The organism is Gemmatirosa kalamazoonensis (assembly GCF_000522985.1).
Lineage (GTDB): Bacteria > Gemmatimonadota > Gemmatimonadetes > Gemmatimonadales > Gemmatimonadaceae > Gemmatirosa > Gemmatirosa kalamazoonensis.
This window is the reverse complement of the sequence record NZ_CP007128.1, coordinates 2,349,610-2,462,548: the sequence shown is the minus strand read 5'-3', so window position 1 is coordinate 2,462,548 and position 112,939 is coordinate 2,349,610. Positions and strand designations below refer to the sequence as shown.

The following is a 112,939-nucleotide window of genomic DNA, read 5'->3' as shown; positions in this document are numbered from 1 at the left end:
GCACCTTCGCGAGCGTGCCCGGCACGTCGGTCTTGAACGCGTCGCGGAACGAGTAGAGCTGCACGCCGAGCGGCCCGGCGAACGCGCCGCGCAGCGCGAAGTCGCCGGCGTCCTTTGACACCTTCTGCGCGGACGCGGACGCGGCGAGCGCCGACGAGGCGATCGCCAGCGTGGCCGCGGTACAGAGTCGGGTGAATCGGATCACGGCTCTCCTCCGTGTGGGTGAGTCAGCTGCCTCGATAGGTCGTGTAGCCGTACGGGCCGAGCAGCAGCGGCACGTGATAATGCTCGTCGCCCGCCGCCACGCGGAAGCACACGACGACCTCCGGGTAGAACGCGTCGCGCCCGCCGCGCGTGAAGTACGCGCCGACGTCGAACCGGAGCCGGTACGTGCCCTCGCTCAGCGCGGCCCCCGGGCCGAAGTCGCGCAGCCGGCCGTCCGCGTCGGTGACGCCGCTGCCTAACGCGACCGCGGCGTCGCCCTCCACGCGCTCCAGCGTGACGGCCACCGCCGCCGCCGGCCGGCCGGACGCGGTGTCGAGGACGTGGGTGCTGACGGTGCTCATTCCGGCCCCTCGCGAAAGAGCTTCTCGAGCCTGAGCCGCGTGATCTTCCGCTGCTCCTCGGCGGCCACGCGCAGCTCGGTGTCGGGGTCGTTCGCGAGCCGCGCGCGCGCCGTCGCGAGCAGCTCGTCGGCGCCCTTCCCCGCGGCGCAGACGATGTAGATGTGTCCGAACCGCCGCTCGTACGCGCGGTTCGCCTCCGCGAGCTCGGCCCGTACGTCGCTCGCCGCGTCGCCGACGCGCGCCTGCTCGCCGGCGGACCACGCGGCGCCGCGCGCGTCCTGCGGCACCGCGGCCGCGCGCTCGCCGATCCGCGGGTGATGCGCGAACGCCTCGCGCCAGTCGTCGGGCTCCAGCGCCCACCACACCTCGTCGGCGGCGGCGAGCAGCTCGTCGAGCGTGCCGAACGGCCGCCGCGCGACCATCTCCGCGACCCAGCGGCTCGCGCCGCAACAGGGGCGGATCAGATCCGCCGCGCGCGCCGACGGGAGGTCGTCGAAGTCGGATACATCGGGCATGAGGACCTGTGGCTGTTTCGGCTCACGCGGAGCCGCGGAGCACGCGGAGAACACCAACGAGCTTGGTCGTTCTCCGCGTCCTCCGTGGCTCCGCGTGAGACATGCCGTTCACTGCGCAACGGTCCCGAACAGCCGCAGCCGCGCCACGCCGCCGTCGGGATAGATGTTGAGCCTGACGTGCGTCGCCGGCTCGGCCGAGTCCACGTCGAACGTGTGGCGGGCGTGCGGCTCGAGCGGCGTCGCGGGCACGAGCGGCCGCCACGTCGCGCGCTCGGCGTCGAAGCCCTCGGGCGCGTCGCAGGATTCCAGCATGCAGCTCCCGGGCGCGTTGCCCTTGAAGTGGTCGGTGTCGAGCTCCACACGCGACAGCACGCCGCGCCGCGCGAGGCGCACGATCGACCAGTCGTGCCCCGGGCCGCGGCGACGCTTCGTCTCCCAGCCGTCCCCCATGTGCGTCGAGCGGCCGGGGAGGATGAGGTTCTGGCGGTGGCCGTAGTGCATGTCGCTGCACGACACCACGAAGCCGCCGAGCTCCATCGCCGCGAGATCCACCTCGCCGCGCGCGAACACGCGCTCGTCGGGCACCACGTCGCCGTGCACGCGGAGCCGCGCGACACCCCCGTCGGGGAAGATGTTCAGCCGCAGGTGCGTGATCCGACGATCGCCGTCGACCTCGAACGCGTTGCGCGCGTTCCCGTGGAGCCTCGACATGCCGAGCAGCGGCTCCCAGCCGACGTCCTGGGTCGTGAGCACCTCGGCGCCCGGCGTTCCATCCAGCGCGCACGCGTCGAGGCTCGCGCGCTCGGGGTAGTTGCCGGTGAAGAAGCTCGTGTCGATCACGACGCCGCGCACGACGCCGGGCATGCCGAGCCGCACGATCGCCCAGTCGTGGCCGGGCGAGCGACGGCGGCGCGTCTCCCAGCCGTCCATCCACTTGCCGCGCTCCGTGTACACGCCCTCGCGCCACTCGGGCGCGTTGGGCTTCACGAGCGCGTCCTTCGGCGCGAAGAACTCGTCGTTCGCCGCGATGACGGCGCCGCCGAAGCGCTCGCCGGCGAGATCGGGAAGATCGGTGAAGTCGGTCATGTCGTGCTGGAGTGTCTCACGCGGAGGCGCGGAGAACGCGGAGAACTGCCTCGGCTGTGTGTGTCAACCACAGAGGACGCAGAGGACGCAGAGGCGAGCCAATTCTTGTTGGTCTCCTCTGCGTTCTCTGCGCCCTCTGCGGTTCAATGGTGTGCTCCGCGTGCTCCGCGGCTCCGCGTGCGCTCGCTCAGCCATCGTACACGATCCTGCCACCGACGTACGTCCGCCGCACGACGCCGAACAGCTCGCGGCCCGCGTACGGCGTCACCGGATGCCGATGGTGCAGTCGCGCGGCGTCCACGACGAACGATGCATCCGGATCCCACATCACGAGATCGGCGTCGTAGCCCGGCGCGATGCGTCCCTTCCTGTCGTGCAGCCCCGCGAGCCGCGCCGGCGCGGCGCTCATCCACTCGGTGAGCCGCTCGACGCCGACGCCGCGGGCACGCGCGCCGGTCCACACCGCGGACAGGCCTAACTGCAGCGACGCGATGCCGCCCCACGCAGCGAAGAAGTCGCCGTCGCTCCCCTTCATGGCGGGCGGACAGGGCGAGTGGTCGCTCGCCACGAGATCGATCTCGCCGTCGAGCAGCGCCTCCCACAGCGCGTCGCGCTCCGTCGTCCGGCGGATCGGCGGCGCGCACTTGTACTCCGTCGCGCCGTCGGGGATCTCCTCGGCCGCGAACGTGAGGTAGTGCGGGCACGTCTCCACCGTGAGCGGCAGGCCGCGCGCGCGTGCGTCCGCCACGATGCCCAACGAGCCCGCCGACGACAGGTGCACGACGTGCACGGGGGTCGGCCACCGCTCCATGAGCCGCACGAGCATCGTGATGGCCGAGCGCTCGGCCTGCGCGGGGCGGCTCGCGAGCCAGTCGAGGTAGCGGCGCGACCCACCGGCCGGCGCCTCCAGCAGGCATGCGGGGTCCTCGGCGTGCACCATCAGCGGGAGGCCTAACGACTGCAGCACGGGGAACGCTTCCCGCAGGTCGGCCTCCGTCACGTGCCCGAACTCGTCCACGCCGCTCGGCGACAGGAAGCACTTGAACGCGCGCACGCCCGCGTCGCGCAGCCCTTCCAGCTCTCCCGCATTCCCGGGCACGACGCCGCCGATGTACTCGACGTGCACCGCCGTGTTGCCGCGCGCGGCGTCGCGCTTCGCCTCCAGCGCCGCGGCGGTCGTCGTCGCGGGGACGGCGTTCAGCGGCATGTCGAGGATCGTCGTCACGCCGCCCGCCGCGGCGGCGCGCGTCGCGGTCGCGAACCCCTCCCACTCGGTGCGACCGGGCTCGTTCACGTGCACGTGCGTGTCGACGAGACCGGGCATGACGACGTCGTCGCCGACGTCGATCACGTCGGCCGACGCGTCGTCCCACGTCGACACGCTCACGATGCGACCGTCGACAACGTGCACGCTCGCCGCGTGCACCCCCTTCGCCGTCACCACGCGGCGGCTACGCAGCCACATCACTCGGCGGTCTCACGCGGAGACGCGGAGAACGCGGAGAACGCCAATTGTCGTGGCCGTTCTCCGCGTTCTCCGCGGCTCCGCGTGAGCATGAAAGGCACGTCACGCCGTCTCGCTCCAGAACCGCCGCAGCAGGTTCATCGCCACCGTGCGCCGGTAGTCGCCCGTCGACCGCACGTCGTCGATCGGCGCGATCTCGCGGCCGAGGATGTTCGCCGCGTCGTCGATCGACGCGCCCGACGCGAGCGCGCGCTCCGTGTCGTGGGCCCGCACCATGGTCGGCGCCACGCTGCCCAATGCGATGCGCGGCGACGGCCCGCGGACGGCGGCGATGACGACCTTCGAGATCGCCTGCGCCGCGCGCGTGCCGACCTTGCGGAACCACTGTCGCCCCTCGACGTGCGGCACCTCGATGGCCACGATCAGCTCCTCCGGTCGCAGCACCGTCGCGCGGTATCCGGTGAAGAACGCCGTCACCGGCACTCGGCGCTCGCCGGACAGGGAGCGCAGCACGACCGTCGCATCCGCCGCCGCCAGCACGGGGAGCGAGTCGCCCGCCGGCGACGCGTTCGCGAGGTTGCCGCCCAACGTCCCGCGATTCTGGATCTGCACGCCGCCCACGAGCCGCGACGCCTCGACGAGCATCGGCAGCCACTCGCGCACGAGCGGCGACGCGATGCACGCCGTGTAGGTGACGAGCGCGCCGAGCGACAGCGTGTCGCCGTGGACGCGGATCGCGCGCAGCTCGTCGCACCCCCAGATGTCTAGGAATCGCGTCTGCGGCAGCGTGCCGAAGTTGAGTCCCACGTACACGTCGGTCGCGCCGGCGACGGGCATGCGCGGCTCGTCGCGCAGGATGCGCAGCGCCTCGTCCACCGATGTCGCACGCGCGAGGTCGAGTCCCGACGTCGCCGTTCTCACGTCGCCGTCTCCGGCGGCACGCCGCGCCACTTCAGCACCGCGCGATAGATCGCGCCGTAGCCCGTGCACCGACAGAGGTTGCCGGCGAGCGCGGTCTTCACGTCGTCGAGCGTGGGCCGCTCGCCCAACGTCAGCGCGGCCATGATCATCCCCGGCGTGCAGATGCCGCACTGCGCGCCCACCTCGTTCATGAACAGGTGCTGCAGCGGGTCGTCGTCGCCGAGCCCCTCGATCGTCCGCACGTCGGCACCGTCCACCTGTGCCACCGGCACGATGCACGAGCAGACCGCCTCGCCGTCGACGAGCACCGTGCACGCGCCGCACTCCCCCTCGCCGCACCCCTCCTTCGTGCCCGTGAGCCCGCACTCCTCGCGCAGCACGTCGAGCAGCCGCGCCGCGGCGGGTGACGTCACGTCGCGCGCGGCGCCGTTCAGCGTGAAGCGCATGCCGCGAGCACCTCGGGAGTGGCGGGAACCTCGCGCACGTCGAGCCCCAGATGCCGCAGCGCGTTCACGACCGCGGGCGCGGGCCCGTCCATCGGCAGCTCGCCGAGCCCCTTCGCGCCGAACGGACCGCCGGCGTAGCGGTTCTCCAGCATCACGACGTCCATCGCGGGCGTGTCGAGCGTCGTCGGGATGACGTAGTTCGTGAGCTGCGCGTTCGCCATCGCGCCGTCGCGCATCACCACGCGCTCGAGCAGCGCGTAGCCGAGCCCCTGCGCCGTGCCGCCCTCGATCTGGCCTAACGCGAGCGCGGGATGGATCGGCCGGCCGAACTCGTGGATCACGGTGATCCGCGTCGGCCGCACCTCGTACGTGTCCGGGTCGACCTCCAGCTCCGCCACGTCGCAGCCGTAGGCGTACGTCGCGTACGCGTCCCCCTTGTACGTGTAGTCGTCCCACTGGATCCAGTCGGGCGGCTCGTACTTCCGCTCCACCGACAGCGCGCCGTGCCGCGCGTGGTGCTCCGCCGGTGTGAGCTCGCCGAGCGTCCCGCGCAGCTCGTGCGCGCACTCCTCGAGGATCTTGCCCACCACCATGCACGTGCGCGACGCGACCGTCGGCCCGCTGTCGGCGACGCGCGACGTGTCCGGCTGCGCGACCTCCACCGTCTCGTACGGCACGCCGAGCGCGTCGGCGACGATCTGTGCGTGCATCGTGCGCGTGCCCTGCCCGATGTCGGTGCTGCCGACGGCGATCCGCACGCCGGTCGGCGTCGTCTCCAGCCGCGCGCGCGAGTTCAGGTGCCGCTCGCCGCTCCCCGTGAAGCCGGCGCCGTGGTAGAACAGCGACAGCCCGATCGTGCGGTTCGTGCCGCGGTACGCGTCGCGCTTGCGGCGGAAGTCCGTGCGCCGCACCGCCTCCTCCAGGCAGGCGAGCGCCGAGCAGTCCTCGCGCAGCGTCTGGCCGGTCGCCGTCGTGTCGCCCGGCCGCAGCGCGTTGATCTCGCGCAGCGTCACGGGGTCCATGCCTAACGCCTCGGCCACGCGGTCCATGTGCACCTCGACCGCGAACTCCGTCTGCGGCGCGCCGAAGCCGCGGAACGCGCCGTTGGGCGGCGTGTTCGTGAACACCGCGCGCCCCTGGATGCGCACGTGGTCGCACCGGTACGGCCCTGCCGCGTGGATGCAGCCGCGCGAGAGCACCACGGGGCTCAGCGTCACGTACGCGCCGCCGTCGAGCAGCACGTCGACGTCCATCGCCACGAGGCGGCCGTCCTTCGTCACGCCGGTACGGTGGCGCACGATCGACGGGTGCCGCTTCGTCGTCGCGACCATGTCCTCCACGCGGTCGTAGACGATCTTCACCGGGCGGCCGCTCTTCAGCGCGAGCAGCGCGGCGTGCCCCGCGATCATCGACGGATACTCCTCCTTCCCGCCGAACCCGCCGCCGGTCTCCGTCTGCACCACGCGCACCGGCGTGTTCGCGCCGAGCAGCGCCTTCAGCGCCTTGATGACGTAGAACGGGCACTGCATCGAGCCGTAGACCGCCACGCCGCCGTCCTCCGGCACCGCGACGACGCCGTTCGGCTCGATGTAGACGTGCTCCTGGTGGCCCGTGCGATAGATCCCCTCGACCACGACGTCGGCGCCGGGCATCGCCGCGTCGACGTCGCCCTTCACGATGTCGATGCGCTTGAACACGCCGGCGGAGGCTTCGGGATCGAACAGCGGCGTCTCGACGTCGTAGTCGATCGACACGCGCGCGGCGTTCAGGATCTCGCGATCCTCGTGCGCGAGCAGCACGATCGGCTCCGCCATGTGCCGCACCTCGCGCTCGGCGAGGAACGGCTGGTCCTGCTCGATGAGGTCGCAGACGTTGCGCCCCGGCACGTCGCGATGGTCGACGACGGTGAAGCTGGCCGCGTCGAAGTCGAGTCGCACGCTCGCGATGCGGCCGCGCGGCACCGTGGAGCGGATCGTCCGCCCGTGCAGCATGCCCGGGAAGACGAGATCGTCGGCGTACTGCGCGCGCCCCGTCGCCTTCCCAATTCCGTCCTTCCGTGCGACGCTGTTGCCGACCGCGGGCATCTCCGCTCGCTCCTCGCTCGTGTCCGAGGCGCGAAGATGACCGGCGGCCCACGAGGAGGCAAGGCGTGAACCGATCGACGTTCGTGACCACCGCCGCACTGTGCGCCATCGCGCGCGCGGCCTCGGCGCAGCCGCCCGCCGGCGCGCTCGACGCGCTCACGCTGCCCCGCGCGGCGCACGTCGTCCACTACTCCAGCCGCGACACCACCGGCGGCAACGACGACGCGCGCGCCATCCCACCTGGCGGCACGCTCACGCTCGTCGATCATCGCGGCGCCGGCATCGTGAGGCGGTGGTGGGTCACCATCGCGCCGCGCAACAGCGTCGCCATCCAGCGACAGCTCATCGTCCGCTGCTGGTGGGACGACGAGCCCGAGCCGTCGGTGGAGGTGCCGATCACCGACTTCTTCGGCGTCGGCTTCGGCGAGTGGCGGCAGTTCACGTCGGCGCCGGTCAACATGACGAGCGGCGGCTACGACACGTACTGGGCGATGCCGTTCCGCCGCCACGCGCGCATCACGGTGGAGAACCGCGCCACCGTGCCGGTCGGCGCGTTCTACTTCAACGTCGACGTGGAGGCGCGCGACGCGGTGCCCGACAGCGCGCTCTACTTCCACGCGCAGTTCCGCCGCGTGACGACCACGCGCGGCACGCCGGTCACGCTGCTGGAGGCCGAGGGACGCGGGCAGTACGTCGGCACGGTGCTCTCGATGCAGCCGCGTCGCGGCCGCGCGCTCTGGTACCTCGAGGGCGACGAGCGCGTGTTCGTCGACGGCGAGACGACACCGAGCGTGATCGGTACGGGCACCGAGGACTACTTCTCGTCGGGCTGGTACTTCGATCGCGGCCCGTACTCGTCGCTCTACCACGGGCTCACGATCAAGGACTCGCTCTCGGGCCGCGTGAGCGCGTACCGCTGGCACATCGAGGATCCGATCCCGTTCGCGCGCTCGCTCCGATTCACGATCGAGCATGGCGGCACGAACGACGCGCCCGGCACCGACTACAGCTCGGTGGCGTTCTGGTACCAGACGCACCCGCACCGCGCGTTCCCGCCGCTCCCCGCGGAGCTGCTGCCGTACGAGCCCGTGCCGCCGATGCGCGTGCCCGGCGCGATCGAGGCGGAGTCGCTGTTAGGCGCCGCGCGCGCCACCGCGGGCCGGGTGCAGGCGCAGGACATGATGGCGTGGGAGGGCGACTCCGCGGGGTGGAGCGGCGCTTCGCAGCTCTGGTGGGTCGAGGCGCGCCCCGGCGCCCGCCTCACGCTGCCGCTCCGCGCGCCCGCCGCCGGCACCTACGAGCTCGTGGGCCGCTTCACGCGCGCTCCCGACTACGGCGACGTGCGGCTCAGCGTGAACGGCCACACGCTCTCGCCCGTGGTGCACGGCTACGCGCCGCACGTCGAGGCGATGGGGCCGGTGTCGCTCGGCCGCGTGCCGCTGCGCGCGGGCGACAACGCGCTCGTGCTGGAGATCGTCGGCAAGGACCCGCGCGCGCACGGCTACTCCGACGGGTACCTCGTCGGGATCGACGCGATCGAGCTGCGACGCGTCCGTTAGGCGTGGTGTGGCCCGTCCTGGACTCCACGTACGAGTGTTCGTGGGACTGAAGAAGGACTGAAGGAGGACTGAAGAAGGACCAACAACTCTGTTGGTGTTCTCCTTCTTCAGTCCTCCTTCAGTCCTCCAGAAACTCGTACGTGGAGTCCCGGCCGGGCGCCGCTCCCGCCACGTCCGCGACCGATGGCGGCGTGCGGTCCCCGCGGTAGCTTGCGTCGTCTCCCCACCAACAGCCTCCATGCGTCGACCGACCGTCCTCCTCGCCGCGCTGCTCGCGGCGCCGCTCACCCTGCCCGCCCAGCGCCCGCTCACCATGGCCGGCCGCTCGGTGGTCTACGCGCCGCACGGCGTCGCCGCCACGAGCCAGCCGCTCGCCACGACGGCCGCGCTGAACGTGCTGCAGAAGGGCGGCAACGCCATCGACGCCGCCGTCACGGCGGCGGCGACGCTGGCCGTCGTCGAGCCGATGATGACCGGCGTCGGCGGCGACATGTTCGCGCTCGTGTGGATCGCGAAGGAGCACCGCCTCGTCGCGCTGAACGCGAGCGGACGCGCGGGCTCGCTCATGTCGCGCGACGAGCTGGTGAAGCGCGGTCGCACGCGCATGCCGTCGCGCGGCATCGAGACCGTCACCGTGCCCGGCGCGCTCGCGGGATGGCAGGAGCTGCTCTCCAAGTACGGCACCATCACGCTCGCCCAGGCCGTGCAGCCCGCGATCCACTACGCCGACGAGGGGTTCGTCGTCACCCCGGTCATCTCGAACGACTGGGCGGGACAGGCCGACGTCCTCGCGCGCGACGAGGGCGCGCGCGCGACGTTCCTCGTGAACGGCAAGACGCCGAAGGCCGGCGACTGGTTCCGCAACCCCGACCTCGCGCGCACGCTGCGGCAGATCGCCGCCGAGGGGCCCGACGCGCTCTACGGCGGCACGCTCGGTCAGCGCATCGTCGCGCGCGTGCAGGAGCTCGGCGGCTTCATCACGCTCGACGACCTGAAGGCGAACAAGCCCACGTGGGTGACGCCGATCTCCACCACGTTCAAGGGCTACCGCGTGTGGGAGCTGCCGCCGAACAACCAGGGGATCGCCGCGCTCGAGATGCTCCGCATCCTCGACGCGTACGACCTGAAGGCGATGGGGCACAACTCGCCCACCTACCTGCACCACCTCATCGAGGCGAAGAAGCTCGCGTACGCGGACCTCGCGCGCTACGTCGGCGACGCGGAGCACCTCACCATGCCCGCCGAACGCATGCTGTCGGACGCGTTCATCGCCGAGCGGCGGAGCCATCTCGACGAGCACCGTGCGCAGAGCCGCGTCGAGGCCGGCCCCGCGCAGACGGCGAGCGAGACGATCTACCTCACCGTCGCCGACAGCGCCGGCAACATGGTGTCGTTCATCAACTCGCTGTTCGACGAGTTCGGGTCGGGGATCGTGGTGCCCGGCACCGGCTTCGCGCTGCACGATCGCGGCGCCGGCTTCACGATGGATCCCGGGCTGCCGAACACCGTCGCGCCGGGCAAGCGGCCGTTCCACACGCTCATCCCGGGATTCGTCACGAAGGACGATCAGCCGTACATGAGCTTCGGCCTCATGGGCGGCGCGATGCAGGCGCAGGGGCACGCGCAGTTCCTGATCAACATGTTCGTCTTCGGCATGGACGTGCAGCAGGCGATCGACGCACCGCGCTTCCGGCACCTGAACGGGTTGAGCGTCGCGCTCGAGCCGGCGATCGGCGACAGCGTGCGCGCCGCGCTCGCCGCGATGGGCCACGAGATCGCCGACGAGCGCCGCACCGCGTTCGGCGGCGCGCAGGCCATCATCAAGCTGCCGAAGGGCTACGCCGCCGGCTCCGACCCGCGCAAGGACGGCCACGCGGCCGGGTACTGACAGGATCGTGCACGACGGACAGGATGATGGTGCCGTTCCTTCTTTGACAGGATGAACAGGACGGACAGGATGAGAACCAACAACAACAGCACTGCTTTTCTTGTTGGTTTTCATCCTGTCCGTCCTGTTCATCCTATCGAAAAAGAGAGGCGACCGAGAACCTTCCCCAATCCACCCATGAGCCTCCGCATCCTGTCCGCGCTCGCCGCGCTCGCGCTGCCCGTCGCGCTCTTTGCGCAGCCGGTCACGAAGGATCCTGTCGCGCGCGCCGAGTTCGCCGCGGCGAGCGCCGCCGCGCCGCTGTCGCAGTACGTGCGCGTCGGCGAGACGATCTACCTGAGCGGCATGCTCGGCACGGGCGCCGACGGTGCGCTGGCCGGCGGCGGCATCGGCCCCGAGACCCGGCAGGCGCTCACGAACGTCCGGGCCGCGCTCGAGAAGGTGGGCGCCACGATGGACGACGTCGTGAAGTGCACCGTATTCCTCGCCGACATGGCGGAGTGGGGCGCCATGAACGAGGTGTACACGACGTTCTTCCCGAAGCACAAGCCGGCCCGCAGCGCGGTCGGCGTCAATGGCCTCGCGCGCAACGGCCGCGTCGAGATCGAGTGCCTCGCCGTGCGCGGCGCCGGCGCGCCGTGACGGCGCCGTTGCGCTGGGGCGTCCTCGGCGCGGCGAGCATCGCGGTGCGGCGCGTGATCCCCGCGATGCAGCGGAGCGCGGCGTGCCGCGTCGACGCCATCGCCTCGCGCGACCTCGCGAAGGCGCGCGCCGCCGCCGACGCCTTAGGCATCCCGCGCGCCTACGGGTCCTACGAGGAGCTGCTCGCCGACCCCGAGATCGACGCCGTCTACAATCCGCTGCCGAACCACCTGCACGTGCCGTGGTCCGAGCGCGCCGCGGCCGCCGGCAAGCACGTGCTGTGCGAGAAGCCCATCGCGCTGACCGCCGACGAGGCCCGCGCGCTCGTCGCCGCGCGCGACCGCGCCGGCGTGCAGATCGCCGAGGCGTTCATGGTGCGGACGCACCCGCAGTGGCACGTCGCGCGCGACGTCGTGCGGTCGGGGCGCATCGGGGAGCTGAAGCTCGTCACCGGCCACTTCAGCTATCACCGGCGCGACCCGTCCGACGTGCGCAACCGCGTCGAGTGGGGCGGCGGCGTGCTGCTCGACGTCGGCTGCTACCCGATCACGATGTCGCGCTGGCTGTTCGGCGCGGAGCCGGCCGAGGTCGTCGGCACGCTCGAGCGCGATCCCGAGTTCGGTGTCGACCGACTCGCCGCGGGGCTGCTGCGCTTCCCCACCGGCATGGCGACGTTCGGCGTCGGCGGGCAGATCGTGCACCACCAGCGCGTGCAGATCCTCGGCACCGCCGGCCGCATCGAGCTCGAGATCCCGTTCAGCCCACCGGGCGACCACCCCACGCGCCTGCTCGTCGACGACGGCCGCGACGTGTTGGGCACCGGCGTCGAGAGCATCGCCGTCGGCGCGTACGACCAGTTCACCCTGCAGGCCGACCGCTTCGCCGCCGCGGTGCGCGGGGAGGGGCCGGTGCCCGTGCCGCTCGAGGACGCGATCGCGAACATGGCGGTCATCGACGCGATCTTCCGCTCCGTGGAGAGCGGGCGCTGGGAATCGCCGGCCGCGTCGTGAGCGCGGCCGGCGTCCCGGATCATCAGGCACTTCGTTAGGCGCGCCGCCGCCGCGCCGCCACGCCGAGCAGCGCGAGCCCCGGCGCCAGGAGCACGAGGCTCGCCGGCTCCGGCACCGACGACGGCACGCCCTGCGTCGTCGCGTCGAGCTGGAAGTAGTCGAACGCGATCAGGTCGGACGACGTCGTATGGTCGAGGGTGATCTGCAGCCCGCCGAGCGCGTTGATCGACGCGATCACGGCCGGGTCGAGGACGAACGTGCGGACCTGCGTCCTCAGGAATCCGTCCTGGAACGCCCAGTTCTGCGACACGCCATTGAAGTCGACGAGCAGTGTGCCCGCCGCCTGCGCCGCCTGGAAGTCCCCGAAGTCCACCGTGAGCGTCGCGGCCGTGATGGGAACGGACACCGGGAAGATCACGTGGCCGATCGTGAAGTTGTTCGGGCCGAACTGTGGCCACAAAGCGGACCAGACGTCGGTGATCTCGGCGCCGTTCGTCGCCGCCTGCTCGGCGGCGCTGCGGCCGTCGTACAGCGAGCCGGCCGTCCCGGGGCCCGGCCATCGGCAGCTCGTGGGAATGCCGTTGATGCACGGCAGGCTCGCGTTGTCGGGGAGCCCGAACCCGAAGCCGTCGTTGTCGCCGATCATGAGGCTGTACTGCGCATGGGCGGGCGCTGCGGCGAGAAGCGAGAGGACGAGCGTGAACGCGAGGCATCGGGAGGTGGGACGCGGACGGGGCGACATCGGCGGCTCCTGAGCTGAGGTGCGCGGACGGCACGAGCGTGGGCGCCCGGAGATGCGCAGAATGGGCGGAGGGCTCGCCAAATCGACTTGCGCGGCGCCCCCGGTGGCGCCAAGCTCGCCCCGTGTGCTCCGACTTCGACCGCGATCCCGCGTCGCCGGCGCCGGCTGGCGAGATCACCGCGCTGCTGCACGCCTGGCACGGCGGCGAGGCGGACGCGATGGAGCGACTCGCGCCGCTCGTCTACGACGCGCTGCGCGGGATCGCCGAGCGCCACATGCGGCGCGAGCGGCCGGGGCACACGCTCTCTCCCACCGCGCTCGTGCACGAGGCCTGGCTGCGCCTCGACGAGCCGTCCGGTCCCCCGCTGCGCGACCGCACGCACTTCCTCGCCGTCGCGTCGCGCGTCATGCGCCGCGTGCTCGTCGACCACGCGCGCCGCGGCCTCGCCGAGCGCCGCGACGCCCGCGCGGGCATCGGCGCGCGCCCGACGCTGAAGCTCGCCGACGCGTCCCCGGAGGAGTGGTCGGTGACGATGCTCGCGCTGGACGACGCGATGGACCGGCTGACGGCGCTCGACCCGCGGCTGCAGCGCATCGTCGAGTGCCGCTTCTTCGGCGGTCTGTCCGAGGACGAGACGGCCGCGGTGCTCGGCGTCAGCGCGCGCACCGTGAATCGCGACTGGCGGCGCGCGCGCGCGTGGCTCGAGGCCGCGCTCCGTGAATGACGCGTCCGACGTCGGGTCCGACGTCGCGGCGCGGTGGCGGCGCGCGTCGGACATCGTCGACGCCGCGCTCGACCTCGACGCGGCGTCGCGCGAGCGGCTCGTCGCCGAGCGCTGCGCCGACGACGCGGAGCTCGCGGCCGACGTCCGACGGTGGCTCGCCGCGGCCGACGAGCCGGCGTCGATGTTCGACGCGCCGCCGCTGCCGCCCGGCGGCCTGTCGCCGCCACGCGTCGGCCTGACGGAAGGCACGCACGTCGGGCCGTGGCGCGTGGTCCGCTTCGTCGGTGCCGGCGGCATGGGCGAGGTGTACGAGGCGGAGCGCGCCGACGGGGCGTTCGCGCGACGCGCCGCGCTGAAGATCGTCCGCGACTCGGTCGACCGCGCGCGACTGTCGGGCCGCTTCCGCCGCGAGCGCGAGCTCCTCGCGGGGCTCGACCACCCGGGCATCGCGCGCCTGCTCGACGGCGGCGTCACCGCCGACGGAAGCCCGTACTACGCCATGGAGTTCGTCGACGGCGTGCCGATCGACGCGTGGTGCGACGCGCGGCGGCTGGACGTGCGCGGACGCGTCGCGCTGCTGCGCCAGGTGTGCGGCGCGGTGCGCTACGCGCACCAGCGGCTCGTCGTCCACCGCGACCTCAAGCCGTCGAACGTGCTCGTGACCGACGACGGGGTCGTGAAGCTCGTCGACTTCGGCATCGCGCGGCCGCTCGCCGACGACGCGCTCGCACGCGACCGCGCCGACGCCTCGGGGCTGGCGACGTCGCGCATGCTCACCCCGGCCTACGCCAGCCCGGAGCAGTTCCGCGGCGAGGCGCCGACGGTGACGAGCGACGTGTACTCGCTCGCCGCCGTGCTGTACCGCCTGCTCGCCGGCCGGCCGCCGCACGGCGCGGCGCGATCGTGGCGAGACCTCGAGCGCGCGGTGCTCGAGACGGAGCCCGTGCGTCCATCCGACGCCGCGCCCGAGTCGCACCGCCGACAGCTGCGCGGTGACCTCGACACGATCGCGCTCGCCGGCCTGCGCACCGACCCCGCGCGCCGCTACGGCTCCGTCGAGGCGCTCGACGCGGATCTCGCGCGCTGGCTCGGCGGCCTGCCGGTGAGCGCGCGCCCCGACGGCTGGACGTACCGCGCCGGCAAGTTCGTTAGGCGCCACCGCGGCGGCGTGGCGCTCGGCGCGCTCGCGATCGCGACGCTCGTCGGCGCGACCGTCACCGCGGTGGTGCAGGCCCGTCGTGCCGAACGCGAGACGCGGCGCACCGCGGAGGTGGCGAACTTCCTCCTCGGCCTCCTCGACCTCCCGTACCCGTACGAGGCGGGTGCGGGACACGACCGCTCGCTCCGCAGTCTGCTCGACAGCGGCGTCGCCCGCTCGTACCTCGTCAAACCCGACCCGGCCGGCGGCACGCTGCGCTCCGACGTGCTGTTCGCGCTCTCGCGGGGCTACAGTGGGCTCGGCGACTTCCGCATGGCGACACGGCTCGCCGGCCAGGCGATGGCGCAGCGCATCGCCGACCATCCCGACGCATACGCCGTCGCCGACATGCGCTCCGACTATGCGGAGACGCTGAGCCTCGCGGGCGACCTGTCGGCGGCGCTCGCGCAGCTCGACTCCGCGCTGCCGGTGATCCGCGCGCGAGTGGGCCCGCGCAGCACCGCCGTGGCCGTCTTCCTCCACGGGCGCGCGCGCGCGCTGCAGCGGCTCGGCGACCTCGCCGGCGCGGAGAGCGCCGCGGCGCAGGCGATCGACATTCTTCGCGACAGCGCCGTGCACCGCGCCCAGCTCGCGAACGCGCACGAGACGATCGGCCACGTCCGGCTGGCCCGCGGCGACATCGCGGGCGCGGAATGGCACTATCGTCGCGCGCTCGACGTGCGCGTGCGCTCCGATCTCGGCGCCGCGGAGATCGCCAACGGCTACGCCGATCTCGGGGCCACCGCGACGGCCGCGGGTCGACTCGACGAGGCGGACACGCTGTTCACGCGGTCGCTCGCCATCAAGCGTGCCGCGCTCGACGACCGGCACCCCGACGTCGCGGACGATCTGTTGGGCATCGCGCGGATCGCGCTGCTTCGCGGCCGCGTCGACGTCGCCGAGCGCGGCGCTCGCGACGTGCTCGCGCGCTACGTGGCCGCCGGCACCGTCCCGTTCTGGCGCATGGTCCCCGCGCTCGACGTCCTCGGCGAGCTGCTGCTGCGCCGCGGACGCGTCGACTCGGCGCGCGCGGTGCTGCGCACGGCGCTGGACTCGCTCGGGCGCGTGACGTCGTTCCCGACGGCACAGCGCGCGTCCATCCTCGGCCACCTCGGCGAGACCGAGCGCGCGCGCGGCGACACGGCGGAGGCGCGCGCGCGCGGTTCGACGCCTGTCGCGCGATCTATCGCGTGCTCGGCCCGCCGGGCGAGGCACGGGCGTCGAGCTGCGAGCCGCGGACTCGATCGCGTTAGGCTCGTTAGGAGCTGTGAGACGAGCACGAAATGGGGATCTTCGGATCCTTCAAGATCCCGCGATCCCCATTCAGTACTCGTCTCGCCCCTCGCACCTCACTCCACCCTGTTCACGAGCGCGCCGATCCCGTCGATCTCGATCCGCACCTCGTCGCCGCTCGCCAGCGTGAAGTCGTCGGGCGGCACGATACCGGTCCCCGTGAGCAGCACCGCGCCGCGCGGAAAGCTCGTCTCGCGGAACAGCCACGCCGCCAGCTCCTCCGGCGTGCGCCGCATCTGCGCCAGCGTCGTCTCCCCCGCGAACACCGCCGCGCCGCCGCGCGCGATCCGCACCGCGATGCGCGTCTCGCTGCCTAACGGCTGCTCGGCCACGAGCATCGCGGGGCCCAGCGCGCACGAGCCGTCGTACACCTTCGCCTGCGGCAGGTACAGCGGGTTCTCGCCCTCGATGTCGCGCGAGCTGACGTCGTTGCCCGCCGTGTAGCCGACGATCGTGCCGCGCGGGCCGATGACGAGCGCGAGCTCCGGCTCCGGCACGCTCCATCGCGCGTCGCGCCGCACGCGGATCGCGTCGCCCGGCCCGCGCACGCGCCACCCGGCGGCCTTGAAGAAGAGCTCCGGCCGCTCGGCCTCGTACACGCGGTCGTAGAACGTGCCGCCGCCGGCGTCCTTCGATTCCTCCATGCGCGCCGTGCGGCTGCGCCAGTACGTCACGCCGGCGGCCCACACCTCCTGCCCGTCCACCGGCGCGAGGATCTCCTCGTCGAGCCGCACGCCGCCGCGGCCGCGCGACGCCACCGCACGCAGATGGGCGACGAGATCTTCGCGCGCGATCAGCGCGTCCCACGCTTCGGCGAGGGGATGGAATCGGCCCTCGATCTCGAGGACCGGCGTTCCGGCGGTGCGGTAGAGTCGCATGTCGGGAGCGGGTTGGGCGCGGGGCGACGGCAAGCTATCGCGGCCGGGCGCCGCGCCCTAGGTTGGGCCGCACACCGCGAGGGGAGGAGCGCCCTTGGAGATGCCGCTTCAGGCTCGCCTCGAGCACGCGCTCGGCGACGGCTACGCTCTCGAGCGCGAGCTGACGCCTGGCGGCATGAGCCGACTCTTCCTCGCCACCGAGCGCGCGCTCGAGCGGCCGGTCGTCGTGAAGCTGCTCCCGCCCGAGCTCGCGAACGACGTGAGCGCGGAACGGTTCCGGCGCGAGATGCTCGTCACGGCGCGGCTGCAGCACCCGCACATCCTCCCCGTGCTGCACGCCGGCGCGCAGGACGGGCTGCACTTCTACGTGATGCCGTTCGTGCGCGGCGAATCGCTGCGCGCGCGGCTCGAGCGCGAGCGCCCCGTGCCGATCGCCGACGCGGTGCGCATCCTCGGCGAGGTCGCCGACGCGCTCGCGTGCGCGCACGAGGCGGGCGTCGTGCATCGCGACGTGAAGCCGGAGAACGTGCTCCTGCAGCACGGCCACGCCGTCCTCGCCGACTTCGGCGTCGCGCGTGCGCTCGAGCCGTCCAGCGGCGGCGACCGCCTAACGTCCACCGGGCTCGGGATCGGCACGCTCGGCTACATGGCGCCGGAGCAGGTCGCCGGCGAGCGCGAGGTCGACGCGCGCGCGGATCTCTACGCGCTCGGCGTCATGGGCTACGAGATGCTCGCCGGCACGCAGCCGTTCGCGGGATCCACGCCGATGCGCGTCCTCGCGGCGCAGCTCACCGAGATCCCGCGCCCGCTCGACGAGCTGCGGCCCGAGGTTCCGGCCGCGCTCGCGACGCTCGTCGCGCGGCTGCTGCAGCGCGAGCCCTCGGCGCGGCCGGCGTCGGCGCGCGAGGTGCTGCGCGCGCTGGAGGAGTCGGCGGCGGCGACCGCCCGCCCCGGCCCCGCGGCGCCTGACGCGAAGCGACCGGCGCAGCGCGACCCGTACGAGTTTCTCCTCGCGACGCTCGCACCGAGCGACCGGGTGCCGCCGGAGACGGCCGCCAGGATGCGCACGCTCTTCGTCCCCCGCTCGTTCCGGAAGGGGCAGGCCTACCAGCGCGCCGGCGAGGTCACCACGCATGGCGCGTTCGTCGTGCGCGGCCTCTTCCGGTGGTACTCCGTCGACGCGAACGGCAACGAGTCCATCCTCCGCTTCTCCGAGGAGGGCGCGTGGGTCGGCGACCTGCAGAGCTTCTCCACGGGCAACCCGACGCCCTACTACATCGTCGCGATCGAGCCCTCCGAGGTGCTCATGATCGACGGCCACTCGTTCGAGCGCATGCTCGAGGCGTCTCCCGACCAGGGCCGCGGGTTCCGGATGGGGCTGCAGCGCAGTCGGGACGCGACGGAACGGCGCATGGCGCTCTACCTCCACGCGTCGGCGGAGGAGCGCTACGCCGACTACGCCGAGCGGTATCCGTGGATGGTGGACCGGGTGCCGCAGCACATGCTCGCCTCGTACCTCGGCATGACGCCCGAGACGCTCAGCCGCATCCGCCGCAAGCTCAAGGAGCGTTGACCGCGGCGGTTGTCGCAGATCAAGGCGCGCCTCGCGCGAGGGACGCATCGTGCGGTCGAACCCCAACGGGAGATGACCGACCATGCGCGCCCCGAACCTCATCGCCCACGCCGCGGCCGCCACGCTGCTCGCTCCAGTCGCCCTCGCGCAGCCGGCCGCGCCGCGCACGCTCGTCGCGGTGTTCGCCCACGCCGACGACGAAGGGATCGTCGGACCCGTGCTCGCGCGATACGCCCGCGAGGGCGCGCATGTGTACGTCGTCGTCGCCACCGACGGTGCACAGGGCGGCGCACACACCGACATCCCGCGCGGCCCCGAGCTGGCGCGTGTGCGCGCCGACGAGCTCCGCTGCGCGTCGCAGGCGCTCGGCATTCGCGAGCCCGTCACGCTCGACTTTCCCGACGCGAAGCTCGGCGACTACGCCGCCGATCCGTCGCTGCTCTATCGCCTGACGCAGCGGATCGCCGACGAGCTGCAGCGGCTCCGCCCCGACGCGATCGTCACGTTCGGCCCCGACGGCGCCACCGGTCACCCCGACCACCGCCTCGTCGGCGACGTCGTGACGCAGCTCGTCCGGGCCGGCGCACCGGGCGTCCCCGAGCGGCTGTTCTACGCGTGGATCCCCGTGGAAGGGATGCAGGCGATGAACCCGCGCGGGGCGCCTCCGATGCTCGTGCCGCAGGCGAAGTATCTCAGTATGCGCGTGAGCGTCGCCCCGGCCGATCTCGACGCCGCACGCCGCGCCATGGCGTGCCATCACACGCAGTACTCGGCGGAGGTCGTCGCGCGCATCGTCCCGCTCCAGGAGCGGACGTGGAACGGCGCCGTGTCGCTGGCCCGCGCGTTCTCCACCGCGCCGGGCACCGATCTGTTCCGCTGAGCGCGCTCAGAAGTTGTCCGCCGGCTTCAGCACCGCCTCGCTCTCCGCGCCGCTCGTCGCCGCGAGGCCCGCCTCGATCGCGGCGACGATGCGATCGACGTCGTACACGCACCCCGCCCACGTGCCGCCGCTCGCCCGCTGCAGCGCCGCCCACAGCCGCGTGTCGTTAGGCAGCGCGGGGTGCGGCGCGAGCCCGGGGAGCGGCGCGCGCCCCGCGAGCACGTCGTCGCACGCCTCCCGCGGCAGCCGCTCCCCCGCCACGCCCACGAGGTTCACGGAGCCGAGCAGCGACGCGCGGTCGATCACGATCTCGATCAGGTCGTCGTCGCGCACGCGGCCGATCGGGCCGCCCTGCAGCGCCTCCGGTCCCACGTGCCCGACGCACGCGCCGGTCGAGAGCCCGGAGAAGCGCCCGTCGGTGACGAGCGCGACGTGCTTGCCCCACGGCAGGAACTTGAGCGCGGTCGTGATCTGCGCCGTCTCCTGCATCCCCGTCCCCGATGGGCCGTTGCCCACGAGCACGATGACGTCGCCGGCCTGCACCGGGCGGTCCGTTAGGCCCTTCACGGCGCGGATCGCCTCGTGCTCGTCGGCGAACACGCGCGCGGGTCCCGTGTGACGGTACACGCCGTCGTCGTCCACCACGGAGCGGTCGATCGCCGTCGCCTTGATGACGGATCCCTCCGGCGCGAGGTTCCCGACCGGGAACACGACCGTGCTCGTGAGCCCCGCGCGTCGCGCCGCGTCCGGCGACATCACGACGTCGTCGGGCGACACCTGCGCGCCCGCCGACAGACGCGCGCGCGCGCCGCGCGCCGGCGCTCGCTGTCCTCCCACCAGTCGAGCGTCGCGTCGAGCGTGTCGCCCGTGGCCGTCAGCACGCGCCCGTCGAGCAGGCCTAACCGCCGGAGATGCAGCATCACCTCCGGCACGCCGCCGGCCATGAACACCTGCACGGTGGGGTGTCCGCGCGGCCCGTTAGGCAGCGCGTCGACGAGCCGCGGCGTCGCGCGGTTCACGCGGATCCAGTCGTCCACCGTCGGTGGCGTGAGCCCCGCCGCGTGCGCGATCGCCGGGATGTGGAGCAGCAGGTTCGTCGAGCCGCCGAACGCCGCGTGCACGAGCATCGCGTTCGCGACCGCGCCCGGCGTGAGGATCCGCGCCAGCGGGATGCCGAGCGCGTCGAGCCGCACGAGCGCGAGCGCCGAGCGGCGGCCGAGCTCGAGCCACGACGGCTCGCCCGATGGGGCGAGCGCCGAGTGCGGCAGCGCGAGGCCTAACGCTTCCGCCACCACCTGCGACGTCGCCGCGGTGCCGAGGAACTGGCACCCGCCGCCGGCCGAGCCGCACGCGCGACACCCCATCTCCGCCGCGTAGTCGAGCGTCACGAGGTCGCGCGCGAACCGCGCGCCGAGGCTCTGGATCTGTCCCGCGTCCTCGGCGCCCCGCGCGGGAAGCGTCACGCCGCCCGGCACCACCACGCCGGGGAGCGCGCGCGTCCCCGCGAGGGCGAGCATCGTCGCCGGCAGCCCCTTGTCGCACGTCGCGATGCCCAACACGCCGGACGCCGTGGGCAGCGACCGGATCTGGCGCCGCATCACCGTCGCCGCGTCGTTGCGGTACGGCAGCGAGTCGAACATCCCCGTCGTGCCCTGGGTGCGGCCGTCGCACGGGTCGGAGCAGTACGCGGCGAACGGGATCGCGCCGTGCGCGCGCAGCGTCTCCGCGGCCTCGCGCACGAGCAGCCCGATCTCCCAGTGCCCCGTGTGGTAGCCCAACGCGATCGGCGTCCCGTCCTCGCCGCGGAGCCCGCCCATCGTGCTCACCACGACGTACTGGCGGCCGCCGAGCCGCGCCGCGCTCCACCCCATGCCGACGTTCTGCGTCAGCCCGAACAGATCTCCGCTCGGCGCCTCGCGCAGCAGCTCCGGGGTGAGCGGCAGCGCCCCCGCCGGCCCCTCGCCCACGATGCGCCCCGCGGACACCACCTCCGCCGAGCCGAGCACGTCCTCCAGAGACGGCGTCACGTCGACCTCCGAGACGTTGAAGTGCGCTGCATCCACCGTTGTAAGTGTGGACGAACGCTCCTCGCCGGGCGAGCCCCGGATCCCACCGCCCGGGGATTTTCACGGAATCGCTAAAGTCCCGCGCCGACCGTCCGAGACTCGGGAGCGCCAGCCCTTGCCTTGGACCAGACACCCCCGGTTCCGGACGCGTGCCCTCGTGTCCGGGGCACCCGCGGCTGTCGCTACCCGTGGAGCCAATGACTCGAAGCAGGAAACAGTCGGCCGGTCCGCGTACGAGCCTCGGAGCGCGGCGGTGAGTGGGGCCGGCACGGAAGTCACCGCCGCGCAGTGGCTGTTCCCGCTCGTGCGGGACGTGAGTGCCACGGCATTGATCGGCCCCGAAGGGGGCACGCTGGAGCTGCCCGAGACTGGGTTGCGCCTCGTCGTGCCCGCTGACGTGGTCGGCGAGCCCACGCCCTTCCGCGTCACCGCGCGGGCCGGGCGACTCGTCGCGTACGATTTCGAGCCGGAGGGCAGCGAGTTCACGCCCTCGCTTCGGTTCGAGCAGGACCCGTCGTTGCTCGAGCCGCCGCCGCTGCAGAGCGGCCGGCCGATGCGCATGCAGCTCGGCTACTACGAGCACGCCAGCGCGATCGATGAGACCAACGGCGTCGCCACCGTCACCGAAGTGCACTACCCGATCGAGGACGGCGCACGAGGGACCTTCGCGGTCCCGCACTTCTCCGACTACGTCGTCTGCTGGGGCACCCCCCTGACCGACGCCGACGACGCTACGGTCGGTCACCATCCACCTGTGCAGTTCGGGAGAGTCATGAGAAAGCACCTGTTCGCTGGGCTCGTCGCAGTCGTCGCCGCGATGACCGCGGCGGCCTGCGCCGACGCGCCGAGCGCGCCCACCGCGCGGCCGAACCCCGTCGCGACGTTCGCCAAGGGGGGGAACGGCAACGGCAAGGGCCTCGGCCTGGACAAGAGCGACGGCTCGTCGATCGACAGCATCGTCGCGTACCTCGCCACGCTCCACGACACGGTCTCGCGCGAGACGCAGTCCGTGAAGGGGATGCAGCGCCTGTCGCCGCTCACCAGCATGCAAAGCGCGTCGGCCGTCATCGGCGTCGACGGCGGCATGGTGCAGCTGCCGACCGCCGGCGCGTACCTCTGGGTGCCGCCGGGCGCCGTCAGCGCGCCGACGACGTTCAGCATCACCGCGCGTCCGGGCAAGGCGGCAGCGTACGACTTCCAGCCCGCGGGCGCGGTGTTCGCCCTCCCGCTCGTGTTCATCCAGGACAAGACGGTCCTGAACGGCACGGCGCCGACCGGGTTCACGTCCGGCGCACTCGCCTACTTCGGCAACGACGCCGACGTCGACCCGTCGACGGCGAACGCCACGGCGTCGCAGATGCGCTTCCCGCTCGCGTTCAGCACGGACCAGTACCTGACGTTCCCGATCTGGCACTTCTCCGGCTACATCGTGTCGTGGGGCTGCCGGTAAGCCACACGGAAGCCTGACGCGAGAGGGCCCGCCGGATCCGAAGATCCGGCGGGCCCTCTCGCGTTAGGCACCCCCCTCATCGCAGGGGCAGCAGCCGCGCGAGCAGGAGCGTCGTCGCGAGCCCGGTGAGCCCCACGATGGAGAGCAGCGGCGTCCACGAGCGGAACGTCTCCGCCTCCGTCGCGCCGCCCACCTTGCTGAAGATCCAGAACCCGGCGTCGTTCATCCAGCTCGCCATGAGCGAGCCGCTGGCGATCGCCGTGCCGATGTAGACGGTGTGATACGGCAGCGCGATCCCCTTCACCATCGCGCCGAGCATCCCCGCGGTGGTGATCATCGCCACCGTGCTGGAGCCCTGTGCGGCGCGGATCACCATCGTGATCACGAACGCGAGCAGCAGCACCGTTAGGCCCGGGTTCGACACGCCGCGCGCGAACGCGCCCTGGATCACCGGGCCGATCCCCGTCGCCTGCAGCGACGCGCCGAACGCGCCCCCGGCGGCGACGATGAGGATGACGATCCCCGCGCCCATGAGCGACCGCTCCACGAGCTCCGCCAGCTCCTGGCGCGTCGGCCGGCGGCGGCGCGCGTAGAGCCACATCGCGATCACCGCCGACACGAACAGCGCCGTCACCGGGTGGCCGATCGTCGCCGTCACCGGCCGCGCCGCCGCCCACAGCGCCGCCCGCGCCGCGTCGCGCGTGCGCAGCGCGTCCACGATCGTGTTCGACGCGATGAGCAGCACCGGCAGCACCACCGGCAGCAGCGACGGCAGCAGCGCCGGCAGCGCGGCCTGCGCCTCGGGCGCGGCATGGGCGGCGATCGGCACGCGCATCGGGATCGGCATCGTGCGGTCGCGCCACCGCGCGAACTGGAAGCCGACGATTGCCGACGGCAGCGCGACGACGACGCCCATCAGCACCATGAGCCCGAGATCCACGCCGAGCGCGTCGGCCACGCCTAACGGTCCCGGGTGCGGCGGCACGAGCGTGTGCGTCGCCACGCCGCTCGACGTCATGGCGAGCAGGTACTTCAGGTACTGTCGGTTCGTGCGCGCGTACATCGACCGCGCGAGCGGCGCGAGCAGGAAGAACACCGTGTCGAAGAACACCGGCAGCGACAGCACGAACGCCGTCGCGCCGAGCGCCACCGCGTCGTGCCGCTCGCCGAGCAGGTTGAGGAAGCCGCCGACGATGCGGTCCGCGGCCCCGCTCTCCGTCATCGCCGCGCCGATCACCGCCGCGAGCGCGATCACGACGCCCACGCTCCCCGCCGTGCGCCCGAACCCGTCCGCCACGCGCGCGATCTTCGTCGCCGGGTCGCCGGGCGCGAGCACGCTGACGAGGATCGCGGCGCCGATCAGCGCCAGGAACGCGTTCACCCGGAACGCGATGATCGCGACCAGGACGGTCGCCATGCCGAGCAGCAGGATGAGGAGCGGGTGCACGCGGGCGGGTGGGAGCAGGGGGCGGTAAACGCTCTGGCGAGGCGCGGCGTAACTTGACGTGCGCCCCCGTCGAGGGCGAGCGCCGAGCCTCCCCCACCGCCACGCTCATGCCGAACCTGACTCGCCGCGACCTCCTGAAGGCCTCGGCCGCCGCGCTCTCCGCGACTGCCCTCCCGAGCGCAGCGAGAGGCCTCGCCGCCACCCACGCCGCGCCGACCTCGGATCGCCGCGCGCCGCGCCTCCGCTTCGGCGTCGTCGGCGCGAACCACGACCACATCCACGGCATGATCGGCGCCGTCGTGCGTGGCGGCGGCGAGCTCGTGTCGTACCACATCCGCGAGCCCGAGATCGCCGCGGCGTTCGCGCGCCGCTACCCGCAGGCGAAGGCCGTCGCCGACGAGCGCGCGGTGCTCGACGACCCGAGCATCAAGCTCGTCCTCTCGTCGATCATCCCGGTGGAGCGCGCGCCGTTAGGCATTCGCGTCATGAAGGCCGGCAAGGACTATCTCTCCGACAAGCCCGGCATCACGACGCTCGACCAGCTCGCCGAGGTGCGCCGCGTGCAGGCGCAGACGAAGCGCATCTACTCCATCCTGTACAGCGAGCGCCTCGAGGTCCCGGCCGCGGTGAAGGCGGGCGAGCTCGTGAAGGCCGGCGCGATCGGCGACGTCGTGCAGACCGTGAATCTCGCGCCGCACCGCATCAACCCCCCGTCGCGCCCCGAGTGGTTCTGGGATCCCGCGCAGTACGGCGGCATCCTCACCGACATCGGCTCGCACCAGATCGACCAGTTCCTGTTCTACACCGGCTCCACGAAGGGCGAGGTCGTCGCCGCGCAGGTCGGCAACATGCACCACCCCGAGCACCCGAAGTTCCAGGACTTCGGCGACGTGATGCTGCGCGGCGACGGCGGCACGGGCTACGTGCGCGTCGACTGGTTCACCCCCGCCGGCCTCCCGACGTGGGGCGACGGCCGCCTCACGATCCTCGGCACCGACGGCTACATCGAGGCGCGCAAGTACGTCGACATCGGCGGCCTGCCCGGCGGCAACCACCTCTTCCTCGTCGACGGCAAGGGCATCCAGCGCATCGACTGCTCGAAGGTCGAGCTCCCGTTCGGTCGCCAGCTCGTCGACGACGTGCTGAATCGCACGGAGACGGCGATGTCGCAGGCGCACTGCTTCCTCGCGACCGAGCTCACGCTGAAGGCGCAGAAGGCGGCGACGAACGCGACGAAGCTGGCGTAGCCGACGTCGAGCGCGATCGCGGACGGTTGCGGGAGCGGCACGGGGCGCCTATGTCATGGGCGCCCCCCCTCTCGCATTCTCCCGGTCACCGGAGGAGAGACCGTGCTCCCGCGCTCCCGACACCCGCTCTCGCGGCGCGCGTTCGTGGGACGCGCCGCCGGCGCGCTCGGCACCACGTTAGGCACCGCGGTGGTGGCCGACTTTGGAACGCCTCGCCGGCGCGCCATCGCCGCCGCGGCGGACCGGCTGCGCCACGGCGCGCCCGCCGACGCGGCCGACGATGAGCAGTTCTGGCGCGAGGTGCGTGCCGCGTTCACGGTCGCGCCGTCCATCGTGAACCTCGATAACGGCAACGTCTCGCCGTCGCCGCGCGTCGTCACCGAGTCGCTCGTCCGTCACCTCGAGATGGAGCAGGACGCGCCGGTGCTGGTGCGCGACATGCTCGGCCCCGGCACCGCCAACCTCGCCCGCGAGCTCGCCGCGCTGCTCGGCTGCGCGCCGGAGGAGGTGGCCGTCACCCGCAACGCCACCGAGGCGCTGCACACCGTGCTGCTCGGCTACGACCTGCGCCCCGGCGACGAGGTGCTCACGACGACGCACGACTACTGGGCCATGCAGAACGCGCTCGACCAGCGCGCCGCGCGCGATGGCATCGTCGTGAAGCGCGTCGCCGTGCCGGTGCCCGCGGCATCCATGGAGCAGCTCCGCGAGACGATCGAAGGCGGCATGACACCGCGCACCCGTCTCGTGCTCGTGTCGCAGCCGGTGAACCTCACCGGGCAGTTCTTTCCCGTGAAGCAGATCTGCGAGATGGCGCACGCGCGCGGCGCCGACGTGGTCGTCGACGGCGCGCAGGGGTTCGCGCACGTCGACTTCAAGATCGCCGACCTCGGGTGCGACTACTACGCGGCCAGCCTCCACAAGTGGCTCATGGCGCCCATCGGCACCGGGCTGCTCTACGGGCGGCGCGACAAGCTCGCGAAGGTGTGGCCGCTCCTCCCCACCGCGCCGGCCGCGCCGAAGGACGTCGCGTGGAAGTTCATGGACATCGGCACACGCTCCATGGCGCCGTTCGTCGCGATCGGCGACGCGATGCACTTCCACGAGACGTTGGGCGCCGCGCGCAAGGAAGCGCGTCTGCGCTTCCTCACGCGCACCTGGGCCGACCGCCTCGCGAAGGTGCCGAAGGTGCGCTTCTCCACGAGCTTCGCGTCGCCCGAGATGAGCTGCGGGCTGGCGAGCTTCTCGCTCGACGGCGTGGACGACGACGCCCTGCAGCGCTTCCTGCGCGACCGGCTCGGCATCCTCGTGCAGAGCATCCGCTACGATCGCGCGTCGTTCCGCGGCGTCCGTGTCACGCCCAACGTCTACACGTCGCCGGCCGACCTCGACGCGTTCTGCGACGCCGTGGAGCGCGTCGCGGCGAAGGGCCTGCCACCGAGCGGGCGCTCCTGACGCGAAAGGGGCCCCGGGCATGACGCCCGGAGCCCCCCCGAGTCCCGAGTCCCGAGTCCCGAGTCCCGAGTCCCGAGTCCCGAGTCCCGAGTCCCGAGTCCCGAGTTCCGACGGTTCACCGCCGCCCGATCTGCCGGTCCGTCGGATCCGGACCCGGCCGCGACGCCGGGTTGCCGTCGATCCGGTCCTTGACGTTGTCCGCCGCGTCGACCACGCGGTCGGCGAGCCCGCTCGTCGTCGCGCGGTCGGCGGCGCCGGCGCCGGGCGCAGCCGCGCGCCGTGCGCCGAAGAACGACTTCTCGTCGTAGTACGGGTTCGCGTAGAAGTCCGCCGCGCGGTCGGCCGCCACGACGGGCCGCTCCACGCCGCGCGTCGTCTCCACGTCGCGCCGCGCCGCGTGCGGCCGCTCGTCGAGGAACTCGTGCAGCCGCTGCTCGTAGTCGCGCGACAGCTCACGCCGGTCGTACAGCGGCACGTCGCGCAGATCCGCGAGCGACAGGTTCACGATCACGTCGTCGCGGTCGTCGTCGAGCCGCGCCGCCCCGATCGGCACGAGCGCGTACTCGCGCCCACCCGCCTTCACGACCGCGTCGGCCACGTCGAACTCGAGGTAGCGCACCTGGCGCGAGCTCGTGTCGACGAGCAGGTCCTCCACCTTCCCCACCTTCGTGCCGTCGGCGAGCAGCACGTCCCAGCCTCGGGGATCGGGACGACCCTCCGGCAGCTTGAAGTCCTTGAGGTCCTTGGCGTGGACGAGTGCGCCGGTCGAGGACGCGTCGATGTCGCGGATGCGGTCATCATGTGCCATGTGACTCCCTCCGGGTGTGTTCGCCGCGCTCCGGCGCGGCGGGACCGGCGGCCGCAAGCCGTGTTCCCGCCCACGCCCCGACTGTGTCGCGCGTCACGCTGAATCGTTAGGCACTCGGCCGGGCGCGCCGCTACCTTCCGCCCGTGCCCTCGTCGCTCACGCTCCGCGCCGGCCCCGACGCGCTCGCCCTCGTCCGCGCGCGCGGCCTGCGCGCCGAGGACGTCGACGTCCTCCCCGCCGCGTCCGGGGGCGCGAAGTGGCTCGCCCTCGCCGGGCTCGATACGTGGCTGTTCGGCGACTTCCTCCGCGCGCCCCGCACGCGCCCGATGCACCTCATCGGCTCCTCGATCGGCAGCTGGCGCATGGCGTGCCTCGCGCAGCGCGACCCCGCCGCGGCGCTCGCGCGCGGTCACCACGCGTACGTGCACGAACAGCGCTATTCGCCGAAGCCGTCGCCGAGCGAGGTGAGCGCCGTGCTCACGCGCGCGCTCGACCGGCTGTTAGGCACCACCGGCGTCGACGAGATCCTCACCCACCCGTGGGCGCGCCTGCACGTCCTCACCGCGGCGGCGCGCGGGCTCGTCGCGAGCACCCGGCGCCTCGCGCTGTCCGCCGGCATCGCGCTCGCCGCCGCGGGCAACCTCGTGAGCCGCCGCACGCTCGCGCTCCAGATGCGGCGCGTCGTGTTCCACTCGTGCGGCGACGAGACGCCGTTCCGCCATCTCGCCGACCTGCCGACGACGCACGTCCCGCTCCGCCGCGCCAACCTCCACGCCGCGCTCCTCGCCTCCGGCTCCATCCCGCTGCTCATGGAGGGCGTGCACGTCCCCGACGCGCCCGCCGGCGTCTACTGGGACGGCGGGGTGCTCGACTACCACCTCGACCTCGACTTCGGCGCCGGCCCGGGCCTCGTGCTCTACCCGCACTTCTATGCGCACGTCGTCCCCGGCTGGTTCGACAAGTCGCTCCCGTGGCGTCGCGCCCGCGGCGACAACTTCCGCCGCGCGCTCCTCGTCGCTCCGTCGGACGCGTTCGTCGCGTCGCTTCCCGGCGGGAAGATCCCCGACCGTCGCGACTTCTACACGTTGTCCGAGTCGGAGCGCATCCGCCGTTGGCAGACCGCCGTCGACATGAGCGCCGCGCTCGGCCACGAGCTGCACGATCTCGTCGCCACCGGCCGCATCGCGGACTTCGTGCGGCCATGGTGACACTCGGTGTAGATCTCACGCGGCACCGTGTGAGATTCCCAGCGTCGATCCAAGGAGACCCGGATGCAGTGTCGATTCTCGCTCGTCTCGCTGATCTGCGTCGCCGCGGCCGCCCATGCCCAGCCCGCCCGCGACTGGGCCGCCGTCGATTCCGCGCTCGGCCGCAAGGGCGCCGCGCAGGCCGCGGGCGTGATGCGCTACGGCTTCCCGCGCAGCGACCTCCAGGTCACGGTGAACGGCGTTAGGCTCGCCCCCGCGCTCGCGCTCGGGAGCTGGCTCGCGTTCCGCGACGTCGGCGGCGGGAGCGTCATGGCCATGGGCGACCTCGTGATGCTCGAGGCCGAGGTCGGGCCCGTGATGCGCGCGCTGCAGGCCGGCGGCGTCGAGCAGACCGCGCTCCACAATCACGTGCTCGGCGAGTCGCCGCACGTCATGTACATGCACGTCTCCGCGCACGGCGATCCGGTGAAGATCGCCCGCACCGTGCACGACGCGCTCGCCCGCACCGGCACGCCCGCCGCGTCGCCGGCGCCTGCTACGCCGCCCGCGCTCGACCTCGACACCGCCGCGGTCGCCCGTACCCTCGGCGTCGCGGGCAAGGCGAACGGTGGCGTCTACCAGGTGAGCGTGCCGCGTCGCGAGACCATTCGCGAGGACGGCCACGAGGTGCCGCCGTCGATGGGCGTCGCCACGGCGATCAACTTCCAGCCGACGGGCAGCGGGCGCGCCGCGATCACCGGCGACTTCGTGCTCCGCGCCGCCGAAGTGAATCCCGTGATCCGCGCGCTGCACGGCGCCGGCATCGAGGTCACCGCGCTGCACAGCCACATGCTCGACGAGGAGCCGCGGCTGTTCTTCATGCACTTCTGGGCGAACGACGATGCGGCTGCGCTCGCGCGCGGGCTACGGAACGCGCTCGACCATATGGCGGTACGAACCGCGGGTCGCTAACGGGATGCGGGGCACGAAATGGTTTGCGCTCCACGTAACATCGTGCCACTGTAAGACTCGCCGGTGACGTGGCGCACGCGCCGCACCGGATCCCGCCCGCTCGCCCCCGCACGACAACACGCCCTCGCTCCAGCCGCCGCCGCGCTCCAGTGCACGGCGGCCGCCCGCCGTACGCGTCCCGCAGGTGATCGTCCCGCAGGTGATCGTCCCGCAGGTGATCGTCCCGCAGGTGATCGTCCCGCAGGTGATCGTCCCGCCCTAGATCGTCCCGCCGTAGATCGTCCCGCCGCATCCGCCTCCGTGTCCACGAGTCGCGAGCGCTTCCTCGCCTTCCGCAAGAGCCTCGGGCATCCCCCGCGGCTCGCGCGCCATCACGTGCGCGCGCGTGGGCTGGAGTTCGCCGTGTTCACGTCGCCGCCGGTGCCCGACACGCTGCCGCTCGTGTGCGTGAACGGCGGGCTGCTCTACGACCATCGGATCCTCTGGCCGGCGCTCGCGCCGCTCGCCGCGCACCGCCAGGTCGTGCTCTACGACCAGCGCGGCCGCGGTGCGAGCCAGGCGCCCCCGGGCGTCCGTGCCGCCCGCATCGAGCACGACGGCGGCGACCTCCCCGCGATCCGCGAGGCGCTCGGCATCGACCGGTGGGACGTGCTCGGGCACTCGTGGGGCGGGGGGATCGCGATGCTGGGTGTTCTTCAGGATCAGCCGGCCACGCGCCGCCTCGTCCTCGTCGACCCCGTGGGCGCGGCGAGCGAGTGGCTCCCCGGACTGCACGACGCGGCGCTCGCGTACCTCGCGGAGTGCAATCCCGCGGCGCACGACGCGCTCGCCGCGTTCGACCCCACCGGCCTCACCGAGCCCGACCCACGGTTTCATAGCGCGTACGCCCGCGCCTACTACCCGGCGTGGTTCGCCGACCAGGCGCTGGCGACGCTGTTCGTCCCACCCCGAACCTCGAGCGGGACCGGCGCCGTCGTGGCCGCCCGGCTCCGGCGCGACGGGTACGATTGGCGCGAGCCGCTGCGTGCCCTTTCCGTCCCCTCGCTCGTCATCCATGGCGAGCGGGATCTGATCCCCGTGGCGCAGTCGCGCCGCACCGTCGGTCTCCTCCCGCACGCCCGCCTCGAGCTCGTCGCGAACGCCGGCCACATGCCGTTCTGGGAAGCCCCCGAGCGGTTCTTCGGCCTGGTGAACGCGTTCCTCGGCACGACCGCGCTCTCCCCCGCTCCCTCCTCGCTCGTCCCCACCCCGAGGTAGCTCGCGCCGCTGCCTCGCGCCCCCCGCCGCGCGCCCCACATGAAGCGAATCGAGCACACGCTGGTCGCCTTGGTCGGTACGCTCGCCCTGTTCGTCGGGACGGAGTCGTATCGCACCGCGGAGTCTGCGCACAAGACGCAGCTCTCGTCGTCGGGCACCGTCGCGCCGCTGTCGCCCGCCTCGCCCACCGTGCACCGGCCGAGCGCCGCCGCGACCGCCGAGCTCCCGCTCAGCGTCCGCCGCATGCGCCGCGACGACGTGCGCGAGCGGCTGCAGGCGAACGAGGCGGGGACCTACATCGGCGAGGTCCTGCTCGACCGCGACTCCGCGCTCGCCCGCTGGCCCGACCGCGTGGAGCGCCCGCTCCGCATCTGGATCGGGAATGGCCGCGGGATGCCCGGCTGGCAGCCCGGCTTCGAGAACGAGGTGCGCATCGCGTTCAACACGTGGGGCACCGTCGGCATCCCGGTCAACTTCGAGCTCGCGCCCGACTCCGCGCACGCCGACGTCCACGTGAAGTGGATCGACCGCTTCAACGAGCCGATCAGCGGCAAGACCGTCTGGTCGCGCGACGACAGCTGGTGGATCGTCGACGGCGACATCACGATCGCGCTGCACCACCGCGACGGCGACCCGCTCGACGCCCCGCAGATCCGCGCCATCGCGCTCCACGAGATCGGCCACCTGCTCGGCCTCGACCACACGACCGATCCGACGAACATCATGGCGCCGCGCGTCCGCGTCCGTGAGCTCTCCACCGCCGACCAGGCCACCATCCGGCTGATCTACTCCGTCCCGGCGGGCAAGATCACGGGCTGACGCCTGAGGGCAGGAGGGCAGGAGGGCAGGAGAGTCCGAAGCTCTCCTGCCCTCCTGCCCTCCTGCCCTCGCCCTCCCGGGGCACGGTCCCTGCCCCCGCGCTGGGGACAATGTCCGACGAAATCTTCGATGTGGCCATCGTTGGCGGCGGACCCGCCGGCCTGTCCGCCGCCATCTGGCTCGGCCGCTACCTCCACCGCGTCGTCCTCGTCGACTCCGGCGACCCACGCAACTGGGAGACGAACGGCATCAACGGGTACCTGGGGCTCCCCGGCGTGCGGCCGGCCGAGCTGCGGCGGGCCGGACGCGAGGAGGCGCGGCAGTACGGCGCCACGCTGATCGACGGGTTCGTCGTCACCATCCGCGCGGAGGGCGACGCGCGGTTCGTCGTCGAGTACGATCCGCTGCCGGCCACGAAGGCGCGCGAGGACCGCGCCGGCCCCGGCACCCCCCGCGCCCCCGACGACAACGCGCCGCGCCCGTGCACCACGGCGCTCGTCGCGCGACGCCTCCTCCTCTGCATCGGGATCAAGGACGTGTGGCCGCGCATCCCGGGGCTCAGCCAGGTCTACGGCGACCGCGCCCACGTCTGCCCCGACTGTGACGGCTACGACGCGCGCGGCAAGAAGACCGTCGTCATCGGCAAGGGACGCAAGGCCGTCGGCATGGCGCTCAACCTCACGACGTGGACGCGCGACATCACCGTCTGCACCGACGGGATGGACCCCGAGCTCGACGACTATCTCGCCGGCAAGCTCGCCGCGTTGGACATCCCGCTCGAGTCGGCGCCCGTCGAGCGGGTGAACCTGCGCGAGGGCAACCTCCGCTCGCTGCTGTTCGCCGACGGGCGCACGCTCGGCTGCGAGAAGATCTTCTTCGCCATCGGCCAGTACCCGGCCGACGACCTCGGTGCGCAGCTCGGCTGCGAGCGCGACGAGGACGGGCGCATCCTCATCGACACCGCGCACCACACGTCGGTCTACAACGTGTTCGCCGCCGGCGACATCGCGCCGGGCCCGCAGCTCGGCGTTCGCGCGGCCGCCGGCGGCGCCGTCGCCGCGCTGGCCATCCACAAGTCGCTCGTGCCGGAGGAGCGGAAGCTCCAGCCGCTCACCAGCGCAGGATCACCTCGCGCGTCTTCCCCTTCCGCTCGACCTTGAGCGGCACCGCGCGGTCGTCGCGGCTCCGGAGCAGCGCCCGCTGCACCACCAGCGGCGTCGTCGCGGCGACGCCGTCGGCCAAGAGGATCACGTCCCCCGACCGCAGCCCTGCCTCGCTCGCCGGCGTCCCCTCGGCCACCCGCAGCACGAGCACGCCGCTCTTCGCACCGACCACCGCACGCAGGTCGTCGTCCATCGCCATGAGTTGCGCGCCGGCCACCGCCGACGGCCCGCTCCCGCCGAAGCCGAGCACGAACGGCGTCATGGCGAGTGGTGCCCCGGTCACCACATTCGCCTCGCTCTCGCCGTTCGGGGTGCGTCGCGCCGTGCGCAGCCGCGTCGCGACCGGCGGCGCCTCGGGCACGCGCGGCAGCGCCACGCCCGGCGCGCCCGGCTGCCCCGGGCTGACGACGACGTAGCTGAAGCCGGTCCCGGTGCCGCCCGCGCCGGTGCCGCCCTGCGTGAACACGCGTGCGATCGCCGTCGACGGCCGCCGCCCCACGACGAGCGGCAGCACGAGCGGCCGCCCGTCGCGGCGCACGGTCACGCGTACCGTGGTGTCCGGCACGAGCAGCCGGTCGAGCGCGATCTCCTCCGCCTCGCGCAGGTCGATGTCGTTGTACGCGACGATCGTGTCCCCCGCCTCGAGCCCCGCTCGCTGCGCCGGCGAGGCCGGCTCCACGCTCACCACCACCGGATAGTCGCAGTAGCGCACGTGGAGCCCGTCGGACGCGAGCCGCTCCTCGCGGATCTCCGACGTGAAGACCCCGAGCCAGCCGCGCGAGAACGTGAGCCGCATGCGTTGCTGGGCCGCGGCAGGCGGCGTGCTCCCGGCCCGCGCCGCGATCACTTCCTGCGTCTCGAGCAGCCGTCGTACGTTGGCCATGAGCGTGTCGGCGGCCACCGGCGCCGTGCGCCGCGGGTGGAGCATCATCCCCGCCCGCTCGCACGCCGCCGTCATCGTCGTGGCCTGCGCCGCGCCCGGCGTGGGCACGACGCCCGCGCCCGCCGCGATCGCGACGCTCCAGATCAGGATCCGCTTCGAGGTCCGCATCAGTAGGCGTTCAGCCGCATGCTGGCCGGCAGCGCGCGCCCGAGCTGGCGCAGCGTCGACTCCCGGACGTCGGCGGCGGTGAGATAGTACTGGTTCAGCACCGGGTCCTGCGGCGCCTCGTGCAGCGCCTCGCGGAACCGCGGCAGCACCTCGTCGAGCGCGGCGAGACGCGCCCTCAGCGTCTGCGGCGAGCCGCCGATCGTCGACGAGTCGTGGTCCGCCAGCCAGGCGCTCGCCCGCTGGTAGTCGCGCTGCGCGCGCGTCAGCACGCCGAGGGCGTCCTGCACGCTGCGGAAGCTCGTCGCCTCGTCGGCGCGCGACGCGAGGTGCGCCTCCGCCTCGCCGTAGACCGGCAGCGAGCTGGAGAGACCGCGCGACGGCTGCGGCGCGGCCGGCGCCGGCGCGGCCGACGTCGTGGTGTCGCCCGTCGCGGGCGCCGGGGCGGACGTCGCCGCGGCGACCTGCGTCGCCGGCGCCGTCGCCGTCCGCGGCGCGGCTGGCCCGACGGCGACGACCGTCGGCGCCGTGAACCGGCCGAGCGCGGCCCCGCCGACGAGGAGCGCGACCGAGGCCGCGGCGCGTCGCCAGAACGTCGGCCCGAGGGCCGCGATGTCGCGCAGGCGGCCGCCGTGGGCCGGCTCGCGCGTCGATGGCGCAGACGCGTCGGCCGGGGAGCGGATGAGCCCCTCGGCCCGGAGCGACGCGGAGAGAGAATCCCAGGAGTTCAGGGGCGGCGCGACCGCCGCGAGGTCGGGGACCAGCCCGGCCGTGCCTTCTCGTCGCGCCAGCGCCAGGAGCTCCACGAACGCGTCGCGCTCCCGACGGCACGCCACGCACGAGGCGATGTGTGCCGCCTCCTCCGTCGTGGGTGTCTCGTCGGCCAGAGCGGCGAGGCGGTCAGTATCCAGGTGCTGCATGGGGAGCGAATGAATGACGGATGGTGTGCGCGCCCGGAGGGGTTGCCGTTCGAGCGCGCGGCGGCGCGAGGCCGTCGGTCGGGGTCCCGTGTCCCCCCGAGCCGTCCACCAGATGCGCGAGCAGCCGCCGAAGCTTCGCGCGGGCCTTGAACAGCTGCGACTTCGAGCCGCCTGCGGTGATGCCGAGCGACTCGGCGATCTCCTCGTGCGTGTAGCCCTCGACGTCGTGCAGCATGAACACCTGTCGAGCCCCCGGCGAGAGCTGTCGCGCCGCCTCCTCGATCGACGACGCGAGCAACGCCCGCTCGCTGTCCGGGTCCACCGCCAGCGCCTGCGCCACCGAGCCCACCGGCTGATCGTCGGTCGCCTCGTCGAGCGACGTCTCCACCTTGCCGGTGCGCCGCAGCCGGCGCAGCGCGTTCAACGTCCGGTTCACCGCCACCCGATGGATCCACGTGCCGAACTGCGAGTCGCCTCGCCACGTGGGGAGCGCCCGGAAGATCTGGATCCACACGTCCTGCGCCACGTCCGCCGCCGCGTCGGGATCGCCGACGAGCCGACGAACGACGGCGTCCACGTGGGGCGCGTGTCGCGTCCAGAGCATCCGCATCGCCCGCTCGTCGCCATCGATGGCGCGCCGGACCAGAAGCTGATCGGAGTCCATGTGCAGTTCCTTGGTCACGTGGACGCCTACGAACGGTTTACCGGCCTGGTTACGCGGCGCTGGTGCGGCGGCGCTGATGAATCGGCGCTGGCGCGGCGGCGCTGAAAACGCGCGGGATCAGCGCCGCCTCACCGGCACCGCCCCCGCCAGCGCCGATGGATCAGCGCCGCAGTCGAGGTGTAAGGTAGGCACGCGTGATGCGCATCACATGTTTCGGCGTGACCGGTTGCTCGCAGTCTCGTCTTGACCCGTGGTACGTGTGCCACCATATACCGCCCTTCCCGCCGGTAGCCCGGACAGGTCGGGATCGGGCGCCATGACGGTACTGGTGCCGGGTCCTGACACGTTCGCCCGCCCCTTTCGCGTATAGCTCGACAACCGTCGCTGGCCCGTGCCGGTGACTTGCGCGGTCGTGCCCCCGTCCTATATGGATGAGGCAGCACGTCCGTCCGTCGTAGAGGAGTCCTCACTCACGTGCCCCGCATCCACGCCGCCGTCGTAGCCGCCGCACTCGGTGCGTCCTCGGCCTTCGGGATCTCCGCGAACGCCGCTCGCGGCGCGCGCGCCGACGCCCTGGCCGGGCTGCACGCGGCCGTCGGGCGCGCGGGGGCGTTCGTCGCCACCGTCGCCGGCCGCGACGCCGCGTCGTCGGACGGGCTCCCGCTCGCGAAGGACGTCTCCGCGGTCGGCATGTCGTCCGAGCGCCTGGCGACCGTGTCGCGCATCGTCCAGCGCGGCATCTCCGCGGGCGGCTACCCGGGCGCGTCGGCCATCATCGGCCGGCGGGGCTACGCGGTCCTCAAGCGCGGCTTCGGCCGCCTGAGCTGGTCGAGCGAGAGCCCCGAGGTCGACCTGCACTCGATCTACGACCTGGCCTCGCTCACGAAGGTCGTCGGCACCACGACGGCGCTCATGGTGCTCTACGACGAGGGGAAGATCGATCTCGACGCCCCCGTCCGTCAGTACCTGCCGGCGTTCTCCGGCGGCATGAAGGACCGCGTCACCATCCGCCAGCTCCTCACGCACCACGCCGGGCTCCCGCCGGGCCGCGACCTGTGGCGCACCGCGCACTCCCCCGAGGAGGCGCGCGAGCAGGTGCTCGCCACGCCGCTCATCTGCCGCCCGGGCGACTGCTACGAGTACTCCGACCTCGGCGCCGACATCCTCGGCTTCGTCGTCGAGACGGTCGCCGGCGAGCGGATGGACAAGTTCCTCGAGAAGCGCGTGTACGGTCCGCTCGGCATGACCGACACGTACTTCCTGCCGCCCGCGTCGGTCCGCTGGCGCACGGCGCCCACCGAGGTGAGCCCGCCCCGCGGCTACCCCCTGAAGGGCGAGGTGCACGACGAGAACGCGTACGCGCTCGGCGGCGTCGCCGGCCACGCGGGGCTGTTCAGCACCGCCGCCGACCTGTCGATCTACGCGCAGATGATGATCAACGGCGGCGAGTACGGCGGCGTGCGCGTCATCGCCGACTCCACCGTGAAGCTGTTCACCCGCCGCGAGGCCGGCACCCGCGCCCTCGGCTGGGACACGTGCAACAACCGCGGGAGCTGCGGCAGCCTGATGGGCGCCTCGGCCTACGGCCACACGGGCTTCACCGGCACGTCGCTGTGGGTCGACCCGGATCGCGACCTGTTCGTCATCCTGCTCACGAACCGCGTCCACGCGGCGAAGGCGCAGCGCCCGGCGAAGGTCATCGCCGACGTCCGCGCCGACCTCTCCGATGCGGCCGAGCTGGCGGTCGTCGACTCGCCCGATGGGCCGCACGCGATGCCGGCGGCATTCCGCGTCGACGAGAAGAGCGGCTGGACGAAGCCGAAGGCGACGCGCTCGAAGTCGTACGGCAAGTCGAAGCACTCGACCGCGAAGTCGTCGAAGTCGAAGGGCAAGAGCAGCCCCTCGGCCAAGTCCAAGTCGAGCGCGAAGAGCAAGTCCTCGGCGAAGCACAGCGCGAGCGGGTCGTCCTCGAGCAGGTCATCGAGCAAGGCGAAATCGAGCAAGGCGAAGACGAGCACGGCGAAGAAGACGACGGGGCGGCGCTGAGCCGCCCCTTTCGCTTCGCCCCCTTCTCCGTCGAAGTTCCGGGGAGCCCCCGACAGGAGCCCCCATGCCCGACGACATCGCCACGCCGCCCCCTCCCGCCGCGGACGCGCCGGCCGGCGTCACGCTCGATCAGGTCCGCCTCGCGCTGCGGCGCGTGAAGGACCCGGAGCTGAACCTCAACATCGTCGACCTCGGCCTCGTCTACGACATCGCCGTCGACGCCGCGGTCGTCACGATCGACATGAGCCTCACGTCGCCCGGATGCCCTTCCGGCCCGGAGATCATGTCGGAGGCGGAGCGGCAGGTGCGCTCCCTGCCCGGCGTCGAGGACGTCGTGATGAACCTCGTGTGGACGCCGCCCTGGTCGCCCGAGCGGATCGAGCCCCGCGTGCGCGCGTACCTCGGCTTCTAGGCGGGATCCCCCGGACCCGCGCGACTTCAGGAACGGGAGGGAGCGGCCGATCCTCAGAGGACCGGCCATCGTCTCGACAGCTCCTCGCACCCGTCGGTCGTGCCCGATCCGTCGCCTGCCAACGTTCCACGCTTCCAGACGAGCTTCGCGGCACGGCTCGTCGTGCTCTCGCTGCTCGTCGCCGCCGTCGCGTCGCGCGGAGCGCGACACACGGCCAGGCGGATGCGCGCGGCGCGGGGGCGAGCACGCCGCGCGTGGCTCGGCGTGGTGGGGCGTGGTCGCTACGCGGCGCTCGTCGAGACGCTGCGCCGCAGCGAGGCCCGCTTCCGCGCCGTCTCCGAGGCGGCCACCGACGCGATCGTCTCGACGGACTGGCAGAACCGCATCGTCTTCTGGAACGCCGCCGCGACGCGGATGTTCGGCTACGCCGAGGCGGAGGCGATGGGCCAGCCGCTCGCCCGGCTCATCCCCACCACGACGCACGGCACGCGTACGCCCAGCCCGATGTGGCAGGGCGGCCACACCGCCCCCACGCTCGTCGGCCGCACGGTGGAGCTGGAGGCGACGCGACGCGATGGCACCGCGTTCCCGATCGAGCTGTCGCTGAGCAGCTGGTACGCGGACGGCGCGCTGTACTTCACGAGCATCATCCGCGACGTCACCGCCCGCCACCGCGCCCAGGAAGCGGTGCGCGAGAGCGAGCTCCGGCACCGTCAGCTCGTCGAATGCTCGCCGGAGTGCATCGTGGTGCACGCCGCCGGCGTGATCCTGTTCGCGAACCCGGCCGCGGCGGAGCTGCTCGGCGTCCGCGGCGCGTACGAGCTGGTGGGGCGCCGGCTGCTGAAGGTCGTGCACCCCGACTCGCGCGACGAGGTCCGCGAGCGGATCGCGCGCGCCCCGGACTCGAGATCCGGCGCGCAGCTCGGCGAGTTCCGGATGCTCACCGCCGACGGGCGCACGCTGGAGGTGGAGACGTCGTCCGTGGCGGTGGTGCACGACGGTCGCCGCGCGGTGCAGACGCACGTGCGCGACGTGACGCCGCGCAAGGCGCTCGAGCGGCAGCTCGTGCACGAGGCGTTTCACGATCCGCTCACCGGGCTCGCCAACCGGGTGCTGTTCCGGAACCGCGTCGAGCACGCGCTCGCCCGCGCATCGCGCACCGGCCCACGCCCGGTGGTGCTGTTCCTCGACCTCGACGACTTCAAGCGCGTCAACGACGGCTGGGGACACGCCGCCGGCGACCGGCTGCTCGTGCAGGTGGCGTCGCGCCTCCGCGCCACGCTGCGCGACGTCGACACGTGCGCGCGGCTCGGCGGCGACGAGTTCGCGGTGCTGCTCGACGAGCCCGCGGGCGCCGAGTCGCCGCTGCTCTCGGGGGCCGCGCACGTCGCCGAGCGCATCGTCGCGTCGCTCGGCGAGCCGGTGGAGTGCGACGGCGTCGCGCTCGAGGTGGGCGTCAGCATCGGGATCGCCGCCGCCGCAGCCGCGGACGGCGCGGACGAGCTGCTCCGCAACGCGGATCTCGCGATGTACCGCGCGAAGGCGGCGGGCAAGGGACGCTACGAGGTGTTCGAGCCGGCGATGCACGCGGCCGTGCGCGAGCGGCTGGAGCTCGAGGCGGATCTGCGCCGTGTCGTGGCGAACGAGTGCCGCGATCTCGTCGTCCACTACCAGCCGATCGCGGCGCTCGCGGGCAGGCGGCTGCACGGGTTCGAGGCGCTGGTGCGCTGGCGCGATGCGCGGCGCGGGTTCGTGCCGCCGCTGGCGTTCATCCCGCTGGCCGAGGAGACGGGGCTCATCGTGGCGATCGGCCGCCACGTGCTGGAGACCGCGTGTCGCGACGCGCGCGGCTGGCAGGATCGCCTCGGCCGCCCGCTCTCGATCACCGTGAACCTCTCGGCGCGTCAGCTGCTCGAGCCGGACCTGCCGCGCGTGGTCGCCGCGGCGCTGTCCGACTCGGGGATCGCGCCGGAGTCGCTCGTGCTCGAGATGACCGAGAGCATGCTGATCGACGACACCGAGAGCACGCTCGGCCGCGTGCGCGCGCTCAAGGCGCTCGGTGTCCGCCTCGCGATCGACGACTTCGGGACGGGCTTCTCGTCGCTCGCCTACCTGGAGCGCTTCCCGGTCGATCTACTGAAGATCGACAAGCGGTTCGTCGACCGCGTCGGCAGGGAGCACGACGAGTCGCCGCTGGCGCGCGCGATCCTGGGCCTCGGCGCCGCGCTCGGCATGCGCGTCGTCGCCGAAGGGATCGAGACGGAGGCGCAGTGGACGCGACTGCGGGAGCTCGGCTGCGAGCTCGGGCAGGGGTACTATCTCGCGCGACCCGCAGGCCTCGACGACGTGGAGCGGCTGCTCGACGCGGAGCTCGCGCGCGGCTGACGCGCCGGGCGCCCTGCACCGCCCGCAGTCAACGCACGCGGGCATGGGCCGCCTCCCGCCGCGCGGCGCGCGCGAGCACCAGCGTCGTCCAGGCGAGCAGCGCCAGCCCGACGGCGAGCGCCACGTCGGCGACGTTGAGCACCCACGCCGCGCCGTTGCCGTGCGAGAACGCGATGAAGTCGGCGACCCCGCGGTCGTCGCTCACCAGGCTCGCCATGTTGCCGAGCCCCGCGCCGACGATCAGCGCCGCGGCGACCCACGCGCGGCGATGCAGCCGCGTGAGCGACGGCACGATCATCACCATCAGCGCGACGACGACGCCCGTGCCGAGGAAGTTCAGGTCGCGCGTGTGCGCGCCGAGCGACACGCCGCCGGCGGACGCGCGGTTGTAGTGCAGCGCGAGCGCCACGCCGTCGACGAGCCGCACGGCGCGCGTGGCGAGCGCCGACGTCGCCCACGCCTTCGTCGCGAGGTCCGCGGCGACGACCGCGGCGACGACGGGAAAGAAGCGCGCGGCGAGCGCCCGCTCGGACAGTCGAGCCTCGACGTCCGGCTCCGTGGGCTCCACGGGCTCCGCGCGCTGCGGCTCCCGGTGCACCGGGATGGGCACCGTACGCTCCACGGCGCGGTCGCCGCGCTCGACGCGGGACGGGCGGCGGCGGGCGCCGTCGCGGCGGCGGAGGTGGGGCTCGATCGGAGTCACGGGCGTCATGGCGTCGGCGAGTGAGTCGGTGGCACCACCGGAGGGCACGCTTCGTTCCGCGCGCGGCGGCCCGCCGCGCGGCGCGACGCGACGCGCCTAACGATCTGCGCGGCAACGTCTTGCCTCGGACAGGCGCGGTCCGCGCCCGGTGTGGCCATCGCGCGACGACCGACGGATGTGTGGCGCGCACCCGACGGGTGCAGCGGCGGCGCCACACCGCGCGTCGTTTCGGTTAGGAGCGGACCTTCGCGCCGTGCGACCCTGGGCGAAGGGGGGGGAGCCCCCCCTGGGACCTAGGGACCGCGCGTCACTCGTCGCGGTACGGCGACCGATCCGCGTTGCCGACCGTCGCCGACGTCGCGTCGACCTCGCGCAGCGCGCGCAGCATCGCCGCGCCGAGGACGTCGATCTGCCAGCGGCGCAGATCGGGCACTTCCGCGAGCTCCTCGAGCGAGCGCGGGTTGCGCCGCGCGACGGCCTCCAGCCGCTCGCGCGGGCACAGCACGCCCGGGTCGAGCGCGAGCCGCTGCGCCGCCTCCTCGCGCACGGAGCGCAGGCGGCTCACGCGCGCGTCGAACTCCGGGTCGCGGTCCCACCGCGGCGCGCGCGGATAGCGGGGCAGCTCCGCATCGGGCACCGCGAGGCCGCGCCGCACGGCGCCGAGGATCTCGTTGCCGCGCCCCTCGAGCGACCCGCGCGGCACGCCCTTGATCGCGCCGAGCTCCTCGCGCGACTGCGGGGCGCGGCGAGCGACGTCGAACAGGACGTCGTTGCTCGCCACGCGGAACGTCGCGCGATCGAGCTCGCGCGCCACGCCGTCGCGCCACGTCACGAGCTCGCGGAGCAGCGCCAGCTCGCGCCGCGACAGGTCGCGCGCGCCTTTCAGCCGCATGAACCCCGTCGCCGGATCCTCCGGCTCCCATCGCGTTCCCTCGAGCCGCGCGAACTCCTCCTGCGCCCACGCCAGCCGGCCGCTTCGCTCGAGCTGCTCGCGCAGCCGGTCGCGCAGCCCGAGCAGCCAGCGCGTGTCCTGCGCCGCGTAGTCGAGCATGTCGTCGGTGAGCGGGCGCATCGACCAGTCGGCGCGCTGGTGCTTCTTGTCCAGCTTGAGGCCGAACTCGCGCTCGAGCAGCGCGGCGAGGCCGAACGCCTTGATGCCGAGGAGCTGCGCGGCGAGCCGCGTGTCGAACAGGTGCGTCGGACGCCAGCCGTAGTCCTGGTGCAGCAGCCGCAGGTCGTAGTCGGCGTCGTGGAACACCACCTCGACCGCCGGATCCTCGACGACGCGGCCGAGCGCGGGCAGGTTGCCGGCGGAGAGCGGATCGACGATCGCGCTACGCTCCGCGTTGCCGACGCGCGCCGTGAGCTGCAGCAGGTAGATGCGGTCGACAAAGCGGTGGAAGCTCGCCCCCTCGGTGTCGATCGCTATCTCGCGCGTCGTCTGGATCGACTCGAGGAACGCGTCCGTCTCGGCGGGCGTGTCGAGGTAGGCGACCGCGGCCTCGGTGGCGCTCGCGGCGTTCTGGGAGATGGTTCGGGCCACGGCGGCGGATGTCGAGGTCGGGCGGGTCGTCGGAGCGGGTTAATCTAGCGGTGCCGCGCATGACGGCGGCGTGCATCACGCGATGGGCGTGCCGCCCGCTCCGACGACCGGGCACCCGCCTTGCTCCGCCACCGCGCCGGCATGCCACACGAACCCGAGACCACACCCGCCCGCTCTCCGGGAGCGGCCGCCGCACCGGTTGCGGCGCCCGCGGCCGCCGCGCCGGGGGCGGCCCCGGCGAGCGCGCGGCCGGTGACGGGGGCGCCCGGCGCCCCACACCGCTACCCCGAGCGCCGCGCGCGCGCGACGTCGGGTGGCGCAGCCGCGACGTCATGCGCGCCGCGGCGCTCGTCATGGGGCTGTACCTCGCGCTCCGGCTGCTCTGGTTCGCGAACTCGCTCGTGTTCGTCGTGTTCCTCGGCGTGCTGTTCGGGCTCGCCGTCGGCGCGGCGGTGGACCGGCTCGAGCGGTTCCGCGTGCGCCGCGGCATCGGCGCGGCGCTCGTCGTCTTCGGCACGATCGGGGCGCTCGTCGGCGTCGGGGCGTTCGTCGCGCCGACGCTGGGCGAGCAGATCCGCGTGCTGCGCGGCCAGCTCCCCGCGGCGGCCGACCGGCTCGAGGAGTGGATCGGGAAGCACCGCACGGGGCTCGTCGGCCTGATCGTGAACAACGCGATCGGCGACTCCGCATCGGCGCCGGGCGCGGCACGACCCACCACGCAGCCCGGTGCAGCGCCTAACGCGCCGCCCAACGCGGCGCCTAACGCGGCGCCTAACGCGCAGGCCGGCGCGTCGCTCGGCGCGCCGTCGGCCACGGCGAGCCTGCGTGCGCGGCTCGGCGAGCAGCTCAGCGGCGCGACGAAGTTCCTCTTCCCGTTCCTCTCGTCCGCCGCCGCGGTGCTCGGCGGCCTGCTGCTGATCGTCTTCCTCGCGATCTACATCGGCGCCGAGCCGCAGCTCTACCACGACGGATTGATGCACCTCTTCCCGCACCGCGCGCGCCCGCGGGCCGGCGAGGTGCTCACCGAGATCGCGACCGTGCTGCGGAAGTGGCTCGTGACGCAGCTGCTCGCGATGTTCGCCATCGGCCTCGTGACGACCGTGGCGATGTTCGCCCTCGGCGTGAAGGCGGCGTTCGCGCTCGGCGTCATCGCGGGACTGCTCGAGTTCATCCCGACGGTGGGGCCGGTGCTCAGCGCGATCCCGGCCATCGCCATGGGGCTCGTCGACTCGCCGGAGAAGGCGCTGTCGGTGCTGCTCGCGTACTGGGGGATCCAGTTCATCGAGAACCACCTGCTGATCCCCTTCCTGATGCGCGGCGGGATGGACCTGCCGCCCGCGCTCACGCTCGTCGCGCAGGCGCTGATGACGCTCGTCTTCGGCTTCCTCGGCCTCATGGTCGCGGTGCCGCTCACCGCGGCGGCGCTCGTGCCGATCAAGATGCTCTACGTCCAGGACGTCGTCGGGGATCCGATCGGGGTGGAGGTAGACGACGACTGAACGGCGCCGCTTACGGCGCCGGCGATGCGGCGCGGGCGGTGAGGCGCGATGATGCGCGAACGACGCCCACGGCGCTCGACTGCGCGGTGCGGCGCCGGTCAGCGGTGCGGGCGCCGCTAGCGCAGCATCGCGCCGTATCGCCAGCGCAGTATCGCCCGCGCAGTATCGCCCACTCCCTACCGACCCACGCCCTCTCGCCTTCGATGTCCCACGAGACCCCCCGCTATCACGTCTACCCGACCGACTGCGACGTCTTCGGGCACGTCAACCACGCGACGATGATCACGCTGCTCGAGCACGCGCGTTGGGCGCTGCTCGAGACGGTGACGACGTATCGGGAGCTGCGGCGCGCCGACGTGTGGACCGTGGTGCGCCACGTCGACGTGAGCTACACGGCGCAGTCGGTGCCGGGCGACGAGCTGGTGATCCGCTCGGGGCTCGTGCGCATCGGGCGCACGAGCTACGCGATCCGGCAGACGGTGACGAACGCGTCGACGGGCACGCTGCACGCCGACGCGACGATCACGTTCGTGTGTCTCGATCGCGCGTCCCGGCCGGTGCCCGTGCCCGACGCGTGGCGGTCGATCTTTCCGCTGTGGGACGACCCGGTCAGCGCGTAGGACGTCCGGGCGGCTCGTCGCTCTGGAACACCTCGCGGTTCTTCCGCACGTAGTCGCGCAGCTGCGCGGGCACGTCCTCGTCGGGGAAGATCGCCGTCACCGGGCATTCGGGCTCGCAAGCGCCGCAGTCGATGCACTCGTCGGGATGGATGAACAGCTGCTCGGGGCCCTCGTAGATGCAGTCCACCGGGCAGACGTCCACACAGGACTTGTCCTTGACGTTGATGCAGGCTTCGGTGATGACGTACGGCATGTCCGGATCCGGATGAGGTCGGGGAGAGAAGGCATAAGATACCGGCGACCGCCGTCGCAATGTAGGGGCGGGGGGTCGACGGGTCGGAGGTAGGTGGCGGCCCCGCTGGCGTGTTTCTCCGCACAGACGCGCTCCAGACACGCTCGGACGTGGTATGTCTGTTGCCCCCGCTGGCTCATCGCCGCCACCCGGCGGCCATCCTCTTACGGAGATCCCGATGTTCCGTGACGCCTTCGCGCGCTTGACGGTGCCAGCCGCCGTCCTGCGCACCCTCGCGCGCGTCGGCCTGCTCGCCGCCTGCGCCGCGCTGGTCGTCCCCGCCCCGCCGCCGCGCAGTACTTCGGTCAGAACAAGGTCAACTACGAGACCTTCGACTTCAAAGTCATCCAGACGCCGCACTTCGACGTCCACTACTACCCGGCCGAGTCGCTCGCCACGGCGGACGCGGCGCGCATGGCGGAGCGGTGGTACGCGCGACTGAGCCCGTTCATGCGGCACCAGTTCACGGAGCGGAAGTCGATCATCCTCTTCGCCGACCAGCCCGACTTCCAGCAGAACAACATCACGCTGATCGAGGGCGAGGGCACCGGCGGTGTGACGGAGAGCGCGCGCCAGCGCGTCGTCATGCCGCACACCGGATCCTACTGGGACACGCACCACGTGCTCGGCCACGAGCTGGTGCACGTGTTCCAGTACGACATCGCGGAGAAGCTCGCCGCCGCGCCGGGGAGCGGCCGCAGCATCGGCCTGAACGGCCTCCCGCTCTGGCTCGTCGAGGGCATGGCCGAGTACCTCTCGCTCGGCCGCGACGACTCCAACACGTCGATGTGGCTGCGCGACGCCGCGCGCCGCAACGACGTGCCGACGATCAAGCAGCTCACGAACGACCCGCGCTACTTCCCGTACCGCTACGGCCAGGCGCTGTGGGCCTACGTCGGCGGGCGCTACGGCGACCAGGCCGTCGTCGACGTGTATCGCTCGTCGCTCCGGTACGGCTTCGAGGGCGCCATCCGCCGCGTGCTCGACGTGTCGACCGACCAGCTGTCGAAGGACTGGGCGCAGGCGATCAAGGACGCGTACCTGCCGCAGCTCGGCGGCCGCACGGCGCCCGACAGCACGGCGACGATGGTCATCCGGCAGCGCTCCAAGCGCGGCAGCGAGTACAACGTCTCGCCGTCCATCAGCCCCGACGGCCGCCGCGTCGCGTTCTACTCGAGCCGCGACCTGTTCGGGATCGAGCTCTACGTCGCCGACGTCGAGAGCGGGAAGGTCATCAAGCAGCTCGGCAGCATCAACTCGGCGCGCCACTACGACGCGCTGTCGTTCATCCAGACGGGCGGCTCGTGGTCGCCCGACGGCCGCTCGCTCGCCTACGTCGTGTACGAGAACGGCGACCAGACCGTCCACATCTACGACGTCGACGCCGGCCACGAGACGCGCAAGCTGAAGACGCCGCAGCTCGGCACCGCCGCCGACCCGGCGTGGAGCCCCGACGGCCGCTACATCGCGTTCTCCGGCACGGTCGGCGGGATCTCCGATCTCTACCTGTACGACCTGCAGAACGACACGTACGAGAAGCTCACGACCGGCCGCGAGTCGGAGCTGCAGCCGGCGTGGAGCCCCGACGGCAAGCGCATCGCGTTCGTCACCGACCGCGGCGACGGCACCAACCTCGATCGCCTGACGTTCGGGCCCATGCGGCTCGCGGAGCTCGACGTCGCGTCGCGCAACATCCGCCTGCTCCCGATTCCCGCCCCGGGCGCGAAGTCGGTGAACCCGAGCTACACGCCGGACGGCCAGTCGATCGTGTTCGTGAGCGACCGCACCGGCTTCAACGACGTGTACCGCATGGAGCTCGCGACCGGCGCGCTGTCGCAGATCACCCACGTGCAGACCGGCGTGCTCGGCGTGACGTCGCTGTCGCCGGCGGTGAGCGTGGCGCGCAACACGGGGCGCATCGTCTTCTCCGTGTTCGACCGGCAGGGCAACGACATCGAGCGGCTCGACGGCGACGCGACGCGCGGCACGCCGGTCGGCAACGCGCTCGCCGTCGCGAGCCCCGGCGTCGCGCCGGACACGTCGCGCGTCGCCGTCGCGCAGCCCGTGAACCCGTCGCCCGGCGGGGCGACCAACACGACGGGCACGACGCAGCCGCAGCCGGCGGCGCCGGGCGGGCGCCTGCCGCCGTTCACGCCGCGCTACACGAGCACCATCGAGGGCTACCTCGCCGACGCGTCGACCGGCCTGCCGGCGACGACGGCCGACTTCCAGCCGCGCGAGTACAGCGGCGCGCTGCACCTCGACTACATCGCCCCGCCGACGTTCGGCGTGCAGACGGGCGGGTTCTACGGCACCCAGTTCGGCGGCGGCGTCGCGTTCGGCTTCAGCGACCAGCTCGGGAACAACAACCTCGTCACCATCCTGCAGGCGCAGGGCGACGTGAAGGACATCGGCGGCGAGGTGATGTACACGAACCTCAAGCACCGCTGGAACTACGCGCTGCTCGCCGGTCGCATCCCGTACCTCTACGCGTACCAGACGGCGCCGTACATCGATCAGCAGGCGCAGTCGTACGCGATCCAGCAGGGGATCTACCGGCTCTACTTCGACGAGGTCGGCGGCATCCTGCAGTACCCGCTGTCGATCTCGAAGCGGCTCGAGCTGGGCGTCACGGGGATCCGGCAGAGCTACGGGCTGGACGTCTACACGTACTACCTGAACAGCTTCGGCCAGGTGATCGGCCAGGACCGCTCGCGGCCGCCCGTGCCGCCGTCGCGGATGTACGCGCAGGGGCAGGTGGCGTTCGTCGGCGACTACTCGACGTTCGGCTTCACGTCGCCGATCGCCGGGGCGCGGTATCGCCTGAGCTACAGCCCGACGGTCGGTCAGATCCAGCTGAACGAGGCGATCGCCGACTACCGCCGCTACTGGTTCGCGCGGCCGGTGACGTTCGCGATCCGCGGGCTCCATTACGGGCGCTACGGGCGCGATGCGCAGAACGACTCGATCTCGTACCCGATCTACCTCGGCAACCCGCAGTTCGTGCGGGGCTACGACTACAACTCGATCGACCCGAGCGAGTGCTTCAGCTCCACGACGAACACGAGCACCGCGCAGTGCCCGATCTTCGACCGCCTCCTCGGCAGCCGCATCGCCGTGGCGAGCGCCGAGCTGCGCATCCCGCTGCTCGGCGTGGAGGGGCTGGGGCTCATCCGCACGAACTTCCTGCCGGTGGAGATCGCGCCGTTCGTCGACGCGGGCGTGGCGTGGAACCAGGGGGAGTCGCCGCGGTTCGGCCGCTTCGTCACCGGCCAGGAGGCGCGGGTCTCGACCGACCGCATCCCGGTGGTGAGCGCCGGCATCTCGGCGCGCATCAACCTGTTCGGCTACGCGGTGCTGGAGACGTACTACGCGTATCCGTTCCAGCGACCGGACAAGAAGGCGCACTTCGGGTTCCAGCTCGCGCCGGGCTGGTAACGGGAGAGGGCAGGAGGGCAGGAGGGCAGGAGGGCAGGAGGGCCTCCTGCCCTCGCATTACGATCTCGTGGACGACTCAAGGCGGCTCGGCCCGCCGCCGAGAAAGAGACGGGAACCCCCTCTCGATCTCGTCGCACGCGGAGAACGTGTCATGTCTCGTCCCGGCCACCTCGGACGCCTCGCCCGTCTCGCCTTCCCCGCCCTCATGATCGCCGCCGCCCCGCGCGCGCTCGCCGCGCAGCAGGGGGACGTCTACGGTCCCGGCGACCTGACCTCGGCGCCGAAGCTCGTCTCCGCCGCCACGACGGCGCGCCTCATCGCCCGCTCGTACCCCGAGGGGATGCGGCGCATGAGCCTCGGCGGTGAGGTGAAGGTGGAGTTCGTGATCGACAAGGATGGCCACGTCGAGCCGGCGTCGATCACGGTCCTCGAGTCGACCGTGGCACAGCTCAGCAGCGCCGCCAAGTCGGTCGTCGAGCGGATGGAGTTCGTCCCCGGCAAGAAGGACGGCCAGCCGGTCCGCGCGCGCGTGCAGCAGCAGATCGTCTACAAGCCGTAACGCGAGGGCAGGAGGGCAGGAGGGCAGGAGGGCAGGAGCGCTGTCGACTCTCCTGCCCTCCTGCCCTCCTGCCCTCCTGCCCTCTCACTTCCAGGGCGCGGCGTCCCCCGGCTTTCGCTTCAGGTCGGGATTGTGGCGGTAGAGTGTCGCGGTCTTGCCGATGACCTGGATGACTTCCGCGGCGGCCGCGGTGGCGAGGGCGTTCGCCGCGTCCTTCGCCGGCACGTCCACCGAGCGGCCGAGCTGCACCTTCACCAGCTCGTGCGTGCGGAGGGCGTCGTCGAGCGTCTGGAACACCGCCGGGGTGAGCCCCTGCTGGCCCACGTGGACCATCGGGGTGAGATGGTGGGCTTCGGCGCGCAGGGCCGCGCGCTCCTTTCCGGTCATCGCCATGGCATGAGTCGCTCGGGTCGGCGTTCGCTCTCGCGGGATGCATAACTTCGACCGCCGACCGCGCCGCCGGCACCTCCCCATTCCGGGGGTCCGTCGGGTTTTTCCTGACCGACCCGCTAAAGTTCGCGCCCCGACCGTCCGAGACTCGGCCGCAGGGCACCGCTTCGCTCGGCACGAAGCCGCCCTGCATCCGCCGCTCTCCTCACCCACCCCCCGGAGAGCGGACCCACCTTGCACCGACTCGGACCCCTCATGAAGAGAACCCTTCTCGCCACTCTGGCCACCCTGCTCGTCGGCGGCGTGGTCAGCGCCTGCTCCGACGCATCCCGCTCGCCGGTCGCTCCGCGTGAGCCGGCGGCGCCGAACGCCCTGCTCGGCCTGAACCTCGGTGGCACGACGCAGCAGGTGTACGGAGCGCTCTGGAAGACCCCGCTCACGCAGGACGTCCACGCCTCGGCGACGATCGGTCCGCTCGGCGGGACGCTTCGGCTGCCGGCCACCGGGCTGACCGTGGTGGTGCCTCCCGGCGCCGTGCTGAAGAACACGACGTTCGGCGTCACGGCGCTCGCGGGCCGGATCGTGGCCTACGACTTCCAGCCGGCGGGAACGCGGTTCCTCGTGCCGCTCGTCGTCACGCAGAGCAGCGCGCCGATCGACATGACGCCGCCGCTGCTCAACCTGAAGCTGATGCGCCCGGGCTACTTCAAGTCCGCCACGGACCTGAACCAGTCGGCCGGGACGGCGACGGTCTCCGAGCTGCTGCCCGGCATCACGATCGACCTGCTCGGCAACATCAACTACACGATCCCCCACTTCTCGGGCTACATCGTGTCGTGGGCGTTCGAGTGATCGATCGCGCCTGAGGGTCTGGGCGGAACGCGGGGCCGGCGACGATCGTCGCCGGCCCCGCGTCGTTCCCGCTTCCCGCGCTCAGTGCTGTCCGCGCGGCCCGCGCTGTCGCGCCGTGGAGTCGACGACGGCGGTGTCGATGGGCACCGTCGGCCGCCGCACCCGGCCGACCGGGATCACCACCGGCTCGTTCCGATCGGCCACCACGACGCCGGGGTCGCGGAGGAACGGGAGCGGGTCGAGCCACGTCGCCGTCCACCAGTGGTGGTCGGGTCCGATCGTGCCGACCTGGAAGTGCAGGTGCGGCGTCTCCGGTGGCGCGTTGCCGGTGGTGCCGACGAAGCCCAGCGTGTCGCCCTTCAGCAGCGGCATGCCGTCGACGAGCCCGGGCTGGTACCGGTCGAGGTGCGCGTAATAGAACACGAGCCGCTCGGCCGGATCCATCGTGTAGACCGTGAGCCCGCCGAGGGCGTTCGACCGCACGGTCCACACGCGGCCGTCGTCCGCGGCGAGCACCGGCGTGCCGCGCGGCGCGAGGATGTCGATCCCCTCGTGCGCGCGCGCGCCGCCGTCGCGCGGCGCGAGGAAGCTGCTCGTGAGCGACGCCGCGCGCACGTTCGCCACGGGCAGCAGCAGCGCGCGGGTGCGCAGGTACGAGACGTCGGCGTCGGCGACCGATGCGGCGCGCGCGGACAGCGCCTCGTCGGGCGTCGGCACGGTGGGCCGCGCGGGAGCGGTCAGGCGGCCGGCACACGCGGTCAGCGTCGCGGCGGCGAGCGACGAGACGGCCGCGCGCGGAACGAGAGAGAGGCGGGGATGCATCACGGAGGGAGGACGAGCGGAGGAACCGGAACGTCTCGGGACCCTCTCGACCTGTCAACACGTGAAAGCGAGTCGGGACTCGGGACTCGGGACTCGGGACTCGGGCGCTGTCAGCCCACGAGTCCCGAGTCCCGAGTCCCGAGTCCCGATCAGCGCAGCGCCTCCTCCAGCACCCGGCCGTCGATGCGCTCGCTCGGCTTCGCGCCGAGCACGCGGGCGAGCGTAGGGGCGAGGTCGACGACGCGGACGCGCGCGGCCACGTGGCCGGCGCGGAACGGCGCGCCGGCGAGGATGAGCGGCACGTGGGCGTCGTAGTCGTGCGGGCTGCCGTGCTCCGCGGCGGTGCGCGTGCCCCACACGCTGCCCGGCGTGAGCGTGACGACCACCGGCACGGGATACTCCGGCGGCAGCATGTGCACCCAGCGCCGCGCGATCGCGTCATGCACGGTGTCGGCGCGGGCGAGCGCGGCGAACCGATCGACGCGCAGCACTCCCGGCACGGCGCTCGCCGCGCGCACGAAGCGGTCGACGACGGAGTCCTCGCTCACCTTCGCCGCGGCGAGCGCCGCGCGGTCGACGAACAGCGCGCCGTTCTCGAGGCCCACCGACCCGCGCGGCACGCGCCGCGCCTCGAGCCACGCGCCGAGCGAGTCGACCACCGCGTCGAGCGTGACGCGGCGCGGGGCGTTAGACCCGCCCTGCCCGGCGCCCGCGATCTCGGGCAGGCGCGCGACGCCGTGGTCGGCGGTGAGCGCGACGATCACCCGCGACGGGTCGCGCAGCGTGTACAGCGAGTCGAGGAACGCGCCGAGGGCGCGGTCGAGCCGCAGGATCTGGTCGTGCATCTCGCGCGAGTCGGGGCCCCAGCGGTGCCCGACGACGTCGGTCGCGGAGAGCGACACCGCGAGCAGGTCGGGGCGCGCGCGCGTGCCGAGGCCCATCGCGCGCACGCCGTCGATCGCCGCGTCGAGCACGATCTCGTCGATGAACGGCGTGCCGCGCACCACGTTCACGGCGAGCGCGCTGTCGGCCGGCAGCGCGTGCGGGAACACCGGGTCCTCGCCCCCGGTCTCCGCCTGGTCGTCGCGCTCGGCGTACGCGCTGTCGGCGAGGAGCGGCGTCCACACGCGGCCCGCGTAGCGGAACGGCACGCGCCGCGCGTTCCACCGCTCGATCCACGTCGGGAGCGTGTCGGCGTAGTAGCGGCTCGTCGTGAAGCGGCCGGTCGGCGCGTACCAGAGCACCGTCTGCCGCGCGCGGCCTAACGGGAGGATCGCGGCGCGGTCCTTCATGGAGATCGACAGCGCGCGCGCGTCGCGATCGCGGGCCGCCATCCAGTCGAACAGCACGGTGCCGCGGAAGCGGCGCGGCGACGCGCCCGGCAGCGCGCCGCTGTCGCGGCCGACGAGCGGCATCGCGTCGTCCTCGACGCCGATGACGTTCGCGGTGATGCCGGTGCTGCGCGGGAAGCGGCCGCTCAGGATGGTCGCGTGCCCGGGCGCGGTCTCGGTGATGGCGTGGTCGTGGAACGCGCTGTCGAACACCGTGCCGTCGCGCAGCAGCCGCGCGAGCCCGCCACGGAGCTGCGGCCCGAAGCGCGTGAGGTAGTCGGCGCGCATCTGGTCCACCGTCACGACCACGACGAGCGTGGGCGCCGGTGCCTGCGCGGCGACGCGCTCCGGTGCGGCCGTCGCCCGTGCGGGGGCGGCGCCATGCCGACCGAGTGGCACGGCGGCCGACACGAACGCGGCGAACAGCGACAGCGAGAGGAGCGCGCGCATGGCGGCAATGTACGACGCCCCCCGAATCTCGCCATGATCCTCCGGCGGCGTTATCATCGCGACGCGCCGGCGCCCTGCCGGCGCTCTCCCCGAGACGCTCCCCGCGTCCATGTCCTCGTCGCGCCACTCGCCCCTCCACCGCGTCACCACCGCGCTCACGGACAACATCGTGCGGCGCGTGGTGCTGTACTACGCGCTGCTGTTCGGCGCAGTAGCGCTCGCGTGGCCGCACGTGCCACCGCACATGCGCGACGCGCTGCTGAAGTCGTACGCGCCGAACCTGGACGTCGGCGCGGTGTTCGGCGCCGTGCCCTCGAAGCGCGACGTCGTCGCGGCGCGCCTCGCCGAGCCGGTGGCGCTGTCGGTGGCGGGCGCCGTCGTCGCCGCGTTCCTGCTCGCGCTGCCCGTGGCGTGGATCTACATGCTGACGCGCGAGCGGAAGGGGTACCGGCAGTCCGTGGTGCACACGCTCGTGCTGCTGCCAGTCGTCGTCGCCGGCGTGGTGGTGCTCGTGAAGACGAGCGTCGCGCTCGCGTTCAGCCTCGCGGGGATCGTGGCCGCGGTGCGCTTCCGCAACTCGCTCGAGGACAGCAAGGACGCGGTCTTTCTGTTCCTCGTGACCGGCGTGGGGCTCGCGTGCGGCGTGGAGATCGAGGTCGCGGTCGTCATCTCGGTGCTGTTCAACGCGATGGCGCTCGCGCTGTTCTACTCCGACTTCGGGCGCACGCCGCCCGCGCTCGAGGGCGAGCGCGCGCAGAAGCAGATGGAGCGCGCGCTCGCCATCGCGAACCGCACGAGCCAGTTCGTGGCGCGCATCGACGACGAGGTGCTGCGCTCGATGGCGCCGGCGCAGCTCGAGGCGCTCGCGTCTCGCGTGCGGAAGCGCCGCGAGGAGGGCGCGCCGAACCTGCCCGTGACGACGCCGGAGGCGGAGTTCGACGCGCGGCTGCGCATCGTGACCACCGACCCCGACGCGTTGCGCCCGCTCGTGGAGCCGGTGCTCGACGCGCGCGTGAAGCGGTGGCGGCTCGATCTGGTGGACACCGACGGCGGCGACCCGGTCGTCGCGTACAACGTCCGGTGGCGCAAGGGGAACACGCCGAGCGACGTCGTCGCCGCGGTGTGCAGCGAGGGGGCGCCGTTCGTCGTCCACGCGGAGGTCTCGTGATGCTCAACGTTCTCGCCGGGCTCGCGCTCGCCGGCGCCGCGGTGCTCGCGCAGCCGAAGCAGCCGAAGGCCGGCAAGTCGAAGGCGGACAAGCCGCCGAAGACGGAGCGCACGCCGAAGCCGTACGTGGCGTCGCCGCTGTTCGCCACCGACAGCGTCATCCACGTGACGCTCACCGGCGACTGGAAGGCCCTCGGCGGCGATCGCGACACGCTCCGCCCGAAGCTGCGCGCGGCGACGCTCGCCTACACGGACTCCGCGGGTCGCGTGGTGCGCATCCCCGTGCAGCTCTCGACGCGCGGGCATTTCCGGCTCTCGCGCGGGACGTGCAGCTTCCCGCCGCTCCGCGTCGTGTTCGACTCCGGCACGAAGCACACGCTGTTCGCCGGGCAGAAGGCGCTGAAGCTCGGCACGCACTGCAACGACTCGAACCTCTACGAGCAGTACGTGCTGCGCGAGTACCTGGCCTACCGCGCGCACAACCTCCTGACGCCGGTGAGCTTCCGGCCGCGCCTCGCGCGCATGCGCTACGTCGACGTGCGCGACACGACGAAGGTCGTGGAGCGATGGGGGATGTTCCTCGAGAGCGAGCGCGAGCTCGGCGACCGACTCGGTGGCGACGTGCTCACCGCGAGGGGCGGGCGGTACAACGACGTGTCCGATTCGTCGGCCGCGCTGCTCGGCATCTGGGAGTACTTCATCGGCAACACCGACTTCTCGCTCGGCGCGCTGCACAACGTGCGGCTCGTCACGACGCCGCAGGGGATGACGGCGGTGCCGTACGACTTCGACTTCTCGGGGCTCGTCGACACGCGCTACTCGTCCCCCGACCCGCGGCTGCCGATCAAGACGGTGCGCGAGCGGCTGTACCGCGGCCCGTGCCTCACGGATCCGCAGGTCGCCGACGCGGTGGCGCGCTTCACCGCGAAGCGCGACGCGATCCGCGCGCTGTACGAGTCGGTGCCCGCGCTCGACAAGGGCTACGCCAAGCGCGCCGTGGGCTACATCGACGACTTCTTCGCCGACGCGAAGGACACGAAGCGGTTCGCGAAGGATCTGCGCGAGACGTGTCTGCCGGGGACCTGATGCGGCGGCGCTGATGCGGCGGCGCTGATGCGGCGGCGCTGATGCGGCGGCGCTGGAACGGCGGCTCTGATACTGCGTTTCCTGGGCCCGAGCCGCGTTCCGAAGGTGCAGTCGGCGCCGCGGCCGGGTTGCAGTGTGGGGCATGATAGACGGCGACGACAGCTGGCGGTCGTTCCGCGGACTGCGGGTGTGGCAGGAGGCGATCGCGCTCTCGAAGGAAGTTCGCGGCTTCGCGCGCCAACTGCCGAGATGCGAGCTCTCGCTCGCGGCGCAGCTCCGGGGCTCGGCACGGTCGATCCACGCGCACATCGCGGAAGGCAGCGGCCGGGCCACGAGGGCCGACTATCTCCGCTTCCTCTACTTCTCTCGCGGCTCGCTTCAGGAGCTCGAGTCCGACATCGAGGAGCTCGCAGACAGCGACTTGGCCACGCCTGCCCAGATCGCCTCGCTGGGCACCCGCATCTGCCACACGGGACGTCTCCTCCTCGCCCTCATCGCCCGCCTGGAGCAACCGCCCGACACTTAGCGCCAACTAGAAGAGGCGCGCCGTCCGAGCGCCGCGGTTCCAGCGCCGCCGCATCAGCGCCGCCGCATCAGCCCTTTCCCATCCGATCGAAGAACGCGTCACGGTAGCCGCGGCTCAGCGTCAGGCGGGTGCCCGTCGCGAGCACCACGACGTATTCGCCGTTGAACGTGGGGCGCAGCTCGCGTACGCGCTCGAGGTTCACGATGGCCGAGCGGTGGATGCGCGCGAAGCGGCGCGGGTCGAGCCGGGCCTCGAGCGCCTTCAGCGTCTCGCGCACGAGACGCGCGCCGCCGCGGGTGTGCACGCGCACGTAGTTGTCGTCCGCCTCGAGCCAGTCGACATCGGCCACCGGCACGTACGTCACGCGGTCCGTCTCGCGCACGGCGATGCGGGCGAGCCAGTCGCCCGCGACGCGCCCGTCGCCGCGGAGCTGCGCGAGCAGCGCGTCGAGCGCGACGCGCGACGGGTCGTGAGGCACCGACGCGACGCCGGCGGCCGCGCCGCGCCGGGCGGCGACACGCTCGCGCGCGCGCTCGAGCGCGGTGCGGAAGCGCGGCTCGTCGAACGGCTTCAGCAGGTAGTCCACGGCGTGCACGTCGAACGCACGGATGGCGTACGCGTCGAACGCGGTGACGAACACCACGGCCGGCCGGTCGCCGGGGCCGAGCGCATCGAGCACGCCGAAGCCGTCGAGCTCCGGCATCTGCACGTCGAGGAACATCACGTCGGGCGACAGCTCGCGCACCGCGCCGAGCGCCTCGCGCCCGTCGCGGCACTCGCCCACCACCTCGACGCCCGGCTCCGCGGCGAGGAACGTGCGCAGTCCTCGGCGCACGAGCGGCTCGTCGTCGACCAGCAGCACGCGCAGCGGCGCGGCGGCGCGCTCGCCGGGCGCGGCGCTCACGCGGCCGGGCGGTACGGCAGCTCCACGACGGCCGACGCGCCCACGCCGCCGCTGCCCGGGCCTAACGTCAGCCGGCCCGCGTCACCGTAGAGGCGCGCGAGCCGCTCGCGCGTCGTGGAGAGCCCGATGCCGTCGCGCGGCGCGCCGTCGCCGAGCCCGGGGCCGTCGTCGTCGACGCGCAGCTCGAGCCGCGTGCCCTCGCGGCGCGCCGACACCGTGACGCGTACCGGCGCCGTGCGCGCGCTCACGGCATGCTTCACCGCGTTCTCGACGAGCGGCTGCAGGATGAGGTCGGGCACGAGCGCGGCCTGCGCGTCGGGCGCGACGTCGTACGACACGCGCAGCCGGTCCTGGAAGCGCGTCTCCTCGATCTCGAGATAGAGCCGGAGGAAGTCGAGCTCCGCGCCGAGCGGTACCTCGTCGGATCCGTTCGCGGCGAGCGTGTGGCGCAGCAGCTCACCGAGCCGCGCGACCATGCGCCGCGCCGCCGCCGGATCCTCGTCGACGAGCACCGTGATCGCGTGCAGCGTGTTGAACAGGAAGTGCGGGTGCAGCTGCATCTTCAGCGCGCGGAGCCGCGCCTGCGCGAGCTCCGTGGCGAGCGCGCTCGCCTGGACCGCGCGGTCGCGGAACGCGCGATGGTAGTCGATCGCGAGCGTCGCGCCGAGGATCGCGAAGTAGAGCAGCAGCTCGAAGTGGAAGCGGGAGAACGTCGTGCCGCGGAACATCGCGCTCAACGACTCGTTCTCGATGGTGCGGATGCCGAGCCACACGAACACGGTGGTCGCCGCGGCGTGCGCGAACGCGATCGCGGCGCCGGCCACGACGTGCACCGGCAGCGAGCGGCGCCACCGCGCGCCGTCGAGCGGAAACCGCCGTCCGAGCGCGACGATGAGCGGCGCGAGCGCGGCCCACAGGTACCAGGTCGCGAGGTTGTAGCCGGCGATCGTGGAGTACGGCGGCCGCGGCCCGCGCTCGTGCGACATCAGCATCCACGACTGCGTCGCCGACATCAGCGCGACGATCCCGGGGACGATGAGCGCGAGGACGAGCGCGGGGCTCAGGCGGCGGGGCATGCGGTGCAAAGTAGCTCGTGGTCGGCAATCTCACGCGAGGCGCGGAGAATTGAACCGCAGAGGACGCAGAGGCCCGCAGAGCCTCTCATCTGAACCACAGAGGACACGGAGGACACGGAGGAAAACCCTTCAAGAGAAGTTGGTTTCCTCCGTGTCCTCCGTGTCCTCCGTGGTTCAATACAAGGAGAGCAGTCCTCTGCGGCCCTCTGCGTCCTCTGCGGTTCGATGCTGTTCTCCGCGTTCTCCGCGCCTCCTCGTGAGGCGACGCTCAGCGCACGGCGTCGGTCGCCGCGGCGAGCAGCGCGCGCGCGTCGAGGGCGTCACGCTGCGGGCACCGCGAATGCGGCTCGCCGCGCGTGGTCGTCGCGGCGGCTCCCGGTTGCGAGTGGAGCGCCGCCGCGGCGGCGAGCATGGCGAAGCCGAGGCCGAGCACGACGAGGGCGGCGCGGAGGTCGCGACGGAGTTCGGTGGTCATGGGCGCGTCCGTGGTGAGGGGACCTGGACGCAGCCTAACGGGCGTCGCGCGCGCGCGACCACGCGCGTGGGGCGAATCGCGGTACGGCGGGGTGAACGGCGCCCCTCGGCGTCGGACGCGTCAGCGGCGGAGCCGCAGTCCCGCCTCGGCGAACGGCCGCCACCGCGCCGCGCGCGCCGCGAAGTCCTCGTTCGTCACCCGGTCGACGCCGACGCGGAGCGACGCGCCGAGCGCGCCTAACGCGTCGCGGCGCGCCCCGACCTCGAGGCGCGCGCGTTGCTCCACCGGCAGCGACCGCACGCGGACGAGGCGGAAGTGGCTGCCGTCGGGGTCCGTGGTCGACGAGTACAGGCTCGGGTCGCGCCGCTCCAGCGCGCCGCCGAACGTGAGCAGCGCGAGCGGCGACGGCCGCCACTCGAGCGTCGCGTACCCCGCGCCCGCGTGCGGCCCGAGCGGGTCGCCGAGCACCGCGTCCTGGTACGTCACGCCCGACGTGAACTGCGCGTGCTCGAACAGCCGCAGCCCCGTGTGGTGCAGCCGCAGGTCGAGGGCGAGCGACCCGTCGGGGCGCAGCGCGTCGAACCGCACGCCGAGCACGTGGGCGCCGTCCTCCCAGAGCAGCTTCGGGAGGCGCGACGGCTCGAAGTCGTCGATCTCGCCGTCCCACGCCACCGAGAGCCCCGCGAGCTCCGGCACGCGCAGCCGCGCGTCGACGCCCGCGATCTTGTTCGACGCGAGCTTGTCGCGCGACCGCGACGAGCCGGGATGGATCCAGGTCAAGTATGGGAACAGGTCGACGAACCGCTGCTCGAGGTTGAGCGGCGGCGCGCCGTGGCCGCCGTACTGGCTCAGCAGCCCCGACCCGATCTCGAGCCGCGGCGACGGCATGAGCGTGACCTTGTAGCCGGCGAGCTTCGCGTGCGGGAAGTTCTGCCCGCGCCCGAGATCGGCGACGATCGCCTGCGCGCGCACGCGGCCGAGCACGCGCAGCACCCACGGCAGCGTCACGGCGGTGTCGGTGCCTAACGTCACCGCGCGGAGCGGCGGCGCGTTCGCCGAGAGCTGCAGGCTGCGCGCGCCCTGCTGCCCCCAGATCACCGCATCGACGCCGGTCTGCAGCGCGGCATTGTGCCACACGCCGCGGGCGACGAGCCGCTGCGGCACGACGCGCCCCCGCGCGTCCCCCGCGGTCGGCGTGAGCAGATCGAGCCTCGGCTGCGCGACGAGCGCGAGCCCGCCACCGATGCCCAGCACGTGCGACGTCTCGAGCGTGGTCGCGACGCCGTGCACCGCCGGTCGGCCGCCGCGCGCGTCGAGCGGCGGCGCGGTGCGGGCGTCGATGCTCCCCAGCCCATTGCCGGGAATCGCGCGCGGCGCGACGTCGCTCGCCGCGGCGGAGAGCGCGGCACTCTCCAGCGCCCTCAGGCGGATCGCGCGCGACGCGCCGGGCGCCGTGTCGCCGATCGCGGCGACGAGCGTCGCGAGCAGCCGCGCCGTCGGCGCGTCGGAGGGAGCGGTCGCCGCGACGGCGCGCGCGATCCGCGCGAGTTCCCGCCGCGAGTACGGCCGCTGGCCGACGACGGCACCCGGCACCGGCACCCGGGCCAGCAGGCGATCGACGAGGCCGTAGATCGGGTCGTCGATGGAGACGGTGGCGGCGGGCTGCCCGGCGGCGAGCGCCGGCACGAGGATGCAGAGAGCAGCGAGTCGGCGCAGAGCGAGCACGCCGCAGACTAACGGGCTGCTCGGGCGGAGTCATCTCAGATGGAGAACTGCGGGCCTGCATTTGAACCGCAGAGGGCCGCAGAGGGCCGCAGAGGACTGCCTCGTTGTCTTGAACCACAGAGGACACGGAGGACACGGAGGAAACCAACAAAGTGGTTTTTCTCTGTGTCCTCTGTGGTGAAAAAAGCAGTTGAAGCGGTTGCCGTTCTCTGCGGCCCTCTGCGGCCCTCTGCGGTTCAATTGAACCGAAGGCAGTCCCCCGCGTCTCCGCGTGACCTCCGCCGAGCCCGTCAGCTCGCCTGGGCGAGGATCCGCGGCTGCGGCTCGGGCATGCAGAACGGCACCAGGAACCGCACCAGGTCGGCCACGGTGCGCACCTGCTGGCCGAGGCGGTCGAGATCGGACGGCGTCGGCAGGTGGCCTTCGGAGCGGGCCGCGACGAGGAGCACGACGTCCTCGGCGTCCTCCTGCGTGAAGCCGTACGTCGCCGCGAGCTGGTCGGCCGGGCGCATCACGTCCACGCCCTGCGGCACCCGCCGCCGTAGCGCCTCGAACACCTCGAGCAGCAGCGAGGGCGCGACGCCGCTCCCGTCGAAGCTGGCGAGGAAGAGGTGACGCGCGACCTCGTCGCGCGAGTCGGCGCTGTCGATCGCCCGCGAGCTGACGAGCGCGAAGAGTACGGCGGTGAGCAGCAGGGCCGTCACGATGGCGATCTGGAGCACCGGAAGATCCTCGACGTCGGGCGGGGGGAGACCCAAAGGGGGGGACTGCGAGCCTCTGTGGGCGAGTATCGGCCGGCCGGACGAGGAGTGAAGCGGCCACTCGTCCCGCGCTCGCCCGCCGTGTGGCGCAGGTCACCCTTCCCCGCCGAACCCGCCGCCCGGAATTCGCACACGGTTTCGTTGACGAATGGAGAAGGGCCGGCTAAGTTTCAGCCATGCAACAGGTTCCGCCCTCGCTCAGTGGGTTCCGTGGCCTCCGCGCCGAGCTGCTCGTGGCGCTGAAGAAGGCCCCGCACCCCCTCACCGCGAAGGAGCTCGCCGAGCAGTTCGGCGTCACGCCGAACGCGCTGCGCCGCCATCTCGACTCGCTCGAGTCGGAGGATCTCGTGCGCTACCAGCGCGAGGTGCGCGGCGTCGGCGCGCCGGTGCACGCGTACTCCCTCACCGCGCTCGGCGAGTCGCTCTTCCCGCAGGGGCACGCCGCGGTGCTCGCCGCGGTGCTCGAGTCGGTGCGCGAGGTCTCCGGACCCGACGGCGTCATCGCGCTCGCTCGGCGGCAGTGGCGCAACCTCATCGAGGAAGCGTCGCCGCGGCTCGCCGAGCTGCCGCTGCACGAGCGCGCGCAGCTGCTCGCCGAGCTGCGCTCCTCGCAGGGCTTCATGGCGGAGGCGAATGATGCGGGCGGCACCGTGGTGCTGCGCGAGCACCACTGCGCCATCAAGGACGTCGCCGCGCGCTTTCCGGAGATCTGCGTCGCCGAGCAGGAGTTCGTGGAGCGGATGCTCGCTGTGCCGGTGACGCGCACGGCGCACATCCTCGACGGCTGCTCCTGCTGCGAGTACTCGACCACGCCTAACGACACGATCAACCCGGGCGGCGACACGCCGTCCGATCAGGAGCAGGCATGAGCGCCACCATCGAGACTCTCGTCAACCGCGAGTATCAGCACGGCTTCGTCACCGACGTCGAGGCCGACCAGCTGCCCCCGGGGCTGAACGAGGACGTCGTCCGCGCCATCTCCGCGAAGAAGAACGAGCCCGCCTGGCTGCTCGACTGGCGGCTGAAGGCGTTCCGCCGCTGGCAGCAGATGGCGGAGCCGCACTGGCCGAACGTGAAGTACCCGGCGATCGACTACCAGGCGATCAGCTACTACTCCGCGCCGAAGTCCCCGACGTCCAAGACGTCGCTCGACGAGGTGGACCCGGCGATCCTCGAGACGTACAAGAAGCTCGGCATCTCGCTGAACGAGCAGAAGCGCCTGGAGGGCGTCGCCGTCGATGCGGTGTTCGATTCCGTGTCCGTGGCGACGACGTACCGCGAGGAGCTCGGCAAGCTGGGCATCATCTTCTGCTCGTTCGGCGAGGCGGTGCGCGAGCACCCCGAGCTGGTGCAGAAGTACCTCGGCTCCGTCGTGCCGTACAGCGACAACTTCTTCGCCGCGCTCAACTCGGCGGTGTTCTCCGACGGCTCGTTCGTGTACGTGCCGAAGGGCGTGCGCTGCCCGATGGAGCTGTCGACGTACTTCCGCATCAACGCGAGCGGCACCGGCCAGTTCGAGCGCACGCTCATCGTCGCCGACGAGGGCGCGTACGTGAGCTACCTCGAGGGATGCACGGCGCCGAAGCGCGACGAGAACCAGCTCCACGCCGCGGTCGTCGAGATCGTCGCGCTGGACGACGCGACGGTGAAGTACAGCACCGTGCAGAACTGGTACGCGGGCGACGCGGAGGGCGTGGGCGGAGTCTACAACTTCGTGACCAAGCGCGGCGCGTGCCGCGGCGCGCGGTCGAAGATCTCGTGGACGCAGGTCGAGACGGGCTCCGCGATCACGTGGAAGTACCCGAGCGTCATCCTGCAGGGCGACGACTCCACGGGCGAGTTCTACTCGGTCGCCGTGGTGAACGGCCGCCAGCAGGCGGACACGGGCACGAAGATGATCCACATCGGCCGCAACACGAAGTCGACGATCGTCAGCAAGGGCATCTCCGCCGGGCACGGCAACAACTCGTACCGCGGCGCGGTGCGCGTGCTGCCGAAGGCGGCGGGGGCGCGCAACTACACGCAGTGCGACTCCATGCTCGTCGGCAACGCGTGCGGCGCGCACACGTTCCCGTACATCGAGGTGCAGAACAACACCGCGATGGTGGAGCACGAGGCGTCGACGTCGAAGATCGGCGAGGACCAGATCTTCTACCTGAAGCAGCGCGGGCTCAGCGCCGAGCAGGCGGTGAGCATGATCGTGAGCGGCTTCTGCAAGGAAGTGTTCCAGGAGCTGCCGATGGAGTTCGCGCTCGAGGCGCAGCAGCTGCTCGGGATCACGCTCGAAGGGTCGGTCGGCTAATCCAACTGAGAGAAGACACGTGCTCGATATTCGGAACCTGACCGCGACGGTCGGCGACAAGCAGATCCTGAACGGCATCAACCTCACCGTGAACGCGGGCGAGGTGCACGCCATCATGGGGCCCAACGGCTCCGGCAAGAGCACGCTCGCGCAGGTGCTCGCGGGCCATCCGGCGTACGAGGTCACCGGCGGTGAGGTGACGTACGACGGCGAGGACCTGCTCGCGATGGACCCCGAGGTCCGCGCGCAGCACGGGCTCTTCCTCGCGTTCCAGTACCCGGTCGAGATTCCCGGCGTGACGAACGCGTACTTCCTGCGTGCCGCGTACAACGAGATCCGCAAGGCGCGCGGCGAGGAGGAGGTCGACCCGATCGAGTTCCTCGACGTCGTGGAGGAGAAGGCGCGCCTCGTCGACATGGATCCCGCGTTCCTGAGCCGCTCCGTGAACATGGGCTTCTCCGGCGGCGAGAAGAAGCGCAACGAGATCCTGCAGATGGCGGTGCTCGCGCCGAAGCTCGCGATCCTCGACGAGACCGACTCGGGGCTCGACATCGACGCGCTGCGCGTGGTGGCCGACGGCGTGAACACCCTGAAGCGGCCCGACAGCGCGACGATCGTCGTCACGCACTACCAGCGGCTGCTGAACTACATCGTCCCCGACTTCGTGCACGTGCTGGCCGGCGGCCGCATCGTGAAGAGCGGCGGGCGCGATCTCGCGCTGGAGCTCGAGGCGAAGGGCTACGACTGGCTGATGGAGGGAGCGACCGCGTGACCGCGATCCATCCCGACGCGCAGAGCGTCGCCCAGGCGGTCGCTGCCGAGGCGCAGCGCGACGCGACGGTCGCCCCGGGCCAGTTCCTCGCCCCGCCGCGGGCGCTGCTCGACGAGATCGGCGACGCCTTGGGCGCGTCGGAGGTCTCGGAGCCGGCGTGGCTCGTCGCGCGTCGCCGCGACGCCGCCCAGCGCTTCGCCGCGAGCGGCTTCCCGACGCCGAAGCACGAGGACTGGCACTACACGTCCACCGCACCGATCGCCGAGGCGGCGTTCCCCACGCTGCTCGACGCGTCGGTCACGGTGACGCCCGAGGAGCTGGCGCCGTTCGTGTTCGGCGACTTCCCGACGCTGGTGTTCGTGAACGGCCGCTTCGACGCCGAGCGCTCGTCGCTCGGCACGCTGCCCGAGGGCGTGCGCGTGCTGCCGCTCGCGCGGGCGCTGGCCGAGCGGCCGGAGCTGCTCGAGCGTCATCTCGGCCGCATCGCCGGCGTCGCCGACCAGCCGTTCGCCGCGCTGAACACGGCGCTGTTCCGCGACGGCGTCGTGATCGTCGTCGGCAAGGAGATGGAGGCCGAGCTGCCGGTGCACGTCGTGTGGGCGTGCGACGCGAACGCCGCCCGCGGCACGACGCACCCGCGCACGCTCATCGTCGCCGAGCGCCACTCCAAGCTCACGGTGCTCGAGAGCTTCGTCGGCCTCGGCGACGCGACGTACTTCACGAACGCGGTGACCGAGATCGAGCTCGCCGACGGCGCGACCGTGACGCACGTGCGCGCGCAGCGCGAGAGCGGCCGCGCGTTCCACGTCGGGCACGTCGAGGTGCGGCAGGGGCGCGACAGCCACCTCGTGCAGTTCTCGTTCGCCGCGGGCGCGAAGCTCTCGCGCGCGAACATCCTCACCGCGCTCGACGGCGAGGGATGCGGCGCGACGCTGAACGGGCTGTACATGCTCGACGGCGAGCAGCACTGCGACAACCAGACGCGCATCGAGCACGCGCGGCCGAACACGTACAGCCGCGAGGTCTACAAGGGGATCCTCGACGACCGCGCGCACGGCGTGTTCAACGGCAAGGTGTACGTGCATCCGATCGCGCAGAAGACGGACGGCAAGCAGACGAACAACACGCTGCTCCTCTCCGACCAGGCGCGCATCGACACCAAGCCGCAGCTCGAGATCTTCGCCGACGACGTGAAGTGCACGCACGGCGCGACGGTGGGGCGGCTCGACGAGACCGCGCTGTTCTACATGAAGAGCCGCGGCATCTCGGCCGAGACCGCGCGCAAGCTGCTCACCTACGCGTTCGCCGCCGACGTGCTCGAAACCATCGAGCTTCCCGCCGTGCGCGACGCCCTCGAAGCTCTCACGCTGCAGCGTTACGCAGGCTGAGCGTCGAGCGTGGAGCGTGGAGCGTGGAGCGACTCTGTTCACTCTTCGCTCCACGCTCCACGCTCCACGCTCGGGTTGCGGTCCTCGTGGCCCGACTCGGATGTCAGAACTCACGGACCTGTACCAGGCGGTCATTCTCGACCACAACCGTCGCCCCCGCAACAAGGGGGCGATGGAGGACGCCGACGCGCGCGCGGACGGCAGGAACCCGCTCTGCGGCGACCAGATCACGGTGTGGCTCAAGCTCGACGGCGACGTGGTGGCCGACGTGCGGTTCGTCGGTCAGGGGTGCGCGATCTCGCAGGCGTCGGCGTCGCTCATGACGCAGGCCGTGAAGGGAAAGACGCGCGCCGAGGCGCTCGAGCTGTTCGAGCGCGTGCACGAGATGGTGCTCGGCAGGACGCCCGCGCCGACGGGGCCTAACGGTCCGCTCGGCTCGCTCGCCGCGCTCGGCGGCGTGTCACGGTTTCCCGTGCGCGTGAAGTGCGCGAGCCTCGCCTGGCACACCATGAAGGCCGCGCTCGAGCCGGGCGCCGCGTCGCCGTCGGTGAGCACCGAATGACCGACGTCGCCCGCCCCGCCGACGCGACCGACGCGACCGATGTCCCGCCAGGCTTCGAGCGCGCCGCGCGCCTCGACGACGTTCCGGCGACCGGCCTGCTCGGCGTCGAGATGCCGCGCGACCGCGTGTGCATCGCGCGCCTCGGCGACGAGGTCTACGCGTTCGAGGACCGCTGCTCGCACGCGCTCTATCCGATGTCGCGCGGCGAGCTGCGCGCCGACGGCACGCTCGTCTGCGGATGGCACGGCGCGACGTTCGACTGTCGCACCGGCGCCGTCTGCCGCGGCCCGGCGTCCATCGATCTCCAGCAGTACGACGTCCTAATCCGTGACGGCGATGTCTACGTTCGACTCCGGTCCTGACCTCGCGACGGCCGCGCCGCGCGGCGACTTCCCGCTGCTCGCCGCGCACCCCGAGCTGCACTACCTCGACTCCGCCGCGACGTCGCAGAAGCCGCAGGCGGTGCTCGACGCGATGGATCACTACTACCGCAACGACAACGCGAACCCGCACCGCGGCGCGTATCGGCTGAGCGTCGCCGCCACGGACCGCTATCGCGAGTCGCGTGCGCGCGTCGCGCGCTTCCTCGGGCTGCGCGACGCGGACGCGCTGATCTTCACCCGTGGCACCACCGAGGGGCTCAACCTCGTCGCGTCGTCGTGGGGGCGCGCGCACGTCGGCGCGGGCGACGAGATCGTCGTCACGGCGATGGGGCACCACGCCGACTTCATCCCGTGGCAGCAGCTCGCGCTCGAGAAGGGCGCGCGCTTCCGCATCGTGGAGCTGACGCCCGACGGCCGCGTCGACGTCGACCACCTCGCGTCGATGCTCGGCCCGCGCACGAAGGTCGTGGCGATCCCGCACGTCTCCAACGCGCTCGGCACGGTGAACCCGGTGCGCGAGCTCGCCGCGCTCGTCCGCGAGCGCAGCGACGCGATCGTGGTGTGCGACGGCGCGCAGGGCGCGCCCCACCTCCCCGTGGACTTCGACCGGCTCGGCGTCGACTTCTACGCGTTCAGCGGCCACAAGCTGTTGGGCCCGATGGGCATCGGCGCGCTCGTGGGGCGGCGCGCGCTGCTCGAGGCGATGTCGCCGTACCAGTTCGGCGGCGACATGATCGAGTGGGTGCACGACGAGCGGAGCACGTGGAACGTGCTGCCGCACAAGTTCGAGGCGGGGACGCCGAACGTCGCCGGCGCGGTGGGGCTCGCCGCGGCGGTGGAGTACCTCGACTGCATCGGCATAGACCGCGTGCTCGGCCACGAGCGCGCGCTCGTGAGGCTCGCCACCGCGCGGCTCGCCGACGTCGAGGGCGTCACCGTGCACGGTCCGGCGCCGGAGCAGCGCAGCGGCGTCGTGAGCTTCTCGCTCGCCGACGTGCACCCGCACGACCTCGCGACGATCCTCGACGAGCGCGACGTGTGCGTGCGCGCCGGCCATCACTGCGCGCAGCCGCTCATGCGGCGCCTCGGCGTGCCGGCCACGACGCGCGCGTCGTTCTACGTCTACAGCGACGCGTCCGACGTCGACGCGCTCGTCGAGGGCGTGCAAGCGGCGCGGCGCCTCTTCGCCGGCGCGGTCTGACGGCGTGAGCACGCGCTCGGCGCCCGACGAGGCGCAGCTCGCCGCGATCTATCAGGAGCTGATCCTCGACCACTACCGCCGGCCGCGCAACCGCGGCCCGCTCGATGCGCCCGACGCGCGCACCGCACGGCGCAAGAATCCGCTGTGCGGCGACGAGCTCACGCTCGCCCTCGCGTTCGACGCGGACGGCCGCGTGCGCGAGGCGCGCTTCATCGGCCAGGGATGCTCCATCTCGCAGGCGTCGGCATCGATGCTCACCGAAGCCGTGCGCGGGAAGACGCGCGCCGAGGTCGAGGCGCTCCTCGCACGCTTCCGGGCCCTCATGCAGGGCGACGCCGACGCGGCGGCCGACGAGTCGCTCGGCGAGCTGCGCGCGCTGAGCGGCGTGGCACGCTTCCCGTCGCGCGTGCAGTGCGCGACGCTGCCGTGGAGCGCGCTCGCCGAGCTGCTGTGACGCGCGCTCCTGCACCGTCACGATTCCCTCCCGCTCTCTCGCACGATTCACGTGACCCGACACGCTCTCCGCGCGCTCGTGCCGCTGATGGCACTCGCGCCGCTCGCGCTCGCGCCGCTCGCCCACGCCCAGACCACCGACCGCGTCGTCCGCTCGCAGGCGAACGCGTGGCTCGTCGCCAGCGCCGACCTGTGGGCCACGCCCGAGTGGGGCCTGCAGACGGAGCTCATGTACGAGCGCTCCGACTTCGGCGCCGCGCCGCAGCAGATCGAGTACCGGCTCGGCGTGCAGCGCATGCTGCACGGCGGGGCGCGCCTCGCGTTCGGCGGCACGTACGTGCACAACTCCCCCTACGGGCCGTTCCCGGCCCGCGTCGCGTTCGACGAGTACCGCGCGTGGGAGCAGGCGACGGTGGACCAGCGCGTCGGCGTGGTGTCGCTGTCGCACCGCTACCGACTCGAGCAGCGGTGGATCGAGCGGCCCGTGCTCGGCGCGACGGGGCAGAGCATCGGCCACGACGCGAGCTACACCATGCGCGCTCGGTATCAGCTGAAGGGCACCGTGCCGATCACGCCCGCCGCGCGCGCCCAGTCGCTCTACGCGTCGGGGTCCGAGGAGGTGTTCCTCGGCCTCGGGCCGCACACACCGCTCAACCTCCTCGACCAGAACCGCCTCACGTTAGGCCTCGGCGTGCGCTGGTCGCCCGCGGTGCGCTCGGAGCTGGGCTACATGAACCAGGTCATCCTGCGCGCCGATGGGCGCCAGGTCGAGCAGAACCACACGCTGGTGTTGACGCTCGGGTTCACGCGCGCGGCGCCGCGGCGTTAGGCAGGTCGCCGAACAGATCCCCGACCGAGAGTATGAAGCCGGGCACCACCTCGCCACCCTCCAGCGTCTCGTTGCCGCGGAGCACGCGCGAGAGGCGGTCGGGCGTGTGCACGACGACCTGCCGCAGGCGCGGGTAGACCATCCATACGAGCCGCACGCCATGCGCGAGGTACCCGTCGACCTTCTCGGCGATCTCCCATGCGGCATCGCCAGGGGAGACGATCTCGGCGACGAAATCCGGCGCCCCTTCGATGAAGCGCTCCATGCGGTCGGGCGGCGGCACGCGGTCGGTCCGGATGAACGCGATGTCTGGCCCCCGCACGATGTCCGGGCCGCGTCGCAGGACGAATCCGGACTCAGTGACAACGACGCCGAGCCCGTGGGTTGCCACGTGCGTGTGAAGTGCCGCGGCGATCTGGGTCTGCAGCGCGCCGTGCCAGAACCCGGGCGGCTCGCTGACGCGCAGCTCGCCGTTCACGAGCTCGTAGTGCTTGTCGTCGTCGGGGATCGCGTAGAGATCCTCGGCGGTCATGAGCGCGGCGCGCGAGTTCACCTCAGCCATGGACTCTCCGGGTCGGCGTTTCTCATACTACCACTGTCGGCACGGACCGTCACACCGACGTCACACGATGCACGCGGCACGCGTCGTGACTCCTGCTCGTCCGCAATCGAACCCGGAGGATCCGACGATGGCGAACGAGCGAAAGATCGAGACGCGGCAGGCCGGCGACGCGAAGGACGACGTGAACGACCCGCGCCACTCGCTGCTGAGCGCCGAGGAGCGCGCCCACGGCGCCCACGGCCAGGGGTTCATGGACGAGCAGCGCGCCGACGACGAGCAGGCGACCGACAGCGGCGACGACGCGCAGCTCCGGCGCGCGGGCGGCGGCGGCGACCAGGCCCCGGACCCGAACCGTTTCCGCGAGAACGCGGCTGGCCACATGGGCGGCGCCGGTTGGGGGAGCGAGCAGGTCGGCGGCTCGGTGGTCGATCGGCGCTCACCCGACCCGGAGACGGGCGACGACCGCCGGCACGCCTGACGCTGCCGGACGAACCGTGTCCGCGCCCCGGCTCCTGCCCGCGAGCACCGAGCACCGCGACGCCCGCCCGGGTAACCGCGTCCGGCGCGCGCTCGTGGCGCTCATCGCGCGGCTGCACCGATGGGCGGAGTCGGGCTCGGCGGGGAGCGCGGTGTGCACGTGGAGCTGCCTGCAGGGCTCCGTGGTCCCAGGGCCGAGCGAGGCGCTGTTCCTTCCGCTCGGTCTCTCGGACCCGCGCCGCGCGCTGCGGCTGGCCGCCTGGGCGGCGCTCGGCGCGGTCGTCGGTGGGCTGATCGCCTACGGCATCGGGCGCTACGCGTTCGATGCCGTCGGCCGCCCACTGGTCTCGCTGTTCGGCATCGGCCCCGCGCGATGGCACTCGCTCGAGGGGCTGTTCCATCGGCGCGGCGCCATGCTCGTGCTGCTCAGCACCGTCTCGCCGCTGTCGACGAAGCTGATCTGCATCGGCGCCGGGGCGTTCGGCGTGCCGTTCCCCGCGTACCTCGCGGCCCTCACGCTCGGGCGCGTGGGACGGTTCGGCGTGCTGGGCCTCGTCGTGCGCTTCGCCGGCGATCGCCTCGTCGCCCGCCTGGAGCGCAAGCTGGGACGGTCGATCGAGACCGTCGCCTGACGCCTAACGGCGGTCGCCGCGTTTCAGGAACCGGCCGAACACCGCGCCCGCCCACAGCGCGATCGGCACGCTGATCGTCAGCCCCGACGCGAGCCCCCACCAGAACGCCTCGCGCCCGAACACGTCGAGCGCGAAGCCGCCGACGTGCAGAAAGGCCTGGTGGATCCCCATCACGCACCCGAACGGAACGCCGAACGCCACGAGGCCGTTCTCCAGCGGCGGGCGGTCGCTCCCCGGCGCCGGACCGTAGCGGCGCCAGGCCAGCAGGCCGGCCCACAACAGCGCGGCCATCACGGCGCCCACCTGCGCCACACGCCACCACGTCGCCGCTGCACCCGGGTCCGGGGGCGCGGCACCGCCCGGGCTCCGGAGCACGCCCCACATGCCCAGCGCGGCGCCCCACGCGACCGCCGCCGCGGCCGCGATCCAGGGCCACACGCGCTCGAGCGGGCGAGCGGTCGAGGAATGTGGTGAGCTCATGCGGAGCGAAGGATGTCCGGCGGCAGCGCGCGAAGCCAGCCCGCGCTGAGCACGCCCCACAGCCCGACGAGGATCGCCTCCGCCGCGTCGTGCCGCAGCGAGGTCGGGCGGCGCGCGCCCGACCATTCGATCACGCGACGCGCGAGCTGCGCGGCCGTGCGCTTCGCCTCGACGCCCGAGCGCTGCTCGCGCGGCAGCAGGAACAGCGCGCGCCACTCCTCGGCGCTCACCTGCTGCATCGTGATCCCGCGCGCCTCCGCCTCCGCGCGCCAGATGCGCTCCAGCGACCCGCCGCCCTCCACCACGAGGCGCGTCGTGTCCGCCTCCGCGGCGAGCAGCGCCGGCACCGCGCGCCGCAGCCGCGCGGCGGAGCCGTAGTTCTGCGACCGGTACCACCGCAGCCTGCCGTCGTCGCCGAACGCGGCGAGCCCGGTACGGACGCCGAGGTCGACGGCGAGGAGCGCGGACATGCCGCCCGGCTCCTCGCGCGTCGCGTGCCGTCGGGCGCTAGGGGTTCAGGCTCCAGATCGTCGCGTCGCGGGCCACCCACAGGTCGGGCTTCAGCTTGGTCGCCGGATCGTTCTCCGCGCGGAAGTCGACACGCGCGGTGCCGGGCGGCACCGGCGTCCAGTAGCTGTGGAAGCGCCCCTTCACGTCGAGCTCCTCGTCCTGGAGCTTCGCCTTCTGCCAGCTCGCGAGCGGAACGCCGAACTCGTTGAAGGCGCGCACCTCGAACTTGGACCCGTAGCCCGCGAAGCGCAGGTTCGCGTCCCACGGCGCAGCGCGATTGAAGTTGACCGTCGCGGTCGTCGTGCCGTCCACGTAGCGGCGGTCGCCGTTGATGATCGAGAACTGGCGCGCGGGCGCGATGCCGATGTTGTCCCAGTGCCAGGTGTTAGGCGCGCCGTCCGAGCTCGGGTGGAACGAGTGGTGTCCGATCTGCAGCACGCCGAGCAGCTGCGGACCCATGTTCGGCACCGAGATCGGCGTGTCGTACCACCACAGGTTGTAGCGCGGCATGCCGAATCGGAGCCGACCGTTGCCGATCGTCAGCTCGAACGTGTCGCGGCGGGTGGGGCTCGTGGGCCAGAATGCCCCCGGGTCCGCAGGCTTCGGAATCGCCGCGCGGAACGCATCCTCGTAGGTCTGCACGCTCGTCGGCGCGATCCGGTACGGCCGGTAATTGTAGATGACGCTCGCCTCGAACCGCGAGACGTTCACGTCGCCGGACGTCATGCGCAGGTGAAAGCCGTCGCGCGGGTAGCCCTGCGCGTCCGGCAGGCTGTCGTCGAGCGGCACGACCAGGTTCTCGCCGTACGGCGTGATCCAGAGATCGATCCAGTCGCGACCCGAGCTGCGCAGCGTCGCGACGTCGAACCGCACGACGACGTTGCCGCTGGAGAAGTCGATCAATCGGTCGGGCGTGAGATACGTGACCGCGTAGGAGTCCTGTGTCGCCGTCCCCGCGTTCGTCGCCGTCATCATGTGGTTGCGGCACAGGAACGGCGCCTGGTCGTAGCCCCCGACGGGGTGCGAGGCCGGGGGCGCGTTGCAGGTGGCGCCGTCGTGCCACGCCGTCATCGTCTCCGGTGCGTTCCAGGAGCTGCGGTCGCGGGTCTGCTTCACGATCGCCCAGTTCGCGAGCGAGTTCGGCGCCGCCGTCTCCGAGCTGATCGACGTCGCCGGCGCGATGTTGAACGCGATGAGGCTCATCGTGAGCTCGTCCGTCGGAAGCCAGTACTTCGGCGGGACGGTCCACGTGAGCGGGTCCGGATTGTTGACGTTGAACGTCTCGACCCACGCGTTCGGCAGGTCCTCGATCCGGGTGAACGTCACGGCGGCGGCCGTGACGTCGCGCGATGGTGCGCGCGCCGCGATCCTCGGCGCCTCGGGAGAGCTCGGCGCATCCGTGCACGCGGACAGAAGGGCGAGAACGGCGGCCGTGACGGCGGGCGTCGACCTGGGCAGGCGCATGGGGGACCTCTGACGCTTGGCGCGACGGGATCGCACGGTGGCACCTGAGGGGTGGCACCGCCGGGCGACGAAAGGGGCGCCCCATGTTGCACGTGCGCCACAGTTCCCGAAAGAGCGCCGTCCGGGTCGTCGCGGAAGTGACGCTATCGAATCGCCACAGCGTCCCAGCCACGGCGCGGCGTGCGGAGCGCCCGCAGCGCGGCCAGCGGCACGAGCGACACGAGCAGCAGCGCGGCAGCGACCGGCAGCGCCTCGCGCAGGCCGAAGCCGGTGAGCCGCTCGTAGCTCAACACGCTCACCACCTTCGGGTTGTAGGCGAGCACCACCACGGCGCCGAACTCGCTCACCGCGCGCGCCCAGGTCACCACCGCGCCGGCGAGCAGCCCCCGGCGCGCCAGCGGCAGCGTGACGCGCCGGAACGCGCCCCACGCGTCCTCGCCGAGCGTGCGCGCCACGAGCTCCAGGCTCGGGTCGATGCGGGCGAAGCTCTCGCGCGCCGCGCTCACGAACAGCGGCGCGCTCACGAACAGCATCGCGCACACGGTGCCTACCGGCGTGCCGACGACCTGCAGCCCCGCCTCGGCCAGCCGCGCGCCGACCGCGCTCGTGCGCCCGAACGCGAGCAGGAGCGCGATCCCCGCGACCGGGTGCGGCAGCACGAGCGGCAGGTCGAGCAGCAGCTCCACGACGTGACGCCCGCGGAACGCGCGGTGCGCGAGCAGCCACGCGAGCGGGATCCCCGTCAGCGCGGCGACCAGCGTGGCCGTCGTCGCGGTGACCGCGGTGCGGGCGATCGCGTCACGCAGCTCCGCGTCTGTGACGAGCAGCCGCGCCCCCGCGGCCCCATCGACGCCGACGACGCCGGCGACGGGCACGATGAGAAAGAGCAGCAACAGCCCGGCGAGCGCGCCGCCCGCCGCGCCGGCGACGACCGCGCGGCGCGGAGTGTTCCGTACGATTTCCTTACCAGCTCCCACCCGGTTCGGCGACACGCCGCGCGTATCGAGGTCGTAGTTCGGTCGTATATTCGGCATCCCTTCCTTCGGGCGAACGGTTGCCCTTCTCGCCCCCTCACCGCCGTGAAATGACTGATCTGGCGATCGACGTCAGGCACGTCGTCAAGCGCTACGCGGAGCACACCGCCGTGCGCGACCTCTCGCTGTCGGTCCCGCGCGGCGTCGTCTACGGGCTGCTCGGCCCGAACGGCGCCGGCAAGACGACGACGATCCGCATGCTCCTCAACATCATCGCCCCCGACGAGGGGTCGATCCAGATCCTGGGTCGGCCGAACGGCGACGCGGAGGTGATGAACAAGCTCGGCTACCTGCCGGAGGAGCGCGGTCTGTATCCGAAGATGCAGGTGCGCCGCGTGCTGCGTTTCCTCGCCGAGTTGAAGGGGGTGAAGGCGAAGGACGCCGATCACCGCATCGACGAATGGCTCGAGCGGCTCGCGCTGCGCACGCCGGAGAAGGACTGGAGCCAGTCGAAGGTGAACGAGCTGTCGCGCGGCATGCAGCAGAAGGTGCAGTTCATCGGCACCCTGCTGCACGACCCCGACCTCGTGATCCTCGACGAGCCGTTCAGCGGCCTCGATCCCATCAACGCGCAGGCGTTGAAGGACACCGTCGTGGAGCTGCGCCGCCGCGGCAAGACGGTGATCTTCTCGACGCACCTGATGGACAACGCCGAGCGGCTGTGTGACGCGGTGTGCATCATCGCCCGCGGCGAGAAGGTGCTCGACGGCGGCGTGACGGAGGTGAAGGCCGCGCACGGCGGGCGGCACGTCGCGTTGGGCCTCGACCGCGCGTCCATGAACGGCGCGAGCGCCGACGTGGCCGCGGTCCTCGCCGACCGCACGCTCGTTCGCCGCTCCGACGATCAGAACCGCTTCGTCGAGATCGAGCTCGCCGAGGGGGCGAGCCCGCAGACGCTGCTGCAGCGGCTCGTGGCGAGCGGCGCGGCGATCACCCGGTTCGAGCTCGTGCAGCCGTCGCTGCACCAGATCTTCCTGCAGAAGGTCGGCGCCACGGGCGTCGAGGAGGGGATGTCCGGCCATGGTTGACAGCTACGCGAAGCTCTGGGCGGTGATCAAGCGCGAGTACGTGGAGCGCGTGCGCACCAAGTGGTTCATCATCTCGACGCTGCTCATCCCGCTGCTGCTCACGGCGACGGGTGTGCTGCCGGTGTGGCTCGCGGTGAAGACGACCGCGTCGAACAACGTGAGCCGCATCGCGATCATCGACGCCACGGGCACGGACCTCGGCCAGCGCGTCGCGCGCGTGCTCGCCGGCGACTCGGCCCGCGCGTCGAGCGGCGGCGCGGCGAACGGCGGCGCTCCCGAAGTGCGCGCGACGGCGCCCGCCGAGATCGCGCAGGCGGAGTCGCGCGCCACGCGCGAGGTGATGCAGAAGCGCATCCCCGGCTATCTCGTGCTCGACGCGGCGACGGTGCGCGGCGACTCCGCGCGCTACGCCGGGCGCAACGCGTCGAGCGTGCCCGACCTCGAGCGGCTGCGCACCGCCGTTAGGCAGAGCGTCGTCGCCCAGCGGCTCGAGACCGCCGGCCTGCAGGGCAGCCGCGTCGACTCGCTGACGTCGGTGAAGCTGCAGCTCCCCGCCGAGCGCATCGACGACAAGGGCAAGGGCGGCGGCGGCGGCATGAAGAGCTACATCGTGGGGCTCGTGATCGCGTTCGTCCTGTACATGTCGCTCGCGATCTACGGCCAGATGGTGCTGCGCGGCGTGATGGAGGAGAAGACGACGCGCGTCGCCGAGGTCGTGGTGTCGAGCGTGAAGCCGGAGACGCTGATGGCGGGCAAGGTGCTCGGCATCGCGGGCGTCGGGTTCACGCAGCAGGCGCTGTGGATCGGCGGCACGATCTACCTGTTCGGCTTCCTGCAGCCGTGGATCGCGAAGATGGGCCGGGGCGCCGCGACGGCGGCCGCCGCGAGCGCGAGCCCGGGCGCCGCGGCCGCGCAGCAGACCGCCGGCCTGCCGCTCCCCGACTTCTCGGTCGGGACGATCGCCGCGATCGCCGCGTTCTTCCTGTTAGGCTTCCTGCTCTTCTCGTCGCTCTACGCGGCGGCCGGCGCGACGGTGAGCTCGGAGCAGGACGCGCAGCAGGCAGCGACGCCGATCGCGTTCCTGCTCGTGCCGTCGGTCATCATGGTGCAGCCGATCGCGCTGAACCCGGCGAGCGGCATGGCGCAGGTGTTCTCGTGGATCCCGTTCACGGCGCCGGTCATCATGCCGCTGCGCATGACGATGATCCAGGTGCCGTGGTGGGAGGTCGTCGGCTCGATCGCGGTCACGCTCGTGACCGTGGCGATCGTCATCTGGCTCGCCGCGCGCATCTACCGCGTCGGCCTGCTGATGTACGGCAAGCGCCCGACGGTGCCGGAGCTCGTGCGCTGGATTCGACAGGCAGCCTGACGGACGAGGGCAGGAGGGCAGGAGCGCAGGAGGGCAGGAGAACCGTTAGGCTCTCCTGCCCTCCTGCGCTCCTGCCCTCGTGCCCTGGCGTCCTTCAGTCCGCGCGCCCGACCGATGCGCCCTGCGGCGCCCAGCTCGAGCCGTCGGCGCCGACGGAGGAGACGCTCGACGGGTGCGTGTCGGTGTCGGCGAGCGCCGGCACGGACTCGCGCGACGTGCCGTAGCTCGCGAAGCCGGAGCGCTGGCCGTTGCCGTCCTTCGGCACGCCGAGCGCCTGCTTCACCTCGCCGAGCATGCCGTCCACGTGTCCCTGCAGCGCGTCGCCGACGGCGTGCATCAGGTTCGACACGATGTCGTCGAGCGCCGTGCCGAGCTTCGAGCTCGCGCCCTTCGTCGCGACCGCCGTCGCCGCCGCGGCCTTCACGTCGGCCTTCGAGCCGCTGAGCAGCAGCCCGGCGCCGAACGCGAGGCCTAACGCCGGCCACGGGTGTTCCTTCACCATCTCTCCGAGGTTCAGCTTGCGCTCGAGCTGCGCGAGCGTCGACGACATCCGCTCCCGCGTCAGCTCGATGTCGCGCCTCACGTCCGCTGTCGTCTCAGCCATTCCACGTCCTCCTTGAGCGTCTCCACCGTCTGATTCGGAACCAGTTGCGCCGGCGACAGGCGTTGCTTCCCGCGCCAGGCGTAGAATGCGGCGACGCCGCCGGCGATCAGCGTCACGATCAGCGCGGCGAGCCAGTAGTCGTCGTGCAGCCACTGGTCGCCGATGAGCAGGATCACCCCGGCGAGCAGCGACAGCGCGCCGAGGAGCCCGAGCACGCCGCCCGCCGCGACCGACGCCGTGCCGACGCCGATCCCGCGCACGAGCTCCATCGCCTCGATGCGCGCGAGCCGCACCTCGTGGCGCACGAGCTCCCCGCTCCCTTCGGCCAGATCCCTGAGCAGCGTCCCGATGCCGGGCGCTCCATCTCGTCGGTCGTCGGCCATCTCCCCCTCCCTGCGGTTCGCGGGTGTCGTACCCGGTGGCGACGCCTCAGCGGCGGATCGCCTTGCCGAGCAGATAGCCGACGCCGAGCGCGATGAGCAGCGTGCGCGCCGGGTTCGTGCGCACCTGCTCCTCGAGCGTCTCCTTCAGGTCGCCGTTGCGCAGGAAGTCGGCGGTCCGCTCCATGGCGTCGGCCGCGGGGCCGGCGAGCCGCTGGATCTGGTCGTTGCTCATGAGGCCCGACGCCGTGCCGCCGTTCGCGCCCGCCGCGGCGAACTGCTGCCCGCCGCCCTGCGCCTGCTGGCGGAGGGAGCTGGCGCCCGCCTCGAGCTTGTCGGCGAGCGTCGCCTTGAGCTGCGTCGCCTTCTCCTTCGCCTGGCCGAGCCGCTCGCCGGCCATCTCGCGCGCGTTGTTCAGCGCGTTCGTCGCCGTGCTGCGCGCCTGGTCGACGCGGTCCGCGACGCCCGTCGCCGCGCCGGAGCCACCCGAGTTGAGCCCCGAGTTCAGGCCCGTGTTCACGTCGCTCGACGTGCCCGCGAAGCCGCTCGACTCACCGTAGCCGCCGAGGTCCGAGCCGCCGCTGGCGAGGCTGTCGTTCGTGCCGAGATCGCTGGAGCCGCTGCCGGTGCCGAGGTTGCTCGCGCCCGTGCCAGACGTGCCCAGGTTGTCCGTGGGATTGCGTTCCATGACTGCGTCCTCGTTGTGAGCCGCCGAAAAGTTGGATCGGAGCAGTCGCAGGAATTGCAGACGATGTGCCGGACAGCGAGGGCAGGAGGGCGAGAGGGCACGAGAGCAAGAGGGGCGCTGTGACCGAAGTCTCAGCGCCCCTCTCTTGCCCTCCTGCCCTCCTGCCCTCCTGCCCTGGTCACACGATCGGCAGGCCGCCTCGGTGCGTCGCGGCGCCGCTGCCGGCGACCGGCGGCTCGGGCGTCTCCGCGCCACCGCAGTGGCGCTCGAACGCGGCGACGAGGTCCTGCGCGATCGCCTGCGCGGGGCGCCCCTCGATCTGCCACCGCTCGATCATGTGCACGAGCTGGCCGTCCTTCAGCAGCGCGATCGACGGCGACGACGGCGGATAGCCGACAAAGTACGAGCGCGCGCGCTCCGTTGCGGCGACGTCCTGGCCCGCGAACACGGTCGTGAGCTGGTCCGGCTTCACCTCGTGCTGCAGCGCCATCGCGACCGCCGGACGCGCCGCGCGCGCACCGCAGCCGCACACGGAGTTCACGACGACGAGCGTCGTGCCCTGAGCGTCGCGGAGCGCGGCATCCACCGCCTCCGGCGTGCGCAGTTCCGTGACGCCGAGCCGGGTGAGCTCCTGACGCATGGGGGCGACGAGCATTTCGGGATACATGTCCTGCCTCGATTCGCTGGGGTGTGCGGAGTCGCGGTCAGTCGAACCGCGGCTCGTCGTCGGCGTCGGTATCGCGCACGAGGGCGAGGATCGCCGCCTGCGGCACGACGAGATAGCGCTCCGCCTCGAACGTGATCTCCACGGCGGCCTTGCGGAAAAACAGCGCGAAGTCGCCCGCGCGGGCCTGCATCGGCACGTAGCGCGTCTCGCGCGACCCGCTGCCGATCCGCCACGGCTCGTCCGACGCGTCGCCCGACAGGTCGGGCATCGGCAGACCGGGGCCGGTGGCGACGATGCGCCCGCCTTGCACGGCCTGGTTGTCGACCGCGGTCGGCGGGAGATAGAGGCCGACCTTCGTGCGCTCGTCGCCGTCCTCGGGCTGGATCAGCACGCGATCCCCGACGACGAGCAGCTGCTTGTTGTTGCGGAGCATGGGGGAAATATAACGGCGCTGAGAGATTTGCGGATGCGCCGTCGTTCGGTGGCGCGGCGCTAGCGCACGAGGTGGAACGCTGTCTGGCGGCGATACGCCCAGCGACCGATCCCGTCGGCGCCGATCACGAGGTCCTCCTCCTGCGCCGAGCGCACGGGCTGGCCATCCCACTCCGGCACCGGCGTCGTGGCCTGCAGCTCGATCGAGTACCACGAGCGCGGGATGACGCGCGCGTCCCCGCGGCCAGGCACCCCGTCCTGGTAGTCCCACAGCCCGATGAGCGGCCCCGCGCCGTGGCCGTGCATGCCGATGGGGTGCGTGTAGATCGTGCCGTCGATCCCCGCCGAGCGCATGCGCGCCTGCGCCGCACGTAGGATCTCGTTCCCGGTTCGCCCGGGACGCAGCTCCGCGACGAGGATGTCCTGCAGTCGGTTCGAGACGCCGAGCGCCGCGCGCAGCCCCGCCGGCGGCTCCGTCTCGCCGTCGCGCAGCACGTAGCCCATGTGCTGCGTGTCCGTGTTGAGCCGCAGCGCGGTGATGCCGAAGTCGCAGTGCAGCACGTCGCCGCGCTCGATCACCGGATCGTCGCCGAGCCGCTCGGCCGTCCAGCCGCGGCGCTGCACCTCCACCGACGGGTGGAACCAGGTGCCTAACCCGAGGTCGTTCACGCGCTGCCGCATCCACCACACGACGTCGCTCGTGCGCGTCGTCCCCGGCGTGACGACGCGGTTCGAGAACGCCTCGCCGACGATGTCCCACACGAGGCGGTTCATCTCGCGGAACAGCGCGTCCTCCTCCGCCGAGCGCGTCGCGATGAGGTCGAGCGGGAGCCCGTCGACGTGCACGAAGCGCGACGTCCACGCGGTGCCGAGGGCGGCATGCATCCCTTCGAGCTCTCCGGCGGAGAGACCGTCGGCGAACGCGAACGTGCGCGACACGTCCACCGCGATGCGGCGCGGGCGCCGCGTCTCGAGCGCGCGCTTCAGCACCTGCCACTGCTCGTCGCCCCACAGCTCCGCGGTCGGCGCGCGTGCGCCGCTCCCCGCCGCGACGGTGAGCCCGGGCGCGGTCGGCACCGCCTTCGTCGCACGCACGGCCTCGTACACGCCGCCCTGCGACGTGCCGCCGAACGCGAGCCGCTCCACGCGGCACGTGTCGCACGGCGCGAAGAACGCGTAGATCGTGCGCCGGCGCGCGGCGAACGTCTCCGGCGACACGAGCGACGAGAACACCGGGTCCTCGTTGTACTCGCGCATCGGCACTACCCACGCGTCGACGTCGTACTTGCGGAGCAGCGCGGGGAGCACGGCGCGCATGCGCTCGGCGAGCCATCGCTGCTGCGCGGCGGCCTGCTCGCGCAGCGTTCCGAACGGGTGGGTCGGCGTCGCGGTGAGTCCCAGCTCGGCGAGCGACCGGCCGGCGGGCTGCGTGTCGGCCGGCACGGCGTCCTGCGCCCGGGCCGCGGGTGCGGCGGTCGCGAGTACCAGCGATGCGAGTGCGACGAACACCGGCGGTACGCGCGAGGGCCTCGTCACGGGATGGTGGGCGGGGAGTGGTGTGGAACGTGGCGCGGCAGCAGCCGCCGCACGAGCTGCACGATGACCGCGAGCACGAGCGCGAACAAGGCGAGCGACACCACGCGCCACTCGAGCGTCGTGAGCGCCATCGACGGCAGGTCGCTCCACGCGGCGCGCCCCGTGGTGCCCAACGGCTCGCGGTGCAGCGCCACGAGCACCGCGCTCACGATCATCTCCGCCGTCGTCTCCACCATCGCGAACGCGAGCACGCGCCACGGCCACCGGCGCACGGGAAAGTTCGCGAGATGCAGCGTGAGCATCCCGAGCAGCACGCTCGCGCCGAGCACGAACGCGATCGCCGTGGCCGCGGTGCTCGGCGAACGCGCGAGCGTGAGCGCGCGGAGCGCGCGCAGCAGCACCCCCGTGAGCGCCGCCATCTCGACGACGCGGAGCGACATCGTCCGCCACCCGGACAGCTCGAACGAGTGGAAGACGTGGGTCTCGCGCGGGAAGAACGACGGACTCACACCTGCCTCCATGCGGGGGGATGCGGCCTCACCTATGGGGTGTGACACGGCGGACCACGAGAGCGTTGGCCCGGGTCACCGGGCGGGCGCCTCGCCGCGCGGCCCGACCGCGGCGTGCATGTTGCCCGATCGTGCCGGCGACCGCCTCACTCGGGCCTCTACAGGAGCGACGACATGGCAGACGACACGCAACGCGGCCGCGGGGCCGGCACACCTCCCGGGCAGGACGAGCCCCGCGAGGAGGACCTCGGCCGCCGGAGCTTCGCCGGTGAGAACTTCGCCGCCGACCAGCGCCGTCAGGCGCGCGAGCGCGGCGCGGGACTGGGCGCCGGGAGCTCCGCGAACCGGAGCGACGATGGGGACGTCGACACGCGGAATCTGGAGCGCGACGGCAACGGCGACCCACTCGGCGGCATGACGCCGGAGGACGATCTCGACTAACGCGTGACGCGTGACACGTGACGCGCGCCCCGTTGGTGATGCGCGTCACGCGTCACGCGTCGCTCACTTGATGGTGTGCCCGATCCGTCCCCAGCGGATGTCGGTGAGGAACGGCAGCGCGCGGTCGCTGTCGTCGGCGTTGTACGAGTAGTACACGAACAGTGGCCGACCGCGGAGGTTCTCGCGCGGCACGACGCCCCAGTAGCGCGAGTCCTTCGAGTTGTAGCGGTTGTCGCCGAGCATGAAGTAGTGCTTCGGCGGCACGACGAGCGGGCCCCAGCTGTCGTGGGTCGGCTGCAGCGGCGCGGCACCGAAGCGTGAGCCGGTGAGCGCGTACTGCCGCTGCCACGCGAAGAGCTCGCTCACCTCGTTGGGATCCCCTTTCGGGTTCTGCGCCGCGAGGTAGCCCTGCGGCTGCGGGATGCCGTTGATGTAGAGCAGCCCCTCACGCATGTAGAGCGTGTCGCCGGGCGTGCCCCACAGCCGCTTCACGAGCGTCGGCGTCGCGTCGTTGCCGCGCGCGGCCTCGTCGGCCTGGTACGGCGAGACGAACACCACGACGTCGCCGCGCCGCGGGTCCGCATAGCCGGGGAGGTTCACGCTCGTGAACGGCACGTGCGGCCCGTACACCAGCTTGTTCACGAACAGCCAGTCGCCCACCAGCAGCGTGGGGATCATGCTCCCCGAGGGGATCCGGAACGCCTCGACGAGGAAGGCGCGGATCACGAGGAACACGAGCACCGTGCCGAGGAAGGCGCGCAGGCTCTCCCACCAGCTTCCCCCCTGGTTCGACCGCGACGATCGCTTCGCGGGGCGGGACGACGACTTCCCGCTGCGGGCGGCGGCGAGGAGGTTGGCTTCGGAGCGGGTGCGAGGAGCGGCCACGGCGTGGGTGGGGACGAGCGATGAGGAGGGGGTCCGTCGAAAGCTGGCGCGACGCGGGGGCTTCGCCAAGGGCGCCGCGGTCATACCCCATGTACGCGCCGAGGGGGTGCACCGTTTCCGGCGCACCCCCAGTCGTCGTGCGAGACGAGCGGTCGAGCAGGGTCGATCGGGTCGATCAGGCGGGCTTCATGTGCTTGTTCACGAGCGCCGTCATCTCGAACATCGAGACCTGGTTCTTGCCACCGAAGATGGGGCGGAGCTTGTCGTCGGCGTTGATCGCGCGGCGGTTCTGCTGGTCCTGCAGCCCGTTGCGCTTGATGTAATCCCAGATGCGCTTCGTGATCTCGCTGCGCGGGATCGGCTGATCGCCGACGATGGCCTGGAGCTGCGCGCTGGAGGTCATCGGAGCGGAGAGTGCCGGGTTGAGCGCGCGCTTCGTGCCGCCGCCCTTCTTCGCGGCGCCGGTGGCCTTCTTCGCGCCGCCCTTCGAGGCGGACTTCTTCGCCGCGCCACTCTTGGAAGCACCGCCCTTCTTGGCGGCGCCCGCCTTCTTCGCCGCACCACCCTTCGACGCGCCGCCCTTCTTCGCGGCGCCACCCTTCTTGGCGGTGGACTTCGACGCGGACTTCGCCGAGGACTTCTTCGCAGCTCCCTTCTTGGCGCCAGACGACTTCTTCGCAGTGGGCATCGCGTCTCCTGGTGAGGGATCGAGCGCGGTGAATGAATTAGGGGGCTTTCGCGCCCAAACCTAAGTAGGCACTGCGCAGACGCAATAGCTATGCACTCGGTAACGTTTTCTCTCGAGCGTAGAGGGGCGCGCCAGAGGAATGCGCCTCTCAGGCACCGGCGAGGCGCTCGAGCAGGCGGATCATGCGCACGTCGTTAGGATCCGGCGTCGCATCGTCGTCGGCCGGCGCCGCGTCCTGCGGCGTCTCGAGGATCAGCGGCACGCCGCGGCTGCGTGGGTCGCCGAGCAGCCACCCGAACGGCTCCTGTCCGATCGCACCGTCGCCGAGCAGCGTGTGGCGATCCTTGTTCGAGCCGAGCGCGCCCTCGCTGTCATTGAGGTGGAAGAAGCGCGGCGGCTCGCCGATCGCACGCTCGAACGTGTCGAGCACCGTGGTGAACGCCATCGGGTCGGCGGCGATGTCGTAGCCCGACGCGAACAGGTGGCACGTGTCCAACCCGTAGCCCGCGCGTGCGCGCGCCGCCCGCGGCAGCTCACCGAGGATCCCCGCGATCTCCTCCGCCGTGCGCGCGATCGTCGTGCCCGCCCCCGCGGTGTTCTCGACGAGCAGCCGCGTGTCGCCATCGACCGTCTCGATCGCGCGCGCCATCGCCGTCGCCACGCGCTTCACCGCCGCGTCGCGGTCGCCGTCGGTCGCCGCGCCGGGATGGAAGCACACCATCCCCAGCCCGAGCGCCGCCGACCGTTCCAGCTCCTTCGTGAGCCCCGCGCTCGCGCGCTCCCACTTCTCGGTGTCCGGCGTCGCGACGTTCAGCACGTACGCGGCGTGCGCCATGACGTGCTCCGGCGCGATGGACGTCTCCGCGAGCGCGTCGCGGAACCGCTCCACGCGCTCGGGGCGCACGCCGACCTTCTCGTTGTAGTACTTCGGGATCGCGGTGAAGAGCTGCAGCGCGCGCATGCCCGCGTTGCCGGCGCGGCGCGCGGCCATCGCGATGCCGCCGCTGTCGGGAGTGTGCGCGCCGAAGAGGTGCTTTGGGGTCGGCATTCGGGTGGGGTGCGGGTCAGCGGTCCGCGAAGTCGTCGGGGACGAACTCGGAGTCCTCGGGGTAGCGGAGCGCGGCGATGCGGCGCACGACGTCGGCGATGCGGTGCGCCTGCTCGACGATCACGCCGAGCAGCTCGCGCTCCTCCCCGGGCTCGTGCAGCCCCTGCTCGAGCAGCGAGGCATGGGCGAGCAGCGCGGCGAGCGGGTTGTTGATCTCGTGCTGCAGCCCCGCCGACACGGCGTCGCCGACGCCGAGCAGCCGCTCCGTGCGCTCCAGCGTCCCCTCGGCGCGGCGGCGCGCGAGCCGCTCGTCGACGCGCCGCGTGACGACGCGCGCGCGCGCCCGCGCCCGCCCCTCGAGCACCGGATCGCCGGGCGCGACGAGCAGGTAGTCGTCCGCGCCCGCATCGAGCAGGAGGGCGAGCCGCTCGTCGTCCACGTCGCGCGTGAGCGCGAGCACGAACGGCCCACCGTCGGGGAGCGCGCGGACGCGTCGACAGAGATCCACCATCGACACGTCGGGGTGCTCGTCGAACACGACGAGGTCCGGCGACTCGCGCGCGATCGCGTCGAGCACCGCGTCGACCCCGTCGACGATGCGCACCTCGCAGCCGACCGAGGCGAACGCGTCGCGCATCGTGTCGCGCTTCAGGGCGTCGGCGGCGGCGAGGAGGGCGCGCATGTGGCGCAACGCTATCGCACCCGGCCAACGCGCACCACCACCATGCCGCCGCGCGCCGCGGTCGGCGGCCCGGGCTCCTCGGCCCGTGCGACCGGCGCGTTGGGCACCATCCACCCCACGGCGACCTCGCGGCCGCGCAGCGCCACGGCGGGGCGCTCCGCCGTCTCCGCGTCGCTCGACACGACGAAGCGTTCGGCCCACGAGTGCCCGGCGGTGCGCGACAGCGCGAGCGACACGCACGGGCGCCCGCCGGTGTTCGGGTCCTCGTACGCGACGGCGACGAGATCGCCCGCCGACGCCACGCTCGCGCGCGTGACGTGATCGCCGTACACGATGACCTGCGGCCGCTCGAACGGCAGCGTGGGACCCATGCGGTGCGCGTAGAACACCCCCGTCCCCTCCGGCGCCTCGATCGCGTACGCGACGTGGACGTAGCCGTTCGCCGAGTCCACCGCGACCGACGGCGCGGGGCGCTCGCACCCCGCCGCGCCGACGTCCAACGTGTCGACGCGCGCCGGTGCGTCCCACGTCGCGCCGCCATCGCCGGAGCGGCTCGCGAGCAGCACCGCGGAGCCGTTGGGCCGCGCCGCCCACCATGCCGCCGCGCGCTCGCCGCCGCGACCCGCGGCCACGCGCACGGTCGTGACGCATCCGGTGCCGCCGCCGTTCAGCACCGCGCCGGGAATCGACGGCGGGGGTGCGGGCGGCGCGGTGTCGGCGACGCCGCGCGCGGTGCGACGCAGCATCGCGCGCAGCACGGAGTCGGCGCGAACGTCGGGCGTGACGGCTGCCGTGGAGTCGGCGGGGACGAGCGCGTGCTGCTCCGCGGCGTCGTTCCAGATGACGGGCTCGCGGTCGCAGGCGACCAGCGCGAGGACGAGTGGGACCGAGCGGACGACCAGCTTCGACATGCCGGAGAATAGCCGGGGCCGGGGCTCGGCGTGAACCGGCCGGCGCCGGTCGCCGGACGCTAGATTCCGAGGGTCAGCCTCCACCCGCCATCACCCGAGACCATGTCCGCGACTCTCGCTCCGCAGCACGCCGCTCAGGCCACGGCGACCAGCCAGCCGCAGCCCGTCCTCCATCACCACGGAGGGATGCCGGGCTTCGCGGGCACGCGCCAGGTGCCGCCGCCGGTGAACGAGCCGGTGCGCACGTATGCCCCCGACTCGCCGGAGCGTGCGGCGCTGAAGAAGCGTCTGGACGAGATGGCCGACGAGCGCGCCGACATCCCGCTCGTCGTCGGCGGCGAGGAGATCCGCACCGGCGACCTCGCGCAGGCCGTGATGCCGCACGACCACCGTCACGTGCTCGCCGACTACCACCGCGCGCGCGCCGAGGACGTGGAGCGCGCGATCCGCGCCGCGCGCGACGCCCGCCGCGAGTGGGGGAACTGGAGCTTCGAGGACCGCGCCGCGGTGTTCCTGCGCGCCGCCGAGCTGCTGTCGACGACGTGGCGGCAGACGCTGAACGCGGCGACGATGTTAGGCCAGTCGAAGACCGCGCACCAGGCGGAGATCGACGCCGCGTGCGAGCTGATCGACTTCCTGCGCTTCAACGTGCACTTCGCCCAGGAGCTGCTGGCCGAGCAGCCGAAGAGCGATCACACGATGTGGAACCAGCTCGACTACCGGCCGCTCGAAGGGTTCGTCTACGCGATCACGCCGTTCAACTTCACGGCCATCGCGGGGAACCTGCCGACGTCGCCGGCGCTCATGGGCAACACGGTGATCTGGAAGCCCGCCGCGACGGCGATGCTTTCGGCGCATTATGTCATGAAGCTCCTCACCGAGGCCGGCCTGCCGCCGGGCGTCATCAACTTCCTCCCCGGCGACCCGGTCACGATCTCCAACGCGCTGCTGTCGCACGAGGATCTCGCGGGCGTGCACTTCACGGGCAGCACGGCGGTGTTCAACAGCATGTGGGAGACGATCGGGCGCAACATGGGGCGCTACCGCGGCTATCCGCGCATCGTCGGCGAGACGGGCGGCAAGGACTTCATCCTCGCGCATCCGTCGGCGGATCCTGCGGCGCTGTCGGTCGGCATCGTGCGCGGCGGCTTCGAGTACCAGGGGCAGAAGTGCTCGGCAGCGAGCCGCGTGTACGTGCCGAAGTCGCTGTGGCCCGAGGTGAAGGAGCGGTGCGTCGAGATGATGAAGGCGATCAAGGTCGGCGACGTGCGCGACTTCCGGAACTTCATGGGCGCGGTGATCGACCGGAAGGCGTTCGACAAGATCAGCGGCTACCTCGCCGACGCGCGCGACAACGCGACGATCGTCCACGGCGGCACGGCGGACGACAAGACCGGCTACTTCGTGCACCCGACGCTCGTCGAGAGTCGGCATCCGGAGTACCGGCTGCTGTGCGAGGAGATCTTCGGTCCCGTCGTCACGGTGAGCGTGTACGACGACGCGAAGTGGGAGCAGACGCTCTCGCTCGTCGACCGCACGTCGCCGTACGCGCTCACCGGGGCGGTATTCGCGCGCGACCGTGCGGTCGTCACGCAGGCGATGTTCGTGCTGCGCAACGCGGCGGGGAACTTCTACGTGAACGACAAGCCGACGGGCGCGGTCGTTGGGCAGCAGCCGTTCGGCGGCGCGCGCGCGCGTCGGGGACGAACGACAAGGCGGGCTCGAAGCTCAATCTCGTGCGATGGGTGAGCCCGCGCGCGATCAAGGAGACGTTCGCGCCGCCGACGAGCTACGAGTACCCGTTCATGGGCGCGAAGTAAAAAAGCCGCCGGAATTCGACAGCGTCGCGGCGCTCAGTCGCGCATGCTCCGCCTCACGAGCCGCGTCTCGTGGGGCGGATTTCCGCTCAGGCGCACGCGCATCGTGCCGTCGCGCTGCAGCTCGCCGACGAGCGGCGGCGTGGCGAACGCCAGCGGGTCGTTCAGCGTCACGCTGTCGCCGCGGAACGTGGCCGGCAGCGTGAACGTTCGACCGCTCAGCCACACCTGCCCCTCGTCGCCGTTCGCGCCGTGTCGCAGCTCGAGCGAGACGGGCGGCAGCGCGTCGTCGAGCTTGTCCCACCGGCCATAGAACGAGCCGGGGCCGGTGGGCGCGCGGCAGCCGGCGAGCCCCAACAGCGCACAGAGCAGGAAGCGTCGGGTCATACCCGTGTGTACCCCGACAGCCGCCCAACGCGTCACCCGGTTCATCCCAATGCGCACCTACCAGTTCGCCACCGCCGACGTCTTCACCGACCGCCAGTTCGGCGGCAACCCGCTCGCCGTGGTGCTCGACGCGCGCGGCCTGTCGAGCGACGAGATGCTCGCCATCACGCGCGAGTTCAACTACTCGGAGACGACGTTCGTGCTCCCCGCCGAACGCGGCGGCGCGTGCCGCGTGCGCATCTTCACGCCCGGCGGCGAGGTGCCGTTCGCCGGCCACCCGACGGTCGGCACGGCGCACGTGCTCGTCGCGCTCGGCCGCGTGCGTGCGGAAGGCGCCGAGCCGACCGTGGTGCTCGAGGAGAACGTCGGCGACGTGCCGGTGCGGGTGCGGCGCCACGAGGGCGCGGCGGAGCCGTCGTTCGCGCAGCTCTCCGTCGCGCAGCTCCCCGAGGAGCGCGACGCGCCCGACGTCGACGCGCTCGCCGCATTGCTCAACCTCGACGCGTCCGACTTCGTCGGCGGCGACTGGGCGCCGCGCGCGGCGAGCTGCGGGCTCCCGTTCGTCATCGCGCCGCTCCGCACGCGGGACGCCGTCTCACGCGCGCGGGTGAACGTGGACGCGCTCGAGCGCGCGCTGCCCGCCGGCTCGTGGACGCGCGAGATCATGGTCGTCGCGATGGCGGGCGAGCGCGCCGACGCGCGCGCGCGCGTGTTCGTCCCCATGCTGAACGTCCCGGAGGATCCCGCGACCGGCTCGGCGAACGCGGCGCTCGCCGGCTACCTCGCGAAGCGCACGCCGCGGCTCGACGGCACGCTGCGCTGGGTCGTCGAGCAGGGCGTGGAGATGGGTCGCCCCAGTCGCCTCGAGCTGGAGGCCGACAAGCGCGCCGGCGAGATCACCGGCGTGCGCGTCGGCGGCGCGTCGGTGCTCGTGAGCACGGGCGAGATGCGGCTGCACTGAAGAGGGCAGGAGGGCAGGAGGGCAGGAGGGCAGGAGCCATCACCTCTCGTGCCCTCCTGCCCTCCTGCCCTCCTGCCCTCTCCGTTAGGCGCCGCCGCCCGCGAACGTGTGCCGCGGGCCGAGCAGCACGAACAGCGCGCTCCCCTCGGCGAAGACCGTCCCGTCGTCGCCCACGAGGCGCGCGGTCGCGCGCGCCTTGCCGGTCCCCTCGGCGGGGCCCACCGTCGTCTCCGCGGTCACCGTCGTGCCCAACGGGATCGGCCGGCGGAAGTCGGTCTCCAGGTGTGCGGCGACGGCGGCGCGGTGGGCGAGCCACACGGCGAGCCCCATCGCCTCGTCCAGCACCGCGGCCATGCTCCCGCCGTGCGCGTGCCCCGGCGGCCCCTCGGCGCGCGCGCCGAACCACGCCCGCGCCGCGAGCGCCGCCGGCTCGGCCGCGGTGACGACGCATGCCTCGTCGGGCGACATCGCGCGCCACGCGTAGCGCACGCGGATCCCCTGCCCCGTGGGGTCGCCGGCGACGAACGAGCGCTCGGCGTAGTGGGCGATGATCGCGCCCACGGGATGCGTGGCGAGCGGACGCCAGCCCGCCGGCGCGGCGAGCGCGTCGCCCGGCTCGCGGACCTCAGCCTCCACGACAGCGGCTCCGCTGCCCCGCCGCGGGCGGCACCGGGCGGGCGTTAGGCTTCCACGCCGGCGTCGGGCCGTCGGCGAGCAGCCGCACCGCGCGCGCGCCGCTCTCGATCACGCGCGCCATGTGCTCGTAGTCCAGCCGGTCCGCCTCGTCGCTCGGCTGGTGGTAGTCCGTGTGCAGGTTGAACGTCGACAGCGTGTGCGCGGGGATGCCCAGGTACGCGAACGCGATGTTGTCGCTGCGCTCGAAGAAGCACTGCGTGGGCCGCGGATCGGCGACGATGGGGATGCCGTTCTCGCGCAGCCGGTCGCCCATCGTCGACCGCTCGAAGCCGGTGAGCCACGCGCGCCCCGCGCCGCCGGCGAGCGAGTCGGGGCGGCCGATCATCTCGATCTCGAGGTTCGCGACCGTCTTCTCGAGCGGCCTAACGGGATGCGCGATGTACCACCGCGTGCCGACGAGTCCCGTCTCCTCGCCCGTCGTCGCGAGGAACACGACGGTGCGCTTCGGGCGCGGCCCCGCGGCGAGCGCGCGCGCGATCATGATCACCGCCGTCGTCCCGGATGCGTCGTCGTCGGCGCCGTTGAAGACCGTGTCGCGTTGCGTCGGCGTCGACGGAACGACGCCGAGGTGGTCGTAGTGCGCGTCGACGAGTACCACCTCGTCGCGCAGCGTGGCGTCGCTGCCCGGCAGCACGCCGACGACGTTGCCGCCGTACAGCCGACGGTCCACGGGCACGGTGTCGAGCGCCCCGGCGTCCGGCACGCCGGTCGCGCGCAGCCGCCCGGTCGGCGTGCGTCCACCGTCCTTCATCGGCACGCGCTGGAAGTAGCCGCTGTCGCCCGCCGGCTGGAGGCCCGCGCGCGCGAACTCCGCGGCGATGTAGCGCGCCGCCTTCATCGAGCCCGGTCGTCCCGTGTTCCGCCCTTCCATGGAGTCATCGGCGAGCGCGAACTCCACGACGCGCACGTCGGCCGCGCGTATCGTCGCGTCGGCGCCGGCCGCGCCGGTCGCGGCGGGCCGCGCGCCACCGGACGCGCAGGCGGCGGCCGCGGTGAGCGCGACGCAGAGTGGCACGAGCGGACGACGACGACGCATGCGGCGATGCTCCGGGCGAGGGTGGCGCGGAATCTAGCACCCGCCCAACATCCACGGATGCGACCTTCTCCGATCACCATCGCGAGCGCCGCGCTGGCGCTCCTCCTCGCCCGCCCCGCGCATGCGCAGGGCGCCGCCCTCTCGTCCGCCGAACGTGCGCTGCGCGCCGCCGTGCGCGCCGACACCGCCGACCAGATCGCGTTTCTCGCGAAGGCGACCGACATCCAGAGTGCGACGATGAACTTCGACGGCGTGCGGCGCGTCGGCGCGCTGTTCCGCGCCGCGCTCGACTCGCTCGGCTTCACGACGCGCTGGATCGACATGAGCGAGACGAAGCGTGCCGGCCACCTCGTCGCGGAGCACAAGGGCAAGCCGGGCGCCGCGCGCATCCTGCTCATCGGCCACCTCGACACCGTCGTCGAGGGCGACAGCCTGCACTGGTCGCGCGCGGACACCGTCGGCCGCGGGGCCGGCGTCGGCGACATGAAGGGGGGCGACGTCATCCTGCTCTACGCGCTGAAGGCGATGAAGCGCGCCGGCACGCTGAAGGACGCGAACGTCACCGTCGTGATGACCGGCGACGAGGAGAGCGCGGGCAGCCCGCTGGCGATCTCGCGGCGCGATCTCATCGACGCGGCGAAGCGCAGCGACGTCGCGCTCGCGTTCGAGGGGGGCAACGAGCGCTACGCGACGGTCGCGCGGCGCGGCGCGAGCACGTGGATGCTCACGGTGCACGGCCGCCAGTCGCACTCGGCGGGCATCTTCGGGCAGGGCGCGGGCTACGGCGCGGTGTTCGAGGCGGCGCGCATCCTCGACGCGTTCCGCCGCGAGCTCGCGGGCGAGCAGTATCTCACGTTCAACCCGGCGCTCATCGTCGGCGGCACCGACGTCACCATCGACACGATGCACGTGAGCGGCACCGCGGGCACGAAGACGAACATCGTCGCGCCGAACGTCACCGTGATCGGCGACCTGCGTTTCCTCACCGAGGAGCAGAAGGCGAAGGCGCGCGAGCGCATGAAGGCGATCGCGACGACGGACAACCTCCCCGGCACGTCGGCGGAGTTCGTGTACGAGGACGAGTATCCGGCGCAGGCGCCGAGCGCGGGCAACCAGCGGCTGCTCGCGGCGTACGACAGCGCGAGCCGCGCGTTGGGCTACGGCGCGGTGGAGGCGCTCGACCCCGGCCGCCGCGGCGCCGGCGACGCATCGTTCGTCGCGCCGGTCGTGGACGCGATGGACGGACTCGGCGCGTTAGGCAACGGCGCGCACACGCCGCGCGAGACGGTGTCGATCCCGTGGCTCGCGATCCAGACCGAGCGCGCGGCGCTGCTCATCCAGCGGCTGTCGCGGCAGATGCCCGTGCGGAAGGAGACGGCGACGTTCTGACCCCAGCTCGCACCGAGCGCCACGCATGTTCGATCTCCACACGCTCGCCTTGTTCATGACCGCCGGCCTGGCGTTGAACCTCACGCCGGGCCCGGACATGCTCTACGTCGCCGCACGCAGCACGAGCGAGGGGCGGCGCGCGGGAATCGTCTCGGCGCTCGGCATCGGCGCGGGCACGTTCGTGCACATCGCGGCGCTCGCGCTCGGGCTCTCGGCGCTGCTCGCCGCCGTGCCGCCGCTCTACGACGCGGTGCGGCTGGCCGGCGCGGCGTACCTCGCGTGGCTCGGCATCCGCGCCCTGCTCCGCCCCGCGCCGACGGACGCGGAGGACGAGCCCCCACCGCCCGCCTCGCTCGGCGCGATCTTCCGGCAGGGCGTCGTGACGAACGTGCTGAACCCGAAGGTGGCGCTGTTCTTCCTCGCGTTCCTGCCGCAGTTCGTCGACCCCGCGCGCGGCAGCGCGGCGGCGCAGATCGTGGCGCTCGGGTTGCTGTTCGACACCTCGGGGACGATCGTGAACGTGCTCGTGGCGCTCGCCGCGAGCCGTGCCGGTGGGGCGCTGCGACGGGGTCGCGCGGCGCGCGTGCTGCACCGCGTCACCGGCGGCGTGTTCCTGCTGCTCGGCGCGCGGCTTGCGCTGGAGACCCGCCGCGTGCGCTGACATCCGCTCGCCGTTCGCGCGCCGCACCCAACTCGCTCACGTGCCCGTGCAACCGCCCGCCTCGAAATCCGAGTTGCTCACGCGCGCCCGCCAGGCGGCGCGCATCTCGCTCGGCCGCGCGACGTTCGTGCGCGATGCCCGCGTGCTGCCGATCGGCGTGCCGATCGCGCTCGGCGTCGCCGCCCTGGTCTACTCGCGCGCGGTGGAAGAGCGACGCGACTGGCGCGGCTGGCGCCGAGCGTGGCGCCCGCGTCGGCGCGATCGAGGGGACGCGTTCGCGATGGCCGCCGCGGCGCTCGTCGGCACGGTGGCGCTGGCGTACGTCGGCGCGCGTGTGGAGTGGGAGATGCGCCGCCGCACCTACCGCGAGCAGCAGGACTGGTAGCGCGGCAGGCGACGCGCGTCGGCCGGGCTACGGACGCGGTACGCGCGGCGACTCGGGCTCCGGCAGGCGGATGCGGAACGTGAACTCCTGACGCACCATCTGCGCGACCGCGCGGCCCGAGAGCTCCGCGGGATGGAATCGCATGAGCGGCAGCGCCACGCGCACCGCCTCGGCGAACCCCGGATGCGTCGCGGAGATGATGCGGAACGTCGTGGTGTCCGCGTAGCCGGTCGAGTCCACGACCCACTCCGCGCGCACGGCGCCCTCCACCTGCTGCGCCTCCAGGTCCGGCGGGTACGCCGGCGCGGCGCTCAGCGGGTCGCGCTCCACCACGCGGTCGAGCTCCGCGGCGACGAACACCGGGCTCCCCGCGTGCGCCACGCTGTCGAACACCACCGGCACGATGGGCGACGGCGACGGCAGCTCGGCGGGCCGCAGCGCCCGGCGACCGCGCTGCGCGGCCATCCATCCCGCGGCGGCACGGGGGCGCACGCCCAGGTCGCCGCTCTGGTAGCGGACACGCGCGTCGGACGGCATGCGCGGCGCCGACGGCAGCGTGGGGAGCAGGTACACGACCTCGCGCTCCACGCGCTCGGACTGCTGGTGCGCCGGCATGGAGCCGGCCACGACGGAGGCGACGAGCGCAGCGTGTGCGCCCGTGCTCCAGAACGTGGATCCGGGATGCCACATCCGGTGGCGCCCGGTCTCGATGAGATGGAAGAGCACGTGGACTCCGCTCTCTCGATTGCGCGAGCCTACGACGCAGCGATCGACTGCACAAGTAGCGCCGCGGCACTTCCGCCCGCGCGTCCCGCGACGAGCTTGTGGACGGCTCGACCGACCCTCCTCTTCCCCCGATGCCCGACCTCACCGACCGCGTCGCACTCGTCACGGGTGCCGGACGTGGGCTCGGACGCGCGATGGCGCTGCATCTCGCCGCGGCCGGCGCGCGCGTCGCCGTGCTCGCCCGCTCCGCCGACGACGTGGGTGAGACCGCGTCGCTCGTCGAGCGCGCGGGCGGGCGCGCGCTTCCCTGCGTGGCCGACGTCACCGACGCCGCGGCGATCGAGCGCGCGTTCGCCGACGCGGAGCGCGCGCTCGGTCCGCTCGACGTCGTGGTGAACAACGCGGGACACGGCGGTATTCCAGGTCCCGTGTGGGCGTGCGATCCGGACGACTGGTGGCGCACGCAGGAGGTGAACGTGCGCGGCGCGCTGCTCGGCCTGCGGGCCGCGCTGTCGCGCATGGTGCCGCGCGGCCGCGGGCGCGTGGTGAACGTGTCGAGCCGCGCCGGCAACGCGGCGATCCCGTTCGCGTCGGCGTACGTCACGAGCAAGACCGCGCTCACCCGCCTAACGGAAGTCGCGGCGGCCGAGGCCCGGCCGTACGGCGTGTTCGTGTTCGCCATCGAGCCGGGGACCGTGCGCACGGCGATGACCGAGGAGCTGATGTCGTCCGACGCCGGACGCGCGTGGCTGCCGTGGTACCGCGCCACGTTCGACGAGGGGCGCGACGCGTCGCCGGACGATGCCGCGCGGCTCGTCGTGCGCCTCGCCGCGGGCGACGCCGACCCGCTCGCGGGCCGGCTCGTGAGCCGCGCCGACGACCTCGATGCGCTCGTCGCCGACGCGGAGCGCATCGCGCGCGAGGAGCGGCTCGTGCTGCGGCTGGCGCGCTGACGTGCGACGCGATCCGTCCGGGAGCTGGAGCCGCATCTATCGGGTCGTGGCGCGCATCCCTGCGGGGCGCGTCGCGACGTACGGCCAGGTCGCGACGCTCGCCGGGCTGCCGGGACACGCGCGCCTCGTCGGCTACGCGCTCGCCGGACTGCCCGACGGCAGCCCGCTCCCCTGGCAGCGCGTCATCAACGCCGCGGGGCGCGTGAGCACCCGCCGCGACGGCCCCGGCGGCACCGTGCTCCAGCGGCTCCGGCTGGAGCAGGAAGGCGTGCGGTTCGACGCGCGCGGGCGGGTGAACTTCGAGGAGTTCGGCTGGCGGCCGCGCGTGAGGGCGAAGAGACGCTAGCGGGGCCGGTTGTCCTGCTCGCGGTCGCGTCGGTCGCCGCGGCTCTGATGCCTCCGGTGCGGTGTTGCGTCGCTGAGCCCGCCGAGGGTGTGCCGGGCGCGCGGCGGAACGACGACGGCCCGGGGAGCGAGTCCGCCGGGCCGTCGTCGTGGAGGTCGATCGCCGGTCAGCGCATGCCGCCGGACGATCCGCCCTGGTCGCCGGAGCCGCCCGAGCGCGACCCACCGGCATTGCCCTGGTCGCCGCGCCCGCTGGCAACGTCGAGGTCGCCCTGCTCGCTCAGCGTCTCGTAGGTCGTGGAGCCGGTGAGGTTGCGGTTCGTCTCGATGTCGCCGGCGAGGTCCTCGTTACGGCGCTGCAGCGCCTCGTCGAGCGCCTGGCGGTCGTCGCCGCCCTGATTACCCTGGTTGCCCTGGTTGCCCTGGTTGCCCTGCGGCGCGGCCTGCTGCCCGCCCTGCGGCGTGTTCGCGCCGCTCTGGGCGTTGCGCGCGTCGCGCGCCATGCTGTCGTCCCGTTCCGCCATGATCCCCTCCAGGAGTGGTGGGCGGTGATGCGCGCAAGGCTTGGGCCGGCTTGTCACCCGACGCCAGGCCGATTAGTATCCGAGAGCGACACATGTGCCCCGCGTACTGCGGACGAGTTGGGCCCTCGCACTCGCGAGGGCCTTTTTTGGCGCGAGCGCGGTCGACGGCGGCCGCACACCCAACCACAAAAGACGCACCACGCACGAGGTGTCATGATCGAGATCCAGCTGGAAGAGGGCGACCGCATCGACTGGGCGCTGAAGTCGTTCAAGCGGATGGTCCAGCGCGCGGGCGTGCTCGCCGAGGTGCGCCGCCGCCGCCACTACGTGAAGCCGAGCGAGGCGCGCCAGCTCAAGAGCGAGGCCGCCCAGCGTCGCGCCCGCGCGGCGCGCAACAAGAACCGGGGCTGATCGCGCACCGGTGAGTCGTGCGGCCGCGCGTCTCGCGGCCGCATCGCGTTTCGGCACGTGTGGCACGGACGCGGGCACCCCGCTCTTGGGGCGCGCGCGGTGGGACCAGATGTGAGGATCGGACATGCACGACGAGATCGACGGCATCGACTCCGGCCCATCGGGGCTGGGAGACTGGCCGACCGTGAAGCAGCGCAACGGCGTCCAGCAGGCGGTCGGGCATCTGCTCGACGCCCTCGCCCCCGAGCGGCCCCCGGCGCGCGGCGCCGAGCCGCGGGCGCCTTCCCTCCGCCGCGTGCGCACGCCCCGCGGCTGCATCCTGCAGACGGCCACCCGCGCGGTGACCGTGTCGTGGTTCCCCTCGACGAGCGTGCAGGCCTCGCTCGGCGAGCTGCAGGTGGTGGTCTGGCAGGGCACGGTCTCCGTGCCCGGCTCGGCGAACCGGGAGCGGGGCGGCGCGGTCGCGCTGAAGCAGGCGGTGCTGGAGCCTGCGCTCACCGCCGGCGAGGCGTGGGGCTGGCGCGGCGAGGACGGCACCGTGCTCGACACGGAGGCGCTCGCCGAACGCTGCAAGACGATGCTCGAAGACTGAAAACCGCTGCGTCGCTGCGTGACTGCGTCCCCTCAACAAGACGCCGTCACGCAGCGACGCAGCGGCGCATTGTCCCTCAGGCGGCCGCCTCCGCGCGGGCGCCCTCCGGCACGAGCGGCATCACCTCCGCCGCGAAGCGCTCCATCTCCTCGAGCTGCGGGCTGCTCTGCAGCAGCAGGAGATCGACGCCCACGTCGGCATAGGCGCGTACGCGCTCGGCGACCTGCTCCGCCGTGCCGACGAACCCCGCGCGCAGCCCGCGGTTCGAGACCGAGTAATCCTGCAGCGCCAGCGGGCGCTCGAGCTGCGTGTTCGTCGTCCAGTCGCCGAAGTTCGCGAACCCCGGCGAGTCGGGCTTCACCGTCGTGATGCGCGCGAGCTCGCGCCTCGCCTCCGCCTCGGTGGTGCGCACGATCGCGTAGGCGGCCATGCCGAATCGCAGCGGCGGCAGGCCTAACGCCTCGCGGCGCGCGCGCATGTCGGACACACGGCCGGCGATGACGTCGACGGGATCACCGTGCATGACGTACGCGTCGCACTTCGACGCGATGAGCGACTTCGCCGCCTCGCTCTCGCCGCCGGCGTAGATCGTCGGGCGCGGACGACCCGCGAGCCGGAGCGGCTTCGGCGACAGCACGGTCTCCTCGGCCCGGTAGTACTTCCCGGTGAACGTGAAGCCGTTCTCGCGCCACGCGCCGTCGAGCACGTCGAGCCACTCGCTCGTGCGGGCATAGCGGTCGTCGTGCTCGTCGAACTGCACGCCGTAGCGGCGCGCCTCGTCCTTCCACCACGAGCTGACGACGTTCAGCGACAGCCGCCCGCCGCTGATCTGGTCGAGCGTCGCGGCCTGCTTCGCGAGGATCGCCGGCGGGTGGAACGTCGGCCTGACGGCGACCATGAGCTCCAGCCGCTCGGTGACCGCAGCGAGCGCCGACGCGGCGGTCCACGCTTCGAGCGAGTCGGCCTCGATCCCCTTGATGTCGTTCAGGAACAGCTCCGCCACGAGCGACAGGTCGTAGCCGATCTGCTCCGAGCGGCGGGCGAGCCGGCGGACGTACTCCCAGCTCGCCGCCATGCCCTCGTCGTCGACGTTGCGCAGCCAGCCGCCGAAGACGGGCATCCAATAACCATACCGCATCAGACTCCCTCCACACTCCACGCTCCACGCTCCGCGCTCGCTCCGGCGCCGCTCGCGGCGAGCGGCGAGCGTGGACCGTGGAGCGTCGCGGAGCTCAGCCGGGCCTCGAGGTAGTCGACGAGGTTCACGAACGGGTCGAAGCCGATCACGTTCGGCGCGTCGGCGACGAAGTTCGACAGCGCGTTGATGTCGTAGACGTACCACTGCCCGTCGCGGTCGTCGACGAGGTACTCGATGCCGCCGACGTCGAGCTGCGTGCGGCGCGCGATGCGCTCGATCGCGTCGATGATCTCCGCGGGCGGGTCGGCGCGCTCCACGCGGAGCCCGTTCTTCGGCGCGTCGAGCGCGCACGCTGCGCGCGACAGCTCCACGCCCTCGCCGGTGATGCACGCGTCGGCCGGGCAGAGGTTGAAGCCCGTGTCGGCCGGGTAGACGTTGATGGCGTACAGGAAGTCGCCGCCCAACGTCTCGACGCGCGTGATGCGGCCGTCGCGCAGCGGCGCGTACTCCTGCACGAGCGCGGTGCCGTCGACGCCGAGGTCGAGGAGACCCGCCTGCGCGGCGGTGGCGAGATGCTCCTCGTTGTCGTAGCGCACGATGCCGGCGCCGCTGCCGCCGACGTTCGCCTTCACGAGCACCGGATAGCGAAGGCCGCGCGCCGCCTCGACCGCGCGCGCCGCGCTGTTGATGACGCGCGTCCGCGGGTGCGGGATCCCGAGCTCCTGCAGGATGTCGATCTGCGTCGCCTTGGAGAGCTCCTGCGCGTACGCCGACGACCCGTTCACGACGGGGACGCCGAGGCGCTCGAGGTGCCGGACCCAGTGCAGCGTGTGGAACGTGGTCTGGCGGGCATCGCGCAGGTATGCCGACGGCGACGCGCGGTTGAACACCAGCGACCAGGGGACCGATGTCTCGGTCGGATCGTACAGGTGGTTCGCCGCGTCGATCCGCTCGTAGGGCAGACCGCGCCGCTCCAGCTCCGCGAACAGGGGGCGGAACCAGTCGGGGTGCTCGTGATAGATGCCGATCATCAGGGCTCTCAGGTGCGGGCGATTTATCTCAGAACTTGAAATCTAAAAATACCGAAGTCAAGCTGAACCGCACCCCAGCGCCCCGATCATCACATCGTCAGAACCGCGCCTCCACGTACAGGTCGAAGCGCATCCGCTTCTGCGGGTAGATGCCGCGCGAGAGGTCGGTGCGGATCAGGCCATCCATGAACGAGAGCCCCACGCCGGCGCCGGTGAGCGGGCGGCCGGGATGGTTCCACTGCTCCCGCGGGCCCGCCCAGCCGGCGTCGAAGAACAGCACCGGCCGCGCGGCGACGCTGTTCGTCCCGAGCTCGGCGCGCCCGAGCCAGAACGCGTCGCCCTGGTAGCCGCTCTCGACGCCGCCGGCCTCGTTCGTCGGCCGCGCGAACTGGCCGCGCACCGTCTGGACGCCGCCCATGAAGAACTGCCGCTGCACCGGCGCCTCGCCGGCGATCCCGCCCGCCGCGCCGGTGAGCGCGAGCGACACGGAGCCGATGGCGCGCGACAGCGTGGCGTCGGTCATGAGGCGGCCGTAGCCGGTGGTGGCGCCGTGCGCGATGGTCGCGCCGCGCACCGCGGCGCCCTCGACGCGCGTGCGCGCGAGCAGCCGCAGCCCGGTCGGATCCTCGCCGAACGTGCGCGACAGATCGGCCGCGGCACCGGCCACCGTCGCCTGCTGCGCGTCGATGTTGTCGATGAAGCGCGCGCCGCCGATCGCGCGGCCGAGCGAGATCTGCGTGTTCGGCTCGGCGCCGGTGGAGCGCTGCCGCTCGGCGAACAGCCGCCAGTCGACCGTGGCGCCGAACGGCGCCTCGCGCGTGCCGCCGAGCTCCGCGCCGAACGTGCGGTAGTAGAAGCCCTCGTCGCGTCCGTAGAGCAGCGCGGAGAGCGACGCGCCGAAGTTCAGCGGCGAGCCCCAGTCGTCGTTCGCCACGCCGAGCCGGTGGAACGCGCCGAGTCGGACGGTGCGACGGCCGTCGCTGCGCGCGATGGACAGCTCCGCGTTAGGCACGAGGTCGGCCACGCCGAGGCGCAGCAGTCCCTGCGCCGTGTAGCCCATGCCGAGCACCGACGTCGCCGACGCGCCGACGGAGAGCCCCTCGACGCGGTTGTAGCGCATGAGGTCCAGACCGGAGTGCACGCGCACCGGCTGCGGCGCCCACCCGGGCTGCAGGCCGAGGTCGAGCGCCTTCACGAGCGCGTCGCGGTCGGCGGCGCTGAACACCTCCTCCCCCGCCTCGTACGGCGACTTCGGGAGGTCGGCGGAGTTCGCGAGGCGCATGGTGTCGCACGGCATGCGCACGTGCACCGCGAGCGCGCCGTCGAAGCGGCGACGCGTGCCCGCGTCGTACGAGCTGTCGGCGGAGCACTGCACCTCGCGCCGCGCGATCGCGGCCGCGCGACGCAGGCGGCCGCGCGCGAGCGCGCGCGCGTTGCGCGCCTTCGCCGTGTCGCCGGCGGCCTGCAGCGAATCGGCGCGCAGGTTCAGCGAGTCGGCGCGGCGCATGATCGCGCGCAGCGTGGAGTCGACGCGCTGCGTGCGGTCGAGCGTCGCGGGCTCGCCGTCGATCTTCACGGTGCGCGTGTGCTGCCCGTTCGGGCCGGAGCCGATCGTGATGGTGACCTGCGTCGAGCCGGAGTCGCCGGGCGCGCGGGCGAGCGCGGAGTCGAGCGCGGTGCGCGCGGCGGCGAGCGCGGGACGCGGCGTCGCGGCGTCGGGCGACTCCGCGGTCTCGGGCACGTTAGGCACCGGGCGGCCGGCGAGCGCCGCGGGCGTCGCCGCGACACGGTCGTACTTGAAGCTCTCCTCGATCTTCACGGGCACGCGGAAGAAGCCCGCCTGCCCCTCCGCCTCGGCGACGTTGCGCCGCGGGAGCCAGAAGCGGCCCTCGTACAGCCCGTACTCCACGGTGATGGAGGAGATCGTCGCCCGCATGGGGGTGATGAGCCCCTTCACCCACCCGGGCGGCGCGTCGCCGACCTCGTGCTCGGCGGCGCGCACGGCGGCGCGCGCCTCGGCGCTCGTGTCGTTCTTCGCGCGCTCGAGCGCCTCGGTCAGCTCGCGCTTCGTCTCCTCGTCCGCCACCTGCCAGATGTCCATCTCGACGGCCATGCGATACGCGGCGCGCACGAGCTGTCCGCGGTCGGCGTCGAACCAGAACGAGCCGACGAACAGGTGCCAGTCGGGGCGGCGCGCGGTGATGCGCAGCTCGCGCAGCCGCACCGTGCTGCCGTCGGGGAGCCTAACGCTCTGCGAGTCGCCGGCGGCGTAGCGGTAGTACGCCTCGGCGCCGATCGCGAGCGGATGCACGAACGCGCGGTCGTCGACCTCCGCCTTCGCGATGCCGAAGTCGGACGACGGGAACCAGAGCGTCTCGCGCCCGGGGAAGTACGGGATCGGCGAGATGTCGTCGATGTCCGCGTCGCCGTCGGCGTCCTTCACCATCGGAAACACCGCGCGGCGTCCCGTGGGCTCCACGGTGACGCCGCGCTGACGATCCCAGTGCACCCGGGACGCGTTCTCGAGGCGCATCAGCAGCCGGTCGCGCCCGATGCGGCGGAAGCCCATGCCGACGGAGAGCCGCTGGTAGGTCTTCGCGTCGTAGGCGCGGAGCGCCGAGTCCTGCGACAGCCGCGCGACGCGGGCCCGGGCGAGCAGCGTGCGCGACGTGGCGTCGCTGAACGCGGAGCGCTCGAGCTCCGGCGTGAGCGCGACGTGCCGCGGGGTGTCACGCTCGCGTCGTCGGACCGAGTCGGGACGGGAGGACGACGCGGGGCGGGTGGCGGTCGGAGTGGGCTGCGCGCTCGCCTGGCTGGAAGCGGGGGGCTGCGCGGTGCCCGCCACGAGCGCGAGCAGGATCGAGGCGGCTGACGACATGGGAGGGGGGAGGGGTCGGGGCCTCTACGTACCCCGGAGGACGCGAGTTTCCCCGCCGACCCGGCGACGCGCCGCTACGCGGCGCTCAGGCCGCGCGCGTCGGAGTCGCCGTGCGCGGCCCCGCGCAGCCGGAGGCCGAGGGCGAGATGCAGCGCGCCGACCGCGAACCCGTACAGCGCGATCCACCAGAGCACCGTGTCGGCGCCGGTCGCCGGAATCACGAGGAACAGCAGCCCGAACGCCGCGGCGACGGCGGGGACGACGACCGTCAAACGATCGGCCGGCCCCTCGCGGCGCCCGCGGAGCGCGGCGATCCCCTCGGCCAGCCCGGCGACGAGCGCGCGCACGCCGACGAGCAAGAGCAGCTCGAACGCGTTGACGTCGGCCCAGAGCAGCGTCACGAGCCCGATGGCGACGCTCGTCACCGCGCCGACGAGCAGCTCGCGCGCGTCCGCACCCGCCGCGCGGGCGCGCCAGCCGAGGAACAGGGCGACCGTTCCGTCGAGGAGCGCGTAGGCGCCGAACAGCGAGACCAGGCCGTCGAGCGTCAGTCCGGGGGTCACCAGCGCCAGGAGCCCGAACAGCACGGTGGCCCCACCCCGGAGCGCGGTCGCCCACCAGTTGCCCGTCATCGCGTCCAGCATCGCGGCACCTTGTCAAAGTGTGGCCGGTGGCGCGCGGTGCGGCGGACGCTCATCGTTCGCCATCGGCCCCGGCCGTGGGCCCTCTCCCCTCCCTGGTATACCCCGATGCGACGGCGACCGTGACCAAGGCGATGATGAAATCGGCGACGCTGGTGCTGCTCGTCACGCTCGGCGCCACGGCGGGCGGCTCGGCCGCCGCGCAGGACACGACGCGGTTCACGCGCGCGGACTCGCTGCGCGGCGGGAACGGACCGGGACGGTCCTGGTGGGACGTCGAGTTCTACGACCTGCGAGTGTCCGTCTCGCCAGCGGACAGCTCGATCCGCGGCTCGAACGGGATCACGTACCGGGTGCTGCAGCCCGCGCGCGAGATGCAGATCGACCTCATGACGCCGCTCGTGGTCGACAGCATGGTGCAGGACGGCCGGCGGCTGACGTTCCGGCGCGACTCCAACGCGTTCTTCGCCACGCTCGCGGCGCGGCAGCGCACCGGGGAACGGCGCACCGTCACCGTCTACTACCACGGCAGGCCGCGCGTCGCGCGCCGCCCACCGTGGGACGGCGGGTACGCGTGGCAGCGCGACTCGCTCGGGAACGCGTGGGTCGCGACGGCGAACCAGGGGCTCGGCGCGAGCGTGTGGTGGCCGAACAAGGACACGCAGGCCGACGAGCCGGACTCGCAGCGCGTCGCGATCACGGTGCCCGACCCGATGGTGGACGTGTCGAACGGGCGGCTGCGCACAGTGACGCACCACGACGACGGGACCACGACGTGGGAGTGGTTCGTCACGAACCCGATCAACAACTACGACGTCGCGGTGAACGCCGGCGCGTACGAGCACTTCTCGGGCGTGTTCCGCGGCGAGCGCGGCCCGCTCACGCTCGACTTCTGGCCGCTCGCGTTCCACCGGGAGGCGGCGGAGCAGCAGTTCCGACAGGTGCCGGCGATGCTCGCGTGCTTCGAGCACTGGTTCGGGCCATACCCGTGGTACCGCGACGGATACAAGCTCGTGGAGGCGCCGCATCTCGGCATGGAGCACCAGAGCGCGGTGGCGTACGGCAACAAGTACCTGCAGGGCTATCTCGGGCGCGACCGGTCGGGGAGCGGCTACGGCGTGCTGTGGGACTTCATCATCGTGCACGAGAGCGCGCACGAGTGGTGGGGCAACGCCATCACGACGAAGGACATCGCCGACATGTGGGTGCACGAGGCGTTCGCGAACTACGCGGAGGCGCTGTACACCGAGTGCCGCTTCGGCAAGGAAGCGGGCGCCGCGTACGCGGTGGGCGGTCGGCGCAACGTGCGCAACGACGCGCCGATCGTCGGCCGCTACGGCGTGAACGACGAGGGATCCGGCGACATGTACGACAAGGGCGGCAACATGCTGCACACGATCCGCCAGCTCGTGCAGGACGACGAGAAGTGGCGGCGCGTGCTGCGCGGCCTGCAATCGACGTTCGGCGGCAAGACGGTGACGGGTGCCGACGTGCAGCGCTACATGACCGAGCAGAGCGGCGTGGATCTCGGCCGGGTGTTCGCGCAGTACCTGACGACGACGAAGATCCCGGTGCTCGAGTACAAGGCCGAGGGCACGATGCTGTCGTACCGGTGGGCGGAGGTGGTGCCGGGGTTCGACATGCCGGTGCGCGCGAGCGTCGGCGGACAGCCGGCCCGCTGGATCAAGCCCACGGAGAGCTGGCAGACGGCGTCGCTGTCGGCGGGCGCGCCGGCGACGATCCGCGTGGACGAGAACTTCTACGTGCTGACACGCGACGTGCTCGCGCCGCCGAAGACGACGGGAGCGGCGCCATGACCTCTCGCAGACTGCTCGCCGCCGCGGCGTGCCTGCTCGCGACGCGTGCCGCGGGGGCGCAGGGCACGATCGTGGGCACGGTGTACGACAGCCTGTCGCGCGGCCCGCTGCGAGGCGCCGAGGTCGCCCTCGATGCCACGAACGGCGTCGGTGTGCCGCGCTCGGTGACGACCGACGCGAGCGGCGGCTTCCGCTTCGACTCGGTGACGGCCGGGGAGTACGCGCTGTCGTTCTCGCACCCGACGCTCGATTCGTTAGGCATCGGCGTCGCGCCGGCGCGCGTGCGCGTGGGGAGCGACACGAGCGCGCTGCACCTCGCGACGCCGTCGCTGCGCACGATCGCGCGGCGCGCCTGCCCGGGGCTCGAGCCGGACACCGCCGGCATGCTCGTGGGACGCGTGCGGCGCACGAGCGACGGCGCGCCGGTGCCGGCGCGCGTGGCGGTGCAGTGGTCGGAGTGGGAGCCCGCGGGCAAGTCGGTGACGACGCGGCTGCACACGATCGCCGTGCGCACGACGGACGGCGGCGCGTACGTCGCATGCGGGGTGCCCAACGACGTCGTGGTGACGGTGCAGGCGCTCGCCCGCAGCGCCGACTCGGCCGCGGTGGAGGAGGGCGAGGTGCAGGTCGACCTGCACGACAAGGTCGTCACGATGCAGGATCTCGCCGTCGCGCCGTCGCTGCGGGCCGCCGCGCAGTCGGGCGCGCGAGCCGCGGGCACGGCGACGCTGGTGCTCGTGGTGCGCGATGCGGAGGGGAAGCCAGTGTCCACGGCGCATGCCGACGTGGAGGGCGCGACGGCGGTGGCCGACGACAGCGGCGCGGTGCGACTCGCGCGCGTGCCCGCGGGAAGCCGAGTGGCGACGGTGCGCGCGCTGGGCTACGAGCCGGCGACGGTGTCGGTGACGCTGCCGGCCGACGCGTCGCGCACGGAGCGGGTGACGCTGGCGCGGTCGCGAGTGACGCTGCTCGGCACGGTGCGCGTGAACGCGCAGCGCGCGACGCTGCTCGACCGCACAGGATTCGAGTTCCGACGCCAGGCCGGCTTCGGGCAGTTCGTGACGGCGGAGCAGTTCGAGCAGCGGCAGGCGCAGCACGTGTCCGACGTGCTGAAGACGATCCCGGGGCTGCGCATGAAGCCGTTGCAGAACGGCATCGGCTACGTGCCGGTGTCGACGCGGAGCCCGTTCGGCAACAGCTGCGTGCTGAGCGTGTTCATCGATCGCATGCGGCAGACGATGACGGACGGCATGTCGATCGACGACCTCGTGAACCCGCTCGACGTGCGCGGCATCGAGGTCTACCTCGGCGCGGCCGAGGTGCCGAGCGAGTTCCGCAACAGCCAGAGCGTCTGCGGCGCGATCATCGTGTGGACGCGCGGCTTCCGACCCTGAGATCACTCACGCGCGCCTAGATAGAGGACGCGGACCACCGCAATCTCACGCGGAGCCGCGGAGGACGCGAAGGACAGCCTCTTCGAATTGAACCGCAGAGGACGCAGAGGGGCGCAGAGCCTTTCATTTGAACCACAGAGGACACGGAGGACACGGAGGAGAACCACTTCAATTGTTGGTTTCCTCTGTGTCCTCCGTGTCTTCTGTGGTTGAATTCAAGAAGGGCAGGAAGAGGCAGTCCTGTGCGCCCCTCTGCGTCCTCTGCGGTTCGTTCACACAGCCCCGAACGGGCTCGGCGTCCTGCGCGGCTCGGCACGAGACACGGACAGCACACGCTTACCGGAGCAAGCGACATGGCACCGATCGCCGCGCTGTACGACGTGCACGGCAACCTTCCCGCGCTCGATGCGGCGCTCGCGGCGGCGGAAGCGGCGGGGGCACGCGAGATCATCGTCGGCGGCGACGTCGTACTCGGCCCGATGCCGCGCGAGGCGCTGGAGCGGCTGCAGGCGTTAGGCCCGCGCGCGCGCTTCCTGCGCGGCAACTGCGACCGGCTGGTGGTGAGCGCGTTCGACGGCGAGCCGCTCGACCGGATGCCGGCCCGGCTGCGCGGGCCGGTGGAGTGGACCGCGGCGCAGCTCGACCGCAGCCACCGCGACTTCCTCGCCGCGCTGCCGACGACGCTCACGGCGGAGGCGCCGGGGCTCGGCGAGGTGCTGTTCTGTCACGCGACGCCGCGGAACGACGAGGAGATCTTCACCGTGCGCAGCCCCGACGAGCGCGTGCGGCCGATGCTCGCGGGAGTCACGCAGTCCGTGGTGGTGTGCGGGCACACGCACATGCAGTTCGACCGCCGCGTGGGCGACGTGCGCGTGCTGAACGCGGGGAGCGTGGGCATGCCGTACGGCCGGCGCGGCGCCCACTGGCTGCTGCTCGACGACGACGCGCGGCACCAGCGCACCGACTACGACTACGACGCGGCGGCCGCGCGCGTGCGCGCGACGGCGTACCCGAACGCCGAGGACTTCGCATCGCGGTCGGTGCTGGATCCACAGAGCGAGGAAGAGATCCTCGCGCTGTTCGAGCGTTCGTGATGTCATCTCAGTCCGAACGCAGCGACGTCGCCAGGTGGACGAGTGACGCGCGCCACGCGGGGAGCGCGGCGGCAGCGGCGCCGGCGGCGAGGAGGGCGAGCGCGGAGCCGACGAGGACGCGCGGGTCGGTGGGCGCGACGCCGTAGAGCAGCGCGCCCATGGCGCGGCCGAGGACGAGCGCGAGCGGCGACGCGACGACGACGCCCGCGCCGACCATGGCCAGCGACTCGCGCAGCACGAGCCAGACGATCCGCGGACGACGCGCGCCGAGCGCCATGCGCACGCCGATCTCGCGCACGCGGCGCGCGACGCCGTACGCGACGACGCCGGCGAGCCCCACCATCGCGAGCGTGAGCGCGAGCAGCGCGAAGCCCGCACCGAGGGTGGCGACGAGCCGCTCGCGGAGCAGCACCTCGTCGAACGCTTCGTCCATCGTCTGCCAGCGGGTGACGCGCACGTCGGGCGCCACCGACTGCACGGCGCCGCGCAGCGGCGCGACGAGCGCGCGCGGGTCGCCGGTGGCGCGCACCATGACCTCGAGGAACGGCCACTGCCCCGCCTGCGCGGCGGGCACGTAGATCATCGGATCCTGCGGCGTGCGCCGGTCGCCGAAGCGGACGTCACGCGCCACGCCGACGATCGTGAGCGTGCGGTGGTCGTCGTCGACGACGCGGATCGTGCGGCCGAGCGGCGAGGCGCCGCCGAGCAGCCGGCGCGCGAACGCCTCGTTCACGATCGCTACCGGCTCGGCCGCGCGCCCATCGCGCGCGTCGAAGTCGCGGCCGGCGAGGAGTGCCGTGCGCGCGGTGCGCAGGTAGTCGGGCGTGACGACGGTGACGTCGACCTCGGGCCGCTCGCGCATGCCGGGCAACTCGACCGTGAAGCTCGCGCTGCGGCCGCCGAACGCGGGGATGCGGGTCGCCATGCCGGCGGAGCGCACGCCGGGCACCTGCCTAACGCGGTCGAGGATGTCCGCGTGCACCGGGATGATGCCGGCCTCGTCGAGCCGCGTACCGCGCGTCTCCACGGAGAACATGATGAGGTGGTCGGGCGCGAAGCCCGGATCGACCGCGCGGAGGTTGCGCAGCGTGGCCACGCACAGCGAGGCCCCGCTGACCAGCACCAGCGTGAGCGCCACCTGGACGACGACGAGCGCGCGGGCCGCGGCGCCGTCGCGGCGCGTCACCGAGCGCGAACCGCCACGGTCGCCGAGGCGTTCGGCGAGCCCGCCGCGTGTGGCGCGGAGCGCGGGGCCGAGGCCGCAGGCGACGACGCACAGCGCGCACACCGCCGTCGTGAACGCGAGCACCGGTGCGGTGGCGCGGAAGCTCACGAGCGACGCCTCCGACTCGAAGCCGGCCGGGAGCGCCGTGACGAGCGCCGCGGTGGCCCACGCGGCGAGCAGCATGCCCGCGGCCGCTCCCGCCACCGCGAGCAGCGCGCACTCCGCGAGGAGCTGGCGCACGACGCGCGACCGCGCGGCGCCGATCGCCAGCCGCACCGACAGCTCGCGGCGGCGCGACGTGCCACGGGCGAGCAGCAGGTTGCCGACGTTCGAGCAGGCGACGAGCAGCACGATCAGCACGCCGGCCATGAGCAGGCCGAGCACGCGCGCGTACTCGCCGCGGAAGTCGTTCTTCGAGCCCGGGATGCCGCGGCTGACGTCGATGAGCTGCACGTGCGCGCGCGCGTCGCCGTCGGGGTCGAGACAGCAGCGACGGTACGCCGCGTCGAGCGACGCGGAGAATGCCGCGCGCGAGGCGACGTCGCGTCGCGCGATCACGTGCACGTAACGGCGCGCGGCGACGGGCAGCACGGTGGCGAGCGCGCGCTGCGGCACGGCGAGCTCGAAGCGTCCATTGAACACCACGCCGCGGAACGCCGCCGGCAGCACGCCGACGACGACGAACGGCCGTCCGTTCAGCGTCAGCGGCTTGCCGAGCACGCCCGGGTCGCGCGCGAAGAAGCGCTCCCACGTCCGCTCGCCGAGCACGACGACCGCCGCCGCCTCGCGGTCGTCGTCGGGCCCGAGCGTGCGGCCGAGCAGCGGGCGGACGCCGAGCGTGGCGTGGTAGCCGCCCGTGAGCCAGTCCGCGTGCACGTAGTCGCGCGCATCGCGCGACTCGGCGACGACGTTGTCCGCCTGCCCACCAGCCTGCAGCGCGAGCGCGGGGACGGCGTCGCGGAGCGCGGCGTATTTCTCGAAGCGGAACGTCGTCTCGGTGAACGTGTCGCCGATGCGCGCGACGGCGACGAGCTGCCCGGCGCGCGGGATCGGCAGAGGACGCAGCAGCACCGCGTCGAGCAGCGCGAAGATCGCGGTATTCGCACCGATGGCCAGCGCGAGCGACACGACGGCGGCGAGCGTGAACGCGGGGGCGCGGCGCAGCGTGCGCGCGGCGTAGCGGAGGTCGGCGGCGAGGCCGCGGAGCCAGGAGACGGAGCGCATCGAGACCTCGGCGCGTGAGGTGATGCAGCGACTGACGTCAGTACGTGGGACGCCGCGGCGGCGGTTTCGGTTGTGGCGAGGCCGGCCGCGCGAAACGTGCGCGCTCGGCGCGCTGTCGCGCGCGCGGCACGGCGACGGCGAGCAGCGCGGCGAGGACGACGGCGGGCGCCCACGCGGCGAGCCATCCACCGGGGAGCGACGGCGGGCGCCAGTCGCCGTCGCGCCGCACGAGCGACGGGAAGCGGCGCTGCACGAGCACCGTGACGACGAGCACGGCGACGCCGAACGCGGCGAGCAGCAGGGGGAAGCCGACCACGCCCTCGAACACGTCGAACGCGAGGTAGCCGAGGTACCAGATCGCGTTCGCCATGCCGGCGACGAGCAGCACGCGGCGACGGAGCCGCGCGGCGGCGCCGAGCTGCGCGAGCGCGACGACGACGAGACCGTGTCGCGCGGCCGGACCGACGCTGAACGCGTCGAGCAGCCCCGCCTCGAGCACGATGCACGCAGCGAGGTAGAGCCAGGCGGCGAAGTCCTCGCGCGCCGCGTCGTCGGGCGGCCGCTGGCGCACGTCGGTGGCGTAGGCGATGCCGAACAGCACCGTGCCCGCCGCGCCGTACGCCCAACCGCGCATGTAGAGGAGCCGCTCGTCGCCAGCGGCCGCGATGGCGACGAGCGTGGTGCACTCGGCGAGCACGGCGGCCGCGGCGGCGGCGAGCGGGACGCCGATGGGCGTGCGCCTAACGGGTCGCGCGGCGGCCAGGCCACGCAGCATCAACAGCGCCGCGAGCGCGCCGGAGAGCTCCACGACGAGGCGACGCGTGATCATGTACGGCTCGTAGCGCAGCAGCGCGCTCGCGCGGTCGCCGGGCCACTCGCCGGTGAGGCGCAGGAGCGACCACGCGACGAGCGATGTGGTGAGCGGCACGAGCGCGCAGGCGACGCCGGCCGCGAGCGGAAATCCGACGCGCGCGAGACGCGTCGCGACCGCGCCGAGCAGCGCACCGTACGCGAGCGCGACGCCGAGCACACCGGCCGGGCCGAGCGGCTCCCACCGGTCGGCGAGGAACCAGCCGAGCGCGAACACGACGAGCGCGGCGCCGAGCCAGTACGCGATCGTGACGCCGTCGAGTGTGGAGCGCGCGTCGTCGCGCGTCGGCTCGGGGAGGGCGAGCAGCGCGTCGCGCTGGGCCGGCGTGATGACGCCGGCGGCGACGCCGCGCGCGAGCAGCGCGCGCGTGTCGCGGAGGGATGGAGTTACCGCGTCGCCGGGTTGAGCACCCACAGTCCACCGGGCATGTCGGAGACGTACAGCGATCCGTTCAGGTACTCCACGCCCCACACGAACACCGACGGGCTGCCGGAGGCCAGCCCCTTCCCGATCTCGCGCCCCATCTTCGAGAGGTCGCAGCGGCCGACGCCGCCCTGCTGCGCCACGGTGCACGTCCCGAGGTCGCCGCGGATGTCGAGCGCGCGCACGCCGGCGTTGTAGTACGCGGCGTACAGGATGCCGTTCTTCGTGTCGACGGAGAAGTTGTGCGTGCCGGCGCCGATCACCGTGTAGTACGCGACCTCGCGCGGCCGCGTGATGTCGCTCATGTCGACGACGTGCACGTCGCCCGACGAGCTGGCGCCGATGGCGGCCGGCCCTTCCTCGCCGAGGAACGCGTAGCGCGTGCTCCCCGTGCCCTCGTCACGTCCCCACCAGATGTTGTGCACGTAGCCGCCGACCGTGCGGACGTTCGATACCGAGTCGGGGGCGGCGGGCGTTCCCTTCCCACGCGCACCGATGTCCCACACGGTCATGCCGTCGTGCCAGAGCGCGGTGAGCAGGTAGCCGTTGTAGATCCACACGTCGTGCACGAACGGGTTGCCCATGACACGCGACCAGACCTCGCGCGGCGCTCGCGGGTCGGACAGGTCGACGATGGTGAGGCGGGCGGGCGCCGCCCCGCGCGGATCGATCGACGCGTACACGTAGTTCTTGCCGTTGATGCGCGCGAGCTCCGCGGTGTGCACGCCGTTCACGAGGTTCGGCGTGGAGTAGCGCGAGAGGAGCGTCGGGTGCGCGGGATCGGCGAGCGAGTAGGTGACGATCTCGCCGTACGGCTCGGTCGCGACGACGAGGAGCGACCCGTCGTCGCTCACCTGCACGTCGCCGGTGGTGTTCACCATGGCCACCGACTCGACGACGACCGAGTCGACCATGGCCGGCGTGGCGCCGCCGAGGTACCAGACGTAGACCACGTTGCCGCAGTTGTTCGCGGTGCACGTCGCGCCGGTACGGCGGTTCCACGACGACGTGTAGACGAACTTGCCGCGCGGCCCGTCGAGCGGGGACACTTCCGCCGTGTTGCGCGACGTCACGGGGCACAGCAGGCGCGCGTTCATGCCGCCGGTGCCGGCGACCGACGACGGCTCGCAGTGCACCGCGTTCGCGGCGACAATGGGCTCGGTGGTGCCCTGTGGGCCGTCCTTGCCGCAGGCGGCGAGGAGCGCGAGGGCGATCGGAGCGACGAGGCGTCGGGGCATCGACACGGGTGCAGTTGAGGTCGGGACGAGTCTAATGCGCGGACGCCGCCGCGGACACGCCGTAGCGTCCCATGCGCGCGTGCGGCGTGCCGGCGCCGAGCCGCAGCCCGCCGGTGAGCGCCCACAGCCGACGGCCGCCGTAGAACGACGCGGGATCGAACGCGGTGCCGGCGACCACGCGGCTCGGCGCGAGCGCGGTGAGCTCGGCGAACGGCGCGACACGGAGCGCGGCACGCCCGAGGGGCCGCGCGGCGCCCACCGTGAACGTGGTCCAGTGCGTGACGCCGAGCGTGGCGACGTCGGGCGCCGGGCGGACGGTGCGGAACGGATCGACGCTGCGCTCCTCCTCCAGGCGGTCGGTGCGCTCGGCGCGGGCCACGAGCTCCACGTTCCACCGCCGCGCACCGGCCTCGGCGAGCACGCTGCCGTCGCGATAGCCGGCGACGTCGATCACGCGGCCGCCGCGCATCCAGTCCGTGCGCGCCCACTCGACGAGCGCGTACGTGCCCGGTCCGGCGCCGACGGCGGCGGCGCCTAACGGCGTGCCGGATGCCCAGCGCGCGGCGGCGCTCCACTTCCGCTGATCGAGCCCGCCGCCGGCGCGGTTCTCCGGCGAGGCCACGCGCGCCGCGCTCGCCGAGAGCTCGAGCCCGGTCGCGCTCCACGCGTCGGCGGCCGCGGCGCCTAACGGCAGCACCGACACGCGCGCCGACCACGAGTCGCCGAAGCGTCGCCACCGGGGCGCGGCGTAGGGACCGGTGGGCTCGTCGCCGTTGAACGTCGCGACCTCGACGAGCGTGCGCGGCATGCGCACGGCGCCGACGAGGACCGCGCGCTCGAGGATCTGCGCGAGGTGATGGTTCACCGGGTAGCGCTCGAACGGGCGCACCATCGGGTCGTCGGTGCCGAACGGGGCGAACCCCTTCCCCGCGGCGAGCGAGGCGGCGACGGCGCCGCGCGATCCGCGCACCGCGACCATCGCCTCGTGCACGAGCGTGTGCGGGTGGCGCCGGTCGACGTAGCCCTCGCCGTAGACACCGCCGAGCAGCTCGCCGCGGGCGAGCGTGAGTCCCTCGAAGTTGAGCGTGCCGGTGAGCTGGACGTGTCCGCCGGCGACGGCGGCGTGGCC

Annotated in this window: 107 protein-coding genes and 4 pseudogenes (2 of these 111 running past the window's edge); 54 read left to right on the top strand and 57 right to left on the bottom strand. The window is 72.7% G+C overall.

Annotated features, from left to right (window positions below; translation table 11 throughout):
- From J421_RS10700 to J421_RS10665, 8 genes are all read right to left on the bottom strand, one after another.
- On the bottom strand, positions 1 to 205 hold the 5' end (the start) of the coding sequence (locus J421_RS10700) for a sugar phosphate isomerase/epimerase family protein (RefSeq protein WP_025411170.1). The gene continues 704 nt to the left of window position 1, outside the view; only the first 205 of its 909 coding nucleotides appear in the window; the start codon lies at positions 203 to 205; its stop codon lies off the left edge, out of view.
- 22 nt (positions 206 to 227) lie between these two features.
- Complete coding sequence (gene uraH, locus J421_RS10695; protein ID WP_025411169.1) at positions 228 to 566, bottom strand: hydroxyisourate hydrolase; 339 nt, start codon at positions 564 to 566, stop codon at positions 228 to 230.
- Positions 563 to 1,081 carry a 2-oxo-4-hydroxy-4-carboxy-5-ureidoimidazoline decarboxylase gene (gene uraD / locus J421_RS10690; RefSeq protein ID WP_025411168.1) on the bottom strand — a complete coding sequence of 173 codons (519 nt, stop codon included), beginning with the start codon at positions 1,079 to 1,081 and terminating at the stop codon, positions 563 to 565. The genes uraH and uraD overlap by 4 nt, the downstream gene beginning before the upstream one ends.
- Positions 1,082 to 1,189: 108 nt before the next feature.
- Positions 1,190 to 2,167: an allantoicase gene (alc, locus tag J421_RS10685; protein ID WP_025411167.1), complete on the bottom strand. Its 978-nt coding sequence runs from the start codon at positions 2,165 to 2,167 to the stop codon at positions 1,190 to 1,192.
- A 187-nt stretch (positions 2,168 to 2,354) separates the two neighbouring features.
- Complete coding sequence (allB, locus tag J421_RS10680; protein ID WP_104022491.1) at positions 2,355 to 3,632, bottom strand: allantoinase AllB; 1,278 nt, start codon at positions 3,630 to 3,632, stop codon at positions 2,355 to 2,357.
- 102 nt (positions 3,633 to 3,734) lie between these two features.
- Positions 3,735 to 4,553 (bottom strand): FAD binding domain-containing protein, encoded by an 819-nt coding sequence (locus J421_RS10675; RefSeq protein WP_025411166.1) that lies wholly within the window; start codon positions 4,551 to 4,553, stop codon positions 3,735 to 3,737.
- Positions 4,550 to 4,999 carry a (2Fe-2S)-binding protein gene (locus J421_RS10670; RefSeq protein ID WP_025411165.1) on the bottom strand — a complete coding sequence of 150 codons (450 nt, stop codon included), beginning with the start codon at positions 4,997 to 4,999 and terminating at the stop codon, positions 4,550 to 4,552. Before J421_RS10670 ends, J421_RS10675 begins: the two co-directional genes overlap by 4 nt.
- Complete coding sequence (locus J421_RS10665; protein WP_025411164.1) at positions 4,984 to 7,083, bottom strand: xanthine dehydrogenase family protein molybdopterin-binding subunit; 2,100 nt, start codon at positions 7,081 to 7,083, stop codon at positions 4,984 to 4,986. Before J421_RS10665 ends, J421_RS10670 begins: the two co-directional genes overlap by 16 nt.
- Before the next feature lie 65 nt (positions 7,084 to 7,148).
- Here J421_RS10665 and J421_RS10660 point away from each other — a divergent pair, with 65 nt between their 5' ends.
- The 4 genes from J421_RS10660 (at position 7,149) to J421_RS10645 (ending at position 12,182) form a co-directional block, all read left to right on the top strand.
- Entirely contained in the window at positions 7,149 to 8,642 is a 1,494-nt protein-coding gene (locus tag J421_RS10660) for a glycoside hydrolase family 172 protein (RefSeq protein ID WP_025411163.1), read from the top strand.
- Positions 8,643 to 8,880: 238 nt separating this feature from the next.
- Positions 8,881 to 10,530: a gamma-glutamyltransferase gene (gene ggt, locus J421_RS10655; RefSeq protein ID WP_025411162.1), complete on the top strand. Its 1,650-nt coding sequence runs from the start codon at positions 8,881 to 8,883 to the stop codon at positions 10,528 to 10,530.
- Positions 10,531 to 10,707: 177 nt separating this feature from the next.
- Positions 10,708 to 11,172, top strand: a complete 465-nt coding sequence (locus J421_RS10650) for a RidA family protein (RefSeq protein ID WP_025411161.1) — start codon at positions 10,708 to 10,710, stop codon at positions 11,170 to 11,172.
- Positions 11,169 to 12,182: a Gfo/Idh/MocA family protein gene (locus tag J421_RS10645; protein WP_025411160.1), complete on the top strand. Its 1,014-nt coding sequence runs from the start codon at positions 11,169 to 11,171 to the stop codon at positions 12,180 to 12,182. The genes J421_RS10650 and J421_RS10645 overlap by 4 nt, the downstream gene beginning before the upstream one ends.
- A 34-nt stretch (positions 12,183 to 12,216) precedes the next feature.
- Here J421_RS10645 and J421_RS10640 read toward each other — a convergent pair whose 3' ends face one another.
- A complete protein-coding gene (locus J421_RS10640; RefSeq protein ID WP_025411159.1) occupies positions 12,217 to 12,924 on the bottom strand; it encodes a PEP-CTERM sorting domain-containing protein in 708 nt (235 codons plus the stop codon).
- A 122-nt stretch (positions 12,925 to 13,046) separates the two neighbouring features.
- Here J421_RS10640 and J421_RS10635 point away from each other — a divergent pair, with 122 nt between their 5' ends.
- Both J421_RS10635 and J421_RS33920 read left to right on the top strand, forming a co-directional pair.
- Positions 13,047 to 13,649, top strand: a complete 603-nt coding sequence (locus J421_RS10635; protein ID WP_025411158.1) for a sigma-70 family RNA polymerase sigma factor — start codon at positions 13,047 to 13,049, stop codon at positions 13,647 to 13,649.
- Positions 13,650 to 13,830: 181 nt separating this feature from the next.
- Positions 13,831 to 15,765, top strand: a pseudogene (locus J421_RS33920) (serine/threonine-protein kinase); the annotation flags it as partial.
- 431 nt (positions 15,766 to 16,196) lie between these two features.
- Here the strand turns inward: J421_RS33920 and J421_RS33915 are convergent.
- Positions 16,197 to 17,018, bottom strand: coding sequence for a fumarylacetoacetate hydrolase family protein (locus J421_RS33915; RefSeq protein WP_104022487.1), 822 nt, complete (start codon positions 17,016 to 17,018; stop codon positions 16,197 to 16,199).
- A gap of 100 nt (positions 17,019 to 17,118) precedes the next feature.
- On the opposite strand from J421_RS33915, the gene J421_RS10620 reads away from it, so the two are divergent.
- The gene (locus tag J421_RS10620; RefSeq protein WP_025411156.1) at positions 17,119 to 18,591 is read left to right on the top strand and encodes a protein kinase domain-containing protein; all 1,473 of its coding nucleotides are present in this window, start codon (positions 17,119 to 17,121) and stop codon (positions 18,589 to 18,591) included.
- A gap of 82 nt (positions 18,592 to 18,673) precedes the next feature.
- Positions 18,674 to 19,471, top strand: a complete 798-nt coding sequence (locus J421_RS10615; RefSeq protein WP_025411155.1) for a PIG-L deacetylase family protein — start codon at positions 18,674 to 18,676, stop codon at positions 19,469 to 19,471.
- A 6-nt stretch (positions 19,472 to 19,477) separates the two neighbouring features.
- On the opposite strand, the pseudogene J421_RS34595 reads toward J421_RS10615, so the two are convergent.
- Positions 19,478 to 21,486: pseudogene (locus tag J421_RS34595) on the bottom strand (YjhG/YagF family D-xylonate dehydratase).
- 208 nt (positions 21,487 to 21,694) lie between these two features.
- Here J421_RS34595 and J421_RS10605 point away from each other — a divergent pair.
- Positions 21,695 to 22,987 carry a hypothetical protein gene (locus tag J421_RS10605; RefSeq protein ID WP_148306255.1) on the top strand — a complete coding sequence of 431 codons (1,293 nt, stop codon included), beginning with the start codon at positions 21,695 to 21,697 and terminating at the stop codon, positions 22,985 to 22,987.
- 76 nt (positions 22,988 to 23,063) lie between these two features.
- Here the strand turns inward: J421_RS10605 and J421_RS10600 are convergent, their stop codons facing one another.
- Positions 23,064 to 24,434 (bottom strand): GntP family permease, encoded by a 1,371-nt coding sequence (locus J421_RS10600; protein WP_025411153.1) that lies wholly within the window; start codon positions 24,432 to 24,434, stop codon positions 23,064 to 23,066.
- A gap of 107 nt (positions 24,435 to 24,541) precedes the next feature.
- Between J421_RS10600 and J421_RS10595 the strand changes: the two genes are divergently transcribed.
- Positions 24,542 to 25,681: a Gfo/Idh/MocA family protein gene (locus J421_RS10595; protein ID WP_025411152.1), complete on the top strand. Its 1,140-nt coding sequence runs from the start codon at positions 24,542 to 24,544 to the stop codon at positions 25,679 to 25,681.
- Between the two features lie 102 nt (positions 25,682 to 25,783).
- Entirely contained in the window at positions 25,784 to 27,136 is a 1,353-nt protein-coding gene (locus J421_RS10590) for an aminotransferase class V-fold PLP-dependent enzyme (RefSeq protein WP_025411151.1), read from the top strand.
- A gap of 115 nt (positions 27,137 to 27,251) precedes the next feature.
- On the opposite strand, the gene J421_RS33615 is transcribed toward J421_RS10590, so the two are convergent.
- Positions 27,252 to 27,944: a PRC-barrel domain-containing protein gene (locus J421_RS33615; protein ID WP_025411150.1), complete on the bottom strand. Its 693-nt coding sequence runs from the start codon at positions 27,942 to 27,944 to the stop codon at positions 27,252 to 27,254.
- Between the two features lie 143 nt (positions 27,945 to 28,087).
- Here J421_RS33615 and J421_RS10575 point away from each other — a divergent pair, with 143 nt between their 5' ends.
- The 5 genes from J421_RS10575 to J421_RS10550 all read left to right on the top strand — a co-directional run bounded on the left by J421_RS10575 (position 28,088) and on the right by J421_RS10550 (position 33,339).
- Entirely contained in the window at positions 28,088 to 29,152 is a 1,065-nt protein-coding gene (locus J421_RS10575) for a patatin-like phospholipase family protein (protein WP_025411149.1), read from the top strand.
- A 63-nt stretch (positions 29,153 to 29,215) separates the two neighbouring features.
- Complete coding sequence (locus J421_RS10570) at positions 29,216 to 30,103, top strand: DUF1259 domain-containing protein (RefSeq protein WP_025411148.1); 888 nt, start codon at positions 29,216 to 29,218, stop codon at positions 30,101 to 30,103.
- Positions 30,104 to 30,403: 300 nt separating this feature from the next.
- The gene (locus J421_RS10560; protein ID WP_025411147.1) at positions 30,404 to 31,360 is read left to right on the top strand and encodes an alpha/beta fold hydrolase; all 957 of its coding nucleotides are present in this window, start codon (positions 30,404 to 30,406) and stop codon (positions 31,358 to 31,360) included.
- A gap of 39 nt (positions 31,361 to 31,399) precedes the next feature.
- Positions 31,400 to 32,179, top strand: a complete 780-nt coding sequence (locus J421_RS10555; protein WP_025411146.1) for a matrixin family metalloprotease — start codon at positions 31,400 to 31,402, stop codon at positions 32,177 to 32,179.
- Positions 32,180 to 32,289: 110 nt separating this feature from the next.
- On the top strand, positions 32,290 to 33,339 hold the full coding sequence (locus J421_RS10550; protein ID WP_104022486.1) for an NAD(P)/FAD-dependent oxidoreductase: 1,050 nt from the start codon (positions 32,290 to 32,292) through the stop codon (positions 33,337 to 33,339).
- Here J421_RS10550 and J421_RS10545 read toward each other — a convergent pair.
- Genes J421_RS10545 through J421_RS10535 form a run of 3 tightly spaced genes read right to left on the bottom strand, consistent with a single transcriptional unit; the run spans position 33,290 to position 35,887 of the window.
- Positions 33,290 to 34,393 carry a PDZ domain-containing protein gene (locus J421_RS10545; protein ID WP_025411144.1) on the bottom strand — a complete coding sequence of 368 codons (1,104 nt, stop codon included), beginning with the start codon at positions 34,391 to 34,393 and terminating at the stop codon, positions 33,290 to 33,292. The two genes, J421_RS10550 and J421_RS10545, sit on opposite strands and share 50 nt — an antisense overlap.
- The gene (locus tag J421_RS10540; protein WP_148306254.1) at positions 34,393 to 35,310 is read right to left on the bottom strand and encodes a hypothetical protein; all 918 of its coding nucleotides are present in this window, start codon (positions 35,308 to 35,310) and stop codon (positions 34,393 to 34,395) included. Before J421_RS10540 ends, J421_RS10545 begins: the two co-directional genes overlap by 1 nt.
- Positions 35,291 to 35,887: an RNA polymerase sigma factor gene (locus tag J421_RS10535; RefSeq protein WP_158508737.1), complete on the bottom strand. Its 597-nt coding sequence runs from the start codon at positions 35,885 to 35,887 to the stop codon at positions 35,291 to 35,293. The genes J421_RS10540 and J421_RS10535 overlap by 20 nt, the downstream gene beginning before the upstream one ends.
- Before the next feature lie 9 nt (positions 35,888 to 35,896).
- Here J421_RS10535 and J421_RS32715 point away from each other — a divergent pair, with 9 nt between their 5' ends.
- The 4 genes from J421_RS32715 to J421_RS10520 all read left to right on the top strand — a co-directional run bounded on the left by J421_RS32715 (position 35,897) and on the right by J421_RS10520 (position 40,817).
- A complete protein-coding gene (locus J421_RS32715; RefSeq protein WP_158508735.1) occupies positions 35,897 to 36,079 on the top strand; it encodes a hypothetical protein in 183 nt (60 codons plus the stop codon).
- 369 nt (positions 36,080 to 36,448) lie between these two features.
- Positions 36,449 to 38,020 carry a serine hydrolase domain-containing protein gene (locus tag J421_RS10530; RefSeq protein ID WP_025411141.1) on the top strand — a complete coding sequence of 524 codons (1,572 nt, stop codon included), beginning with the start codon at positions 36,449 to 36,451 and terminating at the stop codon, positions 38,018 to 38,020.
- Positions 38,021 to 38,084: 64 nt separating this feature from the next.
- Positions 38,085 to 38,432, top strand: coding sequence for a metal-sulfur cluster assembly factor (locus tag J421_RS10525; protein ID WP_025411140.1), 348 nt, complete (start codon positions 38,085 to 38,087; stop codon positions 38,430 to 38,432).
- A gap of 99 nt (positions 38,433 to 38,531) precedes the next feature.
- Entirely contained in the window at positions 38,532 to 40,817 is a 2,286-nt protein-coding gene (locus tag J421_RS10520; protein ID WP_025411139.1) for a putative bifunctional diguanylate cyclase/phosphodiesterase, read from the top strand.
- 28 nt (positions 40,818 to 40,845) lie between these two features.
- Here J421_RS10520 and J421_RS10515 read toward each other — a convergent pair whose 3' ends face one another.
- Entirely contained in the window at positions 40,846 to 41,529 is a 684-nt protein-coding gene (locus tag J421_RS10515) for a signal peptidase II (RefSeq protein ID WP_025411138.1), read from the bottom strand.
- Between the two features lie 298 nt (positions 41,530 to 41,827).
- Positions 41,828 to 43,063 (bottom strand): ribonuclease D, encoded by a 1,236-nt coding sequence (locus J421_RS10510; RefSeq protein ID WP_025411137.1) that lies wholly within the window; start codon positions 43,061 to 43,063, stop codon positions 41,828 to 41,830.
- A gap of 332 nt (positions 43,064 to 43,395) precedes the next feature.
- On the opposite strand from J421_RS10510, the gene J421_RS10505 reads away from it, so the two are divergent.
- Entirely contained in the window at positions 43,396 to 44,562 is a 1,167-nt protein-coding gene (locus tag J421_RS10505) for an AI-2E family transporter (protein ID WP_025411136.1), read from the top strand.
- Between the two features lie 203 nt (positions 44,563 to 44,765).
- A complete protein-coding gene (locus tag J421_RS10500) occupies positions 44,766 to 45,182 on the top strand; it encodes an acyl-CoA thioesterase (protein ID WP_025411135.1) in 417 nt (138 codons plus the stop codon).
- Here the strand turns inward: J421_RS10500 and J421_RS10495 are convergent.
- A complete protein-coding gene (locus J421_RS10495; protein WP_025411134.1) occupies positions 45,172 to 45,435 on the bottom strand; it encodes a ferredoxin family protein in 264 nt (87 codons plus the stop codon). The two genes, J421_RS10500 and J421_RS10495, sit on opposite strands and share 11 nt — an antisense overlap.
- A 453-nt stretch (positions 45,436 to 45,888) precedes the next feature.
- On the opposite strand from J421_RS10495, the gene J421_RS10490 reads away from it, so the two are divergent.
- Complete coding sequence (locus tag J421_RS10490) at positions 45,889 to 48,912, top strand: BamA/TamA family outer membrane protein (protein ID WP_025411133.1); 3,024 nt, start codon at positions 45,889 to 45,891, stop codon at positions 48,910 to 48,912.
- A gap of 151 nt (positions 48,913 to 49,063) precedes the next feature.
- Positions 49,064 to 49,471 carry an energy transducer TonB gene (locus J421_RS10485; protein ID WP_148306252.1) on the top strand — a complete coding sequence of 136 codons (408 nt, stop codon included), beginning with the start codon at positions 49,064 to 49,066 and terminating at the stop codon, positions 49,469 to 49,471.
- Positions 49,472 to 49,555: 84 nt separating this feature from the next.
- Here the strand turns inward: J421_RS10485 and J421_RS10480 are convergent, their stop codons facing one another.
- On the bottom strand, positions 49,556 to 49,864 hold the full coding sequence (locus J421_RS10480; protein WP_025411131.1) for a YhbY family RNA-binding protein: 309 nt from the start codon (positions 49,862 to 49,864) through the stop codon (positions 49,556 to 49,558).
- Positions 49,865 to 50,116: 252 nt separating this feature from the next.
- Here J421_RS10480 and J421_RS10475 point away from each other — a divergent pair, with 252 nt between their 5' ends.
- Positions 50,117 to 50,713: a hypothetical protein gene (locus J421_RS10475; protein WP_148306251.1), complete on the top strand. Its 597-nt coding sequence runs from the start codon at positions 50,117 to 50,119 to the stop codon at positions 50,711 to 50,713.
- A gap of 81 nt (positions 50,714 to 50,794) precedes the next feature.
- Here the strand turns inward: J421_RS10475 and J421_RS10470 are convergent, their stop codons facing one another.
- Both J421_RS10470 and J421_RS10465 read right to left on the bottom strand, forming a co-directional pair.
- Entirely contained in the window at positions 50,795 to 51,535 is a 741-nt protein-coding gene (locus J421_RS10470; protein WP_025411129.1) for a M23 family metallopeptidase, read from the bottom strand.
- A 149-nt stretch (positions 51,536 to 51,684) separates the two neighbouring features.
- The gene (locus tag J421_RS10465; RefSeq protein WP_025411128.1) at positions 51,685 to 53,316 is read right to left on the bottom strand and encodes an alkaline phosphatase family protein; all 1,632 of its coding nucleotides are present in this window, start codon (positions 53,314 to 53,316) and stop codon (positions 51,685 to 51,687) included.
- Between the two features lie 109 nt (positions 53,317 to 53,425).
- Between J421_RS10465 and J421_RS10460 the strand changes: the two genes are divergently transcribed.
- The 3 genes from J421_RS10460 to J421_RS10445 all read left to right on the top strand — a co-directional run bounded on the left by J421_RS10460 (position 53,426) and on the right by J421_RS10445 (position 56,095).
- On the top strand, positions 53,426 to 54,484 hold the full coding sequence (locus J421_RS10460; protein ID WP_025411127.1) for a DUF4956 domain-containing protein: 1,059 nt from the start codon (positions 53,426 to 53,428) through the stop codon (positions 54,482 to 54,484).
- Entirely contained in the window at positions 54,484 to 55,569 is a 1,086-nt protein-coding gene (locus J421_RS10450) for a CotH family protein (protein WP_025411126.1), read from the top strand. Before J421_RS10460 ends, J421_RS10450 begins: the two co-directional genes overlap by 1 nt.
- Positions 55,570 to 55,711: 142 nt before the next feature.
- Positions 55,712 to 56,095 carry a four helix bundle protein gene (locus J421_RS10445; RefSeq protein WP_148306250.1) on the top strand — a complete coding sequence of 128 codons (384 nt, stop codon included), beginning with the start codon at positions 55,712 to 55,714 and terminating at the stop codon, positions 56,093 to 56,095.
- A gap of 67 nt (positions 56,096 to 56,162) precedes the next feature.
- Here the strand turns inward: J421_RS10445 and J421_RS10440 are convergent, their stop codons facing one another.
- The 5 genes from J421_RS10440 to J421_RS10420 all read right to left on the bottom strand — a co-directional run bounded on the left by J421_RS10440 (position 56,163) and on the right by J421_RS10420 (position 60,997).
- Positions 56,163 to 56,999, bottom strand: a complete 837-nt coding sequence (locus J421_RS10440) for a LytR/AlgR family response regulator transcription factor (protein ID WP_025411124.1) — start codon at positions 56,997 to 56,999, stop codon at positions 56,163 to 56,165.
- Positions 56,996 to 58,075: a sensor histidine kinase gene (locus J421_RS10435; RefSeq protein WP_025411123.1), complete on the bottom strand. Its 1,080-nt coding sequence runs from the start codon at positions 58,073 to 58,075 to the stop codon at positions 56,996 to 56,998. The genes J421_RS10440 and J421_RS10435 overlap by 4 nt, the downstream gene beginning before the upstream one ends.
- A 268-nt stretch (positions 58,076 to 58,343) precedes the next feature.
- The gene (locus tag J421_RS10430; protein ID WP_025411122.1) at positions 58,344 to 58,550 is read right to left on the bottom strand and encodes a hypothetical protein; all 207 of its coding nucleotides are present in this window, start codon (positions 58,548 to 58,550) and stop codon (positions 58,344 to 58,346) included.
- 120 nt (positions 58,551 to 58,670) lie between these two features.
- A complete protein-coding gene (locus tag J421_RS10425; RefSeq protein WP_104022481.1) occupies positions 58,671 to 60,275 on the bottom strand; it encodes a capsule assembly Wzi family protein in 1,605 nt (534 codons plus the stop codon).
- A 290-nt stretch (positions 60,276 to 60,565) separates the two neighbouring features.
- Positions 60,566 to 60,997, bottom strand: a complete 432-nt coding sequence (locus tag J421_RS10420) for a hypothetical protein (protein WP_025411120.1) — start codon at positions 60,995 to 60,997, stop codon at positions 60,566 to 60,568.
- 215 nt (positions 60,998 to 61,212) lie between these two features.
- Between J421_RS10420 and J421_RS10415 the strand changes: the two genes are divergently transcribed.
- From J421_RS10415 to J421_RS10375, 9 genes are all read left to right on the top strand, one after another.
- Positions 61,213 to 61,905: a helix-turn-helix transcriptional regulator gene (locus J421_RS10415; RefSeq protein WP_025411119.1), complete on the top strand. Its 693-nt coding sequence runs from the start codon at positions 61,213 to 61,215 to the stop codon at positions 61,903 to 61,905.
- The gene (gene sufB, locus J421_RS10410) at positions 61,902 to 63,338 is read left to right on the top strand and encodes a Fe-S cluster assembly protein SufB (protein ID WP_025411118.1); all 1,437 of its coding nucleotides are present in this window, start codon (positions 61,902 to 61,904) and stop codon (positions 63,336 to 63,338) included. The genes J421_RS10415 and sufB overlap by 4 nt, the downstream gene beginning before the upstream one ends.
- A 19-nt stretch (positions 63,339 to 63,357) precedes the next feature.
- The gene (sufC, locus tag J421_RS10405) at positions 63,358 to 64,110 is read left to right on the top strand and encodes a Fe-S cluster assembly ATPase SufC (RefSeq protein ID WP_025411117.1); all 753 of its coding nucleotides are present in this window, start codon (positions 63,358 to 63,360) and stop codon (positions 64,108 to 64,110) included.
- Positions 64,107 to 65,498: a Fe-S cluster assembly protein SufD gene (gene sufD, locus J421_RS10400; RefSeq protein ID WP_025411116.1), complete on the top strand. Its 1,392-nt coding sequence runs from the start codon at positions 64,107 to 64,109 to the stop codon at positions 65,496 to 65,498. Before sufC ends, sufD begins: the two co-directional genes overlap by 4 nt.
- Before the next feature lie 100 nt (positions 65,499 to 65,598).
- On the top strand, positions 65,599 to 66,060 hold the full coding sequence (gene sufU, locus J421_RS10395) for a Fe-S cluster assembly sulfur transfer protein SufU (RefSeq protein WP_025411115.1): 462 nt from the start codon (positions 65,599 to 65,601) through the stop codon (positions 66,058 to 66,060).
- The gene (locus tag J421_RS10390) at positions 66,057 to 66,422 is read left to right on the top strand and encodes a Rieske (2Fe-2S) protein (protein WP_025411114.1); all 366 of its coding nucleotides are present in this window, start codon (positions 66,057 to 66,059) and stop codon (positions 66,420 to 66,422) included. The genes sufU (J421_RS10395) and J421_RS10390 overlap by 4 nt, the downstream gene beginning before the upstream one ends.
- Positions 66,397 to 67,644, top strand: a complete 1,248-nt coding sequence (locus J421_RS10385; RefSeq protein WP_104023085.1) for an aminotransferase class V-fold PLP-dependent enzyme — start codon at positions 66,397 to 66,399, stop codon at positions 67,642 to 67,644. Before J421_RS10390 ends, J421_RS10385 begins: the two co-directional genes overlap by 26 nt.
- 4 nt (positions 67,645 to 67,648) lie before the next feature.
- Positions 67,649 to 68,098, top strand: a complete 450-nt coding sequence (gene sufU, locus J421_RS10380; protein ID WP_201773139.1) for a Fe-S cluster assembly sulfur transfer protein SufU — start codon at positions 67,649 to 67,651, stop codon at positions 68,096 to 68,098.
- Between the two features lie 51 nt (positions 68,099 to 68,149).
- Positions 68,150 to 68,926: a DUF2490 domain-containing protein gene (locus tag J421_RS10375; protein WP_104022480.1), complete on the top strand. Its 777-nt coding sequence runs from the start codon at positions 68,150 to 68,152 to the stop codon at positions 68,924 to 68,926.
- Here J421_RS10375 and J421_RS10370 read toward each other — a convergent pair.
- Entirely contained in the window at positions 68,901 to 69,488 is a 588-nt protein-coding gene (locus tag J421_RS10370; protein WP_104022479.1) for a Uma2 family endonuclease, read from the bottom strand. The two genes, J421_RS10375 and J421_RS10370, sit on opposite strands and share 26 nt — an antisense overlap.
- A 127-nt stretch (positions 69,489 to 69,615) precedes the next feature.
- Between J421_RS10370 and J421_RS10365 the strand changes: the two genes are divergently transcribed.
- Positions 69,616 to 69,966 carry a hypothetical protein gene (locus J421_RS10365; protein ID WP_025411111.1) on the top strand — a complete coding sequence of 117 codons (351 nt, stop codon included), beginning with the start codon at positions 69,616 to 69,618 and terminating at the stop codon, positions 69,964 to 69,966.
- A gap of 16 nt (positions 69,967 to 69,982) precedes the next feature.
- Positions 69,983 to 70,597, top strand: coding sequence for a YqaA family protein (locus tag J421_RS10360; protein ID WP_025411110.1), 615 nt, complete (start codon positions 69,983 to 69,985; stop codon positions 70,595 to 70,597).
- Positions 70,598 to 70,600: 3 nt separating this feature from the next.
- Here J421_RS10360 and J421_RS10355 read toward each other — a convergent pair whose 3' ends face one another.
- The 4 genes from J421_RS10355 to J421_RS10340 form a co-directional block, all read right to left on the bottom strand.
- Positions 70,601 to 71,077 (bottom strand): hypothetical protein, encoded by a 477-nt coding sequence (locus J421_RS10355; RefSeq protein WP_148306249.1) that lies wholly within the window; start codon positions 71,075 to 71,077, stop codon positions 70,601 to 70,603.
- Positions 71,074 to 71,547, bottom strand: coding sequence for a hypothetical protein (locus tag J421_RS10350; RefSeq protein WP_025411108.1), 474 nt, complete (start codon positions 71,545 to 71,547; stop codon positions 71,074 to 71,076). Before J421_RS10350 ends, J421_RS10355 begins: the two co-directional genes overlap by 4 nt.
- A 37-nt stretch (positions 71,548 to 71,584) precedes the next feature.
- On the bottom strand, positions 71,585 to 72,913 hold the full coding sequence (locus J421_RS10345) for a hypothetical protein (RefSeq protein ID WP_148306248.1): 1,329 nt from the start codon (positions 72,911 to 72,913) through the stop codon (positions 71,585 to 71,587).
- 281 nt (positions 72,914 to 73,194) lie between these two features.
- Positions 73,195 to 74,085, bottom strand: coding sequence for an ABC transporter permease (locus J421_RS10340; protein WP_148306247.1), 891 nt, complete (start codon positions 74,083 to 74,085; stop codon positions 73,195 to 73,197).
- A gap of 50 nt (positions 74,086 to 74,135) precedes the next feature.
- On the opposite strand from J421_RS10340, the gene J421_RS10335 reads away from it, so the two are divergent.
- Both J421_RS10335 and J421_RS10330 read left to right on the top strand, forming a co-directional pair.
- Complete coding sequence (locus J421_RS10335; RefSeq protein WP_025411105.1) at positions 74,136 to 75,113, top strand: ABC transporter ATP-binding protein; 978 nt, start codon at positions 74,136 to 74,138, stop codon at positions 75,111 to 75,113.
- Positions 75,106 to 76,482 (top strand): ABC transporter permease, encoded by a 1,377-nt coding sequence (locus tag J421_RS10330; RefSeq protein ID WP_025411104.1) that lies wholly within the window; start codon positions 75,106 to 75,108, stop codon positions 76,480 to 76,482. Before J421_RS10335 ends, J421_RS10330 begins: the two co-directional genes overlap by 8 nt.
- A 94-nt stretch (positions 76,483 to 76,576) precedes the next feature.
- Here J421_RS10330 and J421_RS10325 read toward each other — a convergent pair whose 3' ends face one another.
- The 7 genes and pseudogenes from J421_RS10325 to J421_RS10295 form a co-directional block, all read right to left on the bottom strand.
- On the bottom strand, positions 76,577 to 77,086 hold the full coding sequence (locus J421_RS10325; protein WP_104022477.1) for a DUF3618 domain-containing protein: 510 nt from the start codon (positions 77,084 to 77,086) through the stop codon (positions 76,577 to 76,579).
- Complete coding sequence (locus J421_RS10320) at positions 77,062 to 77,469, bottom strand: phage holin family protein (RefSeq protein ID WP_025411102.1); 408 nt, start codon at positions 77,467 to 77,469, stop codon at positions 77,062 to 77,064. Before J421_RS10320 ends, J421_RS10325 begins: the two co-directional genes overlap by 25 nt.
- A 46-nt stretch (positions 77,470 to 77,515) precedes the next feature.
- Complete coding sequence (locus J421_RS10315; RefSeq protein WP_025411101.1) at positions 77,516 to 78,154, bottom strand: hypothetical protein; 639 nt, start codon at positions 78,152 to 78,154, stop codon at positions 77,516 to 77,518.
- Positions 78,155 to 78,410: 256 nt separating this feature from the next.
- Positions 78,411 to 78,821: pseudogene (locus J421_RS10310) on the bottom strand (BrxA/BrxB family bacilliredoxin); the annotation flags it as partial.
- Positions 78,822 to 78,858: 37 nt separating this feature from the next.
- Positions 78,859 to 79,254 (bottom strand): co-chaperone GroES, encoded by a 396-nt coding sequence (locus J421_RS10305; protein WP_104022475.1) that lies wholly within the window; start codon positions 79,252 to 79,254, stop codon positions 78,859 to 78,861.
- Between the two features lie 59 nt (positions 79,255 to 79,313).
- Positions 79,314 to 80,789: a M24 family metallopeptidase gene (locus J421_RS10300; protein WP_236646297.1), complete on the bottom strand. Its 1,476-nt coding sequence runs from the start codon at positions 80,787 to 80,789 to the stop codon at positions 79,314 to 79,316.
- Positions 80,786 to 81,298, bottom strand: a complete 513-nt coding sequence (locus J421_RS10295; protein WP_148306246.1) for a hypothetical protein — start codon at positions 81,296 to 81,298, stop codon at positions 80,786 to 80,788. Before J421_RS10295 ends, J421_RS10300 begins: the two co-directional genes overlap by 4 nt.
- A 174-nt stretch (positions 81,299 to 81,472) precedes the next feature.
- On the opposite strand from J421_RS10295, the gene J421_RS10290 reads away from it, so the two are divergent.
- Positions 81,473 to 81,739, top strand: coding sequence for a hypothetical protein (locus J421_RS10290; RefSeq protein ID WP_025411097.1), 267 nt, complete (start codon positions 81,473 to 81,475; stop codon positions 81,737 to 81,739).
- Between the two features lie 63 nt (positions 81,740 to 81,802).
- Here the strand turns inward: J421_RS10290 and lepB are convergent, their stop codons facing one another.
- From lepB to J421_RS32065, 5 genes are all read right to left on the bottom strand, one after another.
- Positions 81,803 to 82,624 carry a signal peptidase I gene (gene lepB / locus J421_RS10285; RefSeq protein WP_025411096.1) on the bottom strand — a complete coding sequence of 274 codons (822 nt, stop codon included), beginning with the start codon at positions 82,622 to 82,624 and terminating at the stop codon, positions 81,803 to 81,805.
- Between the two features lie 175 nt (positions 82,625 to 82,799).
- Entirely contained in the window at positions 82,800 to 83,312 is a 513-nt protein-coding gene (locus J421_RS10280) for an SWIB/MDM2 domain-containing protein (RefSeq protein ID WP_025411095.1), read from the bottom strand.
- A 148-nt stretch (positions 83,313 to 83,460) separates the two neighbouring features.
- Positions 83,461 to 84,360, bottom strand: a complete 900-nt coding sequence (locus tag J421_RS10275; protein WP_025411094.1) for a deoxyribonuclease IV — start codon at positions 84,358 to 84,360, stop codon at positions 83,461 to 83,463.
- Positions 84,361 to 84,376: 16 nt separating this feature from the next.
- Complete coding sequence (locus J421_RS10270) at positions 84,377 to 85,042, bottom strand: response regulator (RefSeq protein WP_025411093.1); 666 nt, start codon at positions 85,040 to 85,042, stop codon at positions 84,377 to 84,379.
- Positions 85,043 to 85,053: 11 nt separating this feature from the next.
- Entirely contained in the window at positions 85,054 to 85,953 is a 900-nt protein-coding gene (locus J421_RS32065) for a sialidase family protein (protein ID WP_025411092.1), read from the bottom strand.
- 186 nt (positions 85,954 to 86,139) lie between these two features.
- On the opposite strand from J421_RS32065, the pseudogene pruA reads away from it, so the two are divergent.
- A pseudogene (gene pruA / locus J421_RS10255) lies at positions 86,140 to 87,773 on the top strand (L-glutamate gamma-semialdehyde dehydrogenase).
- A gap of 33 nt (positions 87,774 to 87,806) precedes the next feature.
- On the opposite strand, the gene J421_RS10250 reads toward pruA, so the two are convergent.
- Positions 87,807 to 88,157 carry a hypothetical protein gene (locus tag J421_RS10250; RefSeq protein WP_025411091.1) on the bottom strand — a complete coding sequence of 117 codons (351 nt, stop codon included), beginning with the start codon at positions 88,155 to 88,157 and terminating at the stop codon, positions 87,807 to 87,809.
- A 49-nt stretch (positions 88,158 to 88,206) separates the two neighbouring features.
- Here J421_RS10250 and J421_RS10245 point away from each other — a divergent pair, with 49 nt between their 5' ends.
- Positions 88,207 to 89,118, top strand: a complete 912-nt coding sequence (locus J421_RS10245) for a PhzF family phenazine biosynthesis protein (RefSeq protein WP_025411090.1) — start codon at positions 88,207 to 88,209, stop codon at positions 89,116 to 89,118.
- 84 nt (positions 89,119 to 89,202) lie between these two features.
- Here J421_RS10245 and J421_RS10240 read toward each other — a convergent pair whose 3' ends face one another.
- A complete protein-coding gene (locus tag J421_RS10240; RefSeq protein ID WP_025411089.1) occupies positions 89,203 to 89,754 on the bottom strand; it encodes a PaaI family thioesterase in 552 nt (183 codons plus the stop codon).
- On the bottom strand, positions 89,744 to 90,850 hold the full coding sequence (locus J421_RS10235) for a M20/M25/M40 family metallo-hydrolase (protein WP_025411088.1): 1,107 nt from the start codon (positions 90,848 to 90,850) through the stop codon (positions 89,744 to 89,746). The genes J421_RS10240 and J421_RS10235 overlap by 11 nt, the downstream gene beginning before the upstream one ends.
- A 57-nt stretch (positions 90,851 to 90,907) precedes the next feature.
- Between J421_RS10235 and J421_RS10230 the strand changes: the two genes are divergently transcribed.
- From J421_RS10230 to J421_RS10220, 3 genes are read left to right on the top strand one after another with little or no spacing between them, the layout of a single operon-like run.
- Positions 90,908 to 92,239 (top strand): M20/M25/M40 family metallo-hydrolase, encoded by a 1,332-nt coding sequence (locus J421_RS10230; protein WP_025411087.1) that lies wholly within the window; start codon positions 90,908 to 90,910, stop codon positions 92,237 to 92,239.
- 25 nt (positions 92,240 to 92,264) lie between these two features.
- A complete protein-coding gene (locus tag J421_RS10225; protein ID WP_025411086.1) occupies positions 92,265 to 92,900 on the top strand; it encodes a LysE family translocator in 636 nt (211 codons plus the stop codon).
- Positions 92,901 to 92,946: 46 nt separating this feature from the next.
- The gene (locus J421_RS10220; protein ID WP_148306245.1) at positions 92,947 to 93,285 is read left to right on the top strand and encodes a hypothetical protein; all 339 of its coding nucleotides are present in this window, start codon (positions 92,947 to 92,949) and stop codon (positions 93,283 to 93,285) included.
- A gap of 27 nt (positions 93,286 to 93,312) precedes the next feature.
- On the opposite strand, the gene J421_RS10215 is transcribed toward J421_RS10220, so the two are convergent.
- Positions 93,313 to 94,011, bottom strand: a complete 699-nt coding sequence (locus J421_RS10215) for an energy transducer TonB (RefSeq protein WP_025411084.1) — start codon at positions 94,009 to 94,011, stop codon at positions 93,313 to 93,315.
- A 131-nt stretch (positions 94,012 to 94,142) separates the two neighbouring features.
- Between J421_RS10215 and J421_RS10210 the strand changes: the two genes are divergently transcribed.
- Positions 94,143 to 94,964 carry an SDR family NAD(P)-dependent oxidoreductase gene (locus J421_RS10210; RefSeq protein WP_025411083.1) on the top strand — a complete coding sequence of 274 codons (822 nt, stop codon included), beginning with the start codon at positions 94,143 to 94,145 and terminating at the stop codon, positions 94,962 to 94,964.
- 1 nt (position 94,965) lies between these two features.
- Complete coding sequence (locus J421_RS10205) at positions 94,966 to 95,310, top strand: MGMT family protein (protein ID WP_201773138.1); 345 nt, start codon at positions 94,966 to 94,968, stop codon at positions 95,308 to 95,310.
- 166 nt (positions 95,311 to 95,476) lie between these two features.
- On the opposite strand, the gene J421_RS10200 is transcribed toward J421_RS10205, so the two are convergent.
- Positions 95,477 to 95,833 (bottom strand): hypothetical protein, encoded by a 357-nt coding sequence (locus tag J421_RS10200; RefSeq protein ID WP_148306244.1) that lies wholly within the window; start codon positions 95,831 to 95,833, stop codon positions 95,477 to 95,479.
- Between the two features lie 213 nt (positions 95,834 to 96,046).
- Between J421_RS10200 and rpsU the strand changes: the two genes are divergently transcribed.
- Both rpsU and J421_RS10190 read left to right on the top strand, forming a co-directional pair.
- A complete protein-coding gene (gene rpsU / locus J421_RS10195) occupies positions 96,047 to 96,244 on the top strand; it encodes a 30S ribosomal protein S21 (RefSeq protein WP_025411080.1) in 198 nt (65 codons plus the stop codon).
- A gap of 124 nt (positions 96,245 to 96,368) precedes the next feature.
- Entirely contained in the window at positions 96,369 to 96,836 is a 468-nt protein-coding gene (locus tag J421_RS10190) for a hypothetical protein (RefSeq protein WP_025411079.1), read from the top strand.
- A 76-nt stretch (positions 96,837 to 96,912) separates the two neighbouring features.
- Here J421_RS10190 and J421_RS10185 read toward each other — a convergent pair whose 3' ends face one another.
- The 4 genes from J421_RS10185 to J421_RS10170 all read right to left on the bottom strand — a co-directional run bounded on the left by J421_RS10185 (position 96,913) and on the right by J421_RS10170 (position 102,527).
- Positions 96,913 to 97,974 carry an LLM class flavin-dependent oxidoreductase gene (locus tag J421_RS10185; RefSeq protein WP_025411078.1) on the bottom strand — a complete coding sequence of 354 codons (1,062 nt, stop codon included), beginning with the start codon at positions 97,972 to 97,974 and terminating at the stop codon, positions 96,913 to 96,915.
- Positions 97,974 to 99,005, bottom strand: a complete 1,032-nt coding sequence (locus J421_RS10180; RefSeq protein WP_025411077.1) for an ATP-grasp domain-containing protein — start codon at positions 99,003 to 99,005, stop codon at positions 97,974 to 97,976. The genes J421_RS10185 and J421_RS10180 overlap by 1 nt, the downstream gene beginning before the upstream one ends.
- 97 nt (positions 99,006 to 99,102) lie before the next feature.
- Complete coding sequence (locus J421_RS10175; protein ID WP_025411076.1) at positions 99,103 to 101,883, bottom strand: BamA/TamA family outer membrane protein; 2,781 nt, start codon at positions 101,881 to 101,883, stop codon at positions 99,103 to 99,105.
- Between the two features lie 74 nt (positions 101,884 to 101,957).
- Positions 101,958 to 102,527: an HdeD family acid-resistance protein gene (locus J421_RS10170; protein ID WP_025411075.1), complete on the bottom strand. Its 570-nt coding sequence runs from the start codon at positions 102,525 to 102,527 to the stop codon at positions 101,958 to 101,960.
- A 119-nt stretch (positions 102,528 to 102,646) separates the two neighbouring features.
- On the opposite strand from J421_RS10170, the gene J421_RS10165 reads away from it, so the two are divergent.
- From J421_RS10165 to J421_RS10155, 3 genes are all read left to right on the top strand, one after another.
- Positions 102,647 to 104,341, top strand: a complete 1,695-nt coding sequence (locus tag J421_RS10165) for a M1 family metallopeptidase (RefSeq protein WP_201773137.1) — start codon at positions 102,647 to 102,649, stop codon at positions 104,339 to 104,341.
- On the top strand, positions 104,338 to 105,735 hold the full coding sequence (locus J421_RS10160) for a carboxypeptidase-like regulatory domain-containing protein (RefSeq protein WP_025411073.1): 1,398 nt from the start codon (positions 104,338 to 104,340) through the stop codon (positions 105,733 to 105,735). Before J421_RS10165 ends, J421_RS10160 begins: the two co-directional genes overlap by 4 nt.
- A gap of 353 nt (positions 105,736 to 106,088) precedes the next feature.
- Positions 106,089 to 106,829: a metallophosphoesterase family protein gene (locus J421_RS10155; RefSeq protein ID WP_025411072.1), complete on the top strand. Its 741-nt coding sequence runs from the start codon at positions 106,089 to 106,091 to the stop codon at positions 106,827 to 106,829.
- Positions 106,830 to 106,836: 7 nt separating this feature from the next.
- On the opposite strand, the gene J421_RS10150 is transcribed toward J421_RS10155, so the two are convergent.
- The 4 genes in view from J421_RS10150 to J421_RS10135 are tightly spaced (at most 37 nt apart) and all read right to left on the bottom strand, a layout consistent with a single transcriptional unit that may run on beyond the window.
- Entirely contained in the window at positions 106,837 to 109,278 is a 2,442-nt protein-coding gene (locus J421_RS10150; protein WP_025411071.1) for an ABC transporter permease, read from the bottom strand.
- A gap of 37 nt (positions 109,279 to 109,315) precedes the next feature.
- A complete protein-coding gene (locus tag J421_RS10145; protein WP_025411070.1) occupies positions 109,316 to 110,563 on the bottom strand; it encodes a hypothetical protein in 1,248 nt (415 codons plus the stop codon).
- Complete coding sequence (locus J421_RS10140; RefSeq protein ID WP_025411069.1) at positions 110,536 to 111,816, bottom strand: LVIVD repeat-containing protein; 1,281 nt, start codon at positions 111,814 to 111,816, stop codon at positions 110,536 to 110,538. The genes J421_RS10145 and J421_RS10140 overlap by 28 nt, the downstream gene beginning before the upstream one ends.
- 25 nt (positions 111,817 to 111,841) lie before the next feature.
- Positions 111,842 to 112,939, bottom strand: partial view of a hypothetical protein gene (locus J421_RS10135; RefSeq protein WP_025411068.1) — the 3' portion only. The gene runs 213 nt beyond the window's last position; 1,098 of the gene's 1,311 nt are visible here — the last part of the coding sequence; its start codon lies beyond the right edge, outside the window; its stop codon occupies positions 111,842 to 111,844.

Bases quoted from the DNA above. Each gene is read 5' to 3' on its own strand.
- sufB (WP_025411118.1), top strand. From the start codon at position 61,902: ATGAGCGCCACCATCGAGACTCTCGTCAACCGCGAGTATCAGCACGGC.
- J421_RS10280 (WP_025411095.1), bottom strand. From the start codon at position 83,312: ATGCCCACTGCGAAGAAGTCGTCTGGCGCCAAGAAGGGAGCTGCGAAG.
- ggt (WP_025411162.1), top strand. From the start codon at position 8,881: ATGCGTCGACCGACCGTCCTCCTCGCCGCGCTGCTCGCGGCGCCGCTC.
- J421_RS10225 (WP_025411086.1), top strand. From the start codon at position 92,265: ATGTTCGATCTCCACACGCTCGCCTTGTTCATGACCGCCGGCCTGGCG.
- J421_RS10525 (WP_025411140.1), top strand. From the start codon at position 38,085: ATGCCCGACGACATCGCCACGCCGCCCCCTCCCGCCGCGGACGCGCCG.
- J421_RS10185 (WP_025411078.1), bottom strand. From the start codon at position 97,974: ATGCGGTATGGTTATTGGATGCCCGTCTTCGGCGGCTGGCTGCGCAAC.
- J421_RS10365 (WP_025411111.1), top strand. From the start codon at position 69,616: ATGGCGAACGAGCGAAAGATCGAGACGCGGCAGGCCGGCGACGCGAAG.
- J421_RS10175 (WP_025411076.1), bottom strand. From the start codon at position 101,883: ATGTCGTCAGCCGCCTCGATCCTGCTCGCGCTCGTGGCGGGCACCGCG.
- J421_RS10340 (WP_148306247.1), bottom strand. From the start codon at position 74,085: ATGCCGAATATACGACCGAACTACGACCTCGATACGCGCGGCGTGTCG.
- J421_RS10470 (WP_025411129.1), bottom strand. From the start codon at position 51,535: ATGCATCCCCGCCTCTCTCTCGTTCCGCGCGCGGCCGTCTCGTCGCTC.
- J421_RS10555 (WP_025411146.1), top strand. From the start codon at position 31,400: ATGAAGCGAATCGAGCACACGCTGGTCGCCTTGGTCGGTACGCTCGCC.
- J421_RS10390 (WP_025411114.1), top strand. From the start codon at position 66,057: ATGACCGACGTCGCCCGCCCCGCCGACGCGACCGACGCGACCGATGTC.
- J421_RS10320 (WP_025411102.1), bottom strand. From the start codon at position 77,469: ATGGCCGACGACCGACGAGATGGAGCGCCCGGCATCGGGACGCTGCTC.
- J421_RS10480 (WP_025411131.1), bottom strand. From the start codon at position 49,864: ATGGCGATGACCGGAAAGGAGCGCGCGGCCCTGCGCGCCGAAGCCCAC.
- J421_RS10495 (WP_025411134.1), bottom strand. From the start codon at position 45,435: ATGCCGTACGTCATCACCGAAGCCTGCATCAACGTCAAGGACAAGTCC.
- J421_RS10245 (WP_025411090.1), top strand. From the start codon at position 88,207: ATGCGCACCTACCAGTTCGCCACCGCCGACGTCTTCACCGACCGCCAG.
- J421_RS10210 (WP_025411083.1), top strand. From the start codon at position 94,143: ATGCCCGACCTCACCGACCGCGTCGCACTCGTCACGGGTGCCGGACGT.
- uraD (WP_025411168.1), bottom strand. From the start codon at position 1,081: ATGCCCGATGTATCCGACTTCGACGACCTCCCGTCGGCGCGCGCGGCG.
- J421_RS10615 (WP_025411155.1), top strand. From the start codon at position 18,674: ATGCGCGCCCCGAACCTCATCGCCCACGCCGCGGCCGCCACGCTGCTC.
- J421_RS10515 (WP_025411138.1), bottom strand. From the start codon at position 41,529: ATGACGCCCGTGACTCCGATCGAGCCCCACCTCCGCCGCCGCGACGGC.
- J421_RS10475 (WP_148306251.1), top strand. From the start codon at position 50,117: ATGAAGAGAACCCTTCTCGCCACTCTGGCCACCCTGCTCGTCGGCGGC.
- J421_RS10665 (WP_025411164.1), bottom strand. From the start codon at position 7,083: ATGCCCGCGGTCGGCAACAGCGTCGCACGGAAGGACGGAATTGGGAAG.
- J421_RS10350 (WP_025411108.1), bottom strand. From the start codon at position 71,547: ATGTCCGCGCTCCTCGCCGTCGACCTCGGCGTCCGTACCGGGCTCGCC.
- J421_RS10180 (WP_025411077.1), bottom strand. From the start codon at position 99,005: ATGATCGGCATCTATCACGAGCACCCCGACTGGTTCCGCCCCCTGTTC.
- J421_RS10160 (WP_025411073.1), top strand. From the start codon at position 104,338: ATGACCTCTCGCAGACTGCTCGCCGCCGCGGCGTGCCTGCTCGCGACG.
- J421_RS10435 (WP_025411123.1), bottom strand. From the start codon at position 58,075: ATGCCCCGCCGCCTGAGCCCCGCGCTCGTCCTCGCGCTCATCGTCCCC.
- J421_RS10545 (WP_025411144.1), bottom strand. From the start codon at position 34,393: ATGCGGACCTCGAAGCGGATCCTGATCTGGAGCGTCGCGATCGCGGCG.
- J421_RS10505 (WP_025411136.1), top strand. From the start codon at position 43,396: ATGCGCGCCGCGGCGCTCGTCATGGGGCTGTACCTCGCGCTCCGGCTG.
- J421_RS10490 (WP_025411133.1), top strand. From the start codon at position 45,889: ATGGCGGAGCGGTGGTACGCGCGACTGAGCCCGTTCATGCGGCACCAG.
- J421_RS10335 (WP_025411105.1), top strand. From the start codon at position 74,136: ATGACTGATCTGGCGATCGACGTCAGGCACGTCGTCAAGCGCTACGCG.
- J421_RS10270 (WP_025411093.1), bottom strand. From the start codon at position 85,042: ATGCGCGCCCTCCTCGCCGCCGCCGACGCCCTGAAGCGCGACACGATG.
- J421_RS10450 (WP_025411126.1), top strand. From the start codon at position 54,484: ATGCTCAACGTTCTCGCCGGGCTCGCGCTCGCCGGCGCCGCGGTGCTC.
- J421_RS10190 (WP_025411079.1), top strand. From the start codon at position 96,369: ATGCACGACGAGATCGACGGCATCGACTCCGGCCCATCGGGGCTGGGA.
- J421_RS10485 (WP_148306252.1), top strand. From the start codon at position 49,064: ATGTCTCGTCCCGGCCACCTCGGACGCCTCGCCCGTCTCGCCTTCCCC.
- J421_RS10640 (WP_025411159.1), bottom strand. From the start codon at position 12,924: ATGTCGCCCCGTCCGCGTCCCACCTCCCGATGCCTCGCGTTCACGCTC.
- J421_RS10370 (WP_104022479.1), bottom strand. From the start codon at position 69,488: ATGGCTGAGGTGAACTCGCGCGCCGCGCTCATGACCGCCGAGGATCTC.
- J421_RS10230 (WP_025411087.1), top strand. From the start codon at position 90,908: ATGCGACCTTCTCCGATCACCATCGCGAGCGCCGCGCTGGCGCTCCTC.
- allB (WP_104022491.1), bottom strand. From the start codon at position 3,632: ATGTGGCTGCGTAGCCGCCGCGTGGTGACGGCGAAGGGGGTGCACGCG.
- J421_RS10670 (WP_025411165.1), bottom strand. From the start codon at position 4,999: ATGCGCTTCACGCTGAACGGCGCCGCGCGCGACGTGACGTCACCCGCC.
- J421_RS33915 (WP_104022487.1), bottom strand. From the start codon at position 17,018: ATGCGACTCTACCGCACCGCCGGAACGCCGGTCCTCGAGATCGAGGGC.
- J421_RS10330 (WP_025411104.1), top strand. From the start codon at position 75,106: ATGGTTGACAGCTACGCGAAGCTCTGGGCGGTGATCAAGCGCGAGTAC.
- rpsU (WP_025411080.1), top strand. From the start codon at position 96,047: ATGATCGAGATCCAGCTGGAAGAGGGCGACCGCATCGACTGGGCGCTG.
- J421_RS10305 (WP_104022475.1), bottom strand. From the start codon at position 79,254: ATGCTCCGCAACAACAAGCAGCTGCTCGTCGTCGGGGATCGCGTGCTG.
- J421_RS32065 (WP_025411092.1), bottom strand. From the start codon at position 85,953: ATGTCGAAGCTGGTCGTCCGCTCGGTCCCACTCGTCCTCGCGCTGGTC.
- J421_RS10325 (WP_104022477.1), bottom strand. From the start codon at position 77,086: ATGGCTGAGACGACAGCGGACGTGAGGCGCGACATCGAGCTGACGCGG.
- J421_RS10235 (WP_025411088.1), bottom strand. From the start codon at position 90,850: ATGCGTCGTCGTCGTCCGCTCGTGCCACTCTGCGTCGCGCTCACCGCG.
- J421_RS10150 (WP_025411071.1), bottom strand. From the start codon at position 109,278: ATGCGCTCCGTCTCCTGGCTCCGCGGCCTCGCCGCCGACCTCCGCTAC.
- J421_RS10385 (WP_104023085.1), top strand. From the start codon at position 66,397: ATGTCTACGTTCGACTCCGGTCCTGACCTCGCGACGGCCGCGCCGCGC.
- J421_RS33615 (WP_025411150.1), bottom strand. From the start codon at position 27,944: ATGGCACATGATGACCGCATCCGCGACATCGACGCGTCCTCGACCGGC.
- J421_RS10465 (WP_025411128.1), bottom strand. From the start codon at position 53,316: ATGCGCGCGCTCCTCTCGCTGTCGCTGTTCGCCGCGTTCGTGTCGGCC.
- J421_RS10620 (WP_025411156.1), top strand. From the start codon at position 17,119: ATGCCGCTTCAGGCTCGCCTCGAGCACGCGCTCGGCGACGGCTACGCT.
- J421_RS10170 (WP_025411075.1), bottom strand. From the start codon at position 102,527: ATGCTGGACGCGATGACGGGCAACTGGTGGGCGACCGCGCTCCGGGGT.
- J421_RS10540 (WP_148306254.1), bottom strand. From the start codon at position 35,310: ATGCAGCACCTGGATACTGACCGCCTCGCCGCTCTGGCCGACGAGACA.
- J421_RS10275 (WP_025411094.1), bottom strand. From the start codon at position 84,360: ATGCCGACCCCAAAGCACCTCTTCGGCGCGCACACTCCCGACAGCGGC.
- J421_RS10155 (WP_025411072.1), top strand. From the start codon at position 106,089: ATGGCACCGATCGCCGCGCTGTACGACGTGCACGGCAACCTTCCCGCG.
- J421_RS10445 (WP_148306250.1), top strand. From the start codon at position 55,712: ATGATAGACGGCGACGACAGCTGGCGGTCGTTCCGCGGACTGCGGGTG.
- J421_RS10500 (WP_025411135.1), top strand. From the start codon at position 44,766: ATGTCCCACGAGACCCCCCGCTATCACGTCTACCCGACCGACTGCGAC.
- J421_RS10250 (WP_025411091.1), bottom strand. From the start codon at position 88,157: ATGACCCGACGCTTCCTGCTCTGTGCGCTGTTGGGGCTCGCCGGCTGC.
- J421_RS10200 (WP_148306244.1), bottom strand. From the start codon at position 95,833: ATGGCGGAACGGGACGACAGCATGGCGCGCGACGCGCGCAACGCCCAG.
- J421_RS10430 (WP_025411122.1), bottom strand. From the start codon at position 58,550: ATGACCACCGAACTCCGTCGCGACCTCCGCGCCGCCCTCGTCGTGCTC.
- J421_RS10595 (WP_025411152.1), top strand. From the start codon at position 24,542: ATGCCGAACCTGACTCGCCGCGACCTCCTGAAGGCCTCGGCCGCCGCG.
- uraH (WP_025411169.1), bottom strand. From the start codon at position 566: ATGAGCACCGTCAGCACCCACGTCCTCGACACCGCGTCCGGCCGGCCG.
- J421_RS10315 (WP_025411101.1), bottom strand. From the start codon at position 78,154: ATGGAACGCAATCCCACGGACAACCTGGGCACGTCTGGCACGGGCGCG.
- J421_RS10355 (WP_148306249.1), bottom strand. From the start codon at position 71,077: ATGAGCTCACCACATTCCTCGACCGCTCGCCCGCTCGAGCGCGTGTGG.
- sufU (WP_025411115.1), top strand. From the start codon at position 65,599: ATGTCAGAACTCACGGACCTGTACCAGGCGGTCATTCTCGACCACAAC.
- J421_RS10650 (WP_025411161.1), top strand. From the start codon at position 10,708: ATGAGCCTCCGCATCCTGTCCGCGCTCGCCGCGCTCGCGCTGCCCGTC.
- J421_RS10460 (WP_025411127.1), top strand. From the start codon at position 53,426: ATGTCCTCGTCGCGCCACTCGCCCCTCCACCGCGTCACCACCGCGCTC.
- J421_RS10550 (WP_104022486.1), top strand. From the start codon at position 32,290: ATGTCCGACGAAATCTTCGATGTGGCCATCGTTGGCGGCGGACCCGCC.
- J421_RS10570 (WP_025411148.1), top strand. From the start codon at position 29,216: ATGCAGTGTCGATTCTCGCTCGTCTCGCTGATCTGCGTCGCCGCGGCC.
- J421_RS10290 (WP_025411097.1), top strand. From the start codon at position 81,473: ATGGCAGACGACACGCAACGCGGCCGCGGGGCCGGCACACCTCCCGGG.
- alc (WP_025411167.1), bottom strand. From the start codon at position 2,167: ATGACCGACTTCACCGATCTTCCCGATCTCGCCGGCGAGCGCTTCGGC.
- J421_RS10415 (WP_025411119.1), top strand. From the start codon at position 61,213: ATGCAACAGGTTCCGCCCTCGCTCAGTGGGTTCCGTGGCCTCCGCGCC.